Below are 115,343 nucleotides of genomic sequence, written 5' to 3' on the forward strand. Positions count from 1 at the left end.
TGCAGCAGCAGCTCGCAGCACTTGCCGCGTCCCCCGTTGAGCCTCGACCTGAACCCGACGAGCAGGAGAAGGCTGCGGAAGAACGTCAAACGCAGCTCGCCGAACTCCAGAGCGCGATCGCCAATGCCGAGGCGAGCATCACCGCCGCAGACGAGCAGATCGCCCAGCTCTACCAGTCGCAACGCGATACGGCCGCCCAGGAAGCAGAAGCGAAGAAGGCAGCAGACGAGCTGAAGGCGGTCACCGAGCTGCGCGGCACCCCGCTGAAGGTCAGCGACATCGCTACGGTCGAGAACGAACTCGTCCCGCCGATGATCAGCCGTGACAACGGCGAACGAATAGCGGCCCTCACCGTGACACCAGAGAAGGGGAAGCTCAGTCAGGCAAACGCCTCCGTGCAGGAAGCGATCCAAGGGACCCAACTCCCCGCGGGCGTCACCTTCGACATCGGAGGCGTGAGTGAGCAGCAGGACGAGGCGTTCAGCCAGTTGGGGATGGCGATGATCATGGCCATCATGCTGGTACTCATCGTCATGATCGCTACGTTCCGCAGCTTCCGGCAACCCTTCGTGCTGCTCGTTTCGATTCCGTTCGCGGCAACCGGTGCGATTCTTGGGCTCCTCCTCACCGGCACTCCTCTCGGACTCCCGGCGCTGATCGGGCTGCTCATGCTCGTCGGCATCGTGGTGACGAATGCGATCGTGCTGATGGATCTCATCAACCGTTTCCGCGAGGAAGGGTCACCACTGGATGAAGCAGTCACGAACGGCACCCGGCTCCGGTTGCGGCCGATTTTGATGACCGCCGCGGCAACGATCTTCGCGCTGGTCCCGATGTCGCTCGGCCTGACCGGTGGTGGTGCGTTCATCTCCCGACCGCTTGCGATCGTGGTCATCGGCGGACTCCTCAGCTCCACCCTGCTCACCCTGATCCTCGTCCCGATCCTTTACACCTGGATCGAGCACGCCCGGGAGCAGAGAATCGAGCGTCGCACTTTGCGCCGCAGCGCCACCCTCGATGAGACACGGACAAGTTCGGAACACGAGGAGGTCGACGCATTCGAAAGAACGCTGCGTTCGACCCCCTGACGGCACGCGCGTCTGTGGGGTCGCCTGTGACTGAGGTGGGGTCCCGCAGAAGGTCCGACGGCGATCGGGACCGACACCGTCGAGCGGACAGTACATCTCCTCGATCGAGCACCCCGTCACCCCTGCCACCGCCCACGGACGCGCATATGACGAGTATTTTCACGCCCTCCCAGGCACGAGACGACCGCGACGCAGAGTACGGTGACCAAGCATCTCGGATAAGTACTGCACGATGCACTTTTCTCGCGTAGCTGACAGCACTACGAGAATCATGGGATACCACCAGTGAGGCACGAAGCGGACAGCATGAGCACCAGACACCAATCCAATTCTCGCAATCTCACCGACGACCCCTCATTCCTAGGCGCGGTCGCGCGCGTCGACATCGCCTTGAAAGCCATGGGTCACGGAGAATCAGAACTTTTCGCGAACTGTTGGGCCCACCGTGAAGACACTTCCCTGTACGGCGCCTTCGGAACACGCGAACATGGCTTCGAAGCGATCAGCGCAACCCTTGCATGGGTAGCAAGCCGGCTGTCGGACGGCGATCTGGTACCGCAATACGAGCTGATGACATCTTCTGCAGATTTCGGCTACACGGTCGGATTCGAACGCGGCTTCCTGCGCGTGGATGGCGGCGAGCCAGGTCCATTCGAGGTACGAGTCACGCACGTCTTCCGGAAGATAGAAGACGACTGGTTGATCGTGCATCGCCACGGCGATCATCCGCCGCGGCTGTAGAACGAGTTCCAGAAGCTCCCGACTGCGAGCCTCATCACCGACACCTGGAGAACACTCATGAAGATCCGACGCGCGTCGATCGCGGCACTCGCCCTCACCGCACTTCTTGCCCTCACGAGCTGCGGCGGAAACACCGCCCCCGGTGACGGAATGGAAGGCATGGACCACGGCGGCAGATCGTCCGCCCCCGCGACGAACGCAGCTGTGAATGATGCCGACCTCATGTTCGCCAACATGATGAAAGAGCACCATGCGCAGGCCATCGAGATGTCCGATGTCCTACTCGGCAAGGAAGGTGTCGATCAGCGCGTCGTCTCTCTCGCCGAACAGATCAAGGACGACCAGATGCCTGAGATCGAGATGATGGACCGGTGGCTCGAAGATTGGGGCGCCGACACCTCTGACATGGACAACATGGACCACGGTGGCGGCACGATGTCCGAAGCGGAGATGCAAGCCCTCGAAGACGCTTCGGGCGCAAATGCCAGCCGTCTGTTCCTCGAGCAGATGATCCAGCACCATGAGGGGGCCGTCGACATGGCGCAAGACGAAGTCGACAACGGCCAGAACAGTGCCGCCATCGCACTGGCGAAGACCGTCATCGGCGCACAAACCGAGGAGATCGCGACGATGAAGGACATCCTCGCGACGCTGTGATCGATGTCGGAGTCGACCGCTGCGATGGCACGCGTGCCCCGGGTGTGGTCTTGGCCACCCAACTCACTCCTGGGGACTTGTTACTGCGGGAGCCGGAGGACGGGTGCGGAAGCGGGAGTGAACGAGCACGAACACCGTGACGACAGCCATGATCGCGGCGCCGGTGACGATCGGCAGCGACGGCCACAGTCCGTAGAGAGCAGTTCCTGCGGTCGGAGCAATGACGAACGTCAGCCCGGTCACCGCACCAAGGAGACCCGCGAGGCCCCCCTGTTCCTCTCTACGGACGAGGAGACTGGGCCCAGCGCTGTACCCGGGGATGGCGGTTCCCAGCCCGACACCGATAAGGACGACGGCCGCCAAGAGGCTCACGAGGCCGGCGTCGACAACAAGAAGAGCGAAGCCGGATGTCGCCACAACGCCTCCCACACGCAGCAGGATCGTCGGTGTCCAGCCGCTCCGCGGCACGATGACCACCTGCGCGAGAACCATGCCCACTCCCGCTGCGAGCAGAGAACCGCCGGTGACCAAGCCAGTGAACTCGGCGTCGAGTCCGAGGCGGTCTTGGACGATGAAGCCCATGATCACCTGAATGAACCCCAGAGCGGTGAACATCCCGAAGCCGGCGATCAAGAACGGCCACACACGACCGTCGAACGGCGAGACCCGAACGGGCTTCTCGACAAGCTCATGGCGTGGTTCTCGACGGAGCCGGAAGCCGATCAGCACCAGCCCGACCAAGAGGAGGCCGGGTACAGCTATGAGCGGGGCGAGCAAGCCGAAAACCGACAACACCCCGCCGATGACGGAGCCGCTGACCATCGCGATGCCCTGGACAGCGCCGACTCCGGCCATGCCATTTACCCGGGTTCGCTCGTCAGTCGTGACGTCAGCGATGTATGCCTGCGCCGTGGGCGGCACCGCTGCAATCGCGGACCCGAACCCGATCCCGCGCAGCAGCACGAACAGTGAGAACAGCGCAGCACCCGTGATCATCCCTGTCATTCCGAGCCAAGCGGATAGCCCGAAAAGTGCCATCGAAACGAGGCCGAGACAGAAGGCGGCAACGAGTACTGGCTTACGTCCCCACGATTGAGAACGGCGACCCCAGAACTGACTGGTCAGGACCACCATCATCGCGGCCGCGCTGATGGTGACTCCCACCTGCCACTCCGCGAGACCGACCTCGCGAGACAGCGGCGCGATGATCGGGTTGAGCGTCATCTGTCCGAGATAGATGAGGAAGACGGCTCCGAGCAGCACGGGAATCTGTGGGCGGGGCATGTCCGACGCGGTAGTCGTCTCCTGACTCGGTGACGTCATCGGTCCGCCTGACAACTGAAGCTTGATTTCGAGACCTTGGGCGGGATCAACATGAGTCCGGCCACAACTCGGGCGGATCCGGCAGCCCACTCTGTCGTGATCAACACGCGTTCCCTCTCGGTACATCCGTCTCGTTCAGGTATCAAACGCTCACATTCGAGTCCCGTGCCCGGTGAGACGGACACCGGCACTGCGGCGATCGAACAGAGACGTCGTGTTGCTCCTGACGCCACTGCCGTTCATTCTCCCCACCGATGGCGAACCTCGCACCCGCCAGGTTGCGGGAATTACGCGCTTGGTGATGGGTGTTGGGGACGACACCTACAGTTCGTAGAAACCGCTCTTCTCGAGTCGCTGGACCGCGTCTTCCCGTGACGAGGCTCCCACTTTCTTGAGCACGGCGGACGCTTGAGACTTCACTGTGCTGGTGGTGACATGGAGTCCATCCGCAATCTGTCGGTAGCTGCTGTCCGAACGCAGATGATGGGCGATGAGTCGCTCTCGTCGAGACAACACGGGCAACGTGAACTCGGGGGCGACGGGCGAGGGAATGGAGCGCATTCGCTCGAGGACCAAGCGCAAACGAGGCGCCAGGCTCCGATCGCGCGACAGCAAGAGTCTCCCAAGATCCAGAAGATCCTGAGTCGGGACAAGCATGAGGCCGAATGAAGGGTCGAGACGCCCGGTGTACTCGAGGGCCTCCAAGGCCTCTCGCACTGCGCTCTCGACGTTGCCAAGACGCATGTTCGCTACAGCCCGACGCAGGAGCGTTGCTGGCAAGGTCCAGCGGCTGTGGACAACCTTCATGCGGAGACAATCGTCCGTCGCACCGCGAGCACCGCGGTACTCCCCGAGCACGAGGTACGCCGATGACCGGATCATCGCCAGACACATGAAGTGCATTCCCGGCAAGGGAACGTCGCGAAGCATTGCAACGGCTTGGGCTGGGGAACCGCGCATGACATGGGCGATCGCTGTGAGGCCCAGAGCACAGGTGCGCACCATGGACGGCCCATTCGGTTGATCCGTGCCCTGAGCAACCCTTCCAGCCCTGACCAGGGTCGCCGTCAGATCTCCCTCGACGAACGCGTTCAGCGCCTCGATCAGTCGAACAAGGGAGAGAGCCGTCGGCTCGCTGCGGACGAGCGAACGGGCTCGTGGAAGGATCGCCCGAACTCGCGCAGCATCCATCGAGGTCAAGCCCAGGATCGCCTCAGCGACCGCCTGCATGTACTCCACACGCTCGTCGCCCCAACCTTGTTCCGCTTCCAGTACCCGGATCTCGGCGATCATCTGCTCCGCTGCGACATGGTCGCCATCAATGGCGAACGATGCTGCAGCGATTCCCAGAACTCGGTTTCGCCACTCAGCCCGAATCCCTCGATGCAGTTGGGGAAGCATCCGTTGAACATGCTCGTTGCTCCGAACAGCGTTGCCTTGATTGACGTAGACCTCCGCCAGCGCCGCCTCGAGAGCCAGCAACGATTCAACCGGACTCGTGCGATCTCCAAGATTCAAGAGGTCGTCTCTGATGGCATCGGCGAGGCCGATCGATGCTTCTGTGTCATCGGAACGGACACGGGCCATCACCATCCCGGCGAGGACCGTCTGACGTTCACCGTCTTCGAACTTCTTCGCATCGGAGAGGGAGCAGCGGCGGAGGATGTCGACGGATACCAGCTCAGGGAATCGCCCGCCCCGGAGCGATGAGTCCACGATCGACTGTGCTGCTTCCAACATCCGCATCGCCCTTTCCACCCCACCAATCTGTCGCAGCGACCGGCCACCGGAGGTGGCTTTCCTGACACACATAAGCACCGCGCCATGCCTTGAGCGAAAATGTGTCCCGCTGCAACGTCGGCAGTCTCAGCTGTTCCTGACCGCTCGCCACCGACGCTTCCATCCGTTGAAGTACCACCCGCTGACGACACCGATGGCCGCTGTCGCGACGACCACCCACCAAGGGAAACCAGGGACGTCCGGTCGAGACGCCATGTCGTTGATGTCCTGCTGGGGAGTGGGAAGTACCCGCTGTGCTGTGACGAGGATCCGGTGTGTGTTGATTCCGAGTGGTGTGCAGGTCACGAGTGTAATCAGGTCGGCACCATCTACGGGACGGATCTCTTCCGTATTGTCGGGTGAAACTACCTGGATCTCGAAGATTCTGTACGTGAGCACCTGGTTCAGCACTTCGATGTTGATGGAGTCACCTTTCCGGACTTCGGAAAGTCGCGTGAACATCTCTGCGCTGGCCAACCCTCGATGACCGGTGAGAACCGCTTTCGTTCCCTTGCCACCCACAGGCAGCGATGTTCCCTGCAGGTGACCGACACCTTTGAGCAGGGTTTCGTCCGATGTGCCGTGGTAGACAGGAAGGTCGAGACCGATCGAGGGGATTCGGATGCGAGCCAACGTCCCCGTCGGTTCAGCGCGAAGCAGCTGGTCGTATTCGACGCTCGCCCCCGTCTCGCCGGTTCCGATCGCGACGTTTTCTCCTCCTTTGAGGAGAGCGCCTGACTCGAGGAGGTCGTTGTAGCGGTGAGCCTCGTCGAGGCTCGCCTTCATCTCGGAAGCAGCAGTCTCGGCATTTGCCGTTGTCTGATCGTGCACGACGTTCGACTGATTGAACTGCGAGACCCAGGCGGCCGAGATCGGGTACAGCAGGAGACCGACTCCCAAAAGCGTGCACAGCGCGATCAATGTGTCGGGCCACCGGAACCCTCGCCTCAGGAGAATCGGTTGTCGTGCGTGTCGTGCCGCCGGAGCGTGTCTTGTCAGATGACGAGCCATCGAACCTCCAAAGAGTGAGTCCGCGCTTACCCGCGGAGAAAACGCGATGACCGTGACGCAGGCCCGACCCGCGTCACGGTCATCCACAGTCAGACGGTCCCGATGTCCGCCCGACAACTACTGGATCAGCCCTGTCCGGCCATTGATCCACCGGTCTCTGACTGGTCCTTGCGACGACGGAGGAGGAACAGTACGACGCCTGCGAGCAGGAACGAAGAGCCGGCGACGATGATAATGACGCTGCCCGACGCACCGGTCATCGGCAACGATGGAAGATCACCCACATCGCTACCGATCTGCGTGTTGACGACCTCGATCGACGAGTCCGCGCCGCTCACCGTGAGCATCATTCCTCCGGCGAGTCCTTTGTACCCGGCCGGGACAACTGTCTCGTACACGCAGTACTTCCCTGCGGCGAGCACCGCGTCAGGGGTATTACCGGAGGAGTCTGACGTCTGAGTACCCAACACTTGGACCTGGTACGGGTCGCTGGCGGGAGTCGCGGCGCAGCTCGTAGCAGCATCGTCCGCGCGGTAGAGCACGAACTGAGCGCCGGCTAGGGGAACGGTTGCCGTGACGCCCTTGTTTCGCGCGACGTTCCGGACGTGGACACCCGAGAAGAAAGCTTCCGGGTTCTGGACGGAGGGACCAGTGCCGGGGGCGGTACTTACTCCATTCACCGTGATCGTGGCCTCGTTGGCGGTACTGCCCGATGAGACGGCATCGGTTGCGATCTCGAGGTAGATGCGTCCGCCGATGTTCGCATTGACGAGTTCCAATCCGGCGGCAGTGAAGCTCAGCACCACTTCTGCACCGCGCGATCCGTCAGGCTGAGTAAGCGTGTAATGGGTTCCGGAAATCAGATCCACATCGCTCGTCCCAGCCGCAAACATCTGGACACGACCTCGGGTGTATGTCACAGAGGGCGCAAGCTGATCGTTGATCCGCATCTCCGTGTACTGGTCTCCGCCCGCAAGCGGACTAATCGGAAGCATGACTTCGAACCAGATCTGGTCGCCGACCATCTCGGCGACTTTCGTTGCGCCTGATCCGGCCACAACGTTCTTCGGGTAGATGTGTGGGTTGTAGTTCCAGGTGGCGCTGACACCACCGTTACCCGGATATGGAACGGTCACGAGTGTCGGCTGGGATGCAGTGACGGCGTTGGCAGCAAGCGTGCTCTCGTACACGACGTATGCGCGATCAGCGGCCAGCGCGGCGAACGTGGTCTCACCCGTCGTCGAGCTGGTCTCTTGCTCGACGCCGCAGCTCAGAGTGAGCGCAGTGCCGTTTTCTGAGACAACCGGCGCAGCACCGTTTGTACCTCCCGAGAGTGCGAGGCCAGCGATGTAGCCCCAAGAAGCGGCCGTGGTGAGATCGAGACCGTCGACGGAGCAGACCGTGAACCCAGCAACAAGCGGTGTCGCCCCTGTGGCGTCGAGTTGTGAACCGTCGTTGGGCCCGAGCGATGTGCCGCGCTGCTCCAGCTTGTGGACCGTGATCGTTCCAGTGCCGGCATCGCCTGGTGCGGCGGACGCAGGCAAAGCGACGAGCGCCGATGCGCCGAGGACGAGGAAGGCTGCGGTGATGGCCGCAAGCTTCGTCCCTCGCCCTGAAGATGTGTGAACCACGAGATTTCCTTTCAACTGTGGTGCATTGCGTCGCCGAGTGAGTACGCGGCGGCGATCGGTGGAAGTGTCAGACCCGTGCCCGGGCGGCGAGGACGGACCCACGGAGTCTGCTCAGGACCCACAGAGCCATCGCGAGTACCACGACGAGGCCCCCTGCTGTGGTGAACAACCACGCGCCTACGCCACCGGTCATTGGGAGGCCGGGGAGGTCTTGTGGCGAGGCGGCGACCACGCGAAGGACAGTGCGCTCGCCCTGCTCGATGATCACGGATGAGGGGTTCAGGTCCGTCCAGCAGCTTTCGGGCGCGTCCGCTGCCTGGCCTGCGAAGGCCGCGCAATTCGCAGCGTCACGGCGCAGCATCTGAATACCCAGCAACGAGAGTCCCTCCGGCACCGCGGCGGCCGCAGAGTACGTACCGGGCCGCGCCTCCGTGCGGACGAGCGAGGCATCGAGAGACACTGATGTACCTCCAGTCGCATCGGCCGAAACACTCCACCCATCGGTCGGATCGTTCGTCGGCCCGTTCAGCTGTTTCGTGACGAACGAAAGGTGGCTCGTCTGGTTGGTGAACGCGCAAGTGATCGGTTCGGCAACGAGCGTCGTAGCTCCGATGACGAGTCGCCTCGTAGACGCATCGAACACGGAAGAATCGAGCGGACGAGCGTCGCCGTCGACACAAGCCAGTTCTCCTCGCTGCGTGTAGAGCGATGCGTTGGCATCGGGTCCGGGTGTGCTTCGAAAGCGCTCGGAGATCGTGTAGGTCACTCCACGTTCGAGTTCCGCCCCGGTGGCACCGCTGATCAGCTCGGTCGCCGTCGCCGATGCCGCTGTGACCTCCCAATTGGAAGCGGAGACCGAAGGCAGAGTGGGGTCACCACCGACCACAATGTCGGCGACCTTCGTGACGCCGACCACCACCACGTCTGTAGCGACCTGGTACTTGCAGGCGGCTGTCCGAGGCGACTCGTTGCCGGCGCGGTCCACCTGGGTAGCCGCGAACCCGTAGATTCCGTCCGGAAGCTCTGATACGACCGTGTAGCTCCAGGTGGATCCGGTGACCGTTGCGGTGCCGAGAAGAGTCTGGCCCTCATAGATTCGAGCCACACCTCCAACTTCCAAACCCGAACCTGACAGTGTCGGCGTCGCGTCCTTGGACGGAGTGGCCAAGCATTGGAAAGCGGGCGCCGCGGGAACCGTCGTGTCGATCGAGAAGGTGACGCCCCAGTTGGTGGCAGACGTCGGAGGGTCCGGATTTGACGGAGCACTGGTCAGGTAGTAACCGGACGTCTGCTCTGTCTGCAAAGCCAGGACGGTATAGGTGCCGTCGACGAGAGGCACTTGGGGAGCATAGGTGTAGCTCCAAGCGCCGGATGTGTCCACGATCACCGAGCATGCGGTGGTCGGTCCGCACTGCTGGTCGCCGTCGGCCAGGGTTGTGTTCGTCGCGGCGTTGATGTTGGAGATCGTGGATCCCGAGGCGAGTTTGAGGCTGATGGAGTGCCCGGGCGTTCCCGTGCCCGAGATCGTGACCGACTTACCCGACTGGAGATAGCCACCCTCAGAGGGAGTCGTGATGGTGGGGGCGTCGGGACGCGCGACACTGTAGTTGTAGTAAACGGAACCGACAGTCCATGACTCATCGATCCGTCCGGCCACGGGACGTTCTCCCGCGAACAGTTGACCAGCGGTGTAGGAGAGGAGGGGAGAGCCGTTGTTCGCGGTCACTGTCGCTGGGTTACGCGACTCAGGCCACACGACAAGACGGTAGTACCCCGTCCCGCCGGCGGATCGGAAGTCCACTCGTCCGTCGGCCTTCACGTTGTTCGTCAACCCCTGCGCCGCCGCTCCGGCGGTCCACGCCAGCGTCGGCCCCCCGGATGCCGCCGGAGGCACGTTCTTCACAACAGCCGAGTTACTCACGAGATCCCTGTGAGGAGTCACTCCCGTGACATGTATCGGCGCAGTGTTGATCGATGTCACAAGGCTGCCGTCCTCGTGAACCCACGCGTACCAGAAGCTGTCGCTGACGGATCCGGCTGGGCCGGTCGCCACGGATGTGAACGCGAAGTTCGTCAGATCGACCGGGAGCGAGTTCGGCGGAAGAACGCCGGCCGGCTGTCCATTCAATCCGTAGTCGATGACCTGGCCCCAGTTCGCTTGGTTCCCAGACCAGAGGTTGTAGGTGGCGTCGTATTGCACCTGGACCACAGGTCCTGAACGGCTCGCGACACCCCACCCGTCTGCATAGATTCTGAGGTCGACGGGGAACACCGTCTGGGCGCCGGGGATCCAACTGGTGTCAATGGTGCTGGCGACTGCGCTGTTCGCCAACGAGAAGTACAGGTTCATCTGCCCAGAGTGCCCACCTGGAACGTTGTTTCCAGCGCTCGGGGGAACGTCCATGTCTCCTTCGACGGAGATGACGAGATAGTCGTTCTCCCCCGCCGCGATCACCTTATGCACGGTGAAGAACTCACCCCGGTTGCTGGCCCAGACGGTTGCACCTGAAGCCGAGAATGTATTGATGTACTGCATGCTGCGATAAGACGGAACGCCGTTGTCGTTCCGCCCGTCATAGTCGTAACCGACGCGAAGGTACTTTCCATCGACCCGTTGCATGGCTCCGGTCGTCGCATTGACGTACCCGTGTGGCACCTTCAGAACGAACGAGGCGCGGAGCTCGTCGATTGCCGAGTCCATCTTGGAGTTGTTGGCGTGGAACTTCACTATCTGTGGGGCCGCAACGGGGGCAGCCTGCGCCGGCGGCGCTGCCGTCAGCGCGATGCCGAAGACCGAGATCGACGCCGCGACGACGACCGAACCGACGACCATCCGCAGGAACGACCATCGTCGGGTTTGCGGACGGGAGGAATGTCCTCGAAACACGGCACTGCTTTCTCGTCATACCCGTCGGTCGTGCGCAAGAGCTGACTACCCGACGGGTTCGGTTCGTGATTCTCGGAGCGGAGGATGGACGTCGATCACGCCGCGAAGGCGTCATGCGGTGATGATCGCGCGAGCGGATGACCGGACTCGGGATGAGGTCCTTCGGTGACAGATCTTGCCAGCGCACAGGTGTGTCCTGATGACGACCGCAAGTTGTTTCATCCCACTTTTCAACCGCCCCCATGCCGTGCTGGCTCCACGGAGGGACGGAGGTGGCGACAGCACGTCCAGCCGTCGGAGCCGGCACTACGCTGGCCGACATTGGCTTCGACTATCGAACACCAGCGAGGAAGACCATGCTGCTCTCCGACCAGACCACCACCGCGCTCGACGCCTCCAGCGCGATCATCGGAACACACACCAACTCCTTCGTCGTGACGCACGGTGAAGCATGGGAGTGGCATCAGCACGATGTCGACGAGCTACTTTGGGGAAGTCGCGGGTCTCTCGTCGTCGAGACAGGGGCAGGCGTCCATGCCCTCCCAGGGCATTACGGGCTCTGGATACCGGCCGGCGAAGCGCACCGAGTGACTGCCGCACCGGGAACCTCGTTCGCCTGCACCTTCCTCTCGCCGGACCTCGGCGATCCGCCTCGCTCCGGGGTCGGAGCTGTGTGCATGCCCGCAGCAGCCAGCGCTCTCCTTGACGAGCTCGGTCGCAACGACCTCGCTGCCGAAACACGACGCCTAGCCGAGCTCTTGATTCCGCGACTGCTTGAACCGGCCGAGATCATCCGTCTGCACCTCAGTTTGCCGGAGGACGATCGGGCTCGACGCGTGGCCGAAGAAGTCCGGGGCGACCCCGCAGACGCACGAACGCTCGGGGAATGGGGCGCAGTCGTGGGTTCCAGCGAGCGCAATCTGTCGAGGCTGTTCCGCCGGGACACCGGGCTGAGCTTCCTGGAGTGGCGGACGCGAGCACGGATGCTCGCTGCACTCGAGCTCCTCGCCGCAGGGATACCTGTCGGTGCAGTCGGACGAAGAGTTGGGTACACGACTCCGAGCGCGTTCGTGCAGGCGTTCCGGCGCGAGTTTGGAACAACGCCGGGTCGTCTCGACTCGATCGCACGCGAATTCGTCGGGCAACCGACATTCGTTGGCCGGTTGGCGACATGATCGTAGGAGAGGATCAGGGAGGTGTCTAAGTAAGGCACACCTAACCACTCGAAGAGAAGATCTCCATGCCGCTCATACGTCCTCGTCTCCTCGCTGCCTCGGCGTGCATCGCTGCTACTGCATTCCTCTTGACGTCCTGCAGCTCCCCGTCCGATGTCTCGACCTCTCCCGACACGCTGACCGTGGACACCGACTTCGGTGAGGTGACAGTCCCTGTCGAGCCGAAGGCCGCACTCGGGTTCTACACGACCGATGTCGACATGTTGATCACGCTCGGATACCCCCTGGCCAAGGAGCAGCCGCTCCGAGACGATTGGAGTGCGTTCCCCAGCTTCTTCCCCCAAGACGAACTCGAGGGCATTAAGGGGTTCCACAATTTCCCAGAGTTCAACCTGGAGAAGGTACTGGACGTCGAGCCCGATTTCATCCTCAACGGACTCGGTTACGAGACCGACTTGCATGACAAACTCACGCCGATCGCGCCGACTTACACCTACAACGGATTCGATGGTGACGATTGGCGCGACAAGTTCGACAAGATCGCCGAGGACCTCGGTCGAGCGAAACAAGCGGAGGCCTGGCGAGACCAGTACGACGCTCGCGTGGCAGAACTCAAAGCTCAGCTCGACGAGAACGGCGTCGCCCCTGTCGTCGCGGATGTGACGTTCTGGGGAGGGCAGGTGCAGATCAGCTGCTACAGCATCTCCTGCCTGGTGTTCAAAGACCTCGGGTTGCAGATCAGCCCGCTCGCAGACGGCGATGGGGACGGCGAGCCGGACAGCACCGGCCGAGCGCTCAGTCCCGAGCAGGTCGGCGATCTGCGGGACATCGATCTCATCGTGACGACCGTCAATCAAGACGGATCCGACCTCATCACGAACAACGAAGCGGTCACGTCCAATCCGCTGTGGGCGTCCCTGCCCTTCGTAGTAAACGAACGAATCTACCCGTACAACCTCGAGATGACTTTCGGGTCTCCGAGCGGCCAGGACGCACTCCTCGAGGTGATCGGACAGGCTCTTCTCGAATGAGTCATGTCGTAACGCCCACTGTTAGCCGTGACGACGGCTGCAAGGCTCACCAGCCGGAGACGAATGCGACGGGGACCATGCGGCCAGGAGACCGTCAGCAGATTCCCCGTCGCATCCGCACGTCGGTCTTGATCGACGTGAACTGGGCCGACTCGTCGCACCGTGGGCTCGGGCCAGTCTTCGCCGGCGGGAGCCACGAAGCGGTTGGGCACAGGCACGAGGCTGTCGTCGACGTCAATGGACTCTAAGTTCGAACCCACGTCGTACTCATCGGGCCCTTTTTCTGGGCGAATGACAGCAACAGCAGAACGGGAACGAGCGGCTATCGGGGTGCCCACTCTTCGACGGCTAGCGGGATTCACCATGATGCTGGGCGCGCTGGCGTTCTGTGTTGCTGTCAGTCTTGTACTCGGGTCCAAGGACCTGTCGATGGAGCGGATAGCCGGCGGACTCTCCGGCACGGACTCTGACGCAAGAACGATCATGTTCACTCTTCGCGGATCGCGCACCGTTCTCGGGATCCTCGTCGGCGCCGCGCTCGGAATGGCCGGAGCCTTGATGCAAGCGTTCACCCGGAACCCGCTCGCGGATCCCGGCATCCTCGGAGTGAATGCCGGCGCGGCCTTCGCGGTGGCGGTCGGAGGCGCGGTGTTCGGCATCACGAGCCTGTCAGGCATCATCTGGTTTGCCCTGTGCGGGGCAATGGTCACCACTGTCGCCGTCTGGGCCATCGGAGCGGCGGGTCGCGGTGGACCCGACGCCCTTCGAATCACACTCGCAGGAGTGGCCATCGGAGCTGTTCTCAGCGGGTTCACGTCAGGGATCACCCTGCTGTTACCCGACGTGTTCGACCGGATGCGCGGATGGAACGCCGGAACCATCAGCAGCATTCCGTTCGATCAGTTCGGGTGGTTGCTGCCGTTCCTCGCGGTCGGGTTCGTGCTGGCCCTCCTCGTCGCGAAGCCGTTGAACACGTTGGCTCTTGGCGACGATCTCGCCGTCTCCCTGGGCTCCAGCGTCGTGCGTACGCGGATACTGGCGGTCGTCGCCGCTACACTGCTCTGCGCAGCAGCGACCGCGGCGGCGGGCCCGATCGCTTTCGTCGGGCTGATGGTGCCGCATGCTGTGCGGTGGTTCACCGGGCCCGACCAGCGTTGGATTCTTGCTGGCAGTGTCCTCACAGCACCCGTGCTGCTCCTGGCCAGCGACATCGGCGGGCGGCTCGTGCTTGCCAGCGGCGAGCTCCCGGTCGGAGTCGTCACCGCTTTCGTCGGCGGACCAGTCCTCATCGCCCTGGTGAGACGAAAAGGAGCAAGCGCGCTGTGACGGACATCATCTCCTCCGACCGATCGCGCATTGATCGTGGCTATCGCTACGGCGTGCTGCGAACCCGGGCGGGGCGCCTCAGCGTGATTGTCGGGATGCGTAGTGCGATCGCCACCTTCGTGCTCGTGGCTGCAGCGGCGGCTGTGGCGGTCGTGAGCCTCGGGTCAGGCGACTTCGTCGTGCCGATCCCGGACGTCATCGCCACAGTGCTCGGGGGCGGGACGCGCAAAACCCAACTCGTCGTGCTCGACTGGCGGATGCCGCGGGTTCTGCTTGCTCTCGCGCTCGGAGCTGCGCTCGGTGCCGCGGGGGCGATCTTTCAGTCACTGACACGGAACCCGCTGGGCAGTCCGGACATCATCGGCTTCGATTCGGGTGCCTATGCCGGCGCTCTCATGGTGATGACGACAGCAGGCACCGGCTATCTCGCCGTCGCCGCAGGCTCGCTCGCCGGAGGTCTCGCGACCGCGCTGCTCGTGTACGCGCTCGCCTACCGGCGGGGGTTCCACGGATTCCGCCTGATCATCGTGGGGATCGCGATTTCTGCCATGCTTGCGTCGCTGAACACCTGGATCATCCTCAACGCGGACCTTGAGCTCGCACTGTCCGCAAGTGCATGGGGCAGTGGCTCGCTCAATACGGTCGCATGGGCCCAAGCGTTGCCCGCGACGGTCATCATCCTCGCGCTCGGAGTGATTGCCGGACTTCTTTCACGAGGGATGCACGCCCTCGCAGTCGGCGACGAAGCCTCGACCGCGCTGGGCCTCCGTGGTGGCCGCGTGCGCCTCGAGCTCGTCGTGGTCGGTGTCGGCTTCACTGCAACTGCTACCGCTACAGCCGGCCCGATCGCATTCGTCTCACTCGCTGCACCCCAACTCGCCCGGCGTCTGACGCGCTCCGCTGGCGTCGCTCTGCCCGCATCCGCAGCGATGGGGGCCTTGTTGTTGGTGTCCAGTGACTTCGTTGCACAGCGGTTGTTTGCTCCCGCGCAGCTCCCAGCCGGCGTGATAACCGTGTGTCTCGGCGGCGCATATCTCATCTGGTTGCTGATCATGGAGGCGAAGAGACGGCCGTAGAGCTTCCGGGAGGGGAACGCCAGCGCGTGTGGGCGGCAATGACGCTCGCACAGGAGACACCACTTTGCTCCTGGATGATCCGACAACGCCCTCGTCCACCGCGCGCCAATACGCCGGAGTTCGACGCACGGCAGCAGCGGCCAACGCAACGACAGGTGCCCCTTGTTAGGTTTTGTGCGATTTGTTGCCGGTCCGAGGCGAGCCGTCGCATTGTTGTGATCACCGATCCGGAGCATCGAGCAGTAGTAGCACCCCACCCGGTGGCGGAACCTCCACGTGCACTTGGAAGATTCAGGCGACCGCGAAACTGATCGCAACACGGGATCCCGCTCAGTGAAGTGGCCACGATCGCTGATGGGGCGAAGGCGTCCATCATCCGCTGTTCATCGCGGCCAGGGCACTACGGATCGGTTGACGATCAAGAACCAAGACCACCGACAAGGAAGACAGTGGACATGAATCACCGAAGAAGCAGTACTCGCGTCGGAGCTATCGTGGCGACGGCGCTCGCAATCGGGACGCTGAGCGCGTGTGCGAACGGCTCAACGACGAGTGACGACTCCGCGGCCTCTCGCGAATTCACCTACTGGTCGATGTTCAAGATGGGCGAACCCGGCCAGGTCGCGCTAGCGACGATCATCGAGGAGTTCGAGAAGGACACGGGGATCACCGTTGACGCCCAGTGGGTAGGTCGTGACGTGCTCACCAAGCTGCAGCCCACGCTGTCGACATCACCCGCGGCTGATCTCATCGACCGCCCCCTCTGGGCTGTCGAATCCGTCATGGTGCCGAGCGGCACCGTCGCGGATCTGGAACCCGTGCTCGATATGGAGATTCCGGGAAGCGACGAGACCGTCCGCGACGTCATCCCCGAGACCTACCTCGAGGTCGCGCGATCAAAGGACGGGGCTCAGGTCGTCATCCCTTGGACGATGACCAGCTACGACATCTGGTACGACTCAGCTCGGTTCCCGGACCTGGTGAACACGACTGACCTGACCTGGGACCGCTTCGTCGAAGTACTCGACGATTCGCGAACGCTGGGAGCTCCTTTGGCCCTGGACGCTGACATCCTCGGCTACAGCGCCTACTGGTACAACAATGCAGTGCTCCACACCATGGGTCCTGGTGCCATGAACAAGGCCGCCGGGGACAAGACCGGTAAGACCTGGGACGAGAGCGGGTACCGGGACGCGGCCGACAGGATCCAGCAGCTCGTCGCCGGAGGCTACTTCGCAGAGGGATACAACGCGAGCAAGTTCCCGGCCATCCAACAGAAGTGGGCGTCCGGGGAAGCGAACTTCATCCTCAACGGCTCATGGCTCCCCGGCGAAGCCGCACCGAATGCCGCAGAGGGATTCGAGTTCGCAAGCATCCCGTTCCCCGCTGACGAGCCAGACTCGAAGTACGCGGCGACCACTGCGTACGGCTGGGTCATCCCTTCGAAGTCCACGAATCCCGGTCCAGCGGAACAGTTCATCGCCTACGCCTACGGCAAGGAGCGCGCACAGGCGTACGCCGATGAGACCTCGGTCATCTCAGCCCGAGCGGACGTGACGGAGTCGGCGGCCGTGGCGTCCGCGGCCGCGACGCTCGAAAACGCTGACAAGCTCGTTCTGGACGACGACGGCATCTCCCAGAGCTACGGCGGCGACTGGTCGACGAAGGTCTACCAACCGCTGGTGGCCCAGCTGCTCACCGGCGGGCTCGACGCCGAGAAGTTCATCGCCGAGATCAAGCAGCAGACGGTCTCCTACTGGGAACTCAATCAGTGACGAATCAGACTGATCAACGTGCAGTCCGGGGTGCCGACACCATGTCGGCCCCCGGGCGGCCGGCCGGCCGCTCCGTGTCCGCGCGTCGTGGCTCGTTCGAACGATCTCGTCGACGTCTCTTCTGGCCGTTCGTTCTTCCGGCGCTCCTTCTCTTCGCCCTGCTGATGATCGTTCCACTGGTCGGGACATCGTGGATCAGCCTCCACAAGTGGCCGGGAACGGGTCCCATGGAATGGGTGGGCCTGAAGAACTTCGTCTATCTTTCCCGCGATCCAGCCTTCCTCAAGTCATTCGCGAACTCGGGGTTGGTCGTGGTCGTCGCGGGCGCTGGAATCTTCGCGTGCAGTTTCGTCCTGCTCGCACTCCTGAAGGACATGGTCGGACGTGGACGCGCATTCGCAAGATCCGTGATCTTCTTCCCGGTGATCATTCCAGGGATCGTCCTGTCGATCGTTTGGGGATTCATGTTCCAGGCGGACGGGCTCGTCAACGAGGTACTCCGCACGATCGGTGTCACGGACCCTCCAGCGTGGCTTGCAGCAGAGAACCGGTTCGGAGTCATCCTCCTCGGCATCGTCTGGTTCGGTGCCGGATTCTACGCGACGATTCTGCTAGCCGGCGCTGATCAGATACCGCCCTATCTGTACGAAGACTGCGCGTTGGCCGGGGCGAACATGTGGCAGCGGTTCAGATATGTGACCTTGCCCCTCTCGTGGGACATCATCTCCGTCTGTGCCGTCCTCTGGACCATCAATGCGCTCAAGACGTTCGAGTTCATCCTGGCGATCGCCGGGTCCTCGAGCGGACTCCCCGACCCCGGAACGTGGACGATAGCTCTCTACACCTACGCGTCCGTCCTCAACCCGGCCGGGGTACCCAGCTATGGTCTCGGGGCCGCAAGCTCGTTGGTCATGCTCGCGCTCATCGGCGTACTCGTCGTCCTCATCCGGCGCATCATGCGTCGAGAGAGCATCGAGTTGGCATGAGCGACTCGTCGTCGTTTTCGAAAGGATCTGATCGTGCCAACTGATGAGACGAGAAATCTCCTGGTTCCGCGCTCTCGCAGCAGAACTGCCGCGCGGAAGCCGTCGATTGCGAGCCCCCTTCAACGCGCTCTCAGCGGTCCGATCGTGGCCGTGATCGTCATTGCGAACGTCGCGTTACTCGCCTGGCTCCTGATGTCAGCTTTCAAGTCGAGTCGTGACATTCTGAATCAGCCTTGGTCGCTACCGACCGAGCTGAGGTGGGAGAACTTCGTGCTCGCCTGGACGACGGGCAACTTCAGCGTCGCCACAGCGAACTCGGTCGTCCTGACCGTGGGCACAGCCTTCTTCACGATCGTCCTGGCCGCGCCCGCCGCCTACGCGCTGAGTCGACTGGGGAACCGAGCAGCAAGCCCGTTGACGTCTCTGTTCGCCGTGTGCATCGGCATCCCGGCTCAAGCGATCTTCCTGCCGATCTTCGCAATGCTCGCTCCGGTTGGTCTGGTGAACAATCTGTTCGGGCTGCTACTCATCTACGTGGGCACATCACTTCCGTTCGCGGTGTTCTTCCTGACCGGATTCTTCCGAACGCTCCCTCTCGAGCTCGAAGAAGCGGCGGCGCTGGACGGTGCAACGCCGGCGCGGACGTTTTGGCGGATCATGCTTCCGCTGGCCCGCCCGGGAATCATCACACTGGTCGTACTGAACGTCATCGGCCACTGGGGAGAGACCTTCTTCGCACTGGTCTTCCTGCAGTCGCAGGAGCTCCAGACGCTTCCACTCGCATTGCTCGGCTACTTGCAACAGATGCAGTACAACGGAATGAACTGGGGCGGCATGTTCGCCGGAATCGCCGTCACGGTCGTTCCGATCCTGGTGATGTACCTCTGGGTCGGGCGCCGGATCATCGAGGGGATGACGCTCGGAGCAACCAAATGAGGCTGGCTTGAACGGGCGGGGCGCGGAACGCAGTCGATTCCGTGCCCCGCCCGTGTTCCATGGGACGCTATTCGCTTCCAGTCATCAAGAGAAGTGCCGACGAGGCAGCACTCCCTCAGCCGCCGCACAGCCCATACGGTTGGCACCGCAGTCGCTCACGTCAGCCGCTCACGTCCCGCAGTGCAGTCCGTGTGTCAGGGACATCCGACGCGCGTGCGGCGACCGCACCGTTGGGATGTTCTTCGTTCTTCGCCGGCAGCTCCAGACGGATCGCCGCCAGATTGAGCGAGTCGATCGTCCACTTCGAATCCTTGATCCGGAGACCGCGTATCTTCAGGGTGTATCGGCCGGCCTCGGGCACCTCGACTGTTCCGATCTCACTTCGCACCATCTGCCAGAAGAACAGCACCGGACTGAATTCCCGACCGTCGTCGGTGACGACAAAAGCGCGAGTGTGAACCTCACCACTGGGGGTCGCCCATTCCAGACGTCCGGTGAGCCCCGCACCGTCCCAGCGCGGCTTCGCGTGTCCGGAGGTTTCCTTACTCAGCGCGACGACCCGGTGGTCGCCGGGATCGACAACGTCGACGTCCCACGCGATACCACCTGGAATGGACCTGGCCGATCCCACGTCGAGTCTGATCGATTCGGCAGAGGATTGCGCCGGAACGGGGTCGATGTCCGGCGCCGAGCCGAATGTGAGCTTGACCAGTCTGGGAAGATCGTCGCTCGGGGCGGGTACCTCCGTGGTGAACGAGGATCCCAAGAGCGCCGGGGCCACGCGCGACAGTGGCAACGCACGCTCACAACCCGTCGGTTCGATGAACGACACTCCGAGCGGCTGCGTCCGAAGTCCCGGCAAAGCAAGGCGGACGAGAGACGGATCGGTGATATGGACATACAGCGATGTTTCTGCTGAGGTGACGTAGCCCCAGTCGAAACCCGACGGGAACGGCGACCCACTAGCTCCGTGGATGGCAGGCGATGCACGACGCATCCAACGGCTGATCTCTCGAAACTGTTCGCTGGCCCGAGCCGGAATGCTGCCGGCGCCGTCGGGTCCGAAGTTCAGGAGCAGGTTGCCGCCCCGGCTCACGGTGAAGGCGATGGTCTCGCACAGACTGGCGGAAGTCTTCCAACGGCTCTCGCTTGCGACAAATCCCCACGAGTCGTTCGTGGTCGCGGCCGTCTCCCACGCTGACCTCGGCAGAACCGTATTGAAGTAGTTGTCATCCATTGATTCGTAGTCTGCAACGCCGCCGACACCGACGCGACTGTTGATGACCGCTGTCGGCTGGAGCTCACGGACGATTCTCGCAGCCTCGGCAGCTTGGTGCGGGGCGATACCTGCGGGCATGTCGAACCACACGGACGCGATTTCGCCGTATTCGGTGAGAAGCTCCGTGAGCTGTGGCATCGCTTTCGACCGCCAATATCGCTCGAAAACTCCGTCTCCGGAAGTCGTATCCCAGTCATTGCTTCGCGGCCCGACAGCATCCGGGTCGGCCCAGTCGATGACATGCGAGTAGTAGATCCCGAGGGCGACACCGTGCTTCCGGCAGGCGGCGGCGAGCTCAGCCAGTGGATCACGCCGGAATCGCGTGGCGTCGACGATGTTGAACGAGCTCGCTCGCGACCGATACATGGCGAAACCATCGTGATGCTTTGCGGTGAAGACGAGATATCTGGCTCCCGCACGAGCTGCCATCAGTACCCACTCATCCGCATCGAACCGAACCGGGTTGAATTCGGCGGCAAGCCTGCGGTACTCGTCGCGTGGAATCCGCGCCGTCGACTGAATCCACTCGGCCAGCCCCGGGATGTCTTGTCCGGCGTACTGCCCTCCGAGCAGAGATGAGACTCCCCAGTGCACGAACGCTCCGACACGCCAGGACTCCCATCTCCGTCGCCGGTCTCGGTCGGCAGGCGTGTCGCCGATCGTGGGGAGGTCGCCGTGCAGCCCTTCTCCGGCGGGTGTGGCGGTATCTACAGGCAACACGGTTCTCCTTCGCGCCGGACGCCGGCTCGGTGTGTTTCGCGCCCAGTCGTGCTGGATGTATGTGTAGCACCTGGACTGTCCGAGCGGACATGTCCTGTGCGTTACTGTTCACTTCGCCCGCCACCTCGCCCCTGAGTTCGTCCGATGGTGAGGAACCAGGCCGCATCGCCAACGCGAAGTTAAGCGCTTGCGCGAGTGTTCACCTTTGTGCAGTGCGCCACCTCGCGTGTTCCTCGCTGCTAGCGTCTGACCGTCCTCGCAGATGGCGGAGCGACCTCCATTGGCGAAGGCGGCCGATCGGTCGACTGCCGCAACCGCATGACCTGGAAGGCGTTCGATGATGAACCTCCGAGTAGTCGCAGCTGTGTTCCTGTCGTCCATCTTGGGTGCAGCGTCTCTCACCACGGGCGCCTCGGCCGCCGTGACGCCCGACCAGGGTGTGGTTTCGGGCGATTGGGTGGACCACGACTTCACCACGCGGGACCTCCAGCCCTTGGACGGTCACGTCGATGTGGACACGAAGCTCATGGGGCGGGTGTCGATCACGCCTGGCGCGAACAATGCCGGAACGGTCTCGGACGCGCGCGGGAACGTGTTCATGATCGAGGCCATCACGGAGGCGGTGAACGCCTATCGGGGAAGTATCAGCCGTTCGGTTCGCACCGGCATCGAAACACGAGTGAAGTTCTCGAGCACGGATTCGACTCGAACCCTCTTCGAGATGAAGAGCATGACACCACCCGCTGGGAAGGGCACGTGGCCCTCGCTGTTGCGGTTCGACGCCCAAGGGAAGATCAAGGATTGGAAGGGAGCGGTCGTCGGTGTCTATGCCGCGGACCGGTGGTATGACATTTCGATCGACATCGACTCGCCCGATCACCGGTACAGTGTCTGGCTGGACGGCTCGCCGCTGATCACCGACCTCGATCTCGGTAACTTCTCGGGGATACTGCAGAGCAAGATCATCCAGGGGACGAATCCGACCAAGTCGAGCACAACGACCTCCTTCGAATTTCTGCGCGCTGGAACGATCATTCCCCGGGTGCAGGCGATATCAGTGGCTCCGGGCACGGTCGAAACGGGAAAGATCCACTACCCCTCCGCAACGGTGACTCCCGGAGATGCAGCCGTCTCGGGGTTTTCCTTCGCTTCGTCAGACGAGAGCGTCGCCCGGCCGTTCGGTGCAGCGATCCTCGGTCGAAACGTCGGGTCCGCGACGATCACCGCTACAGAAATCCGCTCGGGCGCGACCAGCTCGTTCGAGCTGTCGGTCACCGATTCGACCCAGCCGTGGTCAGCAGCCTCGATTCGTGACGCAGATCTCGCCTCGGCACTCATGGCCGGCGTGCGGGCTCAACGAACTTGGACCACGGATCAGATACTGGCCAAGTATCCCCTGGTTCAGACCTATATGGCCATGGACGAAGCAGATTTCGTCAGGGCCGTCGAAGCTGACTCGGCTCGGATCATGGTGCTCAATACGCCATCGAACTTCAGCTTGTACGCTCGGTTGTTCACGAGACTCTTCGAGACCACCGGAGACGAGTCGTACGCGAAACGTTCACTCTTGATCATGTACACGTTTGCGCTCGAATACCCGCGCATCGTGGGGCTGGGAGACTATGGTGGGCCGACCGCTTCGGCGGCCCAGCCGGATATGACCTGGGCATTCGGAGCCATGTTCGACATGGACGTATGGGGGCTGCTCGAGCCCACCGTCTCCGGTGATGATTTGAAGCTCCTGATCCAAGAAGTCATCGTCCGAGGGTCAGCCTATGTGGCCACCGATGCGGTGCTCTCCCGCGCTCGCATGGACAATCGAGACCCGTATAGCGCACGTCCTGCATCCGTGGCAGCGCTCCTCCTCAACGACCCGATACTCATGCGGCGCGTGATCGATGTCTACGACCGTCTCCTGAGCCCGGAGCACTATTACGGAGATGGACTTTGGCACGAAGAGACATCTGCATACAGCGACCAGGTGGCAGGAAATGTGGCGACGACGATCGATGTGATCAAGTCGTACATCGATCCCGCCGGCTTCACAGACAGTCGGCTCGGCATCGTGCTCGACAACACCGACCTGACCGCCAGGTGGCCGCTGTTGACGAAGACGCGGAACGCTGCGACGGAGCAGCTCATCTACCCGGACGGCACTCCGATCCCATTCAACGATTCCGACGGCAAAGTCGGGAACCCGACGCCATTGCCAATCGTCTCGAAGGGTCTCAAGAACATCGAGATGGGTGACACCGGTTACTACGCACTCTTCCAAGGAGATGAGACGGAAGCCACCCACGTCGGCTTGTACGCACCGAAGACCAACCGGTGGGGTTCTGGGCACCATCAGTTCAATTTCAACAGGCTCGACCTCTGGGGCGCGGGCGTCGAGCTGCTCCCCTACAGCGGATACGTCCGCAACACGAGTTACTCCGACGGCAGCGGTCGGAATCTGCGATATCCGTCCATGAGTCCGATCTGGGGGAACTCGCCTTGGGTATGGCGTGCTGACGGTGCGAACCAGACACCGAGCGAGGAATGGGTTCGTCCGGCGGTGCTCGCCTACGACGACGGCAGCGGAAACGACAAGCAGGTGCAGCTCGTCGAGACATCCGTCGCCGGGGTTCCAGGGAAGGGTTCCGAAGTGAATCGACGGCTGGAGCTCATGGTCAACCTCGGCGGCAATCGAAACTACACGTTCGATCTCAGCCGGCTCAAGGGTGGCCAGGCCCATGAGATCTATCAGCGCGGCGCTGAACTCGAGCCGATGTCAGAGCAGACGAACAACATCGACCTGGCTCAGACAGGCCAACCGGACCTCGCAGCCCACCTTGCAAACATCGGCAAGCCGGCAGGCTATCCGCTTCACCGAAACTGGCTGCTCAATCCGCAGGAAGGCAGCGGCGCGAGCCCCTTCGACTTCACCTGGACGGGTGCTGAATCCGGTGCCTCCCTCCGTACCTTCATGAACGGCGTTCCGGGGTCAGAGGTGTTCGTGTCACAGATCCCACGCACTCGGGTGATCACGACCAAGTCTCAAGAGACGACCTTGACGGCGCCCCATGTGACCCGTCGCACGATCCTCGCTTCTCCAGACCAGGCCACGCAGTACGGAGCAGTCTATGAAGCCACCGTCGATGGCCAGAAAGGTCTGCTAAGCGGCGTTGAGTGGTTACTGCCCACTGATGGAGATGACATGACCACCATCGCCAAGGTTCGGAGCGGAGAGTTCGTCGACACCGTCTACATCAGCGATGACACCGACGAGCGCGTCGTCGATGGGATCACATTCTCCGGCAGCGTGGCGTTCGTCCGAACCGACGCACTTTCAGGCCGAATCCTGTCGACCTACGTTTCTGGCGACGGCATGATCCAAACCCCCGAATCCGCGCCAGTGGCCTCCGGCACGGAGCAGCTGCGCATCATCGGGGCGACCACCTCGACAACGAACACCGGGCTCGACCCCGATCGACAGCGCAAGGACACCGTCACCTTGGAAGGAACGTTCACAGACCCGAGTGCGGTGGTCGGCCAGCGTCTGCTCACGCGGTTCGGTGACGGGTCCGGTTTCTCGATGCACGTGAACGGGATCGAGGAGGTGGCGGGGAACACCGTCCTGACAGTTGAATCGTTCACCCCATTCACGGTCACGGACAGCGGTATCGAGACCGTGTTCTATCCCCGGGTGTCCATCGCAGGAGACGCCTACGCGATCGTCAACCACTCGTCACGAAGAGCGGGAGATCCCCTGTCTGCAGACGACGCCGCGGAGAACCGTGAGAGGACCGAACCGGTAGCCGCGTCTCCGTGCGCGTTGCCGTTCTTCCCAACCGACAAGAACCAATCGCGAGAGCACGAGCCCACTCAGCGGAGCCCCAAATGGCACACGAACGCGCTCGGCTACGTGGTCGGTGGGTCGTCTGATTCGCCGCGGCGCAAGGGATCTCTGCGCTTCCATCAAGCCCCGCTTGTTGGTAGCTGACAACAACTGGAACACTGTGCTCATGCTCCGATCGGAGAGACAGAAGTCGATCCTGCGAGAGATCGATCGCCGCGGCGCGGTGGCGGTGACCGATTTCGCCGCGCGCCTCGGTGTTTCGGGGATGACCGTCCGTCGCGACCTTCTCGATCTCGAGCAGGCCGGCCTGATCGTGCGCGTCCACGGCGGCGCCGTGAAACGACACGCGCAGACACACCCGCGGCAGAGCGATTCCGCATTGACGCTCGGCCTGATCGTGCCCTCGGCGACCTATTACTTCCCCGGATTCATCAACGGCGCGAAAGCCGCTGCGGCGGAACAACATGTCCGCTTGGTCCTCGGCGTGACGGATTACGACAAGGACGTGGAACGGCATCAGGTTTCCCGGCTGTGCCAACTCGGTGTCGACGGCCTCATCGTCACTCCGAGCGGAGCGCCAGGAGCCGCCGATGGCGGCGACGAAGCGAACTACCACCTGCTCGCTCAGTCGGGGCTGCCCGTGGTGATCATGGAGCGCGCACTTGACGACAAGACAGCTGCGCTGAACCTCGGAGGCGTGCGAACGGACCATGCACACGGTTCCCGGTCCGCCGTTCGTCATCTCGTCGAACTCGGGCGGAAGAGGATTGCGCTGATCGCGCCCCCGCGCGGGAGCACTTCAGATCCCGTGCACGCGGGATACCGGGCTGCAATCGCAGCGTTGTTGCCGGATTCTCCCCACCTGGAATTCGACCTGCAGGGAACCGTTGGCACCACCGAGCAGCGACGCTCATACGAGTCCATCTTCGACACCTGCGTGGCCGCTGGAGTCGATGCCATGCTCGTGCTTCCCGACGCTGTCGCCATCGCCCTCGCGGATCGCGCCTTGGACGCTGGAATAGCTATTCCGAAAGACCTGTCGATCGTCGCGTACGACGACGAGATCGCGTCAATGGCGGCGATGCCCTTGACCGCGGTATCGCCACCCAAGTTCGATGTCGGAGCAATTGCGGTTCGCACATGCATCGATTTGATCGTCCAGAAAGACAGCATCGGACGTCTCCCTCCCGAAGCGCGCGTGCTCTTGCTACCGACCCTGATCGTCCGCGCGTCGTCCGCGTCGACTAGAGGCACGTGACGCCACATTATGTGTGATTCTGTGCGATCTCGTGCAAATCGAACCGGACAGTGTGCAGACTGAAGCACCATCAGGCGCACGAGCAGGCAGCCTCGACAGCGTCGCAGTCCAATCGCCCGTTTGAAACAGGAGAGGCTCGCAGGGTCTTCACGAAAACGTGCTGACACGCACTCGATGCCGCCTCCTTCTGCAACAACGCCCCGTCCTCTCAACTACGAAAGAGCACCTTCATGTCTTCCGCAGCGCCGACATCGACGACGCACACCCGAACGGCTCTCGCCCTCAACGTCGCGCTCGCGACCGTCCGCCGAAACGTTCCCCTCTTCCGCGGGATCTACCCCGCCGACACCACCTCGGCCGGACGCTATCCCCGGCGCCCGGCGGCGACAGGCATCGAGGAGGGCGGGAACTCCGGTTGGACCACGAGCTTCTGGCCTGGAATGCAGTGGCTCGCCTGGGAGGCCACGGATGACGCGGTGTTCCGCGATTCGGCCCATGCCTACACGGTCGACTTCGTCCGTCGGGTTCGCGCAGTCGAAGACCTCGATATGCATGACATCGGCTTCCTGTACAGCCTGTCAACCGTCGCCGACTGGCGACTCACCGGCGATCTCGTCGCTCGAGATGCGTCGCTCCAAGCCGCGGCACTGCTGATGCGCCGTTTCCTGGAGCCCGCTGGGATCATTCAGGCATGGGGCGATCTCAAGGATCCTGCGCAACGGGGGCGTACGATCATCGACAGCTTGATGAACCTCCCGCTCCTCACCTGGGCGGCTGGTGAGACGGGCGACACCCGATTCTCCGATGCCGTCCGACGTCACACCGCACAGCTCCGCGAACACATCATCCGCGAGAACGACTCCACGTTCCACACCTATCAGTGGGACACCGTGACCGGCGTGGCCGTGGGGGGCACGACTGCGCAAGGGGCGCACGATCAGTCTTGTTGGGCGCGTGGCCAAGCCTGGGGTATCTACGGCTTCGCGCTCAATCACCGTGCAACCGGCGACCCACGGGACCTCGCGGCGGCGTGGCGTTGCGCGGAGTATTTCCTCGCCCACCTGCCCACCGATTTGGTGCCCTACTGGGATCTGGACTTCGGAGAGAACGACGGCGCGCCGCGCGACAGTTCAGCAAGCGCAATCGCGATCTGCGGCCTGCTCGAGCTGGCACGCGCCGGCACCGATTCGGTTCGTTCCGCCCGAGCCGATGAGGCCGCACGCGAGCTGCTCGATGCGCTCATCGAGCACTGCACACCAGCGACAGCGGAAGACGCTGACGCCCTGCTACTTCATGGCGTTTACAGCTTCCCGGAGGGTATCGGCATCGACGAGGGAACGCTCTGGGGGGACTATTTCTACCTCGAGGCTCTCGTACGAGTTGCCCGGCCGGATTGGACGACGTACTGGTGAGCGACCGCGAGAACACCGTCATGGATCGGTTCCGCCTCGATGGAAAGGTGGCACTGGTGACAGGAGCCAGTCGAGGCCTCGGACAAGGGGCGGCCGTCGCCCTTGCCCAGGCCGGCGCCGATGTCGCCCTCCTCGATCGCGGTGACGCGTCCGAGACCGCGCGGCTCATCGCCAAGACCGGCCGACGAGTCCATCGCGTTCAACGGGACCTCTCTACTGCGACTCCGGGCCAGCTGTCGGAAGCCGTGGACATCGTCCGCGAGGAGCTCGGAGGACTCGACATCCTCATCAACAATGCCGGAACCATCCGCCGTGCCGACGCATTGCAGTACGGGCAAACGGATTGGGACGAGGTGCTGGCCGTGAACCTCGACTCAGCCTTTCATCTGGCTCAATCGGCTGGACGACATCTGATCTCACAGGGCAGCGGGCGAATCATCAACGTGGCCTCGATGCTGTCCTTCCAAGGCGGGATCAGAGTCCCTGCATACGCCGCCTCCAAGCACGCGCTCGTCGGACTCACCCGAGCGCTCGCGAACGAGTGGGCCACCTCCGGCGTGACGGTCAACGCCGTCGCGCCTGGATACATGGCCACCGACAACACCGCGGAACTCCGAGCTGACGCCGAACGGGACCGGTCCATCCTGGCCCGCATTCCCGCTGGCCGATGGGGCACACCCGCTGACGTGCAGGGCGCATTCGTCTTCCTGGCATCTGATGCGTCCGCGTACGTCAACGGAGCCGTGTTGCCCGTCGACGGCGGATGGCTCGTCCGCTGAGCCCCCTTCCTTCATTCGATTCAGGAGTTCACACACATGGAACAGAGATACGCAACCAACCCGGGTCAGATTCCGAGTTTCACCACGAAGGATCTCCGCGAGCGATACCTCGTTGATGAGATGTTCGTCCCGGGTGCGATCAGGCTCACCTACACGCACCACGATCGCATCGTCTTGGGCGGCGTCGAGCCCGCGGGGAAGGTCATCGAGCTCCCCGGATACCCGGAGATCCGCAGTGAGTACTTCCTCGAACACCGAGAACTCGGCATCATCAACGTCGGCGGAACAGGAACGGTAACCGCCGACGGCGAGCTGTTCACGCTGACGAAGGGGGCTTGTCTCTATCTCGGACGGGGCACTCGCGAAATCATCTTCGCCGATGCGGAGGGAAGTGCACAGTTCTACCTCTTCTCCGCACCGGCGCACATTGCTTATCCGACTGTGCACATCGCTGCGGGCGAGGGCACCGTTCGCGAACTCGGTGACCAGCTGACCTCCAACCGACGCACGCTCCATCAGTACATCCACGAGGGCGGCGTCCAGAGCTGTCAGATAGTCATGGGAGTCACCGAACTTCACCCAGGCTCGATGTGGAACACCATGCCGGCCCACACGCACGATCGTCGCAGCGAATGCTACCTGTACTTCGACGTTCCAGAGGATGCCCGCGTCGTACACCTTCTCGGCGAACGTTCGGAGACCCGACACGTCGTCGTCGCCGATCGCCAGGCGGTCATCTCACCGAGTTGGTCGCTGCACTCGGGTGTCGGCACGTCTGCATACTCCTTCGTCTGGGCGATGGCAGGCGAGAATCAATCATTCGACGACATGGATGCGGCTCCCGTCACGACACTCGAGTGAGCTGCTGACGCGACGGGCAACCGACGTTGGCGAAAACCACCGATCTGATCTGTTTGCACCCGCGGCACCGAGCCAGCGTTCGATGCCGCGGCGCCGTCGAACACCAGCTCGGATCACTCGTCCCAACCTCGTTCCCCGCGTTCGTCGCGGAACTCACGTCAGAGAACGAGCCTGTGCAACGATGGCCGCGCGTCGAGACTGACGGGTTGACCCGGGAACGATCAGCGTGGCCAGATGCGGCAGGCATCCGTCCATGACGGCGAGAGCCACGACGCTCAGCAGCGTCTGCGCCGCATACTCGTCACTGCGTTCCGGCAGGGCGTTGGAGAGCGCGGCGACGAGTTCCGCGCATCCGCGCGCCCGCTGCAGTGCCGATACAGGCTGATCCAGCTCAAGGCTCTCCCAGGCCAGAAGGCGTGCAATGTGGGGACGCACCGAGGTGCGATCATACAGTCGCCCTGCGAGATCGCCCAGCGCGTCAGCTTGTTGACCAGTGATCTCGACGCCATCCATCAGGCCGTCGACCTCGGCCTCGAGCACGGCCCCGAAAAGACCGGCTTTGTCTCCGAAGTACTGGTAGATACGCTCCTTATTGACACCGGCGTCTTTGGCTATCGCGTCGACACGGGCACCGGCCAACCCGGCCGCAGTGAAATGCGTCGTCGCAGCAAGAAGCAGCTTGCGTCGTGTCTCATCCGTGTCCCACGCCATGCGTCCAAGAGTAGTCCAACCAGACGGTTGCATTGATGCTGCATCCGAGATGACACCGTACGGGGCCGCTCGACGACGCCCCGGAAACACGGGGTACTGCGCAGGGCGAAGCGAAGTCTGATGAGGGCGGCCTGGTGATCGACGCGTCACTCTCCTCGCGTACGAGTTCCGCGCCGCCGTATCGCAACGAGGGCCCCTCCGAACGCCAGGAGGAATCCGGCGGACAGGAGGCCTGCGGGCGAGACGGAGAAGCCCGTTCGCGAAAGGGTGCCGCTACGAACAGTCGTCTGGGATTCACCGAGGTCGATCCGCAGCGGCCTGAACTCGACCCGAAGGGACGCCCCACGTTCGGCTCGGGGCAGTGGAACGTTCGCAGTTCCTTCCACGACGATCGCTCGACCGAGCATCTCGACTCCCCGGTAGACGGATGCAACCCCCCAGGGACGGGCGCCCGCAGCGTCGGCAGAGATGCCGGCCTGGTCGACTGTTGCGCTCAGTCGCAGTGTCGAGCCGTCGAGAACTGCAGAGACCTCGGTACGACGAGGACGGACATCGACGACGGTCGAAACCGAGGTGGCGGATTCCACGCCTGGGTCGCCTGCAAATCGAGCAGTGAGCTCGAAATGACCCGTTGGGAGCGCAGCGATCGGAACTGACCAAGCTGCCGCGATCCCGGGCCTCGTCGGGGCCTCGTACGCGTCCGATAGTTCGAGGAGCAGATCGTTGCCACGATACAACGCAGCCTCGCCCGTAACGGGGGCTGACGTGACGTCACTGCTCAGTTCCACCAGGACTGCCCCTGCTGAATCGGCTGTGGGCGTCACGCTTGCGACGGTCAGAGTGAGTTCTGTGCCCCGGAGCGCGTAGTGACCCTCGACGGAGACGCCTCCGGGATCCTTCCAGCGATCCGGATCCCCCTGGAACAATGCCGTCACGAGATTGCTCTCCTGATCGAGGCTGACGTCTTCAAGGACCGCACTGCCGCTCTCCATCGGTGCCCTGCCCAAGAAGAGGCCGTCGTCAAAGAACAACACATCACCGGTGACAGGGGTGGTCGTCGCGAGAGAAGATCCGATGGCGCGTAGATCGACTGCTCCTCCCGGCAGGGCTGCATCGATGCCGACAACGGTCAGAGCAAGAGCGAACTCCTCTGGCGCCACCGTCAGCGTGCGATGTTCGGCCACCGCCCATGCCAGGGAACTCTCTCCTGTGCCGTCGGCTGAGTCCGTGTAGACAGCGTCGATCCGGTAGGTCGCACTTGTCGGAGCTGGTAGCTCGAGGGTGGCTCGACCGTTGACCGGCGTCGCGCTGCCGATCGGTGATCCGTTGAGCATGAAATCGACGATTCCTTCGCTTGTCGGCACACGACCGTGTTCGACATCGACGGCGAGCGTCACGCGGGATCCTGGTGAGACACTCTTCCAGTCCCCTGCCCAGCGCACTTCAGGCTCGGTGTCGGCATCGGTGTTCGTACGATTCCCGGCGCTCGATGCAGCGTCCTGCACCGATGGCGCGTGTTCCACCGCCTGGGCCGCCGCGAGGGGCGTGGACTGAGCAAGCGGTCGGCCCGGCATTTCAGAGAGGGTCGCAACTGGACAGCCGTCGTAGACGGACAACCGAGACCAGGCCTTCTGAGCGAAATCGGCCGGGTTGTACTGGTACGGCATCGAGAGGGTGGGGGCGTGCCATGGGTCACCTGAAAACGATGCCGTGATCTCCTGGGATGGCTGATCGGTGACGTTCAGACGAAGACACCAGACGTTCGGGCCGAGACGTCCAGCGGTCACCTCACCTAATGGCTGGGGAGTGTCGGTTCCCGAGCTGCGCGATGCGAAGCCTATTCGGGGCAGATCAACGTCGACGCTTGCGTCCGCCCATGACGCCAAGCGGACGACGAGCGAGTGTGTGCCATCCGCACCCAGCATCGGCTCGAAGAGGAAACGTGACGACGAGCGACCCGGCACGAGTTCGGTGGTGGCAGTGGACGGCCGATGCAGGCCGGGGGCGTCTGGGGTGAACTCGACTCGTACCGCCACCGGCGACCCGGGTAGTAACTCTTGCGCGAGGTCGAACGCGAATTTCCCCGAGGCAGCAGGCCTGACTTCCGCTCGCTTGCGATCTCCCAGGTAGACGGCGACGGTACCCGCATCGAGTTCCACGTGGGTGCGCATGTCGCCTGTAGCCGGTTTCCTGATCGTCTGCTGCACTTGCCCCCTGAGCACACCGCCATCGGCGTCGCGGATGATGACCTGAGTGTCCCGAAGTTGCTTCCACCTGAGCGTGACGAACGCGGGTCCGGTGTTCGGGGTGATGGCCGGCAACGAGCACGGGTTACCGCACGAGTGAAAAGCCAGATGGCTCGTTCCCGCCCCTCCTCCGGTCGCAGGAACGAGCGATGGAAGGTTGCCGTAGAGGTTCTTCCGATTGCCCTGTGTCCACTCGGAAGCGGTCTGGGCTGAGCCGCCGACTCCGGAGTTGAGTCCGCCTCCACCTCCTCCACCTCCGGTGAGGTGCGAGTACCAGGAAGTACCTGAAGCCTCTCCAGCCTTCGCCTGCATTCCGCTCCTGCAGGCGTCCCGCACCGTGCTGGGACCCCCGGAGCTCCACACGAGGCTGTCCTCGCCGCGCACAGGAGGAGTCAGGTCGAGAGAATCGGTGAACAGCCCGCTTCGGGTTTGCCTTCCCGATGATCCGCCACCACCCCCGGCGACGGCGATGACGTTTCGCGGGCTCTGAGCACACATGTCGCTGTCCGTCCGCTGCACGAGCATCGTCGCGTTGCCGCCCGCGGTGCCCGACTCCTCCATGCTCCCGCCCGCACCACCCGGGGCGGCGTCCAGCGCGGAAAATGTTCCATCGGTGCCCGCGCCGAACAGCACATCAAGGACCGTGCCCGGCGTCAGGGAGCGAGTCCGGAATGTGAACGTCGCACCTGCACCGCCCGCGGATCCTCGGCCGGGGGCGCCCGCGATCGTCACCTCAACGCCGTCGACGGTTTCCGGCACGGTCCAGCTGCGGTCGATCCACCGTGGATCCAGGGTGAGTTCGAACGAGTCAGCGCCTGACGATGCCGCTGCTGACGCAGTCTCAGCGGCCGTTGCGTGAGATGGAACCACCTGACTAGCAACGAGACTGCCCACCAGTGCCGTAATCCCAACAAGAACAACCGTTCGAGCTGCACGTGCCATAGACGCTCCCTTGATCGAACGCTGAATGAGCCGTTCCGGCCCAGGATCCGACCGTAGGCTCAGCCAAGCCTCGTCGACCAGGACAAACCCCACACCTCCAGCGTCGGACGCGAGGAATCACTTGCTCCAGATTCAGATGTCGCCCGCGAGGACGAAGGACCGCTCATGCGACCGTCGTCCGACTAGGTGGTAACACGTGTCCGTCGATTCCCACGCGAGGACGCGACAACCAGCATGGCGACAGGATTCGTTCGAGTCCATGCACGCCGCGGGGGTTCGCTGAGCCGCACCAAGGTAGGCATCCAGCGAAAGGAATAGTTGTTGTCCCTCAAAGATGTTGCGAGGAGCGCTCTTCTCGTCATGACGACAGGTGCAGTCGTGCTCGGCACAGGCACCGTGTCGAACGCCGCAGAACCCGTCACACCCGATCTGCCATACAACGTGGTCCAGCTCGGGGATTCCTACTCGTCAGGGAATGGAGCCGGCCGCTACTGGGGTGATCCGGAGGCGCGGTTGAGTCACAACAACTACGCCGAGGTCTACACGGACTGGCTCAACACTCAGCCACAGATCAACGCGCGCTACTCGAGCTATGCGCACAGTGGGGCGGAGACCTCGGACATGCTCGACAAACAGATCCCGCGCGTCGACAGCGAAGCCGATCTCGTCATGTTCACGATCGGGGGCAACGACGTCGGGTTCCAAGACATCATCAAGTACTGCTTCGCCCTCGGCTACCGGTCTGCTGGGGATTGCCGCGCAAAGGTGGACTCCGCACGCTCTGCAATACCCGCCGTCGAAGAGCAGCTCACCGTGATCCTGCAGCGGCTCTCGGAGCGGATGAAGCCGAATGCGGAGATCATGCTGGTCGGATACCCGCAATTGAGCACCGCCGCTCCGCACAATCTCTGCGACTACGTCGTGCTCTGCTGGGGGGGCTACTCGTATGACGCCTCGAAGGGAATCCGCCAACTGGGATCGGCCGCCGCAGACATGCAGCAGCGGGTCGTCGACGCATGGAACCGGACCAACCCGTCGAACCCGGTCATCTACGCTTCCGGGGTCGCTCGCGCATTCGAGGGGCACGAGCCGGAGCCCGACACGATGCTGCGAAACAACTACCAGTGGATCAACGGCTTGCTCGCGAAGGAGACACGGGTCGTGCATCCCAGCGGCCGAACGGACTACAGCGCCAGCAGCGACAAGATGAACTGGTACCACCCCGGGATCGTCGGTCACGCCCAAGTGGCGAGCGTCATTCAGACCCAGATCGGCCTGACGCCTCGAGCCCGAGCGATCCAGGCGAGTAACGCCGGGGCTCCTGCTCTCCGCGCTTCGTCGGGGATCGCTCGCAGTTTCGCAACGCAACTGGCAAGTCTTGGCTCTGCGCCGAGTGCTGTCGCCGAGGACGGGAGCCCATCAGCTTGGTTGCTCGGCCCCCACGTCCAGGCGATGGGGACCACCATCCGGTTGGACGCCCGCGGGAGTGTTGCGGGAGATGACGTCATCGCTTCCTACGAGTGGGACATCGACGGCGATGGCATCGTCGATCGCACCACCGCAGAACCGGTGGCTGAGTTCCGATTCGACTCGCTCTACGAAGGAGCGGTTTCGGTGCGGGCGACACAAGCCAACGGGAAGTCCTCGACGGCCTCGACGCAGGTCCTCATCTCCGAGGACGGCGACAGCACGCCGAAGGTGTCGGACAACTGCCCTGACGTCGAGAACTACAGTCAGAGCAATGAGGACGGCGATGCGTTCGGAGACGAGTGTGACCCCACTCCGGGACATCCGACCGAGGATCTGCCTGGCGTGTACGCCGTGACAGCTGCAGGCGTGACCACTCGCTCCGGGACGGACACCGCACCGACGACATTCGAACCGTCCAGCTCTAAGGGTGCCTCACTGTCGGTGACGAAGACGTCGGCGCGCCCCGGCGACACCGTGCAGTTCGAGCTTTCGGGCTTCACCGCCGGCGACGAGGCTCAGCTTGTCTGGGGCACCGACGGCACCAACGTCATCGGTAGGGTCGTCATCGGTCCTGACGGTTCCCAGAGTGGGAGCATCGTCATCCCTGCGAGCGCCCCTGCTCGCGCTCATGCACTTGTCGCTGTCGCACCAGCAACGTTCGCCGCAATCGAACTGACGGTTCTCGAGCCGACCTCGTCCGCCTCCGGCACACCGTCGGGCGGCAGCGGTCCTGGAGTGGCGGCCGCGCCGAAGCCTGCGCCTCGTGGAGCGGATGGCCTCGCCGCGACCGGCTTCGACGGAGCGTTGAGCACGGCTCTCGTGCCCGGGAGCGCGATCGCGATCGTTCTTGGTGCGCTCTTCGTCCTCATGGTCAGGTCGAAGCGAAGGGCCGACCGAAAGTAACCCCGTTCCGATCACAGCTCGGACGGAGCACGAGCCTTTGCTCGCGCTCCGTCCGAGTCGTTTCGCTCCGGTTCTCGCGTCAAACGGCCAGAGCACCTTCGCGTAGTACTGCCTGGTCTGCTCCCGATCTGCACCGTTGCTGGGTGCCGTCGCACGGAGGACCATCATCGCGATCGACGTCTCTGCGTGTCGGAGACTGGTTTCCGAAATGCGTGGAACCTCTCGGGAGGGTTTCGAACGGATTGGTCGGGGTCCAGAATCGATTCACGGCGGCGCGGGACAACCGCGGCTCGGTGGATCGAGTTGCTGGTGCGGTGCATTCGGAGCCGCATCAGCCCGCTCGGCGTAGACTCATCGGCCACCCGTGGCCTGTGCGCCAAGGGCCTGGATCGTCCCTCGGGGCTGAGACGATCTCGAAGCCGGTGACGCACGCGCCGGCGGAGAGGGCACGGGTCGACCGTGTCCTCTCCGCGGCAACCTCTTGAGTCTCGTCTAGCACGGTGTTCCGAGCAAGGTTTCCCTCCTGACCGCGTCACCAAGCACCGGCTAACCGGGTGGCGGCTCGGACAGAAGCTGTGTGGAGGTCAGCGGAATGCGTGCCCACAACCGCGCGCCTCCAGCCGGGGCTTCACCGAGGTCGATCTCACCCCCATGAGCGCGGATCCGATTTCGGAGCGCCTGCAGGCCACGGTCAGGGCCCGGCATGCTCGGCATACCGGTGCCGGCGTCGTCGAAGACGATCGAGATCGCGGAAGGAGGATCCCCGTCGAGTCCCACCGTGAGGTCGACGTGGCGTGCAGCACCGTGCTTCAGTGCGTTCGTCAGTCCTTCCTGCACGATGTCGACGACGAGAGTCCTGATGCCACTATCGAGCTGCGGTTGCTCGAGCCGCTCGATCTCTTCGAGCTTCGGCTCGATCGCAACGGTGAAGCTCACGTGTGACGGCAGCCGGTCGAGCATTAGGCGTATCGCACTCGGAGCCCCGAGGTCGAGCCCTGCGGGCCTGGAGTACTCAGCGACTGCCCGGACGTCCCGTTCACGCAAGAGTTCCAGGTCACGGGCGACGGCAGACAGCCCCTCGACAAGGGACGGCGCGGATTCGCCGGCCACGGCCACGCGACGCAGCTGCGCCACTTTCCACTCGATGAAGAGGATGGACTGCTGGAGAGAGCCGTGCAGGCGTCGGCGAATCTCTGCGCGAACCTCTTCTTCCTTGCGAACTCCTGCCTCCAAAGCTTCAGCCGCCCGAAATCGTGCTTCGAGCTCTGAACGTTCCCTGATACGGGTGCGAACGCCGACATCGACGCTCAGCAGCCCGACCGCTGCGAGCATCATCAGGAGGAGCGCGACGAAGAGCTGCCGGAGGAACGACGAGGCCGGGTTCGGAGGCTCTCCGAAGAACTGCATGACGACACGAACCGCGCTCACGAGCAAGATCACTTCTCCGATGATCCGCGCGCGTTCGACGCGCCCTCGGAAGACCGGATTCCGCCACCGATAGGCAGCCGCGACGACGAACATGCAGACGAGATCCATCAGAAAGTCAGTGACGATCGTCCGTTGTGCGCCGAGATCGAGGTGCGGCGCCCACGTGAATGCGACGCGCAGCAGTCCGAGCCAGGTGAGAGCGATCGCCTGCCCCACGACAAACCGTCGACCATCATCAGGGACGTATTCGTCGCGTGAGACCAGTGGGTTCGGCAGGGGCTTGAACCCCAGGAGGCGGCTGGGCATCAGATCGTCCTCGACGTTTCACGCAGGAATGCGATCGTGGCCGATACACGTGGGTTCACATTGCCGTCATTGGAGATCTTGAGCACGTCGTAGATCCCCTTCAAGTGACCTTCCACGGATCGCACCGAGAGAGCCAAGCGATCCGCGGTCGCCTGATTCGAGTACCCCTGGCTGACGAGCTTCAACACCTCGAACTGACGCGCCGTCAAACCCGCCAGACCGGAGCCAAGCCTCGCAGTCGACTTGTCGACCAATGCTGGATCAAGGATCGTGTTTCCTTGAGCAGTGCCCCAAAGCACCCGGATCAGCGTCTCCGCGTTCATCGACGACAGCTTCGACAGGTAACTCCACCCCGCGGAGATGTCCTCGGGCAAGCTCAGGACGAGATCCATGACATCGTGGCTGGAAAGCAGCAGTATCCCGAGCTCGGGGTCGCGGCGACGCAACGAGACACCCAGCGCCACACCGTTTCCGTCCGCGAGCTCGACGTCCATGATGACGACATCGGCTGTGCCTGGAAGAATCTTCCGGCGCGCTTCCGCAGCGCCGCTTGCCGCCGCGACCACCGTAGTCGTCGGATGTGCGTTCACAACGGCTGCCAGCATCGCGAGATACAGCTCTTGGTCCTCGACGATTGCGACTCTCAAGGCGGAAACCAAGGGCACTCCATACTCGAAGGAAACCGGCTACAGGCTGCGCGCACGCACCGAAGCGGTGCCGCTCCACACCGAACTGTAATCGAACCTCAGTACTTTCCTCAGGATGGCGCGTGGAATTACCTGCGCGCTTGAAACAGTTCGCTCCGCAGAGGCTTCGCGTCTACCAGGGTGCACGCTTGGCCGGCGTACCCGGTGGCTCCTCCTTCGGGTCCAGATCAGCCAGTTCCCAGGTGCGCGTGAACAGGGTGTACTTGCCGGTGAGTGTGAGGAGGTCGAGGTCTGCGAGCGTCCAGCGAGCGATCGAGACCTTCAGCCGCCCGGCGAAAGTAAGGAGGAGGTCGAGCGACACCTCCACCTGGACTGCAGAGCCGACATTCTTGATGGAGCCACTGATCGATGCTTGCCCGGCCACTGAGAACTCGGGACCGGCGAAGCCATAGATCTTCGAGGTCACCGACACCTCCGGACCGATCGCGAAGTCGCCGGAGAGTTTGAACTCGACGTCGCTGAGCTTCTCGGGCTTGAACGGAGAGCTCGTTATCTTGGGAGCCTTCGACAGGGAGCGGCTTCCCGCTCCCGACGAGTAGGTGAAGCCGGCTACGTCCTCACGGGTGATCCCGATCGAAGGGATCGACACAGCCGCTTGCCACCGCATAGACACTTTGAACGCGACGTCCACGGAGTTCAGAATGACGACCGGCACCGGTCCGACGGGAACGGTGAACGCCGGGAGCTTGAATCCGGCGACCTTGTTGCGGATGGCGTGCTCGAGTGACGAAGCGATGAACACCATCACGCTCGCTTCGGCCTTGATCTTGGTCCTGACCTTGACCGTGAGCTCGTCGACCACCACCGATGTGGAGAACCAAGCGAAGGTGAAGTGGGTACGCAGTACAAACGTGAGTTCGAAACCGACCTGTGCTGCTGCCGACAGCACGAGCCCCGTCTCCTGAGTGCGCGTCATCTCGCGGAATTGGCTCTGGAGGAGCGCTTTCGGGTCTCCAGCGGCTTTCGAGAGATCCGAAAGCCTCGGGGATTTCGTCTCGGTGTCGTACACGGCTTTGACATGGAGGCGAGATGACAGCGAGATGCCGAAGTCCCCCGGTTCATCGTCCTTACCCGAGCCGTCCGTCATGGCGACAGCGCCTGGGGGTGGAACGCCGTCGACCGAATACGACTTTCCCGCGTCTCGGTGCGCTCCCTGAAGGGCGCCACGACCATCCACCGAGGATTGCGGCTCGGCATCGCTCGGTTCTGACAGGTCGTCGAGGTCCACGGCCTCGCCGGAGAGTATCGACGAGCTGATTCCTCCCTCGTCGATCTCGTGCTGGAACTCCGTCTCTTCGGGTGCAGTCTCGGGATCGTCGTCGACGAGAATTCCAGCCGGGTCGGTCAGGCTGACCAGCCGCTCCACGTCGGCCTGGTAGAACACGTCCTCGACCCGTGCGGGAACTGTCGTCACAACCCATTCGTCGTAGATCCGGTCCGCCGCTTGCACGATAACGAACACACCGTCAGGCGCTTGCTCGGTGGCCTCAGACACGAGGACATCTCCGGGACTCAGACCCGGATCGCTGGTGAAGGTCACTCGACTCGACACGACGTCCGCTACAGCCGGCGCCTGGTCAACAACACCGTCGGATCCGGCAATCGACGGTGACGCGCTCGGGGGCCCCAGCGGTGCCGCCACCGGTCCGCCGAGGTCCGTCCGCGCTATCACCACGTCCGGCGCGACCACGGTGTCCGTCTCGTCGACTGCGTCTACCTCGAGACTGATCTCAGCGGTGCTCGTGTGTCCTGCCCGGTCCACCGCGGTCGCCGTGTATCGATGCAGTCCGTCCTCTGGGGCTGAGACCCGATAGGCCCAGGTGAGCGCGCCCGTCGAGTCGTGCAGAACTTCGGCATTGCCGATCAGACCAGCCGGACCGGATACCTCAACGCGGTCGAGGCTCGCCTCGGAGATGTCGACGGTGCCGGACAGTTCGACGGTCCCGTTGACGCCGAGATCGACCGATTGGCCGGGTTGGTGTGATCCGATGGTGATCGCGGGCCGTGCCCCCTGGCGCACCGGCGCCTGAGGTCCGAGGACCTCGCCAACCGTGAGCACCGACGCAGCGGTCTGCCCCCGCCCAAGCGAAAGCGTGCTCACGCCCCGTCCTTGCAGCGGCGTCACGACCAGCTGCGGCTGGGCTCCCGCCTTCTCGTCCACGATGATCCCTCGCGCCCGCCCGCTGCTCGGCGGCCCGAGGTCGAGCAGCGTCGTCTCGCCGGCCGGTCCTGCGGACACAAGAGCGACAACATGGGTGGCGTCTCGAGGCGAGCCGAGCTGCACTTGCTGCTGCCGCCCGGGAGCATCGCCCAGGTCGATGACCTCACTCTTGGATTCGGACGAAGCCGTGGGCGACAACCCGCCAGAGACGTTCGCGCGCGCGAAGTCCTCGCCTGCGCCGGCAACCCAACCTCGGACGTCCAGTCGGAATGAGCCGCTCCCCTCGGTCAGTCTCGCAGATGTCGCTCCCGTCTCGTCCGGTGTGAGCAGCGTGGTCACCGATGTGGTCCCGGCACCGAGCACGATCGATTGCCCATCGAGCCGGAGCGTCGTGGCTGCGTCAACGGTGGACGTCGCTGTCACGTACACGCCTCGGACGCCATCAGACGGAACCCCTCCCACGCCAACGAGGCCGACAGTCACGGGTTCAGCCGATATCTCGGTTGCTGCGATTCCTCGGCTCGTGTCCGCGCGAGTCACCGGCTCAGGCAAAGCGATCGTTTCCCCAGGAGACGGAAGCCGGTTGTCTCCGAAGACGGCGAGTACTTCGATCCTGGTGTCTGCAGGATGCGTCGACCAGAGGTTGATCCGACCCGACACCACGGGTAGAAGCACGCTCGTGGACGCGGACTGGCCTCTCGCGACGGCGAGGACCGGATACCCGGGCTCTTGCGATCCGCCTCCCGAGCGGACGCTGAGTTCGGATTCGGCGGTCAAGACGGCGATGCGAACGAGGATTGCGTTCGGCGTGACGGTCGGATCTCCGGCCCCGAGCATTGCTGACACGTCGATCATCGACGCCGGATCGGTGCCGAGCCGCTCTCCGCGCCCGATCTCGGATTCGACGACCGGCACGACACCCCGAGGTTCCGAGAACGGGAGCCTCTCCCCCACAGCGACTGTGGGTGCCGCAGACGGGGCATTCGGGTCCGTTGTCGCAGCGAACGCACGCGCTGGCAGGCCGGCGATCGTGCCTGCAGTGAGCACCCCGATCGCAACAAGAAGTCCGATGACCCGCCTCGGTGAGAAGCCCTGCGTCGCCGTCATGATGACGCTCGATCCGAACTGACGGTGCGACGCAATCGACGAAGAAGGATTCCGACGCAAAGGAAACCCGTCGCAGCAATCGCGGCAGGTAAGAGGGCGAGTCCGGTGCTCTCCAGCCACCCCGACGGCCGCCCGCGATCGGCAGCTTCATCGGACCCAGCAGCCGGCATGCTGGTGTCGTCGGGCACGTCCGGCACGAACTCGTCGTCAGGCGCACCTGTTCGGGCTGGCGTGATCCGCTCGCGCGTCTCGGCAAGAATGCCACCTGTCGAGGACACCGCGGTCACCGCGAGGTCGGGATTGAGGTTCCGAGAAGGTTGAAGCCGAGCGAGCACTCGAACAGCCACCTCATGAGGATCTGCTGCTTCTCCGAGATCGACTTCGGCATGGAGCCCGAAGGTCGTTTTCACCGGAACCAGCGCCTCCCAGCGACCGGAATCCAAGTGATAGGACATCTCCACGTCCTCTGCGCGGAGGCCTGCTTGTTCGAGATCGATCCAAATGGCGGATGTGTCGTCAGGAAGTTCGAGTGTACTCGACGTCGCTTGCGCTGGAACGGCCGGGAACAACACCGCCCAGGTCATGATCAGGCAACCTACCACCGCTACTCCGGTCGCTATGCGCGTTCGCACGGAAGCGCGGTAGCGCACTCCAACACCGTGCTGAGCCATGAGCAACTCCTTTCCATGGGACGGCTCGGAGTGTGACTTCGAGCGCGCGGCGCCGACCTTGCGGGTCTGCTCTCGTACGATGCTGTCGCAAAGAGGAGCACCCTGCCCGGTGACCGAGTGGTACCACGCGGCGGCGTCTTGACATCGTCCGAGGCGCCCGATCGGATGAGAGTCTCATCGGTCCGCGGCAAGCGGGTTCGCGCCTTCGGGATGGCCGATGGTCGTCCGAATCCAGAAGAGGTGTTTTACGTGTACGTCATCCTGCTGTGCATCTTGATCGGCGTCCTCGTCGTCGTCTTCGTCACCGCGGTGGCCGTGAATCGCGACGAACGGGGCCGACGCAAGACTCGCGGCGATTACGACAGCAGGCTGCCTCGGTAATCGCCGACGATTCCACGGCGGCACGCTCGGCCCGCATCAGCTTTCTGGAGAAGCTGTCCGACTGCTCCGACGTCGGTCGATCGGCCAGAGATAGACACAGAGGACCGCCACAGCCACCACGGCAAGCCCTCCTATGCCGAGCGGTTCGCGAAGCGACGCGACGACGTACCCGAGATGCGGGACGGCCGCGACGAGCTCTCCCGCCGTTGACACGCGATACGGCTCCGGGTCCTCGACATCGTTTGCGTCTCCCTGCAACGTGAACATCCATTGATGACCGTCGCGCTCGATCGTCACGACCCGATGCGTCACCAGGCCACGGCCGTCGGTTCGATTCACCGTCACGATCTCACCGATCCCGACATCCGAGGCCGGCACGGTGCGTGTCACGATGAGAGATCCCGTCGACAGCGAAGGCTCCATCGATCCCGAGATGACCACGTGTGACCGCAGGCCGAGCGCGATGCCGAGCAAGAACAGGATGATGGAGAGAGCTCCTATCCCAGCGGCGACCCACAGCGTCGCGGAACGGAGCACTGCCAGGATCGGCCACACGATGCCGCCTTTACCCTGACCATGGCCGGATGCATGTTGTCGTGACATCTATTCCGCTCGGACTCTCGTGGTGCCCGTCGAGACCACCGGGATCGGTGTACCGAACGGGCTCTGTGCGCTGGACGCTGCGTAGTCGTATACGCGGTATCCGGCTACGGCAGCGGTCCGCGGCATGCATCGCGTGAAGTTCCATCCGGCGGCCGTTCCGGCCCCCCAGGCGTACACCTCACCGGACGTCGTCGTCACCCAGGCAGCGCACTGTGTCGCTGCGATGGCTTGGAGAGGTGCCGCTGGCAGCCCCTGGACAGGAGCAGGAAGTGTGACGACCCGCGAAGGGGCATCAGTGGAGCAGACGAGCGGTATGGCTCGCCTGCTCACGTCGTCCCACCCGCCACCAACCGCCTGGCACAGGTTGTTATCGCCCCAGCCGAACGCGCGACCGGTCTTCGTGAGCACGAGAACCGAACTGATGCCGGCTGTGAACCGGTCGACTGAGTCCGTGCTGCCGTCGATCGTCACCGGTGCGGGAGAGAACACGTAGTTGCTGCTGAGCGGCGTGAGACTGGACGTGCGGCCCAAGAAGGTCTTGCCGAAGTACTCGGCCGACACCTGCCACGTGAGCATCGTCCCGTTCTGCAGCAGCAGACGCGGCGCGCGCGCGCTGAAGCCAAGTTGACGGACCGGGCATGGCCCGGAATCAACCTGACCAGACGCCTTCGTTCCATCACATTCTGGGAGCGTTCTGCTGACCATGTTCGCGACGATGGCACGATACCGGACGTTCCTGGCCTCTCTCGTTCTCAGCGCATCAGGTGAGAAGGTCGACCCGTCGGCCGCTCGGTAGAGGTGCGGATACGCGGCGAAGAGCGCTTCGTTGGCACCTTGGTTTAAGGTCGGACAGCCCGTGTCGAGTATCAGTGCCGACACCCCGTCGGAGTTGTCATAGCCCCAGGTGTACACCAGACCATTTGTCGCGACGGCACCACTGGAGTTGGTGCCTCCCCACAGGGAGTGCCAAACGACCTCGCCCGCGTGATTCGGCATTCCCGCCTTGCATGATCCACGCCCCGGCAGCGCACCGGTCGTATTGGACATCGTCGGCGCCGTCCTACTCGCAACGGAACCGTCTGGAAGAGGTAGGTTTTGCCCTCCGTAACCCCACACCCACAGCTTCCCGGAACCATCCAGCGCAAAGAACTGGTTCTCAGAACGAGCGATATCGACGATTTTCGGCAGGGGAACGGCAGGGTCGGATGTGGAACTCACCTGTCCAGGGGTGGCTGCGGCCTGGGCGCTGAGTGGTCCACGCCCGATCAGCGAACGTCCAACGTCACCTCCAGGTAAAACCGCACCCCAGGTCCACACCCGCCCGGCGGAATCGAGAGCCGCAAACGAGGTGGTCAGAGCCTGGGCCGAGGTGAAGTCGTCGGTACTCCCTGCAGCATCGACAATGACGACTCCCTCAGGAAACACAACTCTGGTCGGAGGTGCAGAAGCACTCGTCGTCAGTCCTCCGGCCCCGTCACCGGTACCCCGATAGCCAGCGACGAAGAGCTCGCCGAAACGGGAGAGGAACAGGCTCGACCCGAACGACTGATCATACGAAACCGGCAGCGCAGGTGGTGACTCGGTCCGGAGGCGCGCGGCCGCGTACGTCACGTCCACAAATCCAGCAGATGTGCTGGAGACACCGACCAGACCGGTCATCACCGTCATCATTGCGGCCAGGCCGATCAACGCGGCCCGGCGCCGGACGCCAAATTCGACGGTCATAGAGAGCTCCCGCTGATCGTGATCGTGAGACTCAGGGACCCGTGCGCCACAGCGCGCAATTCATCAGTGTTCGGGAGGTGGACATACACGCTCAGGACCACCTGTGACGTGGCCGGCCCGCTCCACACGGCACCTTCGGCGATGGGCTCAGAGATTCTTGGCGATAGCGAGATACTCTGGGAGCGAGGAATCACCGCAGCCGCGAGTCCGTTCACCTCGGGCTCGTCAGGTGATCCGAACACACCAACGGTCTCCCCTCCCGATGCCGATGATGCCGAGAACCGCACGGTGTCGGCTAGAGCACCGTCCGCCACGATCGAGAGACGTATGTTCGCAGCGATCGTGGGGCTGTTGTTGAAGACTCGGATGTCGATTCGAGCGGTCGCTCCCGGAACGAACCGGTCTTCGTTGGCGTAGGACAACGTCGCCCTCTTCGCTCCCACTTGGGTGGCGAAGCCAGATGGCGTGACGAGTCCAAGGGAGAACGTGCCGCTACTGATGGTGTGCATGTCAATGACGGCGCGGTCAGAGAAAGCTGCACGAGCGTTCACGACAGCGATGCAGCTCGAGACGACGAGCAGCATGGAAAGAATGACCGCCACACGAAACCGACTCGGAGACCGGGACGGGACGACCAAGGTCTGGAGCTCACGAACTTCAGGCATCATCGTGGTCCATAGACTCATCGGGCGTCGTTCTGGCCTGGGCATTCATCGCGCCGAAGCAGGACAACGTCAGCTCTCCGGTGGCTGTCGCCGATCCCGGCGAGGAAGCGAGATGGCCCATTGTCGGAGTGTCGATGGTCACCGAGTCTCGCAGTGGCTCGCCAGGGAGCTCCGACGGCTCGGTCGAGACGTCCGCCAGGAGCAGTAGCCAGGTCATCACTGCCAGCAAAAAGAAGGTAAAGCTGAGTAGCGCGGTCAATCCCCTCACCTGTCTTTCATCGCTGTTCTCGTTCTTCGACATCGTTCGCTCGATCGGAGTTGAAGCGTTCTCCATCACTCCAGACTTTCCTCGAGGACGAACGATTCACCGACACGGGTCTCCGCGAGCAAACGGATGCCGATGTTCGCTGGCTGATTGAATGCCGAGCGAGGCGCATCGGCGCGTAGCCAGATTTTCAACCTGATCGACGTTGAGGTTCCCGGTTTGAGGGAGACCGGCAGCGCGGCTCCTCGGCCGTTGTTCAGGTTCAGGAGTTCCGGCGCTGGCAGTGGAGTCCCATCTCTTAGGAGCGACACTGAACTGTCGTAGACGCCGAACACCAGAGCGTCGCTGATTGCAGAGGCATCGGAGAGTTCCTGGTCGTACACAGAGACGTACACGTCCGATTCAGCGGAATCGGGACTCAGGTAGATCTCGACCGCGAAGGAGGCAGTCTCAGTGCGCGGTTCACCCGCTCCGCCTTCCGGAAGCGCTCGGATCGGTCTCGCTTCCGGTGCGATGCGAATCTGTTGCGGCGCCCGCGGATCCGAGTACTGAGACAGCCCGTCAGCTGACTGGGACACGTCGACTCGGCCGCTGACGCGAGCATGCGCCCTCTTCTCCTCGGTGAACGCAGCAGAAGTCGTACTGATCCCGGCGATGATCGCCCACAGGAACACCGCTACCACCGCACCTGTGGCAACCCGTCGACAGCTCGAAGCCGATCGGTTCGTGGTCACAACTTCTGTCCTTCGAAGAGTCTTGGTCTTCCGGAGGCGGCTCTTGATCGCGAGCTGATCTCCCACGAACGCGCCGTCCCCGTCCGCCGCTTCAGGATCACCATCTGCCTCCAGCACAGATGTCATCGGGACCGAGGTTCCTTCACCCCGCGCGTGAAGACGGCCTGACCAGGTCAGTCGATCGACTGCCCGTCGAAACGCGCGTGGATCTGCACCGACCCGCCGTTCGCGGCGTTGGTGGCCTCTTGCGTCGCACCGTTGACGAGGTAGGCGCGCACGACGAGGACTCTGCCAGTGCCGGGGCTCAGCGTGCTCAAGGCACTCGACACCGTCGCCTGTCCAGCTGCCAGCCGGAGCCCCGATACCAACCAGGTCGTTGGAATCGTGGAAGCGTCCTCGACCTCAGCGATGTCGAACCTGAGCAGCCCCGCGTACGCTGCGTCAGCGCTCGAGGGGTTCGCGTTCACATCGACGAACGTCACCGATGTCGTCGACTTCAAGCTGGTGGACTCGTTCCGGAAAGGCAGTTTGACGATGACTGGCGCTCCGCCCGGGACGAGGCGATCCGCACCCGCGATGGGGGCCACGTCCACCGCTGTCGGGTTCGCCTCCACCCACGCGGCCACAGACGCCGTCGTGTTCTCCTGCCCGGCGGACACCTGGAGGTTGTACGCGTTCGCGCGCCCGCCGAATCCCCCAGATCCGCCCAGGCCGAGAATGCCGTAGTCGGTGAACGCTGCCGTGCTGGCGAGGATCGCCACACCGAGCAGCGATCCCGTTGCGATGGCTGCGCGCTTCTTGCCGCTGCGTCGGCCATTTCGCGCGCTGCTGTCTGACTGCTGTGACATGACTGCATCCTCCCGGGTTGGTGTAGCGGAGCACGTTCGGCCGCGGGCTCAGTATCTCTGCACGTCCACCCCCTTCGAAGTGCGCGACCAGCGGTTCCACGTGCTTGATCCCGTCACGTCGGGCTGGTGAGCGCCGCGCATGCGGCGACGGATCTGCAGATTCGCTCAGGCGCGGGGAAATCTCGGCGTGCGATGTCCACCGAAGCGCACCCATCGCGATCGGCGGCTGGGTGATTCCACGCGACCGAGATTGACGAATTCCCGCCGGTGCGGGTGAATAGTCCCGGGTCCAGCGATCGTGGTGGCGTGGAGAGACGTGCAACGACTGACGCCGGACCTGCTGGCTGTATCCCCCAAGCGGCCAGCCGGAGGGGTCGACTGCATGTGTCGACCCCTCCGACATTGTCGGCAGTGAACAATCCCGACAGTGCGATGGATCGAACCGCACCACGTCGGCTTGGGTGTCATGGTTCGGTGAAAAGGATCCTCGCACGACAGACTTTCGGACGTCCTGGTCGGCGCGGACCCCGAGGCATCGGTAGAAGGCAAGCGCTCGAGCGAAAGCGCCGACCCATCGACGGGTCGCCTGTCATGTATCGACATCCCCTGACTGCACTCGAGAAATCAACGGACGACTTGGGGCCCTGTCCTGCGGACGAATTGTCGCCACCTCCTCGGTTCGAGGTCCAGCAATCGACTCGGTCGGCGGTACCATCGGGCCTCATCTTTCAAAAGATTTGAACTTTCACTAAGTCGAGGCTAGCCTAACTCCTCGGGGCTTCCCTTGCCACGAGAGGACACATCTGTATGAAGACACAACGACGTTCCCTGTCAGTCACCGCGGTGCTGATCGCTGCGATGGCCCTGACCGGCTGCACGAGTTCCACCGCCAAATCGTCCGCAGATGAAGGCGGCAGCACCAATGACGATTGGGAGACCGTCACGATCGAGCATGCTCTGGGCGAAGCTGTAATCACCGAGAAGCCAGAACGGATCGTGTCCCTCGGCCAGGGATCGGCGGAAACCGCGATCGCACTGGGAACAATTCCCGTGGGCATCGAGGAGTACAAGTGGGGCAGCGACGAAAGCGGATATCTGCCGTGGATCCACGAAGCAGTCACCGAGCAGAAAGCTGAACTGCCCGTGCAGTTCACCGGAACGACGGAGCTCGACATCGAGACGATCGTCGGACTCGAGCCCGATCTGATCCTCGCGCCATGGTCTGGCGTCACCCAGGAACAGTTCGACATCCTCACGGACATTGCTCCGACGGTCGCCTACAAGGAGGAGCCCTGGGTGATCACCTGGGAGGAGCAGATCGAGGTCATCGGACAAGCAATGGGCAAGACCGAAGCCGCGCGGGATCTGATCGACGAGATCAACACGCAGCTCGGGTCAGCCGCACGCAAGGAGTACGAGGGAATCACCTTCTCCTACATCTACAACGACGGCCCAGGCACCCTTGGCGTGTTCTTCGAGGACGAACAGCGGGTGGCCATGGTCCGAGCGCTCGGGCTCACGGTCGATCCGGTGATCGATGAATTGCGAGAGTTCGAGGTCGAAGGCACCGACTCGGCGTCATTCGGCCTGGAGAACGCGGACAAACTTTCAGGGTCCGATCTCGTGTTCACGTTCTACTCCGATGAGGCGAACCGAGCAGAGATTGAAGGGCAGCCGCTGTACCAGCAGATCCCAGCAGTCGCGCGCGGGACAGTTGTCGCTCCCACGGACCAGCCATTCGTGACCGGTTCATCGATGATCAATGCTCTGACTGTGCCCTGGACCTTGGAGCGGTTCGTACCGCTGATTGACGAGGCCGTCGCAAAGCTCGATCGGTGATGCGCGGGGCGAGCCCCTCACGCGTGAGGTCGATCGTACTCGCAGTGGTGGGGCTCGCGACCGCCATCGTGTGCAGCCTGTTCTTCGGCGGCAAACTGACCGACCCCGCCGACATCGTCTCTGCCCTTCGTGGATCAGGCGAACCCTATGTCTCGGCCGTTTTGGACGCTCGAATCGACCGGACCGTCATGGGTGTCCTCTGCGGCGCGGCGTTGGCGGTGTCCGGCGTGATCATCCAAGCCATCACACGAAACCCGCTCGGAGATCCAGGACTACTGGGAGTGACGGTGGGATCGTCAGCTGCGATCGTAACCGCTGCATCGATCACGGGTTCAGGCTTTGGCTCCGGTTCGGTGTGGATCGCTTTCGCGGGTGCACTGGTGACGGTGGTTGCCGTCTATGCAGTCGGTGCTCGCTCTGCGTCAGGGAGCATCGTCTCACTCGTCCTGACGGGCGCCGTGGTGTCGGCTGTGCTGAGCGCCTACGTTCAGGCGATGATCCTCACGAATCCCAGCGTCTTCGACTCCTTCAGGTTTTGGGTCATCGGCTCGCTCAGTGGTCGGGATACCGAGGTCGCCGTCATGGTCGCACCTGCATTGATCATCGGCCTGCTGATAGCGCTGATGCTCTCCCCGTCGCTGAACAACCTCGCTCTCGGCGAGGACGTCGCAACGTCGTTGGGGACGCCGGTCGCGCTTGTTCGAGCTGGCGGCATTTTCTCCGCATCGATCCTTGCCGCCGCGGCGACAGCAGCGGTGGGCCCGATTGCATTCGTCGGGCTCGTGGTCCCCCACCTGACCCGCTCAGTCGTCGGCATCGACCACCGATGGCAGATACCGGTTGCTGTGGTTCTCGGGGCGGCGCTCCTTGTGGTGGCTGACATCGCCGGACGCATGATCGCCCGACCGGAAGAGATCATGGTCGGCATCGTGACCGCGCTGGTCGGAGCGCCGTTCCTCCTCCTCGCCGTGCGCAAGGGATGGGCGACACGATGAGCCATACCGACACATCTCGGCGATTTGCGCTCTCGGTCGACCGGCGCTTCTGCATCGTCGCGATCCTCTCGATCGGGTCCCTCCTGATCGTCGCTCTTCTCACGCTCACCATCGGAAAACTGGGCATCCCGGTCACCGAACTCCCTCAGGCGCTGGTGGGTCGTGCCGAAGGACAAACAGCTTTCGTGTTGGAACGGCTGCGAGGTCCGCGTTTGGCTACAGCAGTCTTGGCCGGCGCCCTCCTCGGGGTCTCAGGTGCGTTGTTCCAGACGGTCACTCGCAATCCTCTCGGAAGCCCCGACGTCATTGGGCTCGGAGCGGGAGCCGGTGCAGGTGTAGCGCTCATGACCCTCAGCTTCCCCCTCTTCCCAAGCTCGCTCGGCGCCGTACTCGGTGCCGCGATCGCCACTCTCGCTGTGTACGTGTGTACCGGACGAGGATTCCGGTCGCCCGCTCGCACGATCATCGCCGGCATCGCTGTGGCCGCGATGGCCGCAGCGATCATTGAGTACGTCGTGAGTACTCAGCTTCGGGATGCGGCATCCCAGCTGGCCGCTTACCTCGTCGGATCGCTCAATGCCAGCAACGGACAAGACGTCCTCGTGACACTCGGCGCGGTTGTGCTCATACTCCCGGCAGCCATCGCCGTCTCGAGAGACGTGTCTCTCCTGGAGATGGGAGACGATACCGCATCAGGTGTCGGCATCGACCCGAACCGCACACGATCGATCGCCGTGATCCTCTCGGTGCTTGCCGGAGGAGCGGCAGTCGCAGCAGCCGGCCCCATCTCGTTCGTATCGCTCACCGCCCCACAGATAGCGCGACGCCTACTCAAGACCTCCAACGCCAGCGTGTTCTCCTCCGCGCTCACCGGAGCTCTCATCCTCACCGCCGCCGACCTCGCTGCGCAACAGGCACCGCTCGTCGCTGGTCTCCCCGTCGGCGTCCTCACGCTCGGGGTCGGTGGAATCTACCTCGGATACCTGCTCGTGCGCGAACGCTCAAAAGGACGACTATGACGACACCCACCCACCGCTCCACCCCGCTGCCGGAGACCGGACTGCACCTGCAACACGCACACCTGGCCTACGAAAACCAGGTCGTCAGCACCAACCTGAGTTTCTCGGTACCCGAGGGCGAGTTCACGGCGATCATCGGACCAAACGGCTGCGGTAAATCCACACTGCTCAAAGCCCTAGCCCGAACGCTACGCCCAACTACTGGGACGGTATCGCTCGATGGGAAGGACGTCCGCACGCTGCGGCCGAAGGCTATCGCGCGGCGAATCGCCGCGCTCCCGCAACACCCGATTGCCCCCGATTCGCTGCGCGTGCGCGACCTCGTCGCGCGGGGTCGCCACCCCTACCACTCCATACTTCGCCAATGGCTGCCCGGAGATGCTGAGATCGTGGACACTGCGATGAAAGCAACGGGCGTGAAGGACTACGCCGAGAAGCTCATCACGGAGTTGTCTGGCGGTCAACGGCAACGGGTTTGGATCGCGATGGTCCTAGCGCAGCAGACAGACTACGTCCTCCTCGATGAGCCCACCTCGTTCCTCGACCTGGCGCACCAGGTCGAACTCCTCCACCTCTGTCAAGACATGCGCAACGACGGCCGCACCGTCGTAGCCGTTCTCCACGACATCAACCAGGCAGCCAGATATGCTTCACGGTTGGTCGTCATGCACGACGGTCAGGTCGTCCGCCAAGGAACCCCACACGACGTCCTCAGCACCGCTCTGGTGAGGGAGGTGTTTGGGATCGACGGCATCATCGAACGCGACTCGCAGACCGGGTCGCCGCTTGTCACGGTGCGCCGGCGTCACGTTTCCGCTTGAATTGCTCCCACCCAGCGGGTAGTTTCGCATCGATCATCCAGCCCATGTAGTCGCGCATGTTCCGCAATCGTTCCCAGGACCGGCCACCCTCGCTCACCAACGACATCGCCTCCTCTGCAAGACGAAACTGGTTCTGCAGATACTCCTGCTCGGCAGCCAGAAATCCCGCCCACACATCGTTTCCCATGGTGAAGAAGTGGGCACGAACACCTGGCTTACGGACCCGATGGACGAAACCACGGTCGATCAACTGCCGTGTATACGTTGACACCGATCCACTACTGATTCCGAGCTTCTCGGCCAACTCGGCAGCACTCACTTCACCTGTCTCGTCAAGAAGTAGATACCCCGCGATCAACCCCTCGAGACGAGACTCACCTGCCGCTGACCAATGGTCAGCGAATCGTTCAATGGCAGCGCGCTCCCGTTGAGTTTCGATCCGTTCGGTCATCTGTCTCTCTGTCGTAGTTCTCGATGGCTCGCGGACGAGCTCAGGCGTGGCGCTGTGATGCGGAAAGCCGGCGGTGCGTTCCAGGGTCTCGGTCCGGTAGACCGGCTGGCGTCATGCAGCACAACGACTCATCCGATCGCGTGGCGTCGACAATGCTGTTCGAAGCCTACCGACCTCGCCACTCTTGCGTTGAAGCGGTCAGCCAAGGCGATCCGAGTCCTCCATGTCAAGAAGCTGACCATCAACGACGAACGCGACGACCCACCCGTGACGACTCGTCGATCACCACGGTCACCACCTCAACCGAGTCGAGCGTCGAGAACCGAACGACCTCAGGATCCCCCGACACCGCAAATCGCGCAATAGCCCGTTGCACGAATCGCGCCACCGACAGATTCGGCAACGCATACACGGTTCCATCGTGGAGCAACATCCATCCTGCCGCCATCGTGGCTCCGTCGCTCTGTACGGATGCTGGAGGAGGCCACCCGCCGTGACCGTACGCCTTTTCGTGCGACGACACCAGCTGAAGTTTGCTCACGAAGCGGCGACGACCTTTCGACCGCAACCGCACTGCGCAACACGTTCGCCAACCTGGTTGGCCGACGTCGCTCGTGCGCTCTTCGTCCGGTGCAGTCCGCGTGTTTCCACGCGGCTGATGTTGACGACAGCACACTGGGACGCGTGAATTGAAGCGGAGCTGGGAGTTGATCCGTGTGTGAGAGCACGAAGACAACCGCCCAATCCGCCGGCCCCTCTCCGTGGCCATTCGGAGGGGTCGACCGCAGGTTCGGCCCCTCCGTTCTCGTTCGACGCCTTACATCGATGCCGCATTCACACGACGAACAACGTCGCACGGCCGCCGTGAACCGCGCAGCGGGCACCGAGCAATACACCAGAGGGCGTGCAACGGGGCGTTCTGCGCCGGTCAGTGACTGTACCCAGTCGCCCGCTTGCAGGGTCTTCTGACTACCGCTCGCTGATGTCGAGGATGAGACGCGCCACGTGCAAGGCGAGGTAGGCGATCTCATCTTGAGTGAGCTTGGTACGGACTCCCATCTCAATCAGATACGCGATCTTCAGCGAGCAGGCGATTGCCTCCGGGTGGGCGTTGGAGATGGCTTCGAACAATGTCGGGTGCGGATCAGCAATCTGTTGACCCGCGTTCACGCGCGCGAACACGTAGCGAAGGTGAGTGATGAATCGAGCAGCGTTCATGGAACGCCTGTCGACGGCAATGGAGAAGGTACTTTCGATCACGGCGAAGGATTGTGCAATGATCTCCGTCATCTGCATCGCGGCTCCGACACCTGGCGTGGTGAACTGCGCGTTCACGAGATGCATCGCGAATGCAACGGCTTCATCCGGATCGATCCGTATGTGGAGGATCTGACTGGCAAGCGTCACAGCCTCCTGACCCACCGCGAACTCGGCAGGGTACAGCTGGCTGACCTCCCACAGCAGGGGGAACTGCATCTCCATGCCGCTCTCAGCGCGCTGCATGGCGAAGTGCAGGTGATCGGCCAGCGGGAGGATGAGGGCCTGGGTGACCCGAAGCCCGAGCCGCTCGTTCGCCAGTTCAGCGATCCTGGCTGCGGCGCGCACACACGCGAGCGGCGTGTCTGCCAGATGCTCCGTCAGACGGTCAGCGGCCGCGTCGCCTCCGGCGAGGAAGACCTGCTCGACCTTGTCCTGATCGAGCAGGTCTCCCGCGCGCACGCCGAATCCCACACCACGCCCGAGCGCGACGAACTCGTGGTCGTCTTCGTCGGCCGCCAGGACGGCGTTGTTTCCGATGATCCGCTTGATGGTCATGGTCGGGCGTTGCGTCATTACAGGCCACCGTCCTTCTGCTCGAAGCTAACCGAGATCCAAGCCGTTGACGGCGATGACCCCGCGGTACCAGTGGAAACTGTCTTTCCTCGAGCGTTCCAGGCCACGAAGGTCGGTTTCGGTGCGGTCGACGTGAATGAAACCGTACCGCTTGGAGATGCCCTGATGAGTGGAGACGAGGTCCATCGCAGACCACGGGCAGTAACCGAAAACATCGACGCCGTCGCTGATCGCCAACCGTATCTGCTCGATGTGTCGACGCAAGTAATCGATCCGGTACGGGTCATGGACCACGCCGTCGACAAGCTCGTCGAACGCTCCCGATCCGTTTTCGGTGATGATGAGCGGCAACCGGTAGCGGTCCCAAAGCCGTCTCATCGTCGTCCTGAACCCGACGGGGTCGATCTCCCAACCGAAAGCGTTGGTAGGAAGGTGCTCGTTCTTCGCTGCTCGGTAGACTCCGACCTCGCCGCGGACGATCTGCTGGTCTCCCCCACGATGCTGGATGTCACTCGCGTCACCACGGGAGGCACCAACCGTCTGGGTTGAGTAGTAGTTGAACGCTATGAAGTCCGGCCGCCCCGCCGCGAGCGTTTCGGCGTCCCCCTCGCGCAGCTTCGGGGCGATACCCCGCTCCGTCAAGTAGGCCCAGGCGAGCGGATGATAAGTTCCACGAACGGCGACATCGAGATACATGAGGTTACGGATCGCATCCCAGTCATCGGCAGCGAGCACATCTTCCGGCGCCGGGCTGGCCGCATAGACCGACACGATGTTCGGCGCTGGCCCGATCTTCGCCCCGGGCAGCACCTCGTGACACAGGGCCATGGCGCGCGCTGCAGCGAGAAACATGTGATGGTTCTGCTGGTAGATCGTCCGCTGGTCGGCTTGACCGCTGCGCCCGGTGGTACCGATCGCCTTGCCGTGCAGGATCATCATGTTCTGCTCGTTGATGGTGAGCCACGTCGTCACCTTGTCCCCGTACTCGTCGAAGAGGATGCCCGCGTAACGCGCGAATGCTTCAATCGTGGCAGGGTCCGACCAGCCGCCCCGGTCGTCGAGCGCAGCAGGCAGGTCGAAGTGATACAGAGTCACGATCGGCTCGATGCCATGTGACAAGAGTTCGTCGATGAGTCGATGGTAGAACGCCACCCCGGCAGGGTTCACCTCCCCGTCACCGTCCGGGACGATCCGGGTCCACGCGATCGAGAATCGGTAGGCCTTGAGGCCGAGTTCTGCGAAGAGCGAAACGTCCTCCCGGTACCGGTGGTAGTGGTCCGCTGCAACGGTGAAGTCGCTGATGCCCTCAGCACGGTGGATGTGGAGATCGACGACCGAGGGGCCTTTACCGTCTTCATTCCAGGCACCTTCGACCTGGTAGGCGGAGGTTGACGCGCCCCAGAGGAAGCCGCGTGGGAAGGGTGTGAGCTGTGTGTAGTCCATGAGTTCTGCCTTGAGGTTCTCAGCCGGCGATCGAGAGTACGGGCTCACCCGCGACGACGCGCCCAGAGGCCGTGACCGAGACCTCGCCGACGTCGTCCGGGTTTGTCACGACCAGGATGACCGTCGCCGGGTGACCTGCGTCTGAGATCGCGGCGAGATCCACGGAGACGAGCTGCTGTCCCACTTCGACATGCGTCCCTGACGGGACTGCACCAGAGAAGCCGGCTCCCTTCATCTGGACCGTGTCGACGCCGATGTGCACGAGGACCTCAACGCCCGCGTCGGTGACGATGCCGAACGCGTGCCCGGTCTTCGTGGCGGCCACAACGGTGCCCGTGACCGGCGAGACGATTCGACCGTTCATCGGTTCGATGCCCAGTCCAGGGCCCATGACGCCCGACGAGAACGCTCCATCGGGGATCGCTGCAAGCGGTAGGACCTCGCCGGAGACGGGAGCGGTGATCTCGTGTGATGCAGAAACAGTTCGTTCCCCGCCAGTGCCCGCAGTTGAGATGGTGCCGATCGCAGGTACCGACGCGGAGGGGATATCGACTTCGACCGTCAATCCAGAGCCAAGCAGTGCATCCTGTGCCGCAGCAACGCGCTCGAAGCGCACTGAGAGCAGGATGGCGGCCGCAGCAGAGACCACCGCTGAGATCGCGAGCGCCACCAGGATGTTGACAAAGAACTGGAGGGTGTCGTCTCCGATGTACAGGAACACGGCCGGCAGGCCCGACGTACCAACGGCGAACCGGTGTGTGCTGGTCAACCCCGCATAGAGTCCGCCGGCGCCGCCGCCGATCATCGCCGCAATCAAGGGATACCGTTTCGGAAGGGCAACGCCATAGAGCGCCGGCTCAGTAATACCCATCAATGCAGTGATTCCACCTGCAGTCGCGATCTGACGCAGCTTGGCGTCCTTCGTACGGACGGCGACCACCAGCGTCGCGACACCCTGCGCGATGTTCGAGCAGATCGCACCCGGGCCGAAGATGCTGTCGTACCCGAGCTGTGCCAACTGGGCGAACCCGAGTGGCGCCACCGCGTTGTGCACACCGAACATCACCATCACCGGGAGCAATGCGCCAATCAGCAGCGAGGGTACCCACGGTGCGTTCTCGGTAAGGAAGGCGAAGAAGATCGCGAGATACCCGCCGAGGAAGGTGCCGATCGGACCGAGGACCGACATCGCAAGCGTGCCCATGACCAGGAAGGTGATCATCGGGACGAACACGAGCTTGATGGCGTTCGGGACGACCCGGTTCAACAGTCGCTCGAAGTATGACTGCACGAGGATAACGAGCAGGATCGGGATGACCGAGGAGCCGTAGGATGCAAGCGTCAGCGGGATGACGTCGAAGAGATGTACCGAATCACCACTCGCGACCATCTGCGTCCAGGTCGGGTGCAGCATCATCGCTGCCACAACACCGGCGAGGAACCGGTTCGTCTTCAGTTTGTCCGCCGCTGAGATGGCGACGAAGATCGGTAGGAAGTAGAAGACCGCGTTGGCGAAGAACGCGAGTACCTGGTAGGTCTGGGATTCCCTGGTGATCACGTTGGTCACGACCAGGACCGCCAGCAATGCCATGATCATGCCAGCTCCGGAGAGTGCCGGGACGATGGGCTGGAACGTGGCCGCGATGAAGTCGACGACGACGCTGAAGACGCTACGCCGCTCTGCGGGCTTCGAAGCGGTCGTGTGGGTGGCGCTCGAGACGCCGGCAGCGCTCAACTCTCTGTCCACCTCCTCGAACACGTCTTTGACGTGCGTTCCGACGACGACCTGATAGGTCCCACCGGAGACCCGTGTCGTGGCCACACCCGCCGTCGCTTGCAGCTCACTATCGCGAACGAGCGACTCGTTGTGGAGGGAGAAACGGAGCCGCGTCTGGCAGTGGTATGCGGATTCGATGTTGGCGGGGCCACCCACGAGTCGGATGATCTCGGCCGCGAGTGTCGCGTACTTGGTACTCATGCTGAACCTGTCTCCTCGTTGAGGCATAAAAAAAGACCCGAGCATCGATACCCGGGTCGGATATCAGAGCTCAGGTCCTGCTTCACACAAGGTGAATAACATCCCACAGTCTCACGCGGCAGAAGCCGCATTGGAGACCATAGCGAGTTGTCGACTTGAGCACAAGGTTGCAACGGTGTTCGTGTGCAGCCCGCATTGTTCGTGTGTTCAAGGTGGATCTTGTGCGGATGTGAACCTGACCTCGTCTCGGGGTTCCCGACCGATCGCGATCGAAGCTGGGAGACCAGCGCCTCGACGCAGGCGAGGGTGATCGCGAGGATGCAGGAGACACCCGACGGCCTGTCGTCGCGCCCGAGACGGATGCCCCCCCCCCGACGGTTTCCACGTGCGCCCACTTGCGCGTCGTCGAGTTAATAAGGTAATCCTAACCTAAATAGCAGTACTGCTGGAGCTCAGCCCCACCTGTTGGAGCGCGCCGTCGGCACATCGAAATGCTGCTGCCTACCACTGTCTCGAAAGGCCCCTCTTGTCCCGAATATCCCCTCCGAAGGTCCTCGCGGCCGCCCTCGCGGCGGCGGTGATCGCTCTCGGATCGCTGACACCGGCAACCGCAGCGACCCCGCGCACGGATCTCGCCCTCGGCGCCGACGTCACCGTCAGCTCGACCCACCCGCACAACAACTTCGCCCTCGCCGGATCGAACCTCGTCGATGGTTCCAGCAGCACCCGCTGGGCAGCGGCCGATGACGCCACCTTCCCCCTCACGATCGACCTCGGCTTCACTTCAGAGGTCACCTTCACCGAAGTCGTCATCGACGAGTTCGTCGACTCGGGCACGAACGCGCGCGTGGCCGGCTTCGAACTCCAGCGCTGGGTGTCCGCGTCGTCGGCCTGGGAGACATTCTCCGCGTCGTCGGGACTCGGCCGGAAGAAGTCGATCAGCGGCTTCGGCGAGATCACATCGTCGAAGGTCCGCCTTTCCATAGCGGGACTGTTGCCGGGCGAGACGTACACACCGACGCTGACCGGCATCGCGCTCTACGCGACAGCACCCGAAGCCCCTGGGACTGGCGGTGAGGGAACCCCTGCTGCGAGTGATGCGCCGTACATCGCGTTCGAGACCGCACCTGCCGGGAAGACCGCGATCGATCCTGGCGCGCGCGTCACGCAGATCGACACACCGTCGACGAACGGGTCGAACTCGATTCGTGTCGTCGAATCGGATGGTGACGTCTTCCTCCAGCAGGTGGCGGAGGACTCGGGCGCCGTGACGCAGACACTCGACATCAGCTCCAACATCGATGGGGTGACCTCCGGAACCGCGAGCCTCGACTACAGCGCGGCCTCGCCCTATCCCCTGAACATCACCCTCTTCGGCACGAAGGACGGGCAGTCGATCGTCCTCCGCGTCATCACGCCTGGATCGAGTTCGCTCGGTACCGCTGCCTCCACGACGTTCGAATCGCTGGACGCAACAGCGTTCGAGCAGCGCACCGGCGTCGCTCTCGCCGGCCTCGAGCTCATCAGCCCGTTCAGCACGGGCTACCTGGCCGTGTACTCGACACCGAGCGGCTACGGCGCGAAGCGCCTCACGTACAAGCTGGCCCCACAGGCCGGACGCGATCCGATCACGCTGCCGTTCAGTCAGGTCGATCGCGAGTTCCGTCTCGACACCTACGGTGATCTGTACTCGAGTCGGGTCGGTGCCGTCGAGAAGGTCTCCATGTACGACCTCTCCACCGTCGCGACGGTGGAGCTCCCGGGCTTCGGCATCGCTGCATCCTGGTTGCTGGAGCCGTACTCCGTGCTCCTGGTCGCGGATGCATCCGGCAAGGTCGCGAACGTCAGCCTCAAGGATGGTGTCGCCCTCCGTGGCGTGATCTCGCTCCCGACGCAAGCCGCCTCGATGGCGTTCGTCGAGTACACCGCAGAGATCCAGCTCACCACAGCAGGTGCAACCCAGATCCGGAGGTTCGCAGCCGCCGACAGCGGTGAGCGGACCCCGTTGGACACCGCCGGCGTGGTGCTCCCCGGATCGTTGAGCTCCTTCGTCAGCTGGAATCCGGCGACGACCTACCTGGTAGCCATCGGCCAGAACGTCTACTCCTACCGCGCGTCGTACGTCTCCAGCGCCAAGCCGTGGTTCACCCCCTCACTGTCCGCAGCAAAGCGCGGAGCCGGTATCGACTTCTCCTACTCCGGGGCCGGCACGGGTCTGTCCTCCGACAAGGCCTGGTTCGAGTACAGCCTCGACGGTGGAGCGAGCTGGTCGAAGCGCGGCGACGCGTGGTCCGACGCGGTCGCTGATCGTGGCAACGTGACGGTCCAGCCCGCTGCACTCGCGGAACCCCAGGACGGTATCGCTCCCTACCTGCGCCAGAACACCGAAGACGTCTGGGCGTCCACCACCCTCGGTGTCTTCTACGGCGACATCGTCCTCCCGGCCGAGCAGTACGACGCCCTCTGGCGCTACCGTCTCGAGAACGTCTACGGATCGGTCGCCAGCGCCGCCACGACGATCACGATCGAGGACGAGCAGGAGGTCGACCCGACCCTCCGCATGACCACACAACCGACCGCCGCACGCGTCAGCGTCGGCGAGTCGCTCACCCTCACCGCAGCGGCGTCCGCAGCACTCCCGATCACCGTGCAGTGGCAGCGCTCCGCCGACGGCACCGACTGGGCTGACATCGACGGGGCGACGGGCAACAGCCTGACGCTCACCGCGTCCGCGGCCGACACCGGCAGCAGCTTCCGGGCCGTGTACACCGCCGGCGATTCGAGGATCCAGTCCGAACCGGCGAGCATCAGTGTGATGGTTCCGAACGGGCCGGTCACGTCCGCCGCGCCCGCCGGCGCCGTCATCGCAGCGGACGCACGCTTCACGCTGGACCTGTCCACGTACTCCCAGGAGTGGGTGCGCGACGTCGCAAGCAAGAACGTCTCGCTCGGAACCACCGGCTTCGAGTTCTCCACGGGCTCCGGGTGGACCGATCCCGCGTCCGGTGAGACACAACTGTCCTGGTCGGGCACGGCGATCTACCGCCCCTACGGCGGTTATCTCGGCCTGTACATGGCGTACGCGAACCCCCACCTCGCGATCGCAGCGAACGGGCAGGCCACCCTCACGGCGGAGATCGCCTGGAACGACGGCGGCGGCAAGTGGAGTGGCCCCGTCGAGAACAGCTACAAGCGCGTCATCGTCGCGACGTTCGCCGACAGCGAGCTCACGACGGCGACTGACGGGACGCTCTCGTTCGCCGGCACGCCGGAGTGGTCGGGACGCGCCTACTCACAGGGTGCAGGCGAGGTGTACGCGGACAGTTTCCCCGCGTCACTCGTCGACTACTTCGACCCGAGCAACCGTCCGTGGTTCTACGCGACCGGCAGCTTCCGTGACCCGGAGAAGGCCGGCCTGCCGGTGACGGCGACGGCGACGGTCACGACCGAGACGGCCCCGACCGCAGGCTCGCGGGTCGACCCGCTCGACCCCCTCGGCGACGGCAAGAACCCGTTCACCCCGTCCTCACCGACCGTGGTCGCACAACCGCAGTCGGCGACCATCGGCGTCGACGGTACAGCCAAGCTCACCGCCACCGCGACCGGGTCACCGGCACCGACGATCCGCTGGCAACAGCTCCTCGGCGCGGTCTGGACCGACATCGACGGCGCGACGACCACGACCTACACCGCGACAGGGCTCGCGGAGGGAGCGCACTCGTTCCGAGCCGTGTTCACCGGAGGCGGCACATCGGTGGAGTCGGAGACCGCCGTCGTCACGGTGAGCGCTGACGGGGACGAGCCTCAGCCGTCGGCGGGTCCCGCGCTGAGCGTGACCCCGGGTTCTCAGCTTGCGGACGGCGCCAAGCTCACGGTGTCGGGGTCCGGCTATGAGCAGCACACCAACCGTCACGGTGCCTACCTCCTGTTCGGGTACGCCACCACGTTCCCGTCGGCCGGCGGCAAGCTCGGCGTCGACTACGACTACGCAGCAGGCATGGACAACCAGCGGTTCATCGCCTGGCCAGGCTCAGCGACAACAGGAGCCTCGCAGGCGCTCTTCGCTGACGGCGGGTTCACCGTCGAGGACTTCGCGGCGACGTCCACCTTCATCGGAGCCTCCGGCGCGGCCATCGACTGCCGAGCCACCGGGATCACCTGTGGCGTGTTCACGATCGGCGCCCACGGCTCGACGGACGGGGCGCTCGAGACGTTCGTCCCGGTAACGTTCACGACCGTCGCACCCGAACCGGGCACGGAACCAGGCACCGAACCGGGTACGAACCCAGGCACGGAACCGGGTACGAACCCAGGCACGGAACCAGGCACCGAACCGGGTACGAACCCAGGCACGGAACCAGGCACCGAACCGGGTACGAACCCAGGCACGGAACCAGGCACCGAACCGGCACCGCGGAAGATCGAGCCGTCTGGCTCAGACCTGACGCTCGAGAACGAGGGTCGCATCACGGTTCCGGTGAGTGCAATCGCAGGATCGACTATCACCGTGTCCGTCGGCAGCGACCGAGCCGCGGACCGAGTGGCCGCGTACCTCTTCTCCGAGCCGAGTTCGCTCGGTACGTACAAGGTGTCTGAGAGCGGGACCTTCGAGGTCCGCCTCCCCGCTGACGTCACCGGTGTGCACCGCCTCGCGGTCTACGACGAAGACGGCATCATCGGCTGGGCATCCATCTCCATCGCTGCTCTGGCCGGCAATGGAGACAAAGCAAAGGACACGATGGCCGTCACGGGGACCGAGTTCCCGTCGGCTGCGATCCTCAGCGCCGTCGTGCTGATACTGCTCGGAGGGGTTCTGATCAAGCGGCGTCGCAAGCTGACCGTGTGATCTCCCCGGCATAAGAGATCCCAAGGGGTCCGGAGCCCGATCGGCTCTGGACCCCTTCGGGTTGCACCCCGTCCGCGAGAGGCAGTGGCCAAGGCCACCGTCGCGACACACAGCGAACGGATCGTGGCCATTCGCGAGCCACGCGCTGCTCTCGAATACCCATCGGTCATGCGTCAATCGTCTTGGCCAAAGATCCGCATGCCTCTGAACCTCCATCGCATCCACCTGCCTCGGGATCGTGCTACGACGACTGCACGCTCGGGAATCCGATGTTGCCCGAACAAGGCCGGATGTAGGTTAGCCTTTCCTTACTCATGAACGCCTTTGATCGCTTCCTCCCCCGGCTGTTCGTCATGCTGACAGCTCTCGCCATTGGGCTATCCGGCTGCGCGGTGACGGATCCACCATCAGCTCCCGATGCCTCTGGGTGCGAGGCGTCGACAAAACCACTCGGGTCACTCACACCCGTCGCCGAGCCGAAGGACTGGACCGGTCCTTCCACCGCCTGCATGGCCGACCCCGGCATCACCGCGGTCACCGACGCCCCAGAGCAAGCACTCCCGGTCACGGTCGTCGACAACCAGGACACCGAGGTCACGATCAGCGACACCAGCCGAATCCTCGCCCTCGACCTGTCGGGATCGCTCGCAGCCACCGTGTTCGGTCTCGGGCTCGGCGACTCGGTCGTCGGCCGCGACACCTCCACCGGGTTCCCGGAGGCCGCCGACCTCCCCCTCGTCACGCAGAACGGCCATGAACTCAACGGCGAGGCCATCCTCGCGCTCGAGCCCACCGTCATCCTCACCGACAGTTCGATCGGCCCCTGGGACGTCGTCCTCCAGATGCGCGACTCAGGCATCCCCGTCGTCGTCCTGACGCCACAGCGGAACCTCGACAACATCGACGACCTCGTCACGCAGGTCGCTGCTGCGCTCGGTGTCCCGGCGGCCGGTGAAGCGCTGAACGCTCGGATCGCCTCCGAGATCGCGGCGACGATGACGGACATCGAAGCACTCGCTCCGGCCGACCCCGCCGACCGTCCACGGGTCATGTTCCTCTACGTGCGCGGGAACGCCGGGATCTACTACATCTTCGGTGAGGGCTCCGGGGCCGACGCGCTCATCCAGGCACTGGGCGCCGTCGACGTCGCTGAGGAGATCGACTGGCAGGGCATGCGCCCCATGACCGCCGAAGCACTCATCGATGCGGCGCCCGACGTCCTCATCATGATGACCAAGGGCCTCGAGTCGGTCGACGGTGTCGACGGACTCCTGGAGCGCATCCCCGCCGTCGCGGAGACCCCGGCTGGACAGCACCGACGGGTCATCGACATGAGCGACACCGAGGTCATGAGCTTCGGCCCACGCACAGCCGCCGTCCTCGACGCGCTCGCCCGCGCCCTCTACGCGCCCACCACCGGCGCCCCGGCGGACGAGGAGCCGTGACCCGCTCGGCCCTCGGCGGCAACCGCACCGGGGCACCACTCGACATCGACCCGGAGGTCCCCGGCGCACGGTCGCTCCGGTCGGGCGCGCTGGCGGTCACCCTGCTCGTCGCGCTCATCGCGCTCGCGCTGGTCTCGGCGGGCAGTGGGCAACTCCACGTGCCACCCCTCGAGGTCCTCGGCTCGATCATGCACCGGCTCGGTCTCGACATCGGACCGATGCCCAGCCACGCAAACGGGGAGAGCGCCCTGTGGAACATCCGCTTTCCACGCGTCGCCATGGCGCTCGTGATCGGGGCGGCGCTCGCAGCGGCCGGCCTCCTCATGCAGGCGATCTTCGGCAACCCACTCGCCGAGCCCGGCGTGGTCGGCGTCTCCGGCGGGGCGGCACTCGGCGCGTCGGCGACGATCGTCTTCGGCTGGGCCTTCCTCGGGGAATGGACGGTCGCCGTCACCGCGTTCGTCGGCGGACTCGCGGCAACGCTCATCGTCTACGCGATGAGCCGCGCGAACGGGCGCACCGAGGTCATCACGCTCGTCCTGACCGGCATCGCCGTCAATGCGGTGACCGGTGCCGGGCTCGCGTTCCTCACCTTCCTCGGCGACACCGCCGCACGCGAACAGATCGTCTTCTGGCAGCTCGGCAGCCTCAACGGCTCGCGCTGGCAGCAGTTCGGCATCGTCCTCCCCCTGGTGCTCGTGGGGCTCGTCGTCGCGTTCGTCGTCGCGAAACAGCTCGACCTGCTCTCTCTCGGCGAGAAGAGCGCCAGGCACCTCGGGGTCAACGTGGAGGGACTGCGGATCCTCGTGATCCTCGTCGTCGCCCTGCTTGTGGGCGCGAGCGTGGCGTTCGCCGGCATCATCGCCTTCGTCGGGCTCGTGATCCCGCATCTCATGCGCATGATCATCGGCCCGGCCCACCTGCCACTGCTCGTCGTCAGCACCCTCGGCGGGGCCGTACTCCTCCTCGGGGCCGACCTCGTGGCACGCACCGCCGTCCCGCTCGCCGACCTTCCGATCGGCATGCTCACCTCCCTCGTCGGCGGACCGTTCTTCTTCTGGCTGCTGCGACGGACCCGCGGGTCCTCGGGAGGCTGGGGATGAGCGTGCCGGTCGTCGGCCGGCGCTTCGCGGTCCCCGAGCCCCTCCGACCCGGCGAGCTCGCGATCGAAGCCTCGAGCGTGGGCGTCGTGATCAACGGGAAGCGCATCCTCCACGATGTGACCTTCGACGCCCGCGCGGGCGAGGTCCACGCGCTCATCGGGCCGAACGGCGCTGGCAAGTCGACCCTGCTCGCGACGATCACGGGTGACCAGACGCTGGCCGAGGGGCGCATCACCGTCGCGGGCCGGCCGCTGCAGGCCTGGTCGGCCCGCGAGCTCTCCCGACGGCGCGCCGTGCTGTTGCAGCACAACGACGTGTTCTTCCCGTTCACCGTGCAGCAGGTCGTCGAGATGGGCCGAGCGCCGTGGCAGCGGACCGAGCTCGAACGCGACGACGACGAGGCCGTCGCGGCCGCGATCGCGGAGACGGACATCGCCCGCCTGTCCGGCCGTCAGGTGCCGTCGCTCTCGGGCGGCGAGCGCGCACGGGCGGCACTGGCACGGGTGCTCGCGCAACGGACCGGCATCCTCCTGCTCGACGAGCCGACGGCGGCACTCGACCTCCGACACCAGGAGGACGTCCTCCGGCTCGCACGGGAAGCCGCGGCCGCGGGTGACGCGGTGATCGTCGTGCTGCACGACCTCAACCTCGCCGCCGCCTACGCCGACCGGATCTCGCTGTTGCAGCAGGGACGGCTCGTCACGACCGGGAGCCCCGCCGAGGTCCTCACGGCGGAGCGGATCACCGAGGTCTACCGATACCCGGTCGAGGTCGTCGCGCACCCGACGAGCGGCGCACTGGTCATCCTCCCCATCCGCTGAAGCACCTTGCGCCCGGGCTCCAGTGGCGCGGGTCGGCACCCCGACAGGCTCGGCGACCGGAGCGGGCCGGACAGCGAGCAGCGCGAATGCGACAGCGAGCAGACAGCAGGGAGGGCCGCCCCGCGAATGGGACGGCCCTCTCGTGTCAGTCGGCCGTGCGGCCGCCGGGCGGTCAGACCGCGGCCACCTGCGTCTTCCGGCGACGCGCCAGGAGCGCGAGGACGAGGCCGGCTGCGAGGAGCAGCCCACCGGCGAGGAACGGCACGGCAGCGTCGGCGCCGGTCGAGGCGAGGACCGCGGTGGTCGTCGTCGTGGAGCCGTCGGGGTTCGTCACGACCGTGACGGTGACGGTGAACGCCGCCGTCCCGATGAGGACTCCGTCCGCGTCGAGGACTGCAAGCGTGTGATCGCCCGCCTCGAGGTCGGACGGGACCGTGAAGCTTACGGTCCCGTCGGCCGCGACGAGCGCCCAGCCGAGCCACTGCGGCTCAGAAAACGCGTACGCGCCGAGGTACTGTCCGGCGTGCTGCGTGCCGACCGAGACCGTGATGACGTCGCCGTCGATGCCGGTGATGTCGATCCCGGGGGCCTCGGTGAGCGATGCGGCGTCCGGTGCGGCCGGAACCGTGCCGGGGACCGTGAGCGTGACCGACGCCGCTGCGCTCGTGACCGTGCTTCCGCCCGATGCGCCGGGCGCCGAGGGGACGTCGTTCGAGACGGTTGCGCGAACCTGCTCGCCGTTCCGGACGTCGGCCGAAGCGACGGTCAGTTCGGCGCTCGTGGCACCGTCGAGGTCGACCCAGCCGGTGGAACCGAGCGCGAGATGCTGCCACTGCACGGCCACGTCGTCGCCCGCCGTGGCCACGGCGAACACCGCGTCCTCGCCGTGTGCGACGGACACCGACGCGGGCTGCGCCGTGATCGATGCGGGGACCCCGAGCGTCAGGGTCGCCACATCCGAGGTGACCGGATCGCCGATGCCGTTCCCGACGACCGCGCGGAACCGCTTGCCACCGTCACCGTCGGCGTAGACGACCTCGAGGGTCGTGCTCGTCGCGCCGGTGACGGCGGACCAGCCGTCCGCTCCGACGGCACGCTCGAACCACTGCACCGACGGCGCCGGGGTACCGGTCACGCCGACCGAGAAGAACACCGAGGGCGACGCGGCACCGACAGGCGCCGTGACGGAGACGGGCTGCGACACGATCGCCGCCGCGACCGGGATGGTCGTGTCGACGGCGAGCCCGACCGGTGCACTGGTGACCGAGAAGACCGAACCGTCGATCTCGGTCGGGATGGTCCCGGTGACGACGGCACGGTACTGGGCGCCGGCGTCCTGGGCGGTGGTGACGACCTCGAGGCTGGTACCGGTCGCACCGGCGACGTCGGTCCACCCGGTCGCGCCGGCGGCGAGACGCTGCCACTGCACCGCGGCGGCAGCACCGGCGATCCCGACGGTGAACGTCGCGGTCTCACCGACCTTCACCGATGCGGCGGACGGCTGGGCGGTGATCGACGCGGGTGCACCGACCGTCAGGGTCGCGGCCTCCGAGGTCGCGGAACCCGCTGCGTTGGACACGACGGCGCGCACCTCGGTGGCGTCGTCCGCCGCCGTGTACGGCAGGGTCAGCGTGGCTGCCGTAGCCCCCTCGATCGCGACCCAGTCTCCACCGGCTGCGCGGCGTTCCCAGACGACCGTCGGCTCGGGCGAACCGGTCGCGGTGACGGCGAAGGAGGCGACGGGCGAACCGGTCGCGGGTGCGATCGGCGCGACGACGTCGCTGGGCTGCGCGGTGATCGCTGGAGCGACCTGCGGGATTGGGGCGACGGGGTCCAGCACACGTACGACTGCAGACTCGGACACGACCGGCCGTCGGGCGGCATTGTCGACGGTCACGCGCACGAGCGCTCCGCTCTGGCTCGTCTGGAAGGCCAGCGTCAGCGTCGGCGCATCGGTCGACTGGGGAGTCCAGGTTGCACCGCCGTCTTCGCTGAGCTCCCAGCGGTAGCTGAGCGGGCCGTCGCCTGCGGCCTCGACCGTGAAGGTGGCCTTGCCTGCGTCCTCGACGGTGACGCCTGCGGGCTGCTTGGTGATCGTCGCGGGGACGACCTCTGGCACCACGGGGGCGACGGTGTAGGAGACGCCCAGCGGAGTGGTCGGCTTCGCGGCGTCCGCTGCGCCGCCGGACGAGTACCAGTACGACGCCATGCCGGTGAGGACCTGGAAGTCGACGAAGGACTGCGGGAAGGATCCGGCGTTCGCCCCGGTCGTGGACTGCGGGTTACCCGATGGTGACACCGAGATCACCCGTCCAAGGTAGTCAGGCGTGACCGTGAATCCGGTTTCGGTGACGTCGACGCCCGAGAGGGTCGCGACAACGACATCCTGCCGAGGCTCGAGGACCACAAATACGTTCGTATCATCCATGCTCGTGCCGTACCCGCTGAGGGTCGCGGTGACGACACCGGTGCCGTCGGCGTCGACCGTGAGCTTCGGGTCGGACGCGGAGAACTGCGTGAGGCCCTGGTAGTACGCGGCCGTGAAGGTGCCGTCCCACTGGATCTCGGCGGTGCCGGCTTCGACGTTCACCGTTCCGGTGCCGCCGGAGATCGCGACGCGGTTGTCGCTGTAGTTGGCGCTGGACGGCGGCGTGATCGGTCCGCCGGTCGCGGTGGTGCGGAGGCCGGCCCACGTGGACGGGGCCCAGGTGCCGTCGGCCTGCTTCTTCTGGATGGCGACGTTGCCGTCGTTCTGCTTCCATTCGCTCTCGACGACGGTGTCGGCGCCGCTGGTCTTCGCGATCTCACCGGCGGACAGCAGGTTGATCGCGCCGGGCTGGAACGCTGAGTTGTTGGACTCGTTGTTGATGCCCCAGGTGAAGACGGCGTCATCGATCGTGGAATCGGCGGCCATCGCGGCCGGTGCGGCGACGATCGAGCCGAGGGCCACGACCGAGGTGGTGACGAGGGCGGTGACGGCGGACCTGAACGGTCTCCGCCGCCAGGCGGGTGGTGGGGCTGTGGGCCGTGCAGACAAGGCGATCTCCGGTGTGTTCGACGGTGGATGTCGGGTGGAAGGGGGCGCCTGGTCTCCGAAACCGAGCCCCAGGCAGGGTTAGCTTAGCCTTAACTAAGTAAGGTTATGCAAGCCTTATTAACTGCGGCTAGGCTGCAGCCATGCCGCATCGCCCGACTCCGTCCACCGCGCCCTCGATCCGCTCCACGACAGCGAACCGAGGCCGACGACGACTCGCGGCGATCTTCACGGGGGTGGCACTCCTCGCCGGCTTCTCGGCCGGTGGATCCCTCCCGGAGCCCGCCTACGCCGCCTCCTCGGTGACCGCACACGTGGTCGACCGCCCCGACCTCGCGAGCGTCGCCGACCCCGACTACCTCACCGACGTGCAGCTCTCCGGTTCGGGCTTCCAGTCGATCAAGAACGGGCACGGCGGGATCTACGTCGCCTTCGGCTGGGTCGCCGACGCCGAGTCGTGGCGCCCGAGCAACGGCGGCGTGACCGGCGCCGATTACGCCTACGTCCCCGACGACGAGACCAACCCCACGGGCTACATCCTCTTCGTGACGTTCCCCGGGAGCGACACCGCGGCCGCCGCCAACGGGGGCGAACTCGCCGCCGACGGCACCTGGTCCGGTGTCATCAGCATCCCCGGCGCCCGCTTCGAGTCGCTCGATCGCGACGGCAACGCCCAGACCATCGACTGCCTCAGCGTGCAGTGCGGCATCATCACCATGGGGGCCCACGGCGTGAAGAACGCCAACAACGAGACGTTCACGCCGATCACCTTCACCGATCTGTACGGCGACGATGCCGCTGCTCCGGCGCCCGCGCCGGTAGCCCCGGAGAGCGCCCCCGAGCCGACGGTGATCTCCAGCACCATCGTCGCCGAACCGGACGAGACCGCCGCCGCCTCTGCCACCGACGACCTCGTCCCGCTCCTGACCGGTGCCGTCATCGGCGTCGGCGCCCTGGCCGTCGGCGCGGTCGCGTTCCTCGTCTGGGCGGTGCTGAGCGGACGTCGTCGAGCAGCGCTCGCGGCGGCAGGAGCGGCGGGCGCGGCCAGCACGGTAGACGCGACCGGCACGTCCGGCGACAGCGCGTGACCATGCGCCCCGGTCCCGCATCACGCACCTGGTCCGCCCTGATCGCCGCCGGCCTGAGCATCGGGCTCGTCTTCGCAGCCGTCGGACTCGACGCAGAGACCGCGACAGCCGACCAGGCCTCGTCCGCCGTCGTGGACTCGCCGGCGGCGACCACGGCATTCCCGTCGGGAGCAGATCCGATCGCCGCCGAAGCCGTCGTCACGCCGGTGGATGCCGCCACCGTCTCCGTCGCGTGGCCGGCCTCGGTCGACCCGGCGACGAGCACGCAGGACGGCACCGCGGCGACGCTCCTCGTCCTGGTCCTACCCCCGGTCGATCCGGAGGCTCCGGCTGCGCCGGTCGACCCGATCGCGGTCCTGCAGCCGTCAGCCGAGCGGGACCCCGAGGCCGACGCAGCCGCACTCGCGGCCGGCCTGCCCATCCTCCAGACGGCAGAGCCCGTCGATGTCGGCACCACAGCCGACGGATCGGCCGCCGCCCGGGTATCCGGCCTCCAGCCCGCCACGGACTACCGCTTCGCCCTGCGCACGGTCCCGACTGATCCCGCCCTCCTCGCCGCGAGCGCGTCGCCACTGGCCGAGTCCGTCGCGACCCAGGCGGCGACGCCCGCTCCCGCCGCCGAGGAGCCGCCCACCGACGACGAGGCACCCCCGGCAGGACCACAGCCGAGCGCGACACCCGAGGAGGCCGTTCCGACGCCGAGCGGCCCGACCGAGCCGTCCGAGGCCCCGACCGCCGATGCGACGCCGACCCCCGAAGCGGACTCCGCCGGACGCGCCGCCGCCGTTCCGGGCACACCTGAGGCCCCCAAGGGATCACCGGCCGGAGCCGGCACGATCGAGGTCTCCTGGCCGGCGGTCGCCTCGGGCGCACCCGTCGTCACCTACACCGTCACGGTCCTGCGCGACGGCTCCGTCGTTCGCACGATCCCGGGCATCGACCCGCTCGTCGCGGGGACGACCACGCTCGTCGCCGGGCTGCTCGCCGACACGGCGTACGCCTTCACCGTCGTCGCCGTCGGCGCCGACGGACCGAGTGCGTCCTCGTCCGCGTCCGCTCCGGTGACGACGGCGAAGGGCGCACCGTCCGCTCCCCCGCGGGCCACCGTCGTCGGACTGCTCGACGACCCGCTCGGCCTCGTGGCGAGCTGGACCCCTCCCGTGTCCGACGGCGGCTACGCCATCACCGGCTACACCGTGGAACTCTTCACCGGCAGCACCGTCAACCTCACCAACCTCGTGAGCCGGACGGCGGTCCCGGCGGACCGCACGCGACTGGAACTGCCTCGCATCGGCATCGTGGGCTCGTCGCTCAGCGTCCGCGTCATCGCCTCGAACGGCGCGGGCGACACCGCCTCATCGCTCAGCGCGCCGGTCCGTATCGACGCGACGGCTCCCGTGACCACACGCGTCGCCACACCGACCGTGACCGAGGGGCCGACACCCGGTTCGTTGCGTGTGACGTGGACGGCTCCAGCCGGGACGACGGCCTCGACGGCATACCTGCTCCGCGTCGCGGCCGCCGACGGCGTGTCCGCCGCCATGACCGCCGCCGTGATCGACCTCGGCGGCGACTTCGCCGCAGCTGGACCGCTCGAGGCGGTCGTGGAGAACCCGGCGCCAGGACGCCGCGTGTCCGTCCAGATCACGGCGTTCGAGACCGCTTCCCTCGCCGGTCTGATCCCGACGACCTACCGGACGACCTCCCTGCGGAGCGTGGCCGTCGAGACGAGCGGCTCGTCCACGCCGCAGCAAGCCACCCCTCCACGTTCCGTCACGAGCGGCGACGTCGACAGCATCTCGGTCGACGGCTCGACGATCGGCGTGACGGCCGGGAACGGTGCTGCGATCACCGCGTTCGACCTCCTGGTCTTCCAGGCGGGTTCCGCTGAACCCGTGACGACGACCCGCGTCGACGCGATCCCCTCGATCGACGACCCGACCCTGCTCACCCACGAGCCGACGACGGTCGCCGGATTGCAGGCGGACACCGCCTACACCGTCCGCGCCCGCGCCGTGAACGCCGCCGGACCCGGTCCGATGTCCGCGGCGAGCGCCCTCGTCGTCACCCTCGCCGTCCGACCACCCGGCTCGGTCCCGCCCAGCTGGATCTCGCTCGCAGCGTTGCGCGCCGCCGTCGAGCGAGGCTCGGTCACCGGTCTCGACGCCGCCCAGGCAGCCCTCCCCGCGACCGTCGAGCCGACGAGCGCCCTCGAGCCGTCCTTCGCCTGGCCGGGTTCCACCGGCGCCACGGGCGGAGAGGTCTGGCTGTTCGGTTCGGCGACCGACGATCGGGCCCCCGTCCATCTCGGCGCCTTCTCCGTCACGGCCGGTACTGCCAGCGCGTCCGTCACGGTCGGCCAGCTCGCGGACGGGGCGTACGCGCTCGCCTTCGTCCCGACCGAGGGCCGCGCGGTGGCGGTCTGGCTCGAGGTCGTCTCCGACCAGGGCGGTCCGACCAGGGTCGACGACGCGATCCTCCGATGGGGCTTCAGCAACGAGGCCAACAACGGTGCCTTCTTCGGCGGCTGTAACTTCCTCACCGCCGGGCATGTGCCCGACGTCGGTTCCGGCGCGATCATCGACGAGAGCCGGTACCGGGCACAGGACGGTCCCGTCCGCATCGAGAAGCCGAATGCCGGCGGGGCATACGAGCTCGCGAGCTTCGCCACCCGATGCCTCGACCGCTCGGGCAGCACGGTCGACTCCAACGTGACGAGCGCCTTCACGGATTCGCAGCTCGTCATCGTCGGCGGCTCCGGCACCGTCGATCCGTCGACGAACAGCGGAACCATCAGCTGGACCGGGGACTTCTCGGTCGCGTTCTACGGTGGGCTCACCTACTGGAACGGCTCGAACCCGACCCTCACCGTCGTCGACGGTGTCGGAACCCTCACCGCCACCGCGAGCGGCTTCGGCACCGACATGGCCGATCAGACGAAGTGGACGCCGATCCCGCCGCGCGAGATCGAACTCGCGACGCTCACCGGGGTGACGATGCGCAGTGACGGGTTCACCGTGTCGCCCGACTACCTCGGCGTGGACATCGCGCAGGGTGACCAGGTGGCGAAGACCGCGGCCAACGCCTCCTACTGGGGGTCCTTCCCGCAGAGCTTCATCGACTTCCAACAGCTCACCGGGCAGTTCTCCTACTGGTTCACGAGCGGCGGGCGCCAGGATCCGGGCAAGGTCGCACTCCCACTGACCGTGGGGTTCGACGCGTCCACCTTCGTGGCCGTCCCACCCGCTGGAGCCCCGACGGCCGCAGCGCCCGACCTCGTCCCTGGGGCCAAGCGTTCGCCGTTCGCACTGCGGGCACCCGGTGCGCCGGCCCCGGCCGCGGCGGTCGGTGCCACGCAACAGGTGACCGAGATCGTGACGGTCGTCCAGCGAGGCAGCGCTCCGGCGCCCGCGTCGCAAGCGGTCCCGTTGTTCATCGCCCTCCTCGCGCTGCTGGGCGGGGTCACGGTCGTCGCGGCCGCAGGTGGCGGACTGATCGCCTCCGGCGTGGTGAAACCCTGAGGTCCGATTCCTGAAAGTGCGCAAAGTTCGCCACCCATCGGCCTCGACCCCAGGCAGCGACTGTCAATGCGCACTTCAAGGCATCGGGGCCGGCCTAGACGAGAACGAAACGCCTGTCACGCCTCGGAGTTGACGCAAGGTGATCACATCCGCCATCGTCAATGCTCCTCGCTGTCTGCGTTCGACAAGGCGCTCGGCCGCTGCAGCTGCGAGCCTGCCGGTGGCAACCGACTGACCCTGCCCCGAGAGAGACATCACCTCACCGGTTCTCCGATTGCCCACGCTGACACCCCAGGAGTCACCGCCGATGTGCGGCGCACGAGCGAGCAGTGGCGAGAGTGCTGGCAGGGCTCCGATGACGCCGAGTGCAGCGGTGGCCGCACGGGTGTCGATCGCCAACCAGGAACGCACCGCGATGTTCACCCGCCGCCCTGCAAGCAGATCGTCCGGGAAGTCCGCCCGCAGATGAGTTCGCTTGCCACCAGTCGGAGTAGACAGGCGTCGCCAGGACCGCAGGTTGACGACAGAGTGGGGTTCTGGTGGGGCGTGCAGTGTCGTTCCGGCAAGGCGCGCTGTCCAGGCGACGGCGGCGGCCCCGTGCGACTCGCCTCCTCCGAGCAAAATCGCTACATCGACATCGTCCCCCGGGACCGTTTCCAGTGCGTGAACGAGCACCGTGCTGGCACCAGGTGCGATGCCGGCTCCGAGCAGGACTGCTCCGTCAGCCGTCACGCTTGCAGCGAGTGCGCGCAGGTGGGACGCTGTCGCCGAGACGTCCACGAGTGCAGTCGTTCCCACCGCAAGCTGTACAGCGCCCGATTCCAGCCCGCTCGCGTCGATCACGACATCGACCCCCCGAGCCGCCTCAGCGAGAGCCTCTCGCCCCATGGTTGTGGATGCATCGATCGCCAGGTCATTGTCTGTCGCGCTGCGGCCCGCACTGCCCACAGCATGCCCTCTCGCTCGGAGTTCGTTCACGGCAGCGGAACCTACTGCTCCGCGGCCACCCAGGACGAGCGCCCTCACTGCTCGTCCTCCGCGTGTGCAACGGAGCTGCTCGTCTGGTGAGTCGGCGCAGAGCAGCTGAGGTTCGTGTCTCGTGACGGCGCATGTACCCCAGGACCTGGACAGGACGTTGCTATGAGCGACATCGGCGCCCCCCGCAGCCGTTGAGCCGCCCGTGCGAGCAGGGGTACCGCCCAGAAGACAGCGAGTGGCACGACGACGGTGACGACAACTGCGGTACGGAGCTGATGCGGCCACTCCTCGGACATGGGGGCGAGAAGCGTGGACACGACCAGCGATAAGGGCAGTATTCCAAGCCAAGTCACGAGGACTTGCAGTGGACGTGGAAGAGGACGCATGAAAACTCCAAACATTCGGTTGGATTTCAAGATAGCAGACTGCAACCATATAGTTGGAGATCGGAAAACACTCGCCGCCGCGTCCCATCCCACCAACACCAACACCGGCACCGGCACCGGCACCGGTGCAGTTTCCGCCAGCGCACTCATTCGCCAGCTCACCAAGGGTGCTGCCACGATGAAGGAACTGATCTTTCACCGCCTCGCCGACAAGTAGATCTGGTCTGCGGCAGCGGTGGCGACCGAGGTCAAGGGGCCTCTGGGAGTGATCGAGGTCGACGCGCGATGGCATTCGCGGCCACCCTCGACCGTCCGACTTCTCAATAGATTCGGTCTCCCTGAGAGCTTGGTCCTCGACCAGGGACCAACGGACGACGCCTGGCCGGGTACCGGAATGGTAGATGTCGCGTGGTTTCACCCGTCCGGCGTTGACGGCTTCGCGGCCAAACGGCTGAATGGAATCTGTTCGGTCGTCGCAGGCGTCCAAGCGTGATGATGACCGATTGCCTCCTAGCCCCCACACCCGACTCGCCACGAGGCTTCAGCTCCCAGATGCCTAGGACGATCAGCCGGATCTCCATGCGCGCGCCAGCCCGTTCTTTGGTTGACCTTGGGGTCCGAACGCCCGAATCCCTCGAGGAACATCCTCTGGTCTCGCAGCCCGCCTCTGCGCTCGCACACATCTTCAAGGACACCAATGAACACCGAACCCCCGGCATCGCTGTGCGAGATTCAAAACAAGCGCCACGCCCTGCAACAGGCCGTCGTTCAGGACTTCCTTGACGACCTCCCAGAACCAGTGCATCTTGCTGACATCGCAAAGCGGCTCTACCTCAGCTACTCCCTCGTGAAGTACTACCTGACAACGGGGCAACTCGTTGGGGTGTTGCGAAACGGGAGGTGGAACATCGACGCGTATGCCAGCCGAGAGTGGATCGGTAGATTTCTCGCGTCGCGAGCGAGCCGCCGTCTTCGTCTCCATCGACCGAATGAAGTTCCGGACGCGATCTCTGTTTTGGTGACCGCGCCAGACGCACTCGAGCGGCTGCGTCAGTTGCAATCGGTCGATCTGACCGCAGATGCCGTCGTGGAGCATGCACTTCGGGTTCTTCCAATGAGCGACTCAGTGCTCGTTCTGCACGCGATCGACGAATTGACCGAGGTGACATGACGAAGATTTCTCGAAATGCTCGGACGCTCCGAGAAGGTATCTCTGCCGGTGTCAGTATCAGGCGCGAGCGAGGAACACGCCGTTTCGAAACGCCGCCAAAACGAGATCCTTTCGTACTGGGGTCGCTGGTCGTAGGGGTCTTATTCTTCGACTGCGTCATTGGCCTGGTCCTTGCCCTCATCACGCAGTCCCTCTGTTTGGGCCGTGGACACAGTGGGTGGGTGGGTCCGGGGATCGCGATTGCACTCGTTCTCTGCCAGTCCGGCATCTTGGCGATCGGCTCCAGCCTTGCGCTTTCCCGCGCGTCGCACGAGGGTACCGTAAGCGACTCTTCCTAAGAGTGCATCGCGCTGAGACCCCACTTCAGACCTGTTGCGAGAAGCAACGGCGGACCGCGCGCGTCAATGGCACCAAAGACACTCAGACCGACGACGCAATTCGAGGACGTACCGCTGGGCAGCGTTACCGTTCAACGCTGAGGATCGGCATCGTCGCCTGAGTGCTTGATGGTAGGAGGCGAGCAAGAGAGTGGTCTGAAGTCTGGAGCCCTGGCGACCGCCCAGCCCACTGGAACCGAGTCAGGAGGGGAGGTCCGCCGAAGGTTCCCGGGTGCGACAAGGGACTGTGCCGGTCGCCGCCGGTCCCCCGCCTTCAGATTGGACTGCCCCCATGCCTGTAGAGAAGCTCATGCTCACTGCCGAGGAAGCTGCTGAATCGCTCGGGGTCGGCCGTTCCACGGTCTACGATCTCATTCGACTCGGTCAGCTCTCCAGCGTGAAGATCGGACGCGCACGTCGCATTCCGGTCGCAGCCTTGCATCGCTTCGCCCGAACGTTGTCCGGTGAAGACGCGTAGTGGGCCAACGCGCCAACGGCGAAGGTTCGATCTACAGGCGCGAGGACGGCCAATGGACTGGCGCAGCATACGTGCTGGCCGCGAACGGAGCACGAAAACGTCGAACCGTCTACGGACACACCAAGGCGCAGGTCGCAGCCAAGCTCCGGGACCTCATCTCACAGACCGACGCAGGCGTCCCGACCGCCGTCTCGGGCTGGACCGTGAAGACCTACTCCGAGCACTGGCTGACGCACATCGCACCGAATGCGCTCCGCCCGACGACCAGAGCCAACTACGAGTGGGTTCTGCAGAAACACGTGATTCCATCACTCGGCGCAAAGAAGCTCGAACAACTGACACCACAACACGTCCGAGAAATGCACAGCAGCATCGCACACACTGGCGTCTCGGCCCACACCGTTCGGCTTGCTCACGCTGTGCTCCGAAGCATCCTCGCCGAAGCAGCACGCGAGCAGCACGTCGGACGCAACGTCGCATCACTCGTCCGCGCGCCCAAGATCGAGCACCAGGAAGTCGAGCCGTGGACCGCAGAGGAGGCCTCCAGCTTCCTGGATTCGAGCCGTGACTCGCAGTTCGCCGAGCTCTACGTACTCGCGCTGACGCTCGGACTTCGCCGGGGAGAATTGCTCGGCCTGCGCTGGGCTGATATCAACGCAGAGCGAACACAGCTCCGCGTGCGGCAGACCGCTCATCGCGCCGGAACCGGGCAGGGGATCTCGATCGGCCCGACGAAGACCGCGCGATCGCGTCGGACGCTGCCGCTACCCGCCAGGGCCATCGCTGCGCTCAGAACACGAGCAGCCCACCAACTGTCCGATCAACGCGCCGCCGGCGAAGCCTGGTTCGACTCAGGGCTCGTCTTCACCACGCGGACAGGCACACCGATCGAACCTAGCAACCTCCGGCGCAGCTTCGACAAAGAGATCACCGCTGCAGACGTGCGCCGGATCCGTTTCCACGACATGCGCCACACTTGCGCATCGCTCCTTCTGGCCCAGGGCGTGCAGATGCGCACGGTCATGGAGATCCTCGGGCACGCCAATATGGCTATCACCTCCGACATCTACTCCCACGTCGCGCCGACGACGCTTCGGAACGCCTCAGACGCGATGAACGCCGCTCTCGACTTCCCCACAGCAGGCCCAGCATGACCGTGCACGTTCATCCTTGTTCGCCGTCGTCCGCGGGGTCGTTGCTACATGCGTTGCTACACGCGTTGCTACATTTTCGTGCCTATCCGGCAGCTGTCGCCCGTCTTGGCAATTCGAGCCGGCCTCCGGGGCGACATAGAAAAAGCCGTTGACCTGGGTTTTCCAGGGCAACGGCCGAGTGATGCTGGTGGAGCCGCCCAAGGGAATCGAACCCTTGACCTTCTCATTACGAGTGAGATGCTCTGCCGACTGAGCTAGGGCGGCGTGTGCGCTGGTCGCCCGGCGCACGAGTATCCATGTTAGCGCAGCTTTTGGACCGTCGTGTACAGCTCGGCGAAAGAACGACGGATCCGCTCGGCGAGGGACCCGGGCGTCGGCGCATCGGCCCAGCAACGCCACGCGTGGCGCAGGCCGGCGAAGCCCACCATCGTCACCATCCAGCAGCGGTCGAACAGCGCCTCGGCGTCCTCCGCGAGCGTCGGGTCGTCGTTCAGCACCCGCCGCTCGACGACCTTGTAGAGGCCTTCCTCGAAGCCGCGCATACTCGCGATCCGCGCACCCAGCAGGTGCGGGTGGTCGCGCAGCACGTCCTTGCGGAGATGGTGGATCTCGACGTCCTCGTCGGCGTCCCCCACGGTCCGGGCCAGGAGCTCCCCCAGATCGGTGAGCACGTCGGTGGTGGGCCCGGCGGTCAGGAAGGCGTGCAGGGCGTCGCCGTCCGGGATCAGCGGGATGTCGCCGATCAGCGCCTCCTCCTTCGTCCCGAAGTAGTTGAAGAACGTCCGCGGCGAGACCTCCGCCCGACGGCTCACCTCCTCGACCGTCACGTTCTCGAGCCCCTGCTCACTCGCGAGCGTCAGCACCGCGTGCTGGATCGCCCGACGCGTCGCGAGCCGCTTCCGCTCGCGAAGCCCGAGTTCAGCCGGCGCCGTCATGGTCATCAGGATCCCGCCGTCAACTGCACATCGGGTCCTTCGACGGCACCGTGCCGTCGATGAGGTACTGATCGACCGCCTGGTTCACGCAGTCGCTGCCCTTGTTGTAGCCCGTGTGACCCTCACCCTTGTAGGTGATCAGCTGACCCTTGTCGAGCTGCTCCGCGAGGTTCTGCGCCCAGACGTACGGCGTGGCCGGGTCGTTCGTCGTCCCGACGACGAGGATCGGCGCTGCGCCCTTCGCGTGGATCTCCCCACGCTCGGTCCGCGTCTGGTACGGCCAGTTGGCGCAGAACGTGTCGCCGTAGGCCATGTACTCGCCGATCACGGGAGCCGCCTCCTCCAGCTGCGTCGCTTCGTCGGCCATCTTCGTCTTGTCGTCGTCGTAGCTGTAATCGAGGCAGTTGATCGCGTTGAAGGCCTCGGTCTGGTTGTCGGCGTACTTGCCGGACTCGTTGCGACCGTTGTAGCCGTCGGCGAACTGGAACGCGATGTCGGTCCCGCCCTGCATGACCTCGTCGAACATCTGGCTGAGGTACGGCCAGGCATCGGCCTGGTACAGCGGGTAGATGATCGCCGTGAGCAGCGTGTTGCCGCCCAGCTCACGTCCGTCGTCACCGGGGATCGGGTTCGCGTCGACCTCGTCGAGGAGCGTCTTGATCTCGGTCATCGCGCTGTCGACCGAGCCACTGAACGGGCAGTCCTTGCCAGTCATGCAGTCCTCGAGGTAGGCGCGCAGAGCACTCTCGAAGCCCTTGGCCTGCTCCTTGACGACCTCGAAGTTCGACGTCGACGGGTCGATCGCGCCGTCGAGCACAAGGCGCCCGACGTTCTTCGGGAAGAGCTCCGCGTACGTCGCACCGAGGAAGGTGCCGTACGAGTACCCGAGGTAGTAGAGCTGCTTGTCGCCGACGGCGGCGCGCAGCATGTCGAGGTCCTTCGCCGCGCTCTGCGTGTCGACGAACTCGAGCATCTTGCCCGTCTCCTCCGCACACGCGTCGCCGAAGTCCTTCGCGGCCTTCTCGTTCGCGGCGATCCACTCGTCGGAACCGCGCTTCCCCGGCGTGACGTCGTACAGGTAGGCGTCCATCTCCGAGTCGGTCAGACATTTCACCGGCGTCGACTTCCCGACACCGCGGGGGTCGAAGCCGACGACGTCGAAGTTCTCCTGGAGGTCCTTGTCGACCGCGAAGTCGAGGCTGTCGGCGACGAGGCTGTAACCGGAACCACCCGGGCCGCCGGGGTTCATGAAGAGCGAGCCGATCGGCTTGCCGTTCGTGGCCTGGTGCCGCACGAGCGCCAGGGAGAGTTCGCCGTCCGAGGGGTTGTCCCAGTCGATGGGCGCCTTCGCCGTGGCGCACTCGAAGCCGTCGGCACAGCCGCTGGTCTTCCAGTCGAGCTTCTGCTCGTAGAAGGGCTTCAGCTCGGCGTCGACGTCGCTCGTCGCCGGCGAGGAGGACGACGTCGTCGGCTCGGCGGCCTTCGGCGGCAGGAAGGCGGTCACGCACCCGCTCAGGGTGAGCGCCGCGACCGCGAGACCGGCCACCAGGGCGACCCGCGCCGTACGGCGCGCACCGGGACCCCTGCGACGGGATGCACCGGTCGATCCCGTCGAGTCCGACGGCTGCTGCCTGGGCGAAGTCACAGAGGCTCCCTACCGGACCGCCGACACGAGCATGGCCTCCAAGGCCAGCGCCGGGGCGACGTTCCCTTCGATTCGTGTGCGGGCGACGGAGATCGCCTCCAAGGTTTCGATCGTAACCGCAGGCGTCGTCCGGCGAGCGGCTTCCTCGAGTTCCGGACGCAATTCACGGTTGATGATCGTGGCGTCGTGCCCCAGCTGCAGGAGCACGATGTCTCGGTACAGCGAGAGCAGGTCGACCATGATCCGGTCGAGGCCGTCGCGCAGGCTGCGGGTCGCGCGCCGCTTCTGGTCCTCCTCCATCGCCCGCACCTGCGAGCGGAGGGCCGGCGGGACCGACTGGCCGGGCTCGACGCCGAGCGAGCGCAGGGTGCTCTCCCGCTCCGCCTCGTCGCGCAGCGAGGTGTACGCCTTCGCGTCGTCGCCCGCCAGCTCCAGGAGGCGACCAGCGGTGACGACCGCCTGGCCGGCGCTCCGGATGTCGAGCACGGCACGGAGCGTGGACTCACGGCGCTGCCGCGCGCCGGGGTCGGTCGCGAGGCGGTGGGCCATGCCGACGTGGCTCTGCGCCTCGCGGGCGGCGCGTTCGGCGAGCTCGGGCGCCACGCCGTCACGCCGTTCCAGCAGCTCCGCGACGTCGTCGATGGTTGGGACGCCGAGGCGGACCGAGCGGACGCGCGACCGGATGGTGGGCAGCAGGTCGGCCTCGCTCGGTGCGCACAGCACCCAGATCGTGCTGCTCGGCGGTTCCTCGAGCGACTTCAGCAGCAGGTTGGAGGTGCGCTCGGTCATGCGGTCGGCGTCCTCGACGACCATGACGCGGAAGCGACCGACGGACGGCGCGCGGTAGGCGTTCCGGACGAGGTCGCGGACCTCGTCGATCGTGATGATCACGCGATCGGTGCTCAAGGCGGAGAGGTCAGGGTGGGTGCGGGCCTCCACTTGACGACGGGTGACGTCGTCGCCCCCGGGCTCGCGGCTGAGGAGCGCGGCGGCGAAGGCGTAGGCGAGGGTCGACCGGCCGGAACCGGGCGGCCCGGTGATGAGCCAGGCGTGGGTGAGGCCCTTGGGCGTGATCGGGTCCGACGCCGACTGGAGGAGCTCGATCGCGTCGCGTTGACCCGTCAAGTCGGTCCAGGAAGCCATGCGTCCAGGATACCGGGCGGTACCGACGTGAGCCGGCGGAGCCCTTCGACAGGCTCAGGGACCGAGAGGATGTGCACTCAGAGGAGCGGCGCGATGCGGGCCTGGATGTCGGCGGCCAGTCGCTCGGGCGGGAGCGCGGCGTCGACGACGAGGAACCGCTCGGGCTCCGCGGCCGCGAGGGCCAGGAACGACTCCCGCACCCGGGTGTGGAAGTCCTGCGCCTCCGCCTCGAGCCGGTCGAATCGCTTGTTGGCGTTGTCGAGACGGCCGCGGGCGACGGCGACGTCCAAGTCGAGCAGGACGGTCACGTCGGGCAGGAGGTCCTCGGCGGCCCAGAGCGAGATGTCGCGGATCTGCTGGGCGTCGAGCACGCGTCCGCTGCCCTGATAGGCGACCGACGAGTCCAGGTACCGGTCCTGCAGGACGACCTCGCCCCTCGCGAGAGCCGGGCGCACGACGGTGGCGATGTGGTGTGCGCGGTCCGCCGCGTAGAGCAGGGCCTCGGCACGTGGGCTGATGTCGCCTCGGTGATGCAACACGATCTCGCGGATCTCGACACCGAGCTCACTGCCGCCCGGCTCGCGGGTCCGGACGACCGTCCGCCCCTGCTGCTCGAACCAGTCGCTCAACAGCCGCGCCTGCGTCGACTTCCCGACGCCGTCGCCACCCTCGAGGGTGATGTACAGGCCCCGAGGGCGTCCTCCCCCGCTCACGTGACGGCGTCGGCCTTCGCCGCGGCCGCCTTGTTCGCGGCGCGCGTCGCGGCAGCCTTCTTCGCCGCTTCCGAACGGGCGGTCGACGTGGCCGACGCGGACTTCGTGGCCGTCGCCTTGGCGGTCCCCGTCTTCGCGGCGGGGGTCTTCTTGGCCGGAGTCTTCTTCGCGGGTGCCTTCTTCGCGGGAGCCTTGCGACCGGCCTTCGGCTTCGCCGGGCCCTTCGCACGCTTGTCCGCCAGGAGCTGGACCGCTCGCTCGAAGTCGACGTCCTCGACCTGCTCGCCACGAGGGATCGTCGCGTTGGTCACGCCGTCCGTCACGTACGCGCCGAACCGGCCGTCCTTGATCTTGATCGGCTTCCCGCTCTCGGGGTCGGCCTCGAACTCCTTGAGGGCGCTCGACGCCTTCCTGGCTCCGTACTTGGGCTGGGCGAACAGCTCGACGGCACCGGCGAGGTCGACCGCGAAGATGTCGTCCTCGGAGGTGAGCGACCGGGTGTCGGTGCCCTTCTTGAGGTAGGGACCGTAGCGGCCGTTCTGCGCGAGGATCTCCTCGCCCGACTCGGGGTCGGCGCCGACGACCCGCGGCAGGTCGAGGAGCTTGAGCGCGGTCTCGAGGTCGATGGTCGCGAGGTCCATCGACTTGAAGAGCGATGCGGTGCGCGGCTTCTCGGCCGCCGCCTTCTTCTTGGCGGGGGCCTTCTTCTTGGCGCCCACAGCAGGTTCGGTCACCTCACCGGTCGCCGTGTCGACGGAGAGCTCCGCCTCGGGCTCCGGGTCGACCTCGGTGATGTACGGGCCGAAGCGTCCGTCCTTCGCGACGATCTCCTTACCGGTCGTCGGGTTCACGCCGATGACGCGGTCGCCGACGACGGGTGCGTCGATGAGCTCGTGCGCCTTCGCGGGCGTCAGCTCATCGGGTGCGAGGTCCTCGGGCAGGTTGACCCGACGCGGCGTCGGGGCTTCCTCCCCCTCGGCCGGCGGCGGACCGTCGGGCGTGACCTCGAGGTACGGGCCGTACTTGCCGATCCGGAGCGTGACGCCGTCGTCGATGACGATCGAGTTGATGCGGCGGGCGTCGATGTCGCCGAGGTTGTCGATGACCTGACGCAGGCCGCGACCCGAGTCGTCGCCGAAGTAGAAGCCCTTGAGCCAGTCGACGCGGTCGACCGAGCCGCCGGCGATCCGGTCGAGGTCGTTCTCCATCTCAGCGGTGAAGTCGTACTCGACGAGCTCCTCGAAGTACTCCTCCAGGAGACGGACGACGCTGAACGCCACCCAGCTGGGGATGAGCGCCTGGCCGCGCTGCGTCACGTAGCCGCGGTCGATGATCGTGGAGATGATCGATGCGAAGGTGGACGGTCGGCCGATGCCGAGCTCCTCGAGTCGCTTCACCAGGCTGGCCTCGGTGTAGCGCGGGGGCGGCGAGGTCTCGTGCCCCTTCGCCTCCGGGTCCTCGATGCCGAGCTGCTGGCCTTCGGTGAGGGGCGGCAACTTCGCCTCGGACGCGTCGTCCTGGGAGTTGCGGTCCTCGTCCTGGCCTTCTTCGTAGGCGGCGAGGAAGCCGCGGAAGGTGATGACGGTGCCGGAGGCGGTGAACTCGGCGCGGCCGACGTCGGTCTTCGACTCGAGCGTGATCGTCGCCGTGGAGCCCTTCGCGTCGGCCATCTGGCTTGCGACGGTGCGCTTCCAGATCAGGTCGTACAGCTTGAAGTCGTTGCCGCGGAGGGTCGATGCGAGCGAGGACGGCGTGCGGAACGTGTCGCCCGAGGGACGGATCGCCTCGTGCGCCTCCTGCGCGTTCTTGCTCTTGCCGCTGTAGAGGCGCGGCTTGTCGGGCACCGTCTCAGCACCGTAGAGCGCAGCGGCCTGCTTCCGCGCCGCGTCGATCGCCTGCTTGCTCAGCGACGGCGAGTCGGTACGCATGTACGTGATGTAGCCGTTCTCGTACAGCGACTGCGCGACACTCATCGTCTGGCGAGCGGAGAACCGGAGCTTGCGACCGGCCTCCTGCTGGAGCGTGGAGGTCGTGAAGGGAGCCGCCGGACGGCGGGAGTACGGCTTGGACTCGACGGAGAGGACGGTCGCCTTCGACTGCTCGAGTGCCGCGGCGAGCGCCGTGGCCCGCTGTTCGTCGAGCGGGACGGCACTGCCCTTGAGCTGTCCGAGGTCGTCGAAGTCGCGGCCGGTGGCGACGCGGTCGCCGTCGAGCCGGACGAGGCGCGCGGTGAAGGGCGCTCCGGTGGCTTCTGCTTCGGGGAGGAAGCGGGCGATGACGTCCCAGTAGGAGGCGGCGCGGAAGGCGAGGCGCTCGCGCTCCCGGTCGACGACGAGTCGGGTGGCGGCGGACTGCACGCGTCCGGCGCTCAGTCCGGGGCCGACCTTGCGCCAGAGCACGGGCGAGATCTCGTACCCGTAGAGACGGTCGAGGATCCGGCGGGTCTCCTGGGCGTCGACGAGGTCGGTGTCGAGGGGCCGCGTCTTGTCCTTCGCGGCGAGGATGGCGTCCTTGGTGATCTCGTGGAAGACCATGCGGCTGACGGGGACCTTGGGCTGCAGGACCTGCAGGAGGTGCCACGCGATGGCTTCGCCTTCGCGGTCCTCATCAGTCGCGAGGAGGAGTTCGTCGGCGTTCTTGAGTGCGCGCTTGAGGTCCGCGACGGTCTTCTTCTTCGCGTCGGAGACGACGTAGTACGGCTCGAAGCCGTTGTCGACGTCGACCGAGAACTTGCCGAGCGAGCCCTTCTTGAGCTCGGCGGGAAGGTTCTTCGGCTCGATGAGGTCGCGGATGTGACCGACCGAGGACAGCACCTCGTAGTCGTCACCGAGGTATCCGGCGATCGACTTCATCTTGGTCGGTGACTCTACGATCACGAGTTTCTTGCCTGCCACGAGGCTCCTTCCATCAGGCACACCATACACACGTGCACAGCAGGCTTGTCCAATCGTGGGGCGGCCACGCGCGTGTCCAACCCCTTGCGTTCTGCGGCGTTCGGAGCAGAATGTCTGCCATGAGTACCCGGACGAGTTACACCGTGAAGTTGACCGACGGTCCACTGGAGGGCAAGACGATCAGTGCCCGACTCAGCGACCATGGATCACCGACGCCCACCGTCGACGTGCCGAGCGGCACCGCCGGCAAGGTCTACCGGTACGCCCGGACGACCGGCGAGGAGTACGACGACTCCGGCGCCCCGAGCGCGGTCGACTACCGCTTCCTGGAGGCGGTCTTCACGACCGGCTCCAGTCAGGACTGACCGGTCGCACCGCTACCTCTTAATAGGTGGCGGTCACGGGCACCCCGGCGACGGCGTCGGACTCCTCAGGAGGAGGTCCGGCTCTTGCAGCGACCGTGATGGCGCCGAAGGCCGTGTCGACAGTGGCGTCGACGAGGACGGTGACGCCCTCCACACTGCAGGTGCCGAGCGACGCCGCATTACGCGCCGCGACCATGCGAGCAGTTTCGCAGGGGAAGCCTGGGAGCCTGCCGGACGCGGTGTCGGCTGCCGCCAACGCGGCTGCGTCCGCCGCGTTCGCCGCTCGCTGATGAGCGGCGAAGAGCGTCACCACGGGCAGCGTCGCGAGGAGGACGGCGATCAGGGCTCCGAGGACGCCTGCCGCCAGGACCGACCCGGCTCCGGTCTCGTCGTGCAGGCCTTCCGTCGCGCGGAGCCCGATACGGCGCGGCTGCACGTTCACCGGCCGCCACCCATGGCGCACGAGGAGGCCGATACCGGGACGATGCCGGCCAGGCCGGATCCGCCGACGGCGTCGACCCGCACGCAGACGAGGTCGCCTTCCGCCCCACTCGTCATGGTCGCCCCCGGCAGGACGCGCGCGACCCGACCCGCCGCGGTCCCGGCGTCGTCGCCTCGCCCCAGACTCCGGGCGGCGTCCGCAGCCGCGTCGGTCGCGCGGAGCTGGGTCAGCCCCACCTGCACCGCCGAGAGCCCCATCGCCAGCACGAGGACGACGGCCGGGACGACGACCGCGAACTCCGCCGTCACCGCGCCATCCTCCGAACGGCATGTCGGCACACTCAGCCGCACGGCTCAGCCGTTCGCCGTCAGGGCTCGTCGGATGAGGTCGGTGAGGATGCCCCGCACCTCGTCTCCGCGAAGGATGGCGACCAGGAGACCTGCGAACCCGACGGCCGCCATGGTGGCCACCGCGTACTCCGCCGTGGCGGACCCCCGTTCGTCCTGCAGGATGCGCCGGACCTCGCGCGTGACGCTGTGTCCCATTCGACGACCGATCGTGATCATGATGTTCCTTCCCCGCACCGGAGTGCTGCGCTCGTGGCACGAACACCTCCATGTTCGGCGAACGCGTCCAGCGACGCGCGAGCAGAGCCGACGTCGGCGACGGGCCGCGTCGACCGGCCGGTTGTGGAGCGATCTCGCCTTGCACCCGACCGCTATTCATGCTTGAGTAATAGTCATGGATGAACAGCTGGCGGCGCGCGACTCGCAACTCCTCCGGGGCGTGTTGCCGATGCTCATCCTGTCCACCGTGCACCGCGGTGAGACCTACGGGTACGAGCTGGTCGAACGTCTCCGAGCCCTCGGTCTGGCCGATCTGGCGACCGGCGTCGTGTATCCGGTCCTCAGCCGGTTCGAACGCGACGGACTGGTGACCGCGCGTCGGGTCGCCTCCTCGGGCGGCCCAGCACGGAAGTACTACGCGATCACCGAACGAGGAGACGCGGCGAGGCTCGACGCCATCGCCCGCTGGAGGGCGATGACCGACATCGCCGAACGAGGAATTCACCCTGAAGGAGCATCAGCATGATCGACCAGAAGCACCCGACGGCGGATGACCTGCTCGCCGAGCGCGCTGCACGCGGACTGAGCTTCGCGGACCGCTGGCGACGCGACTCGTACCTGCAGCGCCTCGACTGGCACCTCGAAGCTGTGGTCACGGGGCGGGAACGCCGCTCGATCATCCGTTCGCTGCGAGACGAACTCTCGGTCGATCGGCGACCGATGACGATCGCCCTGGCCGACCTCGGCTCACCACGCGCCCTGGCCGCCCGCTACGCCGACGACCCGGCCCGATTGCGACCGACCTGGTCGATCGGGGTCATCTGGGGCGGCGTCGCGATCCTCGCCTACTGGTTCTCGTTCGCCCTGTTCACCCTCGGGATGCTCGCGGTGGTCGAGCAGTCGACACTCGATGAAGCGCACGCACGGTTCTTCTTCGTCGACGTGCTCGCCTTCGCCAACGAGGACGGCATCGGCGTCGGCTGGTCCGGCGACGTCGCGTGGATCCTCGTGCCACTCGTGATCATCGCCGTCGCCGTGCTCGTCGGAGCACGCTGCTGGCGCGCACTGCCATGCTCCCGCGACTGAAGCAGCCCCGCGACGGAAGCAAGCAGGTCGGCGTCGAACCGTTGGTCAGAACCCGAGCGTCGTCGAGGTGACGACGCTGAGGAGGAGCGGAGCCACACCGACGAGGAGGAAGGCCGGCAGGATGCAGACCCCGAGCGGGATCATGAGGCGGGTCGCGAGGATCGCTGCAGCCCGCTCGCCATCGGACCGTGCCTGATCACGCTGCTGCTCCGCCTCGCTGCGGAGCAGCTCACCGGCGGGGATCCCGGCCCTGGCCGAGAGCGCGAGGACGCCCGTGATCGTGGCACCGTCGTAGGGGACGGCGAACCGCTCGCACGCCTCCTCGACGATCGACCGGGCCTCCGGCGCCGCTCCCCCACCCGCCATCGCCACCGCGACGAGGTCGAGCGACAACCCCGGCGCGGGGTCGCGCCTGGCCGCCCGTGCACTGAGCGCCGAACTCCAGCGCGCACCGACGATGAGGAACACCACACCGGCCGCGAGACAACAGAGCCCGGGAGGTGTCGCGAAGAGCGTCCGCAGCGTGTCGAAGCCGAGGGCCATCCCGAGGAGGACGGCGACGAGCGGCAACCAGAGCACCAGCCTCGCCGTCGCGGACGGTCCGGCGAGCGCCGTGCCGACGTCGCGACCGATGCGGTCCAACTCGCGCAGCGACCCGGCGAGGTCGCGCAGACAGACGCCGAGCGGCGCGCCGCTGATGGCAGCGACCTGCCAAGCGGCGGCCAGGCCCGCCCAGGCCGTGCGCGCGCCGGCACTCGTCTCCTGATCAGCGATGGCGGCGATCGCCGCCGGCAGGTCGCCGCCGTGCGCGGCAGCATCGGCCACCGCTGACAGCACCGCCGCGTCGGCCCGATGATCGTTCGTCGGGCCGGCTTCGTCGTCCGGTTCATCCGCCGTGAGGCCGACGGACACCGCTGCTGATCGCGTTCGCGCATCGGCGTCGGCTTCCAGGGCGAGATGCCTCCAGGCGCTGCCGGGTGCGACACCGGCGCCCAGCAGCACGGCCAGACGTCGAGTGGTGCGCGCCACGCGGGCGGGACCGTCCTCGTCGGGCTGAGCCGTGCCGGGAAGCGCCGCGAGCACCCGCCGCAGGACCCGCAGCCGGGTCACGGCAACTCCTCGACGGAGAGGCGGTCGTGTTCGTCGATCAGGAGGCGACCGACCGCCACCACCTGCCGTCCGACCGGGAGCCGTGCCAGGTGCACGACGAGTCCGATCGCGCTCGTCGCCTGACGGGCCACAGCCTCCTGACTCATGCCGGCGAGCGCACCGAGCGCTTCCAAACGGGCGGGCACGTCGGTCACGGAGTTCGCGTGGAGGGTGCCTGCACCGCCGTCGTGCCCGGTGTTGAGCGCCGACAGCAGCTCACGCACCTCGGGCCCCCGGCACTCGCCGAGGACGAGCCGGTCGGGACGCATGCGGAGCGCCTCGCGCAGGAGGCGTTCGAGGTCGATACCGCCGGCCCCCTCCAGGTTGGCCTGGCGCGACTGGAGTGCGACGACATGCGGGTGGAGGATCCGCAGCTCCGCGACGTCCTCGATCACGACGAGCCGCTCGGCTGGCGAGGCGAGGCCGAGCAGGGCGCCGAGGAGCGTCGTCTTCCCGGAGCCGCCCGCACCGGTGATGAGGATGTTCGTCCGGGCCGCGACGGCGTCGCGCAGCAGCTCGGCGACCGCCGCCGGGAACATCCCGGAGGCCTGTAGCGCATCGAACCCCAGCGCTTCGTCCCGTGGCACCCGGATGGACAGGAGCGTCCCTCGCGTCGACACCGGCGGGAGGACCACGTGGACCCGCACCCCGTCCTGCAGACGCACGTCGACGCACGGCGTCGCCTCGTCGACGTGCCGCCCGCCCCTCGCCACCAGGCGCACCGCGAGCGCGCGGATGGTCGCCTCATCGGAGCGCCATCCCGCCTCCCGCACGAGCCCGGCACCGTGGTCGAGCCAGAGGCCGGACGAGCCGTTGACGAAGAGGTCGGTGACCCCCGGATCGGCGAGGTAGGGCGCGAGCGCGCCGAAGTCGGCGAGCGCCGTGACGCCGCGCGACTCGGTCGCACGCGCGGGTTCGGCGTCGGCCGACGCCCCCGGCGGATCAGAAGGGGTGACCTCGGGCGGGATGGAGACGACGAATCGATCGGACATGCGGCGAGCGTAGAAGCCCAGGCTCGAACCCCGAGGCGCGGAGACGCTGACCTCGCAAGCTCACGAGACCGGCCTCGCTTGTGGAGCGTCGTCGGCGAACCTCAGTGCGCCTCAGCGACCGATCGTCGAGGCGCGGATGACGAGGTCCGCCGCGATCACCGGGGCGGGTGCCACCGTCCGACCCTCGATCCGGGCGAGGAGTTGCTCGGCGCCCGCGCGACCGAGCGCCTCACCGGGCAACCGCACACTCGTCAACGGCGGGTCGCTCACGACCGACGACGCCAGGTCGTCGAACCCGACCACCGCGAGCTCACCCGGCACCGGCATGCCCATCGCCCGCGCCGACTGCAGCACCCCGTACGCGTGCGTGTCGGTCGCGCAGACCAACGCGGTCACCCCGGCGTCGCGCCACCGCGGCCAGCTGTCGACGAACGCCTCGGCCGCCGCTTCGAGGTCGATGATGCTCTCCGCGCGATCGTCCGCGTGCACGCGCATCCCGCGCACGGCGGCCTCGCGCTCGAGCAGCAGTCGACGCAGAAGGAACGTGTCCGTCGCGGTGCGCCCACCGAGGTACCCGAGCTGACGGTGACCCAGGACGTGGAGGTGGTCGAGGAGCGCGCGAACACCGCCGAGGAGGTCGAAGTCGACGGAGACGGCGCGTCGGTCGGCGGCGACGGCACCGGACGCGGCCTCCGCCGTCGTCATCGGGAGGCGGGGTGCGTCGAGCAACACGAGCGCGGCGTCCAGCCGGAGCTCCTCGAGGAAGGCCTCGCTCGGCGCGTCGACCACGACCCCGGCCGGTCGGAGGGCCGCCAGTCGGCCGAGCGCCGCCGCCGTGGGCACGTCGCCCTCCCCGGTCACTGAGACGAGTAGCTGGTAGGCGTCGCCGAGGCCGGCCCTGAGCCCGCGGATCACCGCACCGAAGTAGGGGTTCGAGGCATCCGGCGTCACGAAGACGACCAGGTTGCTCGACCCGCTCGCGAGCGCCCGCGCGGCGTGGTCGGCGACGTAGCCGAGCTCGGCGATCGCCTGGCGCACCCGTTCGGCGTTCTGTGCCGACACGTGACCGGCGTCCTTGCCGTTGGCGACGAGCGACACGGTCGCGACCGACGTCCCGGCCCGCTCCGCCACCATCGCCGCCGTCACGCGACGGGCGGCGCGTGGCCGGGGATCGTTCGGTTCGAGGGGCACCCGTCGATCGTATCGGGGCCGCGGAACCCTGGGCCGAACGACCCGGTTTGGCGAACCTAAAGCGCTTGACGTAGGCTGCTCCCGGCGGACCTGAAGCGCTTTACGTGACCTGCCGCCCGCTTCCCCAGCACCCCAACGATGTGGAGAACCATGCCCCGCAAGATCATCCTCGACTGCGACCCAGGCCACGACGACGCGATCGCCATCCTCCTGGCACACGGCAACCCCGAGATCGAGCTGCTCGCCGTCACGACCGTCGTCGGCAACCAGACGCTCCCGAAGGTCACCCGGAACGCCCTCGCCGTCGCCCGCATCGCCGGGATCACCGACGTGCCGTTCGCCGCCGGTGCCGACCGCCCGCTCGTGCGCCCGCTCGAGAACGCGCCGGACATCCACGGCGAATCGGGCATGGACGGCCCCGTCCTCCCCGAACCGGCGATCGCCCTCGACGACCGGCACGCCATCGACCTCATCATCGACCTCGTCATGTCGCACGAACCGGGCGAGATCACCCTCGTCCCGACCGGCGGCCTGACGAACATCGCCCTCGCAGCCCGCAAGGAGCCGCGCATCGTGGAGCGGGTCAAGGAGGTCGTCCTCATGGGCGGCGGCTACCACGTCGGCAACTGGTCGGCGGTGGCCGAGTTCAACATCAAGATCGACCCCGAGGCCGCGCACATCGTCTTCAACGAGAGCTGGCCCGTCGTCATGGTCGGCCTCGACCTCACGCACCAGGCCCTCGCCACCCCGGAGGTCGTCGAGCGGATCGCCGCGATCGGCACCGGCCCGGCACGCTTCGTCGAGGAGCTGCTCGAGTTCTTCGGCACCACCTACAAAGACGCGCAGGGCTTCGACAGCCCGCCCGTGCACGACCCGTGCGCCGTCGCCTACGTGATCGACCCGACGATCGTGCGGACCGTCAAGGTACCGATCGACATCGAACTCACGGGCACGCTCACCCTCGGCATGACGGTCGCCGACTTCCGCAGCCCGGCTCCGGACGACTGCAGCACCTGGGCCGCGACCGAGCTCGACCACGCACGCTTCTGGGGCCTCGTCACCGACGCCCTCGAGAACATCGGGGAGATCGAGCTGTGAGCGACCTCCTGAACTCCACGAAGCCCGCCGTCCGCGTCGGTGCCCTCATGACGGCGTTGCTCGCCGCCTGCGTCGCGTTCCAGTTGAACGCCAGCATGCTGAGCCCCGCGCTCGTCAGCATGGCGCGCGAATTGCAGACCGATGACGCCACCATCGGCCTCTCGCAGACCATGTTCTTCACCACGGCGGCGTTGTTCTCGGTCTTCCTCCCCCGCCTCAGCGACATCGTCGGCCGGAAGCGCGTCCTGACGGGCATGCTCGTCATCATGCTCGTCGGCACCGTCGTCGCGGCCCTCGCCGTGAACGTCGAGATGCTGTTCGTCGGCCGCATCATCCAGGGCGTGTCCGGACCGGTCGTGCCCATCACCCTGCTCATGCTGCGCGCCGAGGTCACCGACCCGAAGCGGTACGGCGCCATGATGGGCCTCATCACCGCAGTCAACGGCGGCATCGCCGGGATCGACGCTCTCGCCGGCGGATGGCTCGTCACGAACCACGGCTTCCGATCCGTCTTCTGGACCATGGCCGTCGTCGCAGCCGTCGCGATCGTGTTCGTCGTCCTGTGGGCCGCGAACTCGCAGCCCTCGAAGGGCACGAGGATGGACTGGTGGGGCGTGCTCCCGCTCGTCGTGTCGATCGCCGCACTGCTCACCGCGTTCAACGAGGCCGGCAAGCTCGCGGCGGCGAACTGGTTGCTCGTCGGCGGGTTCATCGTCGTCGCCCTCGTCGCATTCGCGATCTTCTGGACCGTCGAGAACCGCGTCGCCGAGCCACTGGTCGCCACGAAGTACCTCCGCCAGCGCAGCACCTGGGCACTCCTGCTCACGACGCTGCTCACGATGACCGGGGTCTTCGCCGTCGCCAACGGCCTCGTCACCTCGATCGCCCAGAACGCCGACGCGGGCTTCAGCATGGAGGCCGACCTCGCCTCGCTCGCGTTCCTGACGCCGTACGCCCTCGTCGGCTGGCTCGTCGGCCCGTTCGCCGGTCGTCTCGCGCCAACGCTCGGCTACCTGAACGTGCTCCGCATCGGTCTCATCGGCAGCATCGTCTCGATCGTCATCATGGCGCTCGTCGGCGTGCACTCGCTCCCCGTCCTCATCGCGACGACCGTCCTCATCGGTGCGACCTACGCGGGCATCGGCAACATCATGCTCAACGGGCTCGGCATCGTCCTGTCGCCGAAGGAGAACCCGGGCTTCCTGCCCGGCCTGAACGCGGGCGCCTTCAACCTGGGCGCCGGCCTCAGCTTCGTCGTCCTCCCCGCCGTCCAGATCGCCGTCGCACCCGCCGGAGGGACGTCGACGGCCGGGTACACGAGTGCCATGCTGGTCGGCGCGGGCATCACCGCGGTCGCCCTCCTGGTGTCGTTCCTCATCCCGAAGCCCGCCGGCGCCGAGGTCCGTCCGGCCGAGACCGCCTCGGCAGCCTAGGAGGGTCACCATGCAGAGTCCACGCATCGTCGTCGTCGGATCCTTGAACGCGGACCTCGTCGTCCGCACTGCACGCTTCCCGCAGCCCGGGGAGACGCTCACGGGATCCGAACTCGCCGTCATCCCCGGCGGCAAGGGCGCCAACCAGGCGGTCGCCGCAGGCAGACTCGGCGGCGACGTCACCATGGTCGGCGCGGTCGGCGACGACGCGCACGGGTCGCTCCTGCTCGAGTCGCTCTCGAGCTCGGGAGTGGACGTCACCCGGATCGCCCGACGTGACGACGTCGCGACCGGCACCGCGGTCATCACCGTCGACGACGCCGGGGAGAACACGATCATCGTGTCGCCCGGGGCGAACGGCACCCTCACGCCCGACCGGATGGGCGAGGCGTGGACGGCGCTCGACGGTGCCGGCGTCGTCTGCCTGTGCCTCGAGGTACCCATCGACACCGTGCTCGAGACGGCCCGGAGGGGCGCTGCGGCCGGCGCGCTCGTACTCCTCAACCTCTCCCCCTACGGTCCGGTGCCGGAGGAGCTCCTCCAGGCGACCGGCGTCCTCCTCGTGAACGAGCACGAGGCCGCCGATCTCGCCGGGGTCGACCCGGAGGGGGCCGGGTGGGAGGCGACCGCCACGGCACTGCGCAGCCACGGCATCCGACGAGCCGTCGTCACGACCGGGGCCGCGGGCAGTGTCGTGATCGACGGCGAGGCCGACCCGACGTCGGTTCCGTCGCCGACGGTGGACGCCGTCGACACCACCGGCTGTGGCGACGCGTTCATGGGTGCTCTCGCGCTGCGACTCGCTGCCGGCGACGAGCTCGTCGACGCGGCTCGATTCGCCTCGACCGTCGGCAGCTACGCGGCGACCGGCGCCGGCGCCCAGGCGTCGTACCCCGATCAGGAACAGCTCGCGGCGTTTCTCGAGCAGCGATGAGACACGGGGTCCCGCGTAAACCGACGCGGGACCCCGTGTCGCGTCAGCCGGCGGCGATCACCCAGAGGTAGAGCACCGCAGCAGCAGCGATCGCCCAGCTCGTGAAGCTGCCGACGAGGAACTCCTCCGCCTTGCCGCCGACCCCGCGATCCTCGGAGATCTCCGGGAAGCGCACGATGCCTTTCGCCGCGACGAGGGCGGCGATCACCATGCCGGTGCCGCTCAGCGCGAGGACGACGATGAAGACGCGTTCGAGCGGGCCGATGAGTCGGCCGCCGAGCAGCTGTGTCGTCGGACGCCGCGGCGTGGCGCTCTGCTCGACGCTCCCCAACTCGCGTCCGCGGATCATGACCGTCCAGGCGGAGGCGGGTGCCGCGGTCGGTTGCGGCTCGTCGTCCTCACGCGCGCGGCGCAGCGACGCCCGCACGATGAGGTTGCTGCTCCGCGTGAGGAAGACGAGCGTCGACCCGGCTGCGACGGCGAGAACCAGGGGCACCTCCTGCAGCACGCCGAGGTCGAAGCCCGCGTAGACCTGTGCAGCGGGGCTGTCGGCGGTCCCGCCCGCCCCGAACACGAGCGTGGAGACGACGACGAGGAGACCGAGCAGGAGCACGGGCCAGAACCCGCGCGGTCGTGACGCGTCCGAGGACGGCATGGCCATGATCCATCCGAGGGCGACGAGGCCGGTCAGCGTCGGCCACCACCAGTCGAGCCCGAGGCCCAGCACGGCGAACAGCCAGACCACCACCAGCCCGATCACCGGGGACCAGCGCGGGCCGCGGGCCACACCTCGACAGAGGTCGGCGACCCCGATCATGAGCAGCAGGACGGCCGTGATCATCGGGCCGGCGATCCGGCGAGCAGGTCGAGGGCCGAGACGAGCGCGGCACCGCCCGATCGTTGCAGGTTCTGCGACACCGCGGACTGCGAGATGCCGGCTTCGGCAGCCATCGACTCCTGCGATCGGCCGAGGAGCGCGCCCGCGGCGAGCTGTCGCTGTCGGGGGTTCCGCATCTGATCGATCGTGTGGTCGCGCAGGGTGAGGAGTGCGTTCACGATGGCGTCTCCGTCCTGGGGCGCTTCGCCCTCGAACCACGATCGCAGGTACGGCTGACGTTTGTCCTCTCGCCGATGCGCCTCGTCGATGGCGGCTCGGGCCCGCCACCAGGCGGAACCGTCCTGAATGCGGGCCTCCTGCCCGGCGTCGATGTCCGTGACCTCGCCCCAGCCGAGGCCGAACCGGCAATCGACCTCCGCGGGGAACAGCAGTCGCGCGAGGGTGGTGGCTCGCAGTGCGGTCGCGACGTCCGCGTACACGACCTGGAACTCGTCGCCGACCGTGGGACGCAGCGGCTGCTCGGCGGGCCAGGTGGCCTCCACCTGCAGGAAGACGTTCTGGATCGCGCGCTGAGCTCGGGTGCGATCGTCGAGACGGCGGGAACCGACGATGTCGACGACGACGGCCAGGAGGAGATCGGTCATCTCAGAAGCATAGAGCTGATAGTGGCAGAACTATAAGCAATAATCGAATACTCGCCGGTAGCCACCTGCAGCCGGCGCCGGAGACAGAAGAAGGCGGCACCCATTGGGGGGAATGGGTGCCGCCTCTACAGTGCCGGATTGGGGGGAATCGCTAGCACTGCATGCACGAATGTGTATTCGGCCGGGTCCAAGTGTACGCCAGTGAACGGGGAACACAAGCACTCAGACGACCCCAGATCGAGTGGTTTCCCTACCATGCCCAGATCATTCACAGACTGGGCCCGCGAATTTGTTCGGATGAGTGACAAATCCGCAACCGAGAACGCGCTACGCTCGTGCATGGCACGGACTCGACCCGCCTCGGCAGGTCGGGTCAGGAACGCGGATTCGCAAGGGAGCGAGACACACACGATGAGCACGCAGATCGACAGCCTGATGCACGAAGACCGACGATTCCCACCGTCGGAGGAGTTCGCCGCGCAGGCGATCGCCAGCGCCGAGCTCTACGAGCGGGCGTCGAGTGACCGGCTCGCCTTCTGGGCCGAGCAGTCCCGCGAGCTGCTCACGTGGAGCAAGCCGTTCACGAAGACCCTCGACTGGTCGAACCCTCCCTTCGCGACCTGGTTCGACGACGGCGAGCTGAACGTCGCCTACAACTGCCTCGACCGGCACGTCGAGGCCGGCAACGGCGACCGCGTCGCCCTCCACTGGGAGGGCGAGCCCGGCGACACCCGCACCATCACCTACGCCGAACTCACGGCAGAGGTCAAGCGCGCGGCCAACCTGTTCACCAGCCTCGGCGTCGAAGCCGGCGACCGGGTCGCCATCTACCTGCCGATGATCCCGGAGGCGATCGTCTCGATGCTCGCCGTCGCGCGCATCGGCGCGGTCCACTCGGTCGTCTTCGGCGGGTTCAGCGCGGACAGCCTGCGCTCCCGCATCGACGACGCGGAGGCCAAGCTCGTCATCACCGCCGACGGCGGCTACCGCAAGGGCAAGGTCTCCGCGCTCAAGCCCGCCGTCGACGCGGCGCTCGCGAGCCGCGGCGAGCTGCCCGAGCAGGCGACCGTGGATCACGTGCTCGTCGTCCGTCGCGGCGAGAACGAGGTCGACTGGACGGCCGGACGCGACCTCTGGTGGCACGAGGCCATCGCCGACGCCGAACCCGAGCACGACGCGCAGCCGTTCCCCGCAGAGCAGCCGCTCTTCATCCTGTACACCTCCGGCACCACCGGAAAGCCGAAGGGCATCCTGCACACCTCGGGTGGCTACCTGACGCAGACGGCGTTCACCCACAAGAACGTCTTCGACCTGCACCCCGAGACCGACGTGTACTGGTGCACGGCAGACATCGGTTGGATCACGGGCCACAGCTACGTCACCTACGGCCCCCTCGCGAACGGCGCGACGCAGGTGCTCTACGAGGGCACACCGGACGCCCCGCACCCGGGACGCTGGTGGGAGATCATCGAGAAGTACGGCGTCAGCATCTTCTACACGGCTCCGACGGCGATCCGCTCCTTCATGAAGCTCGGCCGGAAGATCCCGAAGCAGTTCGACCTGTCGTCGCTCCGCCTGCTCGGCTCGGTGGGCGAGCCCATCAACCCCGAGGCGTGGATGTGGTACCGCAAGATCATCGGCAACAAGGTCGCGCCGATCGTCGACACCTGGTGGCAGACGGAGACCGGGGCGATCATGGTGTCGGCCCTTCCCGGTGTCACGTCGACGAAGCCCGGTAGCGCGCAGGTCCCGATCCCGGGCATCGCCATCGACGTGGTCGACGACGCCGGTGACGCGGTCGGTGCCGGCGGCGGCGGACTGCTCGTCGTGACCGAGCCCTGGCCGTCGATGCTCCGCGGCATCTGGGGCGACCCCGAGCGGTTCAAGGAGACCTACTGGGAGAAGTTCTGGGACGTCGAGGGCGGCCCCTTCTACTTCGCCGGCGACGGCGCACGGCTCGACTCGGACCGCGACGTCTGGCTGCTCGGCCGTGTCGACGACGTCATGAACGTCTCCGGACACCGACTCTCCACCGCTGAGATCGAGTCGGCGCTCGTCGCCAACGAGATGGTGGCCGAGTCCGCCGTGGTCGGTGCGGCCGACGAGACCACCGGGCAGGCGGTCGTCGCCTTCGTCATCATCAAGGAGTCCCACCTCGAGCAGGCGTCCGGACTCGCGGACATCACCGGCGCGCTCCGCAGCTGGGTCGGCGAACAGATCGGTCCGATCGCCCGCCCACGCGAGGTCTACCTCGTGAACGAACTGCCGAAGACGCGCTCGGGCAAGATCATGCGCCGTCTCCTGCGCGACGTGGCCGAGGGCCGCGAGGTGGGCGACACGACGACGCTCGCCGACACCACGGTCATGCAGATCATCACCGACAAGATGGTGAAGAACACGTAGGTCCGCGCAGCCCCGAAGCAGGAGATCCGCTCCGCAGCAGGAGGAACGTGGCTACGTTCTCCTGCTCCGGAGCGGATCTCCTGTGCTCCACAGGGCAGGCTCTCGGGCAGCTCATCCCCGTCTCCCCGGGGCGGCGGCCGTGGCCCTGCCCAGCCCGCGAGGCTGAGGTGATGGACCTCAGCCCGTGGATAGACCGGCACGACGGGATCGTGCATCGTCTCGACGCGCTTGATGCCGGAGCGACCAGGCACGGCATCGAATGCGCGAAGCGATCAGGCTCGGTCCGAGTCGTCAGACGCAACTGGCTGGTGACCGAAGCGTGTGATCCCCAACTGCTCTTCGCGGCGACGCGCGGAGGACGATTGACGTGTCTGACGATCGCCGGTCGTCGCGGTTGGTGGAACCTCTCCGACGGACTCGTCCACCTCTCCGTCCCGTCGACGTCTGCCGCGACGATCGAATCAGGGCTACGGCTCCATTGGAGCGCGACCCCGGCACCAGTGTCCGCCCGCACGCTGGTGCAGCCACCGGTCAATGCACTCTTCCACATCGCCGAGTGCCAACCGTTCGAACGCGGACTCGTGGTCTTCGAGTCGGCTGTCCGCATCGGCGATGCCGACCTCGACCGGCTCAGACTCATGCCCACCCGTTCCCGCCGGTTCCGGAGGGTGATCGACCGCACCAGCCACCTCTCCGACTCCGGCATCGAGTCGATACCTCGCATCCGTCTCGCGCGGATCGGGATTCACATGCGTCAGCAGGTCGTGGTCGACGGTCACCGTGTCGACGGTCTCGTCGGCGAGCGCCTTATCCTGCAATTCGATGGACACGCCCCGCACCAGGATGCATCACAGCGGAGCCGCGACCTCGCGCAGGATCGCCGCCTCGCGCTGTCCGGTCACACCGTCCTGCGGTTCAGTTACCAGCAGGTCATGCATGATTGGACACTCGTCGAGCGCGAGGTCTCAGACGCGATCGCGCAAGGCAGGCATCAGTGGTGAACGCAGGAGATCCGCTCCGCAGCAGGAGGAACGTAGCTACGTTCTCCTGCTCCGGAGCGGATCTCCTGTTGTGACGTCGCGCGCTACGCGAACTCGACGATGAGCTCCACCTCGACGGGCGAGTCGAGCGGGAGCACGGCGACGCCGACGGCAGAGCGGGCGTGCACGCCGAGGTCGCCGAAGATGTCGCCGAGCACCTCTGACGCACCGTTGATGACGCCGGGCTGGCCGGTGAACGCCGGGTCGGAGGCGACGAAGCCGACGACCTTCACGATGCGGGTGACGCGGTCGAGCGAACCGATCTGGCTCTCCACCGCGGCGAGCGCGTTGAGGGCGCACGTCCGGGCATAGGACTTGGCGTCGGTGGGCGAGACGAGTCCGTCGCCCTCACCGACCTTGCCGGTGGCGGGGAGCTTGCCGTCGGTCATGGGCAGCTGGCCCGAGGTGAAGACGTGCTCACCGGAGACCACCGCGGGGATGTAGGCCGCGACGGGCGGGACGACGGTGGGCAGGGTGATACCGAGCTCGGCGAGTCGGTCGGCGATCTGGGACATGGGGGTTCCTCCGGGGCGTCGGGTCAGTCGGCGATGGGGCGCTTGAGGTAGGCGACGAGCCCACCCTCCGGACCGGTGACGACCTGGACGAGCTCCCAACCCTCCCCGCCCCAGTTGTTCAGGATGGCTGCCGTGTTGTGGATCATCAGCGGCGTGGTGAGGTACTCCCAGCGGGTCATGTCTCTCCTCGATCGGGCGCTCCGCACGGAGAGGCGGAGGCGCAGGGGATGGTCATGGCGGGCCCCAAGTGAAGCTCGCTCACAGTTTCCCCGCTTACCTTCGATCCTATGCCTGAACCACGTACCCCCGCGAAGACGGTCGCGCAGAGCGTCCTCGGCTTCGTCGGCTTGAGCGTCGCCGCCGGTGTGCTCGCCACCGCCGCGGTCACCCCTGCCATCGCGATGACCGGTCTCGCCACCTCCACGGGCATCTCCGTCTTCGACGGCCTCCCCGACTACCTCCAGCTCGACTCACTCGCCCAGAAGTCGAGCATCTACGCCAAGGACTCCGCCGGCAACCCGGTGCTCCTCGCCTCCTTCTACGACCAGAACCGGATCGAGGACAGCTGGGACCAGATCTCCCAGTTCGCGAAGGACGCCGCGGTCTCGGCCGAGGACCCCCGCTTCTTCGAGCACGGTGGCATCGACCTCGCGGGCACCGTCCGCGCGGTCGTCAACAACGCCGCCGGTGGATCGACGCAGGGTGGTTCGTCGATCACGCAGCAGTACGTGAAGAACGTCCTGGTGCAGAAGGCCGAGGCGATCCCCGACAAGAAGGAGAGCGACGCGGCCTACGAGGAGGCGACCGCGACGACCCCGGAGCGCAAGCTCAAGGAGATGCGACTCGCGATCGGTCTCGAGAAGACGTACGGCAAGGAGGACATCCTCCGCGGGTACCTCAACATCTCCGGTTTCGGCGGACGCGTCTACGGCATCGAGGCGGCGTCCAACTACTACTTCAACACCACGGCGGCGAACCTCACGCTGGAGCAGGCGGCGACCCTGCTCGCGATCGTCAACAACCCCGAGAACCTCAGGATCGACAAGCCCGACAGCGCCGACAACGGCGCGGCCAACGGCTACGCCCTGACGAAGACGCGACGGGACTACGTCCTCGACCAGATGCTCAAAGAGCAGAAGATCTCCAAGGAGCAGCACGACACCGCCGTGGCGATCCCGATCACCCCGACGATCGTGCCGCCCGTCACCGGCTGTTCCGCGGCCGGGTCGTCCGCCTACTTCTGTGATTACGTGACGAACGTGCTGCAGAACAACGAGATCTTCGGCGCCACACAGGACGAACGGTGGACGAACTTCAAGCGCGGCGGATACAGCGTCTTCACGACCCTCGACCTCGACCTCCAGAGCGCCTCGCAGGCGGCGATCGACGAATACGTCCCGAAGACCACCACGGAACTCGACCTCGGTGCCGTCTCCGTGAGCGTGCAGCCCGGGAGCGGGCGGATCCTCGCCATGGCCCAGAACAAGGACTACTCGCAGGATCCCGATGTCCTCGCGACGGGCTCCAACTACAGCGCCATCAACTACAACACCGACCAGGCCTACGGCGGCTCGGCCGGCTTCCAGCCCGGGTCGACGTACAAGATCTTCACCCTGACGGACTGGCTGAAGTCGGGCAAGGGCGTCAACGAGTCGATCAACGCGAACCGCAGATCCGACTGGGGGACCTTCACCAACAGTTGCGTCCCGGGTGGGACGGAGCAGGCGGAGGCCGGATGGAGTCCGCGGAACGACGAGGGCGAATCAGGGTCCTACACCGTGAGACGTGCCACGCAGCAGTCGATCAACACCGCGTTCATCGCGATGGCGCAGGAGCTCGACCTCTGCGACATCAGCAAGACCGCCGAGTCGATGGGCGTGCACCGTGCCGACGGCGCGCCACTTAACAACTCCCCCGCGACCGTGCTCGGCACGAATGAGGTCGCCCCGCTGAGCATGGCGACCGCGTTCGCGACGCTCGCGGCCGGCGGCAAGACCTGCGACCCGATCGCGATCGACTCGATCACGAAGCCCGACGGGTCGACTGCCGAGGTCCCCTCCGCGAACTGCCGCCAGTCGGTCGATGCGAAGGTGGCGGCCGCGGCCGACGACGTCCTCCAGGGCGTCGTGTCGAGCGGTACCGCGTCCGCCTCGGGCGCCCGCACCGACGGCGTCGGTGAGCTGATCGGCAAGACGGGGACCACGGACAACGCCGAGGCGACCTGGATGAGTGGCGCGAGCACGACCGTCGCGACGGTCGTCGGCACCTTCAACGTCAGCGGACACGTCAACCTCCGCGACACCTACATCGACGGCACCCAGGTCGCGTCCATGCGGCACTACATCTGGCCGGAGGTCATGTCGGCCGCGCTCGCCAAGTACCCGGGCGGCGACTTCCCTGAGGCCGACCGAGCCACGCTGCAGGGCGACGGTTCCGGCAGCAGCGGCGAGGACTCCACACCTGCTCCGACACCCACGACCGACCCGACGCAGGCACCGAGCGAGGCGCCGACACCGGCGCCTGGCGACGGTGGGGACACCGACGGGACCGGCGAGAACGGTGGTCCGGCAGCCCCGGGGAACGGCAATGGGAACGGCGGCGGTGCCGGGAACGGAAACGGGAACGGCTCACCCGGATGATCCGAGACGGCTGCCGGGCGGACGCCGCCCGGCAGCCGCCCCGGGCCGCCCCGGCGGCAACGATCGGGTTTCAACGCGGCGCTGAGCGGGCCTTTTTCAGGATTGTCGCTTAGCATCGATCCATGCCTCAACAACATCGCACGGCCACCGGTGTGCTCGGCGGCTTCCTCGGCTTTCTCGGCCTGAGCGTCGCAGCGGGTGTCCTCGTCACCGCCACGGTCACCCCGGCCCTCGCCGTCACGGGGATGGCGACCAACAGCACGATCAACGTGTTCGATGGTCTGCCCGACTACCTGGCCCTCGACGAGCTGGCGCAGAAGTCCAACATCTACGCGACCGACAGCGCCGGTAACCCGCAGCTGCTCGCGTCCTTCTACCAGCAGAACCGCATCGAGGTCGGCTGGGACCAGATCAACCAGTTCGTCAAGGACGCGGCGGTCTCGGCCGAGGACCCGCGCTTCTACGAGCACGGCGGTGTCGACCTCACGGGTACGATCCGAGCCGTCGCGATCAGCGCGACCGGCCGCGACCTCCAGGGTGGTTCGTCGATCACGCAGCAGTACGTGAAGAACGTGCTCGTGCAGAAGGCCGAGGCCATCACCGACGAGGCCAAGATGAAAGCCGCGTACGAAGAGGCGACGAAGGCGACCCCGGAGCGCAAGCTCAAGGAGATGCGCATGGCCATCGGCCTCGAGAAGCGCTACGGCAAGCAGGACATCCTTCGTGGTTACCTCAACATCGCCGGCTTCGGTGGCCGCACCTACGGCATCGAAGCCGCAGCCAACTACTACTTCGCGACCTCCGCGGCCAACCTCAATCTTGAGCAGGCGGCCGCGCTGATGGCGATCGTCAACAACCCGGAGACCCTGCGTCTCGACCGCCCGGACAGTGAGACCAACGGTGCGGCGAACGGATACGCGCTCACCCTCGAACGGCGGAACTACGTCCTCGATCAGATGATCAAGGAGGGCAAGATCACGCAGGAGCAGTACGACGTCGCGATCGCGACGGCCATCACGCCCACGATCAACCCGGCGAGCACGGGTTGCCAGACGGCCGTCAACGTCAGCCCCGGCGCAGGGTACTTCTGCGACTACGTGACGCGCGTGTTCCAGAACAACCCGATCTTCGGGGCCACCGAGGACGAGCGCTGGGCCGCGTTCAACCGCGGTGGGTACAGCGTGTTCACGACGCTCGACCTCGACGTCCAGTACGCCGCCCAGACGGCGATCGACGAGCTCATCCCGCGGGTGAGCGACCAGCTCGACATCGGTGCCGTCTCCGTCACGGTCCAGCCCGGGACGGGGCGCATCCTCGCGATGGCGCAGAACAAGGACTACTCGAACGACCCGGACGTCCTGGCCACCGGCGCCAACTACTCCGCGGTCAACTACAACACCGACGTCGATTACGGCGGGTCCACCGGCTTCCAGCCGGGATCGACGTACAAGACGTTCACGCTCGCCGAATGGCTCAAGGAGGGCCACGGTCTGAACGAGGGCGTCGACGGTCGCAAGCGCTCGCCCTGGGGCACCTTCAAGGACTCCTGCGCCGACGGCGGGACCGTGTACGCCGGTTCCGACTGGAACCCCGGCAACGACGAGGGCGGCAACGGTGGCCAGTACACCGCGCTCCAGTCGACGAAGCAGTCCATCAACACCGGCTTCATCGCGATGGCGAAGCAGCTCGACCTCTGCGGCATCCGCAAGACGGCCGAGTCGATGGGCGTGCACCGCGCCGACGGCGGGCCGCTCCTGCAGTCCCCTGCCACCGTGCTCGGCACGAACGAGGTCGCCCCGCTCAGCATGGCGACGGCCTTCGCGACCTTCGCATCGGGCGGCATCACCTGCGACCCGATCGCAATCGACCGCGTGGTGAAGCCCGACGGCACCGAGGTCCCGGTTCCTCCGGCGAACTGTCGCCAGGGTCTCGAGGCGAACGTCGCCGCCACGGCGAACGTCGCCCTCCAGGCGACGTTCAACGGCGGTACGACGAGTTCGTCCCGCATCGGTGACGGCGTGCCCCTCATCGGTAAGACGGGTACCACCGACAACAACGAGGCGACGTGGATGAGTGGCGCGAGCACGAAGGCGGCGACCGTCGTCGGCGTCTTCAACGCGACGGGCCACGTCAACCTCCGCCGTACCTACTTCGACGCCGGGCAGGCCGCGACGATCCGTCACAAGATCTGGCCGCGGGTCATGGCGACCGCCAATGCGAAGTTCGGCGGCGACGCGTTCGGCGACCCCGATCCGTCGCTCATCAACGGTCAGTCGGTCATGGTGCCCGACGTCGCCGGGAAGACCATCGAGGAGGCCCAGAAGCTCCTCGAGGACGCCGGCTTCGGCTTCGCGAACGGCGGCGCCGGCGACTCTGCGCTGCCCGCGGGTCAGGCCGCCAGCACGAACCCCTCGGGTACGGTGCCGAAGGGCTCCATCGTGACCGTCTACACCAGCAACGGCCTCCTGGCGACCGTCCCCGACGTGAGCGGCGCGGCGAGCTACGACGAGGCGAAGGCGGCCCTGCAGGGTGCCGGGTTCGCGAACGTCGGCCAGAAGTGTGCGGTCGATCCCGCAGCGACGACACCGAAGGTGACCGGAGTCGATCCACCGGCCGGGACCGCGGCGCGCAAGGACGGCAAGGTGACGGTGACAATCTCGAAGACCAGCTGTTAGCGTTCCGACGCCGGCACGGAGGGCCCGATCGTTTTCGATCGGGCCCTCCGTCGTCTTCACGGGGCCCGCTCCGGGCGTCTTCGGAGGGGCCAGCGGGTACGCTCGTGGGACGGTCGGCACCACTCGACGACCGAGGAGGAGACGATCGATGGCGGCACCCATGAGCACCGGCGGCAGACTCGGAACGGCAGCGGCCGTCGTGGCAGGCCTCGGGGCCCTCACCTTCGGGTACGCGTCCGTGATCGAGCGCAACGCCTTCACGCTGCGCAGGGTGACCGCTCCGGTCCTCCCGCCCGACGCCGAGCCGATCACCGTGCTGCACCTCTCCGACCTCCACATGGCGCCCTGGCAGCGCCGGAAGCAGGCCTGGCTGCGGTCGCTGGCCGATCTCCGGCCGGACGTCGTGATCAACACCGGAGACAACCTGGGGCATGAGCAGGGCATCGACGGGATCAGGGCTGCGCTGTCGGTGTTCGCGGGGGTTCCTGGGGCGTTCGTGCACGGCTCGAACGACTACTACGGCCCGACCGCGAAGAACCCGTTCAAGTACTTCACGCAGACCTCGTCGAAGCACGTCTCACCGACCACCCTCGACACGGGCGCGCTCGAGCGGTTCTTCATGGACGAACTCGGCTGGATCGACCTCAACAACGCGGTCGGTGAGATCTCGGTCCGCGGGACCCGTCTCGACCTGTTCGGCGTCGACGACCCGCACAAGCACTTCGACCGTCTGGACACGTTGACGGCCCTCATCGACGAGCGGCTGGATGCCGAGACGTTGGAGACCGATGACCCGTCCCTGGCGCACACCGTGACGGTGGGCGTGATGCACGCTCCGTATCGTCGGGTGCTCGACGCCTTCGTGACCCAGGGTGCGCAGTTCATCTTCGCGGGTCACACCCACGGTGGTCAGGTCTGTGTGCCGGGCTACGGGGCACTCGTGACGAACTGCGACATCCCTCGCAAGCAGGTGAAGGGGCTCAGCGTCTGGCGCCACGCCCTCCGCTCGGCGTACCTGAACGTGTCCGCTGGCATCGGGACCTCCATCTACGCGCCCGTGCGGTTCGCCTGCCGGCCGGAAGCGTCGCTCGTGACGCTCCTTCCTCGTCGCACGGTGGTCTGACCGGGCCGGACTGCCCTTCGACAGGCTCAGGGACCGAGACCTCCCGGGCTTGTACTGTCGGGGTAGCGGGATGTGCAACCCGCCAGCCCAGCGGACCGCCAGCCCACGAAAACAGAGAAGCCCGGCCAGACAATCTCTTGTCTGACCGGGCTTTGCTGTCGGGGTAGCGGGATTTGAACCCACGACCTCTTCGTCCCGAACGAAGCGCGCTACCAAACTGCGCCACACCCCGATGGCCCGAAGGCCTTGTCTAGGATAGCCGATTTTTCAGCGGCTGTTCGCCACTTCCTGGAATCGGTGGATCCCGGACCGGATCAGCCGAGCGCCGCCATCGCCGCCCGGCCGATCCGTGATCTCACGCCTGCTGGCGGCGACGCACGACCACGGTGCCGAGCGCGGCAGCACCGACGGCGAGGAGCCCACCGGCCACCCATGGGAGGGCGGTTCCGGCGAACCCGGTGTCGGCGAGGGCGTTGCCCCCGGCAGACGGGTCGGAGGCCGACGCGGCGGCAGCAGCGGCGTCCGCGGGGTCCAGCACGGTGAAGTCGGACGAATCAGTCACGGCGCCCTGGGTCGCGGTCAATGTGTAGGTGCCCGCGGGGTCCGCAGCCGTGTCGATGGAGACCTGGATGTCTCCGGCGGCGTCAGCGACGGTCGACAGCGTGCGAGCGGACACGCCGGCCACCGAGGAGTCGATGGTGATCGACACGGTCTGGTTCGCGGCCCAGAAGTCCGAGCACGAGTACGAGACCGCCGCGCCGCGCGCGACGCTCGCCGGCGTGATCGAGTTACAGCTGCCTGGACCGTAGCTGTCGCCCTCGACCGCGTTGGCTGCGGTGGGCAGCGCGACGACGGCGAGGAGGACGAGTGCGGCGGCGGAGAGAGTTCGTTTCATGTGCGGGCCCCTAGGTGTGCGGATGGCGCATGCGCTGCGTGATGCGACATGCGGACACGGCCTGGAGCCGAGCGCTGTTCACTCGTGGCCTCCATGGCCGTCATCATGCTAGGGCAGCCGCTCGCTCGCCAGAGCTGGAAAACCGCGGAATTCCGCGGATGTGACCACCTTTGGGGGTACGCCCTGTCCGCCTGACGCCAAGCCGGGTGAGGACCGTGCCAGGCCGAAGCCCAGGAGGGTGAGGTGCCCTCCCGTCAGGCCGTGGTCCGAGCGGACGACCGCCCGGACCACGCATCCCGACCGACGGATCAGGCCGTCTTGCGGCGACGGATCGCCATCGCGCCGACGACGCCGGCACCGACGACGAGGAGGCCTCCGCCGATCCACGGCAGTGCTCCACCGTCGAAGCCGGTCGAGGCGAACTCGCGCTCCGAGACCTGGAACGAGGCGCTCTCCGTGGTGGCACCCTGGGTCGCCGTGACCATGCAGGTGCCGGAGGCGGTCTTGCTGGTCTCGATCGTCACCGCGAACGCGCGGGCGGCGTCTGCGCTGAACGTGCCGGACGTGGGTACGGCGCTCTGCTCGGCGGCCTGCTCGGTCGCTCCGGCGGTGTTCGGCTTCGCAGCGGGAATGCTGCAGCCGGGCCCGGCGACGGTGACCGTCACCGGAGTGCCGGGGTCGAAGGTGCCGTCGCAGCGGAAGACGGTCGACTCCCCCTGGGTCACCGACACCGGTGTGAGGGTCGCACAGCCGGCAGGGCCGTAGGTGGACGAGTCGGTCGCTGCACTCGCGGCGGTCGGGGCCGCGAAGACTGCCAGGAGGCAGAGCGATGCTAGGGCAAGGGTGCGCTTCATGTTGATATCCCCAAGGAACGTCGAGTACCCCCTGCGTCCGCCGATTTCGGGTGGGCGTCCGCGCGAGGTTCCCCAGGGTCACGAATTCGGGTGCGTGGCTTCCTGAGGTGTTGTCATGCTATGTCAGGAGCCGCACCGAGGGAAGGCTGAAATGGTCGTTTTGCCCGTGATTCCGGGGGTTGTGACCAGGTTTGGGGGTACGTCGGAGGCCTTCGGAGCGAGCACGGTGAAGACGAGTTCCGTTGTCGCCCCCGGAGTGAGGGTCACGTCGGTCTGGGCGTAGAGACGACCGTTCGGGTCGGTCACGGCCTTCACCGGCAGGTCCTCGCCGTCGCTCGCACCGAGCAGGGTCGCGCCGAGCGGGCCGTGGATCACGACGCGCGTCGCGATGTCTCCCGCGGGGGTGCCGAAGCGCCCGCCGGCGGTCACGTAGTCCGGCAGGGAGGTTGCGGCGTCCGCCGGTGCGGTGGACGTCAGGGTGACGGCGACGACGTATTCGGCGCCCTGTTTCGTGCACCGGGCGTCGCGGATGTCGACCTTCGTCTCCAGGTAGTAGTCCATCTTCGCGCGGGTCAGGTCTTCGAGGTAGACCCCGGTGTACACGGCTGCGTCGTCGGTCGCCGGTGGGATCCCGGCGAGGCTCGTCTCGGCGATCAACGCCTGTTCGGTGGGGACCGCACTCCACACGTGGAGACGGTTCTCCGCACCGGACTCGGACAGGGCCTGGACGAGGGCGCCGGGGTCGGGCGAGCGGGAGATCATGCCCTCGAACACCGCACCCGAGACGGCGGCGAAGAACGCGTCCTGCACGAGCCGGTCCGGGAACCGCGCGTAGACGTCGCTCAGCAGCGTCTTCGCCGCGTTGTCGGCGGTGAGCTCGGTGCCGTCCGGGAGGGCGACGGGCCCGGTCGCCTCAAGCAGGTGTGCGAGGACGTAGGGGTCGACGGCGACCACGGTGTCGATCGGAACGCCGAACACCTGGGTCCCCATGGCTGCGGCGAGCTCGCCGGTGCGACTGAAGTCGACTGTGAGGTTGGTGTCCTGAATGTACCGGCCGAGGTTGTCGGTGTAGACGTTCTGCTCGAACGGGGTGAGCGGGAGTACCGGGGCGGGGAATCCGGAGAAGTCGTCGCTCCCCCGGGTGCCGACAAAGGAGATGACGCCGTTCTCCGCGTGGATGAGGGCCACCGCCCCGGCGATGCCGCCACTCGAGCGCAGCTCCGCGTTGTTCTGGATCATCACCATGATGTTCCGAGGCCCGGCCCCTCCCGCCATGTCCGGCAGGAGCGCCGTGGCCCGCGCCGCGGTGTCGAGCATCGTGGATGCACCGGTGATCGTGCGGGTGAGCTTCTCGACGGCGTCCGCGACCACCGGCAGCGCACCGTCCGTGCCGATCGTGTCCACGCGCCCGGCGATGGCCTCAGCCGCTGCAGACGCCTCGGCCACGGTCGGCGCGACGGCGCGGAGCGGCTCCGTCGCGATCGACCCGTCCCCGGGGAGCAGGGACGACAGGTTCACCTGATCGGCGATCTCGACGACCTTCGGCACGACGTCGACCGCGACGTCGTCGGTCGCAGCGGCGGCCTGTCGCACCGCGGAGAAGTTCACGCCGAGGAACGGGACCGCCTCGGCCGCCCGCCAGATGGGATCACTCGTCAGCGACACCGCCTCGCCGGTGTGCTTGGTGAGGGCACGCTGCGTGACCTCGGTGCCGCTCGCGTCACCCTTGAGCACGGCCGACTGGAGCGCCTTCGCCTCCGACTGGGCGGCTTCGAGCGCGTTCTTCGCCAAGGACGCCCGGACGCCGAGCCAGGCTCCGAGCGCGAGGACGATGAGGAGGACGGCGAGTACGATCCACCACAGACGCGAACGCCGGCGGCCGGGCAGGCGGATGCCGGCCGTCGCCGGGCGTGGGTCAGCCAAGAGTGCTCCTTGTTCGGGTAGGCACAGCCTAACCGCCGGATGACGGCCTCCGAGGGTCGCTGCACGCCCCCTTTCAGGGGTGGACGACGCACGCCACAGCAGGGCTCACGGCCGCTCATGGCCTACGATTGCGGGGTGCCGTCAGCACGCCCGTCGACCGATCTGGAGCCGCACCGCAGATGACCCGCACGCCGCGCATCGTGATCGGGATCCTGCTGCTGCTCTGCCTGTGCGTCATGCTCGGCATCGCGTTCTGGCCGACGCCCGTCGACGCCGACGGCCGGACGACGCTGCTGGCGATCCTCGATCGCTTGCAGGCCGCGGGCGCCCCGACCTGGTTCGACTACCGCTTCGTCGAATCGGCCGCGAACGTCGTGCTGTTCATCCCGCTCGGAGCACTGCTCGCCCTCGAGCTGCCGTTACGCCTCTGGTGGGTCGCACCACTGACGACGACCCTGTTCTCGGTCGCGATCGAACTCGGACAGACCCTGCTCCCCGAGCGGGTCGCGACGATCGCCGACGTCTACGCCAATGCGGCCGGAGGGCTGCTCGGCGCGACGATCGTGCTCGTCGTCCGGCTACTCGTCACCGGTCACGGACGACCGAGACCGACGTAACGCCACCCGGCGCCCCGCCAGGCGTCCACGTCGAGGCAGTTGCGTCCGTCCACGATCGTCTTGCCCGCGGTCAGCTCGGCGACGGCCGAGGGGTCCAGGGCTCGGAACGCCTTCCACTCGGTCACGACCACGACGATGTCCGCGTCCGTCACGGCCTCTTCCGCCGAGTCAGCGAACGTCAGCTGCGGGTGGAGTCGCCGCGCGTTCGGGACCGCTTCCGGATCGAAGGCGAGCACCTTCGCACCCAGTCCGTTGAGGCCGACGGCGACATCGAGGGCCGGCGAGTCTCGGACGTCGTCGCTGTCGGGCTTGAACGCGAGCCCGAGCACCGCGACCCGCTTCTGGTAGGCGCTCCCGCCGAGCTCCTCGACGACGAGGTCGATGACGCGCTGACGACGACGCAGGTTGATCGCGTCGACCTCCTTGAGGAAGGCAACCGACTCCCCACGACCGAGCTCCTCGGCGCGAGCGGTGAAGGCGCGGATGTCCTTCGGCAGGCAGCCGCCGCCGAACCCGACACCGGCGTTGAGGAAGCGGCGACCGATCCGGGCGTCGTAACCGATCGCATCGGCGAGCTCCGTGACGTCGGCGTCGGTGACCTCGGCGATCTCCGCCATCGCGTTGATGAAGGAGATCTTCGTGGCGAGGAACGCGTTCGCGGCGACCTTCACGAGCTCCGCGGTCGAGTACCCGGTCGCGACGAGCGGCGTGCCGGTGGAGAGTGCCTGCGCGTAGACCTCGTCGAAAGCGGCTCGAGCGACGGCGGCGTCCTCGGGAGCCGGCGGCAGCCCGTACACGAGTCGGTCGGGCGCGATCGTGTCCTGCACGGCGAAGCCCTCCCGCAGGAACTCGGGGTTCCAGGCGAGCACGGCGCCGGTCGGGGCGACGAGTTCGGCCAGGCGCGCAGCGGTGCCGACGGGGACGGTCGACTTGCCGACGACGACGTCTCCTGCCGACAAGTGCGGCAGGAGGGCGGTCACCGCGGCGTCCACGTACCGCAGGTCGGCCGCGTTGGAGCCGGCCTTCTGCGGTGTGCCGACCGCGACGAAGTGCATGGTGGCCCCGGCCGCGTCGGCCATGTCCGTACTGAACCGCAGGCGGCCCGACTCGACGCCGGCCAGCAGCAGCTCCGGAAGGCCGGGCTCGAAGATCGGCGAGCGTCCGGCGGCGAGCGCCTCGATCTTGGCCGGGTCCACGTCGATGCCGACGACCTCGTGGCCGATCGATGCCATGGCGGCCGCGTGCACGGCCCCCAGGTAGCCGCAGCCGATGACGGAGAGCTTCATGCGTGTGATCCTTCGCTGATGGGAGGTGCGGTGGGTGTGCTGGACAGGCGACCGCCGGACTCCTGCAGGTAGCAGACGCCGCAGAGCGATTCGTAGGTGACGGTGGTGCCGTCGATGGCGACCTGGTCGCCGTCGAAGACGAACGTGTCGCCGAACCGGCGGCCGTTGAAGATCGCCTTTCGACCACAGCGGCAGATCGTCTTGAGCTCTTCGAGGCTGTGGGCCACCTCGAGGAGGCGGCGGCTCCCGGGGAACGCGACGGTCTGGAAGTCGGTCCGGATGCCGTAGGCGAGGACCGGGATGCCCTCGAGCAGCGCGATGCGCAGCAGGTCGTCGACCTGTTCCCCGTGGAGGAACTGGGCTTCGTCGACGAGCAGGCAGCTGACGTCCTCGCCGGTCTCCTGCACGACGCGGCGACGGTGCTCCGCGAACACCCAGACGGCGTCGTCGTCAGGACCGAGCAGGAAGTCGGCGTCGCGGGTCACGCCGAGGCGACTGACGATGGCGGCGTCGCCCTTCGTGTCGAGGGACGGCTTGGTGAGGAGGACGCGGTGGCCGCGCTCCTCGTAGTTGAACGCCGCCTGGAGCAAGGCGGTGCTCTTGCCGGAGTTCATCGCCCCGTATCGGAAATACAGTTTCGCCACCAGGCAAGCTTAGGGTTCCCAAGCTGCACCTGTCGCATCCGACGAGGGGCCGGGCGAGGACCCGTGTCGGGGCTACAGCGAGATGTCGAGGGCCTCGGCGGTGCTCTCGAGCACCTTCGCCGCCGTCTCGGGGACGTCGTTCAGCGTCGAGCCGTAGGTCGGGATCATCTCGCGGAGCCTCGGCTCCCACGCGGTCATCCTGTCGGGGAAGCACTTGCGCAGGACGTCGAGCATGATCGGCACGGCCGTCGATGCGCCGGGCGAAGCGCCCAGCAGTCCCGCGATCGTGCCGTCCGCACCCGTGATGACCTCGGTGCCGAACTGCAGGACGCCGCCCTTGGCCTTGTCCTTCTTCATGACCTGGGCTCGCTGCCCGGCCTCGATGAGGTACCAGTCCTCGTCCTTCGCCGTCGGCAGGAACTCGCGGAGGCTGTCCATCTTCTGCTTGCGGGACTGCAGGAGCTGCCCGATGAGGTACGTGATGAGACTCGGGTTGTCCTTGGCGACCGCCAGCATCGGGAGGAGGTTGTGCGGGCGCACCTGGGTGACGAGGTCGAGCATCGATCCGCGCTTGAGGAACTTCGGGCTGAACGTCGCGTACGGGCCGAAGAGGAGGCTCGCCTGACCGTCGACGACGCGGGTGTCGAGGTGCGGGACCGACATCGGCGGGGCCCCCACCGAGGCCTGGCTGTAGACCTTGGCCTGGTGCTTCGAGACCACCGCGGGGTTGTCGGTGCGGAGGAACTGCCCACCGATGGGGAAGACGCCGTAGCCCTTGATCTCGGGGATCCCGGACTTCTGCAGCAGCTTGAGCGCCCATCCGCCGGCGCCGACGAAGACGAAGCGGGCGTTGATCTCCATCGGTGATCGTCCGAGCGTCTGACGGCCTCGGATGCGCCAGGTGCCGTCCTTCAACCGCTTGAGCGACCGGACCTCGTGGTTGGTGCGGACGTGGGCGTTCGGCGCCGCGCCGAAGAGCTTGTGCGTGAGCGAACCGAAGTCGACGTCGGTGCCCGCGGTGATCCGGGTGGCCGCGATGCGTTCGCCGACGGCACGCCGGTTGATGAGCAATGGAGCCCACTCGGCGATGACGGCCGGGTCCTCCGAGAACTCGATGCCGGCGAAGAGCGGCTGATCCTTCAGCGCCTCGTAGCGTTTCCGCAGGTATTCGACGTCCTTGTCGCCGCGCACGAACGTCATGTGCGGGGTCGGGTTGATGAAGGTGTCGGGTGCGCCGAGCAGGCCCTCCTCGACGAGGTGCGACCAGAACTGACGGCTGAGCTGGAACTGCTCGTTGATGCCGATGGCCTTCGCCGGGTCGACGTGGCCGTGGGCGTCCTGCGGCATGTAGTTGAGCTCGCACAGCGCGGCGTGGCCCGTCCCGGCGTTGTTCCAGGGGTTGGAGCTCTCGAGTGCGACGTCGCTCAGGCGCTCGTACACCTCGACCTTCCAGTCAGGCTGCACCTGGTGGATGAGGGCGGCGAGCGTGGCGCTCATGATGCCACCACCAATGAGGGCTACGTCGATGGTTTCAGTCACCAGAGCAGTCTAGTCGCGGCGAGGCCCGAGCTCTCCACCCGCGTGCTGTCGCTGATCGCATGCTGTGAGATCGCTCGATGTCGAGACACTTCGGCCCGACTGCACGACCGCCGGGTCAGCGTCCGGGGAGCGCGGGGGTGAGGGCGTCGAGCTCCTCGAGCATGCGCTGCGCGAGGTGCGCGTACCCGGCGTCGCTCGGGTGGAGGCCGTCGGCGGAGATCCACGTCGCCGGGTCCTCGTCCAGCCAGTGCGACGCCCCGGGGATGTAGTCGGCCCCGATGGTGTCGGCGGCGTCGTGCACCCATCCGATGATCTGTTCGACGGAGGCCGGTCGCTCAGCGGTGTACCACCAGGGCTCCACCACGATGATGCGGGTGCCGGGCAGCCCGTCGCGCAGCCGCTGGAACTCCGGCAGGATCGCCTCCCGGATCGCCTGCTCGTTGCCGGTCCACTCGAAGTTGTCGTTGATGCCGAGCGCGACGATGAGGACCTCGGGGTGCTGCGCGATGACGTCGGCCGTGACATCGCCGACCTTGTCGCGCTTTCGGACGAACCCGAGACCCGGGTAGCCGGCGTTGTACTCCGTCCAGCCCTCGGCCTTCGCGACGAGCGAGGACCAACGGGCGGCCGGCGACGACGCTGCCGACCCCTTCGTGTACGAGTCGCCGTAGAACGCGACGAGCGGTCCGACGGCGACCTCGGACCCGGAGGTGTCGGCGCGGGCGACCGTCGTCTGCTGGACATCGGCACGCAGGCCACTCACGGTGATCACCGCGGTGACGGCGATGGCGGCCGCGATGAACGCGGCCAACCACCGTCGGCGCAGGCGTGGTCGCTGGCGGGCCATGTCGTCGTCCTCGATCGGGTGGAGGGAGGGCCGGTCAGACCGTTGCGGGCTG

Annotated in this window: 89 protein-coding genes and 2 tRNA genes (2 of these 91 only partly in view); 43 read left to right on the forward strand and 48 right to left on the reverse strand. The window is 66.0% G+C overall.

Annotation, left to right across the window (positions count from 1 at the left end):
* The 3 genes from BWO91_RS14515 to BWO91_RS14525 all read left to right on the forward strand — a co-directional run.
* Positions 1 to 1,088, forward strand: partial view of an efflux RND transporter permease subunit gene (locus BWO91_RS14515; RefSeq protein WP_079003062.1) — the 3' end only. The gene continues 2,728 nt to the left of window position 1, outside the view; 1,088 of the gene's 3,816 nt are visible here — the last part of the coding sequence; its start codon lies off the left edge, out of view; its stop codon occupies positions 1,086 to 1,088.
* Between the two features lie 306 nt (positions 1,089 to 1,394).
* Positions 1,395 to 1,829, forward strand: coding sequence for a YybH family protein (locus BWO91_RS19730; RefSeq protein ID WP_138944973.1), 435 nt, complete (start codon positions 1,395 to 1,397; stop codon positions 1,827 to 1,829).
* A 57-nt stretch (positions 1,830 to 1,886) separates the two neighbouring features.
* On the forward strand, positions 1,887 to 2,486 hold the full coding sequence (locus BWO91_RS14525) for a DUF305 domain-containing protein (RefSeq protein WP_079003064.1): 600 nt from the start codon (positions 1,887 to 1,889) through the stop codon (positions 2,484 to 2,486).
* 63 nt (positions 2,487 to 2,549) lie between these two features.
* Here the strand turns inward: BWO91_RS14525 and BWO91_RS14530 are convergent, their stop codons facing one another.
* The 5 genes from BWO91_RS14530 to BWO91_RS14550 form a co-directional block, all read right to left on the reverse strand.
* Complete coding sequence (locus BWO91_RS14530; protein WP_205847531.1) at positions 2,550 to 3,770, reverse strand: MFS transporter; 1,221 nt, start codon at positions 3,768 to 3,770, stop codon at positions 2,550 to 2,552.
* 360 nt (positions 3,771 to 4,130) lie between these two features.
* On the reverse strand, positions 4,131 to 5,549 hold the full coding sequence (locus tag BWO91_RS14535; protein WP_167620498.1) for a helix-turn-helix transcriptional regulator: 1,419 nt from the start codon (positions 5,547 to 5,549) through the stop codon (positions 4,131 to 4,133).
* Positions 5,550 to 5,675: 126 nt separating this feature from the next.
* Entirely contained in the window at positions 5,676 to 6,599 is a 924-nt protein-coding gene (locus BWO91_RS14540) for a class C sortase (RefSeq protein ID WP_079003067.1), read from the reverse strand.
* A gap of 125 nt (positions 6,600 to 6,724) precedes the next feature.
* Complete coding sequence (locus BWO91_RS19735) at positions 6,725 to 8,230, reverse strand: SpaH/EbpB family LPXTG-anchored major pilin (RefSeq protein ID WP_167620499.1); 1,506 nt, start codon at positions 8,228 to 8,230, stop codon at positions 6,725 to 6,727.
* 67 nt (positions 8,231 to 8,297) lie between these two features.
* Positions 8,298 to 11,063, reverse strand: a complete 2,766-nt coding sequence (locus BWO91_RS14550; RefSeq protein ID WP_079003069.1) for an Ig-like domain-containing protein — start codon at positions 11,061 to 11,063, stop codon at positions 8,298 to 8,300.
* Positions 11,064 to 11,473: 410 nt separating this feature from the next.
* On the opposite strand from BWO91_RS14550, the gene BWO91_RS14555 reads away from it, so the two are divergent.
* The 7 genes from BWO91_RS14555 (at position 11,474) to BWO91_RS14585 (ending at position 19,422) form a co-directional block, all read left to right on the forward strand.
* Entirely contained in the window at positions 11,474 to 12,292 is an 819-nt protein-coding gene (locus tag BWO91_RS14555; protein ID WP_167620500.1) for a helix-turn-helix transcriptional regulator, read from the forward strand.
* 182 nt (positions 12,293 to 12,474) lie between these two features.
* Positions 12,475 to 13,323, forward strand: coding sequence for an ABC transporter substrate-binding protein (locus BWO91_RS14560; RefSeq protein ID WP_240555520.1), 849 nt, complete (start codon positions 12,475 to 12,477; stop codon positions 13,321 to 13,323).
* Between the two features lie 363 nt (positions 13,324 to 13,686).
* A complete protein-coding gene (locus BWO91_RS19740; RefSeq protein WP_205847532.1) occupies positions 13,687 to 14,649 on the forward strand; it encodes an iron chelate uptake ABC transporter family permease subunit in 963 nt (320 codons plus the stop codon).
* Positions 14,646 to 15,725, forward strand: coding sequence for a FecCD family ABC transporter permease (locus BWO91_RS19745; protein WP_240555521.1), 1,080 nt, complete (start codon positions 14,646 to 14,648; stop codon positions 15,723 to 15,725). Before BWO91_RS19740 ends, BWO91_RS19745 begins: the two co-directional genes overlap by 4 nt.
* Before the next feature lie 494 nt (positions 15,726 to 16,219).
* A complete protein-coding gene (locus tag BWO91_RS14575; protein ID WP_167620501.1) occupies positions 16,220 to 17,500 on the forward strand; it encodes an ABC transporter substrate-binding protein in 1,281 nt (426 codons plus the stop codon).
* A gap of 374 nt (positions 17,501 to 17,874) precedes the next feature.
* Positions 17,875 to 18,486 carry a carbohydrate ABC transporter permease gene (locus BWO91_RS14580; protein WP_276207397.1) on the forward strand — a complete coding sequence of 204 codons (612 nt, stop codon included), beginning with the start codon at positions 17,875 to 17,877 and terminating at the stop codon, positions 18,484 to 18,486.
* Positions 18,487 to 18,630: 144 nt separating this feature from the next.
* A complete protein-coding gene (locus BWO91_RS14585) occupies positions 18,631 to 19,422 on the forward strand; it encodes a carbohydrate ABC transporter permease (protein ID WP_205847534.1) in 792 nt (263 codons plus the stop codon).
* Positions 19,423 to 19,582: 160 nt separating this feature from the next.
* Here the strand turns inward: BWO91_RS14585 and BWO91_RS14590 are convergent, their stop codons facing one another.
* Complete coding sequence (locus tag BWO91_RS14590; protein ID WP_167620503.1) at positions 19,583 to 21,421, reverse strand: alpha-L-fucosidase; 1,839 nt, start codon at positions 21,419 to 21,421, stop codon at positions 19,583 to 19,585.
* A 337-nt stretch (positions 21,422 to 21,758) separates the two neighbouring features.
* Between BWO91_RS14590 and BWO91_RS14595 the strand changes: the two genes are divergently transcribed.
* From BWO91_RS14595 to kduI, 5 genes are all read left to right on the forward strand, one after another.
* Positions 21,759 to 25,403: a hypothetical protein gene (locus BWO91_RS14595; RefSeq protein WP_079003077.1), complete on the forward strand. Its 3,645-nt coding sequence runs from the start codon at positions 21,759 to 21,761 to the stop codon at positions 25,401 to 25,403.
* A 22-nt stretch (positions 25,404 to 25,425) separates the two neighbouring features.
* Positions 25,426 to 26,517 (forward strand): LacI family DNA-binding transcriptional regulator, encoded by a 1,092-nt coding sequence (locus BWO91_RS14600; protein ID WP_079003078.1) that lies wholly within the window; start codon positions 25,426 to 25,428, stop codon positions 26,515 to 26,517.
* A 230-nt stretch (positions 26,518 to 26,747) separates the two neighbouring features.
* Positions 26,748 to 27,929 (forward strand): glycoside hydrolase family 88 protein, encoded by a 1,182-nt coding sequence (locus tag BWO91_RS14605; protein ID WP_079003079.1) that lies wholly within the window; start codon positions 26,748 to 26,750, stop codon positions 27,927 to 27,929.
* A gap of 20 nt (positions 27,930 to 27,949) precedes the next feature.
* Positions 27,950 to 28,708: a 2-dehydro-3-deoxy-D-gluconate 5-dehydrogenase KduD gene (kduD, locus tag BWO91_RS14610; RefSeq protein WP_079004000.1), complete on the forward strand. Its 759-nt coding sequence runs from the start codon at positions 27,950 to 27,952 to the stop codon at positions 28,706 to 28,708.
* Between the two features lie 36 nt (positions 28,709 to 28,744).
* Positions 28,745 to 29,569, forward strand: coding sequence for a 5-dehydro-4-deoxy-D-glucuronate isomerase (gene kduI / locus BWO91_RS14615; RefSeq protein ID WP_079003080.1), 825 nt, complete (start codon positions 28,745 to 28,747; stop codon positions 29,567 to 29,569).
* Between the two features lie 153 nt (positions 29,570 to 29,722).
* Here the strand turns inward: kduI and BWO91_RS14620 are convergent, their stop codons facing one another.
* Complete coding sequence (locus BWO91_RS14620) at positions 29,723 to 30,280, reverse strand: TetR/AcrR family transcriptional regulator (protein ID WP_079003081.1); 558 nt, start codon at positions 30,278 to 30,280, stop codon at positions 29,723 to 29,725.
* A 146-nt stretch (positions 30,281 to 30,426) separates the two neighbouring features.
* Positions 30,427 to 33,285, reverse strand: a complete 2,859-nt coding sequence (locus BWO91_RS14625; RefSeq protein WP_167620504.1) for an Ig-like domain-containing protein — start codon at positions 33,283 to 33,285, stop codon at positions 30,427 to 30,429.
* A gap of 543 nt (positions 33,286 to 33,828) precedes the next feature.
* On the opposite strand from BWO91_RS14625, the gene BWO91_RS14630 reads away from it, so the two are divergent.
* The gene (locus tag BWO91_RS14630; protein WP_079003083.1) at positions 33,829 to 35,841 is read left to right on the forward strand and encodes an SGNH/GDSL hydrolase family protein; all 2,013 of its coding nucleotides are present in this window, start codon (positions 33,829 to 33,831) and stop codon (positions 35,839 to 35,841) included.
* Between the two features lie 546 nt (positions 35,842 to 36,387).
* On the opposite strand, the gene BWO91_RS14635 is transcribed toward BWO91_RS14630, so the two are convergent.
* The 4 genes from BWO91_RS14635 to BWO91_RS19750 all read right to left on the reverse strand — a co-directional run bounded on the left by BWO91_RS14635 (position 36,388) and on the right by BWO91_RS19750 (position 42,221).
* Positions 36,388 to 37,575 carry a sensor histidine kinase gene (locus BWO91_RS14635; protein WP_153303493.1) on the reverse strand — a complete coding sequence of 396 codons (1,188 nt, stop codon included), beginning with the start codon at positions 37,573 to 37,575 and terminating at the stop codon, positions 36,388 to 36,390.
* A complete protein-coding gene (locus tag BWO91_RS14640; RefSeq protein WP_153303494.1) occupies positions 37,575 to 38,234 on the reverse strand; it encodes a response regulator in 660 nt (219 codons plus the stop codon). Before BWO91_RS14640 ends, BWO91_RS14635 begins: the two co-directional genes overlap by 1 nt.
* 160 nt (positions 38,235 to 38,394) lie before the next feature.
* On the reverse strand, positions 38,395 to 41,550 hold the full coding sequence (locus BWO91_RS14645) for a hypothetical protein (RefSeq protein ID WP_153303495.1): 3,156 nt from the start codon (positions 41,548 to 41,550) through the stop codon (positions 38,395 to 38,397).
* Positions 41,547 to 42,221 carry a hypothetical protein gene (locus tag BWO91_RS19750; RefSeq protein ID WP_153303496.1) on the reverse strand — a complete coding sequence of 225 codons (675 nt, stop codon included), beginning with the start codon at positions 42,219 to 42,221 and terminating at the stop codon, positions 41,547 to 41,549. The genes BWO91_RS14645 and BWO91_RS19750 overlap by 4 nt, the downstream gene beginning before the upstream one ends.
* Positions 42,222 to 42,470: 249 nt before the next feature.
* Here BWO91_RS19750 and BWO91_RS20430 point away from each other — a divergent pair, with 249 nt between their 5' ends.
* On the forward strand, positions 42,471 to 42,602 hold the full coding sequence (locus BWO91_RS20430) for a hypothetical protein (RefSeq protein WP_276207373.1): 132 nt from the start codon (positions 42,471 to 42,473) through the stop codon (positions 42,600 to 42,602).
* A 36-nt stretch (positions 42,603 to 42,638) separates the two neighbouring features.
* On the opposite strand, the gene BWO91_RS14650 is transcribed toward BWO91_RS20430, so the two are convergent.
* The 6 genes from BWO91_RS14650 to BWO91_RS14675 all read right to left on the reverse strand — a co-directional run bounded on the left by BWO91_RS14650 (position 42,639) and on the right by BWO91_RS14675 (position 47,442).
* On the reverse strand, positions 42,639 to 43,157 hold the full coding sequence (locus tag BWO91_RS14650) for a signal peptidase I (RefSeq protein ID WP_167620505.1): 519 nt from the start codon (positions 43,155 to 43,157) through the stop codon (positions 42,639 to 42,641).
* 48 nt (positions 43,158 to 43,205) lie between these two features.
* A complete protein-coding gene (locus BWO91_RS19755; RefSeq protein WP_153303497.1) occupies positions 43,206 to 44,930 on the reverse strand; it encodes a hypothetical protein in 1,725 nt (574 codons plus the stop codon).
* Positions 44,927 to 45,514 carry a hypothetical protein gene (locus tag BWO91_RS14660; RefSeq protein ID WP_153303498.1) on the reverse strand — a complete coding sequence of 196 codons (588 nt, stop codon included), beginning with the start codon at positions 45,512 to 45,514 and terminating at the stop codon, positions 44,927 to 44,929. The genes BWO91_RS19755 and BWO91_RS14660 overlap by 4 nt, the downstream gene beginning before the upstream one ends.
* A gap of 73 nt (positions 45,515 to 45,587) precedes the next feature.
* A complete protein-coding gene (locus BWO91_RS14665) occupies positions 45,588 to 45,896 on the reverse strand; it encodes a hypothetical protein (protein WP_153303499.1) in 309 nt (102 codons plus the stop codon).
* A gap of 32 nt (positions 45,897 to 45,928) precedes the next feature.
* Positions 45,929 to 46,720, reverse strand: coding sequence for a hypothetical protein (locus tag BWO91_RS14670; protein ID WP_153303500.1), 792 nt, complete (start codon positions 46,718 to 46,720; stop codon positions 45,929 to 45,931).
* Positions 46,721 to 46,767: 47 nt separating this feature from the next.
* Complete coding sequence (locus BWO91_RS14675; protein ID WP_079003091.1) at positions 46,768 to 47,442, reverse strand: hypothetical protein; 675 nt, start codon at positions 47,440 to 47,442, stop codon at positions 46,768 to 46,770.
* 807 nt (positions 47,443 to 48,249) lie between these two features.
* Between BWO91_RS14675 and BWO91_RS14680 the strand changes: the two genes are divergently transcribed.
* From BWO91_RS14680 to BWO91_RS14695, 4 genes are read left to right on the forward strand one after another with little or no spacing between them, the layout of a single operon-like run.
* On the forward strand, positions 48,250 to 49,281 hold the full coding sequence (locus BWO91_RS14680) for an iron-siderophore ABC transporter substrate-binding protein (protein ID WP_079003092.1): 1,032 nt from the start codon (positions 48,250 to 48,252) through the stop codon (positions 49,279 to 49,281).
* A 47-nt stretch (positions 49,282 to 49,328) separates the two neighbouring features.
* Complete coding sequence (locus tag BWO91_RS14685) at positions 49,329 to 50,276, forward strand: FecCD family ABC transporter permease (protein ID WP_205847535.1); 948 nt, start codon at positions 49,329 to 49,331, stop codon at positions 50,274 to 50,276.
* On the forward strand, positions 50,273 to 51,295 hold the full coding sequence (locus BWO91_RS14690; RefSeq protein WP_167620506.1) for a FecCD family ABC transporter permease: 1,023 nt from the start codon (positions 50,273 to 50,275) through the stop codon (positions 51,293 to 51,295). The genes BWO91_RS14685 and BWO91_RS14690 overlap by 4 nt, the downstream gene beginning before the upstream one ends.
* On the forward strand, positions 51,292 to 52,116 hold the full coding sequence (locus BWO91_RS14695; RefSeq protein WP_079003095.1) for an ABC transporter ATP-binding protein: 825 nt from the start codon (positions 51,292 to 51,294) through the stop codon (positions 52,114 to 52,116). The genes BWO91_RS14690 and BWO91_RS14695 overlap by 4 nt, the downstream gene beginning before the upstream one ends.
* Here the strand turns inward: BWO91_RS14695 and BWO91_RS14700 are convergent.
* From BWO91_RS14700 to BWO91_RS14715, 4 genes are all read right to left on the reverse strand, one after another.
* Positions 52,085 to 52,567, reverse strand: a complete 483-nt coding sequence (locus BWO91_RS14700; RefSeq protein WP_079003096.1) for a GbsR/MarR family transcriptional regulator — start codon at positions 52,565 to 52,567, stop codon at positions 52,085 to 52,087. The genes BWO91_RS14695 and BWO91_RS14700 overlap by 32 nt on opposite strands.
* Positions 52,568 to 53,536: 969 nt before the next feature.
* A complete protein-coding gene (locus tag BWO91_RS14705) occupies positions 53,537 to 54,382 on the reverse strand; it encodes a PRD domain-containing protein (protein ID WP_167620507.1) in 846 nt (281 codons plus the stop codon).
* A 45-nt stretch (positions 54,383 to 54,427) separates the two neighbouring features.
* Positions 54,428 to 55,843 carry a glycoside hydrolase family 1 protein gene (locus BWO91_RS14710; RefSeq protein ID WP_079003098.1) on the reverse strand — a complete coding sequence of 472 codons (1,416 nt, stop codon included), beginning with the start codon at positions 55,841 to 55,843 and terminating at the stop codon, positions 54,428 to 54,430.
* Positions 55,844 to 55,862: 19 nt separating this feature from the next.
* Positions 55,863 to 57,866: a glucose PTS transporter subunit IIA gene (locus BWO91_RS14715; RefSeq protein WP_346425803.1), complete on the reverse strand. Its 2,004-nt coding sequence runs from the start codon at positions 57,864 to 57,866 to the stop codon at positions 55,863 to 55,865.
* Positions 57,867 to 58,347: 481 nt separating this feature from the next.
* On the opposite strand from BWO91_RS14715, the gene BWO91_RS14720 reads away from it, so the two are divergent.
* From BWO91_RS14720 to BWO91_RS14735, 4 genes are all read left to right on the forward strand, one after another.
* Positions 58,348 to 62,667, forward strand: a complete 4,320-nt coding sequence (locus BWO91_RS14720) for an HtaA domain-containing protein (protein WP_153303501.1) — start codon at positions 58,348 to 58,350, stop codon at positions 62,665 to 62,667.
* Positions 62,668 to 63,176: 509 nt separating this feature from the next.
* Positions 63,177 to 64,112, forward strand: a complete 936-nt coding sequence (locus tag BWO91_RS14725) for a heme/hemin ABC transporter substrate-binding protein (RefSeq protein ID WP_240555522.1) — start codon at positions 63,177 to 63,179, stop codon at positions 64,110 to 64,112.
* Positions 64,113 to 64,156: 44 nt separating this feature from the next.
* Positions 64,157 to 65,215, forward strand: coding sequence for a FecCD family ABC transporter permease (locus BWO91_RS14730; RefSeq protein ID WP_079004002.1), 1,059 nt, complete (start codon positions 64,157 to 64,159; stop codon positions 65,213 to 65,215).
* A complete protein-coding gene (locus BWO91_RS14735; RefSeq protein ID WP_079003102.1) occupies positions 65,212 to 66,036 on the forward strand; it encodes a heme ABC transporter ATP-binding protein in 825 nt (274 codons plus the stop codon). The genes BWO91_RS14730 and BWO91_RS14735 overlap by 4 nt, the downstream gene beginning before the upstream one ends.
* A gap of 172 nt (positions 66,037 to 66,208) precedes the next feature.
* On the opposite strand, the gene BWO91_RS14740 is transcribed toward BWO91_RS14735, so the two are convergent.
* A complete protein-coding gene (locus BWO91_RS14740) occupies positions 66,209 to 68,986 on the reverse strand; it encodes a hypothetical protein (protein ID WP_079003103.1) in 2,778 nt (925 codons plus the stop codon).
* A 227-nt stretch (positions 68,987 to 69,213) separates the two neighbouring features.
* Between BWO91_RS14740 and BWO91_RS14745 the strand changes: the two genes are divergently transcribed.
* The 6 genes from BWO91_RS14745 (at position 69,214) to BWO91_RS14770 (ending at position 78,223) form a co-directional block, all read left to right on the forward strand.
* Positions 69,214 to 70,158: a hypothetical protein gene (locus BWO91_RS14745; protein WP_079003104.1), complete on the forward strand. Its 945-nt coding sequence runs from the start codon at positions 69,214 to 69,216 to the stop codon at positions 70,156 to 70,158.
* 2 nt (positions 70,159 to 70,160) lie between these two features.
* Positions 70,161 to 73,679 carry a fibronectin type III domain-containing protein gene (locus BWO91_RS14750; RefSeq protein ID WP_079003105.1) on the forward strand — a complete coding sequence of 1,173 codons (3,519 nt, stop codon included), beginning with the start codon at positions 70,161 to 70,163 and terminating at the stop codon, positions 73,677 to 73,679.
* A 1,362-nt stretch (positions 73,680 to 75,041) separates the two neighbouring features.
* Complete coding sequence (locus BWO91_RS19760; RefSeq protein ID WP_153303504.1) at positions 75,042 to 75,260, forward strand: hypothetical protein; 219 nt, start codon at positions 75,042 to 75,044, stop codon at positions 75,258 to 75,260.
* Between the two features lie 480 nt (positions 75,261 to 75,740).
* Entirely contained in the window at positions 75,741 to 76,214 is a 474-nt protein-coding gene (locus BWO91_RS14760; protein WP_079003107.1) for a hypothetical protein, read from the forward strand.
* A 669-nt stretch (positions 76,215 to 76,883) separates the two neighbouring features.
* Entirely contained in the window at positions 76,884 to 77,069 is a 186-nt protein-coding gene (locus tag BWO91_RS14765; protein ID WP_079003108.1) for a helix-turn-helix domain-containing protein, read from the forward strand.
* Positions 77,069 to 78,223 (forward strand): site-specific integrase, encoded by a 1,155-nt coding sequence (locus BWO91_RS14770; protein ID WP_079003109.1) that lies wholly within the window; start codon positions 77,069 to 77,071, stop codon positions 78,221 to 78,223. Before BWO91_RS14765 ends, BWO91_RS14770 begins: the two co-directional genes overlap by 1 nt.
* Before the next feature lie 188 nt (positions 78,224 to 78,411).
* Here the strand turns inward: BWO91_RS14770 and BWO91_RS14775 are convergent.
* The 6 genes from BWO91_RS14775 to topA all read right to left on the reverse strand — a co-directional run bounded on the left by BWO91_RS14775 (position 78,412) and on the right by topA (position 85,553).
* Positions 78,412 to 78,487: transfer RNA gene (locus BWO91_RS14775), tRNA-Thr, on the reverse strand.
* A gap of 35 nt (positions 78,488 to 78,522) precedes the next feature.
* The gene (locus tag BWO91_RS14780; RefSeq protein ID WP_240555523.1) at positions 78,523 to 79,158 is read right to left on the reverse strand and encodes a TetR/AcrR family transcriptional regulator; all 636 of its coding nucleotides are present in this window, start codon (positions 79,156 to 79,158) and stop codon (positions 78,523 to 78,525) included.
* 19 nt (positions 79,159 to 79,177) lie between these two features.
* Positions 79,178 to 80,803, reverse strand: coding sequence for an alpha/beta fold hydrolase (locus tag BWO91_RS14785; RefSeq protein ID WP_079003111.1), 1,626 nt, complete (start codon positions 80,801 to 80,803; stop codon positions 79,178 to 79,180).
* 9 nt (positions 80,804 to 80,812) lie between these two features.
* Positions 80,813 to 81,946: a DNA polymerase III subunit delta' gene (locus tag BWO91_RS14790; RefSeq protein ID WP_064294662.1), complete on the reverse strand. Its 1,134-nt coding sequence runs from the start codon at positions 81,944 to 81,946 to the stop codon at positions 80,813 to 80,815.
* 77 nt (positions 81,947 to 82,023) lie between these two features.
* Positions 82,024 to 82,659 carry a dTMP kinase gene (gene tmk, locus BWO91_RS14795; protein WP_079003112.1) on the reverse strand — a complete coding sequence of 212 codons (636 nt, stop codon included), beginning with the start codon at positions 82,657 to 82,659 and terminating at the stop codon, positions 82,024 to 82,026.
* Positions 82,656 to 85,553: a type I DNA topoisomerase gene (gene topA / locus BWO91_RS14800; RefSeq protein WP_276207374.1), complete on the reverse strand. Its 2,898-nt coding sequence runs from the start codon at positions 85,551 to 85,553 to the stop codon at positions 82,656 to 82,658. Before topA ends, tmk begins: the two co-directional genes overlap by 4 nt.
* 119 nt (positions 85,554 to 85,672) lie before the next feature.
* Between topA and BWO91_RS14805 the strand changes: the two genes are divergently transcribed.
* Complete coding sequence (locus BWO91_RS14805; RefSeq protein WP_079003113.1) at positions 85,673 to 85,918, forward strand: hypothetical protein; 246 nt, start codon at positions 85,673 to 85,675, stop codon at positions 85,916 to 85,918.
* A 19-nt stretch (positions 85,919 to 85,937) separates the two neighbouring features.
* Here the strand turns inward: BWO91_RS14805 and BWO91_RS14810 are convergent, their stop codons facing one another.
* The 3 genes from BWO91_RS14810 to BWO91_RS14820 are packed head-to-tail and all read right to left on the reverse strand — an operon-like array spanning position 85,938 to position 86,905.
* Positions 85,938 to 86,360: an Rv3654c family TadE-like protein gene (locus BWO91_RS14810; protein WP_167620508.1), complete on the reverse strand. Its 423-nt coding sequence runs from the start codon at positions 86,358 to 86,360 to the stop codon at positions 85,938 to 85,940.
* A complete protein-coding gene (locus BWO91_RS14815; RefSeq protein WP_240555524.1) occupies positions 86,357 to 86,668 on the reverse strand; it encodes a TadE family type IV pilus minor pilin in 312 nt (103 codons plus the stop codon). The genes BWO91_RS14810 and BWO91_RS14815 overlap by 4 nt, the downstream gene beginning before the upstream one ends.
* A gap of 45 nt (positions 86,669 to 86,713) precedes the next feature.
* On the reverse strand, positions 86,714 to 86,905 hold the full coding sequence (locus tag BWO91_RS14820; protein ID WP_079004005.1) for a DUF4244 domain-containing protein: 192 nt from the start codon (positions 86,903 to 86,905) through the stop codon (positions 86,714 to 86,716).
* Positions 86,906 to 87,101: 196 nt separating this feature from the next.
* Between BWO91_RS14820 and BWO91_RS14825 the strand changes: the two genes are divergently transcribed.
* Together BWO91_RS14825 and BWO91_RS14830 are read left to right on the forward strand one after the other, a co-directional pair.
* On the forward strand, positions 87,102 to 87,452 hold the full coding sequence (locus tag BWO91_RS14825) for a PadR family transcriptional regulator (protein WP_079003115.1): 351 nt from the start codon (positions 87,102 to 87,104) through the stop codon (positions 87,450 to 87,452).
* A complete protein-coding gene (locus tag BWO91_RS14830; protein ID WP_240555526.1) occupies positions 87,449 to 88,012 on the forward strand; it encodes a hypothetical protein in 564 nt (187 codons plus the stop codon). Before BWO91_RS14825 ends, BWO91_RS14830 begins: the two co-directional genes overlap by 4 nt.
* 45 nt (positions 88,013 to 88,057) lie before the next feature.
* Here the strand turns inward: BWO91_RS14830 and BWO91_RS14835 are convergent, their stop codons facing one another.
* The 3 genes from BWO91_RS14835 to BWO91_RS14845 all read right to left on the reverse strand — a co-directional run bounded on the left by BWO91_RS14835 (position 88,058) and on the right by BWO91_RS14845 (position 91,344).
* Positions 88,058 to 89,122 carry a type II secretion system F family protein gene (locus BWO91_RS14835; protein WP_079003116.1) on the reverse strand — a complete coding sequence of 355 codons (1,065 nt, stop codon included), beginning with the start codon at positions 89,120 to 89,122 and terminating at the stop codon, positions 88,058 to 88,060.
* Complete coding sequence (locus BWO91_RS14840; RefSeq protein ID WP_079003117.1) at positions 89,119 to 90,153, reverse strand: TadA family conjugal transfer-associated ATPase; 1,035 nt, start codon at positions 90,151 to 90,153, stop codon at positions 89,119 to 89,121. Before BWO91_RS14840 ends, BWO91_RS14835 begins: the two co-directional genes overlap by 4 nt.
* Before the next feature lie 111 nt (positions 90,154 to 90,264).
* Positions 90,265 to 91,344, reverse strand: coding sequence for a LacI family DNA-binding transcriptional regulator (locus BWO91_RS14845; protein WP_346425804.1), 1,080 nt, complete (start codon positions 91,342 to 91,344; stop codon positions 90,265 to 90,267).
* A 150-nt stretch (positions 91,345 to 91,494) separates the two neighbouring features.
* Here BWO91_RS14845 and BWO91_RS14850 point away from each other — a divergent pair, with 150 nt between their 5' ends.
* Genes BWO91_RS14850 through BWO91_RS14860 form a run of 3 tightly spaced genes read left to right on the forward strand, consistent with a single transcriptional unit; the run spans position 91,495 to position 94,809 of the window.
* Positions 91,495 to 92,442 (forward strand): nucleoside hydrolase, encoded by a 948-nt coding sequence (locus BWO91_RS14850; protein ID WP_079003118.1) that lies wholly within the window; start codon positions 91,495 to 91,497, stop codon positions 92,440 to 92,442.
* Entirely contained in the window at positions 92,439 to 93,875 is a 1,437-nt protein-coding gene (locus tag BWO91_RS14855) for an MFS transporter (RefSeq protein ID WP_430929509.1), read from the forward strand. Before BWO91_RS14850 ends, BWO91_RS14855 begins: the two co-directional genes overlap by 4 nt.
* A gap of 10 nt (positions 93,876 to 93,885) precedes the next feature.
* Entirely contained in the window at positions 93,886 to 94,809 is a 924-nt protein-coding gene (locus BWO91_RS14860; RefSeq protein ID WP_079003119.1) for a ribokinase, read from the forward strand.
* A 43-nt stretch (positions 94,810 to 94,852) separates the two neighbouring features.
* Here the strand turns inward: BWO91_RS14860 and BWO91_RS14865 are convergent, their stop codons facing one another.
* A complete protein-coding gene (locus tag BWO91_RS14865; protein WP_079003120.1) occupies positions 94,853 to 95,650 on the reverse strand; it encodes a hypothetical protein in 798 nt (265 codons plus the stop codon).
* Entirely contained in the window at positions 95,647 to 96,291 is a 645-nt protein-coding gene (locus BWO91_RS14870) for a SatD family protein (protein WP_079003121.1), read from the reverse strand. Before BWO91_RS14870 ends, BWO91_RS14865 begins: the two co-directional genes overlap by 4 nt.
* A gap of 411 nt (positions 96,292 to 96,702) precedes the next feature.
* On the opposite strand from BWO91_RS14870, the gene acs reads away from it, so the two are divergent.
* Together acs and BWO91_RS14880 are read left to right on the forward strand one after the other, a co-directional pair.
* Positions 96,703 to 98,694, forward strand: coding sequence for an acetate--CoA ligase (gene acs / locus BWO91_RS14875; protein ID WP_079003122.1), 1,992 nt, complete (start codon positions 96,703 to 96,705; stop codon positions 98,692 to 98,694).
* A gap of 170 nt (positions 98,695 to 98,864) precedes the next feature.
* Positions 98,865 to 99,695 (forward strand): endonuclease domain-containing protein, encoded by an 831-nt coding sequence (locus BWO91_RS14880; protein ID WP_079003123.1) that lies wholly within the window; start codon positions 98,865 to 98,867, stop codon positions 99,693 to 99,695.
* Positions 99,696 to 99,778: 83 nt separating this feature from the next.
* Here BWO91_RS14880 and BWO91_RS14885 read toward each other — a convergent pair whose 3' ends face one another.
* Both BWO91_RS14885 and BWO91_RS19955 read right to left on the reverse strand, forming a co-directional pair.
* The gene (locus tag BWO91_RS14885; RefSeq protein ID WP_079003124.1) at positions 99,779 to 100,249 is read right to left on the reverse strand and encodes a RidA family protein; all 471 of its coding nucleotides are present in this window, start codon (positions 100,247 to 100,249) and stop codon (positions 99,779 to 99,781) included.
* Positions 100,250 to 100,272: 23 nt separating this feature from the next.
* Positions 100,273 to 100,428, reverse strand: coding sequence for a hypothetical protein (locus BWO91_RS19955; RefSeq protein WP_162852301.1), 156 nt, complete (start codon positions 100,426 to 100,428; stop codon positions 100,273 to 100,275).
* Positions 100,429 to 100,536: 108 nt separating this feature from the next.
* Between BWO91_RS19955 and BWO91_RS14890 the strand changes: the two genes are divergently transcribed.
* The 3 genes from BWO91_RS14890 to BWO91_RS14900 all read left to right on the forward strand — a co-directional run bounded on the left by BWO91_RS14890 (position 100,537) and on the right by BWO91_RS14900 (position 106,686).
* On the forward strand, positions 100,537 to 102,888 hold the full coding sequence (locus tag BWO91_RS14890; protein WP_079003125.1) for a transglycosylase domain-containing protein: 2,352 nt from the start codon (positions 100,537 to 100,539) through the stop codon (positions 102,886 to 102,888).
* Positions 102,889 to 103,010: 122 nt separating this feature from the next.
* Positions 103,011 to 105,563, forward strand: coding sequence for a transglycosylase domain-containing protein (locus BWO91_RS14895; protein WP_153303505.1), 2,553 nt, complete (start codon positions 103,011 to 103,013; stop codon positions 105,561 to 105,563).
* 148 nt (positions 105,564 to 105,711) lie between these two features.
* Positions 105,712 to 106,686, forward strand: coding sequence for a metallophosphoesterase (locus tag BWO91_RS14900; RefSeq protein ID WP_240555528.1), 975 nt, complete (start codon positions 105,712 to 105,714; stop codon positions 106,684 to 106,686).
* Positions 106,687 to 106,844: 158 nt separating this feature from the next.
* Here the strand turns inward: BWO91_RS14900 and BWO91_RS14905 are convergent.
* The 4 genes from BWO91_RS14905 to BWO91_RS14920 form a co-directional block, all read right to left on the reverse strand.
* Positions 106,845 to 106,918, reverse strand: a tRNA-Pro gene (locus BWO91_RS14905).
* Positions 106,919 to 107,041: 123 nt separating this feature from the next.
* Complete coding sequence (locus tag BWO91_RS14910; protein WP_079003128.1) at positions 107,042 to 107,581, reverse strand: hypothetical protein; 540 nt, start codon at positions 107,579 to 107,581, stop codon at positions 107,042 to 107,044.
* 308 nt (positions 107,582 to 107,889) lie between these two features.
* A complete protein-coding gene (locus tag BWO91_RS14915) occupies positions 107,890 to 108,435 on the reverse strand; it encodes a hypothetical protein (RefSeq protein WP_064296099.1) in 546 nt (181 codons plus the stop codon).
* Between the two features lie 123 nt (positions 108,436 to 108,558).
* The gene (locus BWO91_RS14920) at positions 108,559 to 110,358 is read right to left on the reverse strand and encodes a DUF4012 domain-containing protein (protein ID WP_079003129.1); all 1,800 of its coding nucleotides are present in this window, start codon (positions 110,356 to 110,358) and stop codon (positions 108,559 to 108,561) included.
* A gap of 179 nt (positions 110,359 to 110,537) precedes the next feature.
* Here BWO91_RS14920 and BWO91_RS14925 point away from each other — a divergent pair, with 179 nt between their 5' ends.
* Positions 110,538 to 110,975, forward strand: a complete 438-nt coding sequence (locus BWO91_RS14925; RefSeq protein WP_079003130.1) for a VanZ family protein — start codon at positions 110,538 to 110,540, stop codon at positions 110,973 to 110,975.
* Here the strand turns inward: BWO91_RS14925 and BWO91_RS14930 are convergent.
* The 5 genes from BWO91_RS14930 to BWO91_RS14950 all read right to left on the reverse strand — a co-directional run.
* Positions 110,951 to 112,261, reverse strand: coding sequence for a UDP-glucose dehydrogenase family protein (locus BWO91_RS14930; protein WP_079003131.1), 1,311 nt, complete (start codon positions 112,259 to 112,261; stop codon positions 110,951 to 110,953). The two genes, BWO91_RS14925 and BWO91_RS14930, sit on opposite strands and share 25 nt — an antisense overlap.
* Positions 112,258 to 112,905 carry a thymidine kinase gene (locus BWO91_RS14935; protein ID WP_079003132.1) on the reverse strand — a complete coding sequence of 216 codons (648 nt, stop codon included), beginning with the start codon at positions 112,903 to 112,905 and terminating at the stop codon, positions 112,258 to 112,260. Before BWO91_RS14935 ends, BWO91_RS14930 begins: the two co-directional genes overlap by 4 nt.
* Positions 112,906 to 112,977: 72 nt before the next feature.
* Positions 112,978 to 114,444, reverse strand: coding sequence for a malate:quinone oxidoreductase (locus tag BWO91_RS14940; protein WP_079003133.1), 1,467 nt, complete (start codon positions 114,442 to 114,444; stop codon positions 112,978 to 112,980).
* Between the two features lie 115 nt (positions 114,445 to 114,559).
* Complete coding sequence (locus BWO91_RS14945; RefSeq protein ID WP_079003134.1) at positions 114,560 to 115,291, reverse strand: SGNH/GDSL hydrolase family protein; 732 nt, start codon at positions 115,289 to 115,291, stop codon at positions 114,560 to 114,562.
* A gap of 34 nt (positions 115,292 to 115,325) precedes the next feature.
* Positions 115,326 to 115,343, reverse strand: the final stretch of a protein-coding gene (locus tag BWO91_RS14950; RefSeq protein ID WP_079003135.1) for an aspartate-semialdehyde dehydrogenase. The gene runs 1,050 nt beyond the window's last position; only the last 18 of its 1,068 coding nucleotides appear in the window; the start codon falls outside the window, past its right edge; it ends in the stop codon at positions 115,326 to 115,328.

Source organism: Plantibacter flavus (assembly GCF_002024505.1).
GTDB classification, from domain to species: Bacteria; Actinomycetota; Actinomycetes; order Actinomycetales; family Microbacteriaceae; genus Plantibacter; species Plantibacter flavus_A.

What these genes read in the sequence shown, in the direction of transcription:
- BWO91_RS14690 (WP_167620506.1), top strand. Translation starts at nt 50,273, where the DNA reads ATGAGCCATACCGACACATCTCGGCGATTTGCGCTCTCGGTCGACCGG.
- BWO91_RS14760 (WP_079003107.1), top strand. Translation starts at nt 75,741, where the DNA reads ATGAACACCGAACCCCCGGCATCGCTGTGCGAGATTCAAAACAAGCGC.
- BWO91_RS19955 (WP_162852301.1), bottom strand. Translation starts at nt 100,428, where the DNA reads ATGACCCGCTGGGAGTACCTCACCACGCCGCTGATGATCCACAACACG.
- BWO91_RS14525 (WP_079003064.1), top strand. Translation starts at nt 1,887, where the DNA reads ATGAAGATCCGACGCGCGTCGATCGCGGCACTCGCCCTCACCGCACTT.
- BWO91_RS14555 (WP_167620500.1), top strand. Translation starts at nt 11,474, where the DNA reads ATGCTGCTCTCCGACCAGACCACCACCGCGCTCGACGCCTCCAGCGCG.
- BWO91_RS14895 (WP_153303505.1), top strand. Translation starts at nt 103,011, where the DNA reads ATGCCTCAACAACATCGCACGGCCACCGGTGTGCTCGGCGGCTTCCTC.
- BWO91_RS14820 (WP_079004005.1), bottom strand. Translation starts at nt 86,905, where the DNA reads ATGGGACACAGCGTCACGCGCGAGGTCCGGCGCATCCTGCAGGACGAA.
- BWO91_RS19740 (WP_205847532.1), top strand. Translation starts at nt 13,687, where the DNA reads ATGATGCTGGGCGCGCTGGCGTTCTGTGTTGCTGTCAGTCTTGTACTC.
- BWO91_RS14825 (WP_079003115.1), top strand. Translation starts at nt 87,102, where the DNA reads ATGGATGAACAGCTGGCGGCGCGCGACTCGCAACTCCTCCGGGGCGTG.
- BWO91_RS14830 (WP_240555526.1), top strand. Translation starts at nt 87,449, where the DNA reads ATGATCGACCAGAAGCACCCGACGGCGGATGACCTGCTCGCCGAGCGC.
- BWO91_RS14535 (WP_167620498.1), bottom strand. Translation starts at nt 5,549, where the DNA reads ATGTTGGAAGCAGCACAGTCGATCGTGGACTCATCGCTCCGGGGCGGG.
- BWO91_RS14540 (WP_079003067.1), bottom strand. Translation starts at nt 6,599, where the DNA reads ATGGCTCGTCATCTGACAAGACACGCTCCGGCGGCACGACACGCACGA.
- BWO91_RS14880 (WP_079003123.1), top strand. Translation starts at nt 98,865, where the DNA reads ATGGACCTCAGCCCGTGGATAGACCGGCACGACGGGATCGTGCATCGT.
- BWO91_RS14870 (WP_079003121.1), bottom strand. Translation starts at nt 96,291, where the DNA reads ATGACCGATCTCCTCCTGGCCGTCGTCGTCGACATCGTCGGTTCCCGC.
- BWO91_RS14945 (WP_079003134.1), bottom strand. Translation starts at nt 115,291, where the DNA reads ATGGCCCGCCAGCGACCACGCCTGCGCCGACGGTGGTTGGCCGCGTTC.
- BWO91_RS14780 (WP_240555523.1), bottom strand. Translation starts at nt 79,158, where the DNA reads ATGACGGCGCCGGCTGAACTCGGGCTTCGCGAGCGGAAGCGGCTCGCG.
- BWO91_RS14890 (WP_079003125.1), top strand. Translation starts at nt 100,537, where the DNA reads ATGCCTGAACCACGTACCCCCGCGAAGACGGTCGCGCAGAGCGTCCTC.
- BWO91_RS19755 (WP_153303497.1), bottom strand. Translation starts at nt 44,930, where the DNA reads ATGACCGTCGAATTTGGCGTCCGGCGCCGGGCCGCGTTGATCGGCCTG.
- BWO91_RS14550 (WP_079003069.1), bottom strand. Translation starts at nt 11,063, where the DNA reads ATGGTCGTCGGTTCGGTCGTCGTCGCGGCGTCGATCTCGGTCTTCGGC.
- BWO91_RS14665 (WP_153303499.1), bottom strand. Translation starts at nt 45,896, where the DNA reads ATGTCGAAGAACGAGAACAGCGATGAAAGACAGGTGAGGGGATTGACC.
- BWO91_RS14865 (WP_079003120.1), bottom strand. Translation starts at nt 95,650, where the DNA reads ATGATCACGGCCGTCCTGCTGCTCATGATCGGGGTCGCCGACCTCTGT.
- BWO91_RS14680 (WP_079003092.1), top strand. Translation starts at nt 48,250, where the DNA reads ATGAAGACACAACGACGTTCCCTGTCAGTCACCGCGGTGCTGATCGCT.
- kduI (WP_079003080.1), top strand. Translation starts at nt 28,745, where the DNA reads ATGGAACAGAGATACGCAACCAACCCGGGTCAGATTCCGAGTTTCACC.
- BWO91_RS14635 (WP_153303493.1), bottom strand. Translation starts at nt 37,575, where the DNA reads ATGCCCAGCCGCCTCCTGGGGTTCAAGCCCCTGCCGAACCCACTGGTC.
- BWO91_RS14670 (WP_153303500.1), bottom strand. Translation starts at nt 46,720, where the DNA reads ATGACATCTGTGCTGGAGGCAGATGGTGATCCTGAAGCGGCGGACGGG.
- BWO91_RS14915 (WP_064296099.1), bottom strand. Translation starts at nt 108,435, where the DNA reads ATGAAGCGCACCCTTGCCCTAGCATCGCTCTGCCTCCTGGCAGTCTTC.
- BWO91_RS14735 (WP_079003102.1), top strand. Translation starts at nt 65,212, where the DNA reads ATGAGCGTGCCGGTCGTCGGCCGGCGCTTCGCGGTCCCCGAGCCCCTC.
- BWO91_RS14745 (WP_079003104.1), top strand. Translation starts at nt 69,214, where the DNA reads ATGCCGCATCGCCCGACTCCGTCCACCGCGCCCTCGATCCGCTCCACG.
- BWO91_RS14925 (WP_079003130.1), top strand. Translation starts at nt 110,538, where the DNA reads ATGACCCGCACGCCGCGCATCGTGATCGGGATCCTGCTGCTGCTCTGC.
- BWO91_RS14595 (WP_079003077.1), top strand. Translation starts at nt 21,759, where the DNA reads ATGATGAACCTCCGAGTAGTCGCAGCTGTGTTCCTGTCGTCCATCTTG.
- BWO91_RS14695 (WP_079003095.1), top strand. Translation starts at nt 51,292, where the DNA reads ATGACGACACCCACCCACCGCTCCACCCCGCTGCCGGAGACCGGACTG.
- BWO91_RS14600 (WP_079003078.1), top strand. Translation starts at nt 25,426, where the DNA reads ATGCTCCGATCGGAGAGACAGAAGTCGATCCTGCGAGAGATCGATCGC.
- BWO91_RS14860 (WP_079003119.1), top strand. Translation starts at nt 93,886, where the DNA reads ATGCAGAGTCCACGCATCGTCGTCGTCGGATCCTTGAACGCGGACCTC.
- BWO91_RS14910 (WP_079003128.1), bottom strand. Translation starts at nt 107,581, where the DNA reads ATGAAACGAACTCTCTCCGCCGCCGCACTCGTCCTCCTCGCCGTCGTC.
- BWO91_RS14705 (WP_167620507.1), bottom strand. Translation starts at nt 54,382, where the DNA reads ATGACCATCAAGCGGATCATCGGAAACAACGCCGTCCTGGCGGCCGAC.
- BWO91_RS14630 (WP_079003083.1), top strand. Translation starts at nt 33,829, where the DNA reads ATGACGACAGGTGCAGTCGTGCTCGGCACAGGCACCGTGTCGAACGCC.
- BWO91_RS14700 (WP_079003096.1), bottom strand. Translation starts at nt 52,567, where the DNA reads ATGACCGAACGGATCGAAACTCAACGGGAGCGCGCTGCCATTGAACGA.
- BWO91_RS19760 (WP_153303504.1), top strand. Translation starts at nt 75,042, where the DNA reads ATGAAAACTCCAAACATTCGGTTGGATTTCAAGATAGCAGACTGCAAC.
- BWO91_RS14620 (WP_079003081.1), bottom strand. Translation starts at nt 30,280, where the DNA reads ATGGCGTGGGACACGGATGAGACACGACGCAAGCTGCTTCTTGCTGCG.
- BWO91_RS14790 (WP_064294662.1), bottom strand. Translation starts at nt 81,946, where the DNA reads ATGGCTTCCTGGACCGACTTGACGGGTCAACGCGACGCGATCGAGCTC.
- BWO91_RS14605 (WP_079003079.1), top strand. Translation starts at nt 26,748, where the DNA reads ATGTCTTCCGCAGCGCCGACATCGACGACGCACACCCGAACGGCTCTC.
- acs (WP_079003122.1), top strand. Translation starts at nt 96,703, where the DNA reads ATGAGCACGCAGATCGACAGCCTGATGCACGAAGACCGACGATTCCCA.
- BWO91_RS14765 (WP_079003108.1), top strand. Translation starts at nt 76,884, where the DNA reads ATGCCTGTAGAGAAGCTCATGCTCACTGCCGAGGAAGCTGCTGAATCG.
- BWO91_RS14645 (WP_153303495.1), bottom strand. Translation starts at nt 41,550, where the DNA reads ATGACGGCGACGCAGGGCTTCTCACCGAGGCGGGTCATCGGACTTCTT.
- BWO91_RS14725 (WP_240555522.1), top strand. Translation starts at nt 63,177, where the DNA reads ATGGCCGACCCCGGCATCACCGCGGTCACCGACGCCCCAGAGCAAGCA.
- BWO91_RS14930 (WP_079003131.1), bottom strand. Translation starts at nt 112,261, where the DNA reads ATGAAGCTCTCCGTCATCGGCTGCGGCTACCTGGGGGCCGTGCACGCG.
- BWO91_RS14660 (WP_153303498.1), bottom strand. Translation starts at nt 45,514, where the DNA reads ATGCTGCTCGTCGTCTCGAGCTGCATCGCTGTCGTGAACGCTCGTGCA.
- BWO91_RS14530 (WP_205847531.1), bottom strand. Translation starts at nt 3,770, where the DNA reads ATGCCCCGCCCACAGATTCCCGTGCTGCTCGGAGCCGTCTTCCTCATC.
- BWO91_RS14580 (WP_276207397.1), top strand. Translation starts at nt 17,875, where the DNA reads ATGGTCGGACGTGGACGCGCATTCGCAAGATCCGTGATCTTCTTCCCG.
- BWO91_RS14675 (WP_079003091.1), bottom strand. Translation starts at nt 47,442, where the DNA reads ATGTCACAGCAGTCAGACAGCAGCGCGCGAAATGGCCGACGCAGCGGC.
- BWO91_RS19750 (WP_153303496.1), bottom strand. Translation starts at nt 42,221, where the DNA reads ATGGCTCAGCACGGTGTTGGAGTGCGCTACCGCGCTTCCGTGCGAACG.
- BWO91_RS14710 (WP_079003098.1), bottom strand. Translation starts at nt 55,843, where the DNA reads ATGGACTACACACAGCTCACACCCTTCCCACGCGGCTTCCTCTGGGGC.
- BWO91_RS14900 (WP_240555528.1), top strand. Translation starts at nt 105,712, where the DNA reads ATGGCGGCACCCATGAGCACCGGCGGCAGACTCGGAACGGCAGCGGCC.
- BWO91_RS14885 (WP_079003124.1), bottom strand. Translation starts at nt 100,249, where the DNA reads ATGTCCCAGATCGCCGACCGACTCGCCGAGCTCGGTATCACCCTGCCC.
- BWO91_RS19730 (WP_138944973.1), top strand. Translation starts at nt 1,395, where the DNA reads ATGAGCACCAGACACCAATCCAATTCTCGCAATCTCACCGACGACCCC.
- BWO91_RS14715 (WP_346425803.1), bottom strand. Translation starts at nt 57,866, where the DNA reads ATGCTCGGGTCTTTTTTTATGCCTCAACGAGGAGACAGGTTCAGCATG.
- kduD (WP_079004000.1), top strand. Translation starts at nt 27,950, where the DNA reads ATGGATCGGTTCCGCCTCGATGGAAAGGTGGCACTGGTGACAGGAGCC.
- BWO91_RS14840 (WP_079003117.1), bottom strand. Translation starts at nt 90,153, where the DNA reads ATGTCCGATCGATTCGTCGTCTCCATCCCGCCCGAGGTCACCCCTTCT.
- BWO91_RS14750 (WP_079003105.1), top strand. Translation starts at nt 70,161, where the DNA reads ATGCGCCCCGGTCCCGCATCACGCACCTGGTCCGCCCTGATCGCCGCC.
- BWO91_RS14805 (WP_079003113.1), top strand. Translation starts at nt 85,673, where the DNA reads ATGAGTACCCGGACGAGTTACACCGTGAAGTTGACCGACGGTCCACTG.
- BWO91_RS14850 (WP_079003118.1), top strand. Translation starts at nt 91,495, where the DNA reads ATGCCCCGCAAGATCATCCTCGACTGCGACCCAGGCCACGACGACGCG.